Raw genomic sequence first — 113,815 nt, forward strand, 5'->3', positions numbered from 1 at the left:
GAGGACAATCGTCGGATCGGCACGTACACCCTGGATCTGTACTGCTCCTGGTACCCCGCTGCACTGACCCCCGCAGTGAAGCAGGGAGTGTTCGCACTGTTGGACGACCGGATGGCCGGTGCCTTCGGGTTCCCTGCAGGCTCACCGACGGTCGAGCGGGTGGCCGTGCGGGCTCTGCGCGCCAGGGCCCGCGTCGAGCGGTTCCTACCCAAGCGAACGCGATCTCGGGCCACCGCCGACGCGTCGAACAGGACCTACCCCGGCTATCCCGTCGGCTACCGCCCCCGAGATCTGGGCACCGAAGCATGCCCGTACTCCGCTGTGCCGACTCCGGCCTGAACGCGGAGGGTTCATCCCAGAAGTACCGCCGTCATCGTCTGCTGCACCCGCGCCATTGTTCGGTCGGACCGCTCGAACCGCACCGTCCGACCCACGTCGAAGACCAACCCGAGAGCGGCGTGGATCAGAAATCGTGAGACCACCACGCTCGTGTTCGGCCGGGCCTCGCGCAGCAGCTGCGCCCAGCCGTCGACGTTGTGGCGCTGAATCCGGCGCAGTGTCGCGCGCCGATCGGCCGGTAGATTTCCGATCTCGGCGAAGTACACGGCCACCAGTTCGCCCTGCCGGAAGGTCAATTCGGTGTACAGCCTGGCGAACGTCCGCACCGCGTCGACCGGGGAGTTCGACTGCTCGAGCGCGCCGGCGAGGGTGTCGGTGAGCTGGGCGTTGGCACGATGCAACGCGGCCTCGAGCAGCTCGGCCTTACTGGGGAAGTAGCGGTACACGCTCGAGGCGGTGATGGACGCTGCTGCGCCGATGTCGTCGAGGCCCACCTCGTGGTACCCGTGCAGATAGAACAGCCGAATCGAATGGTGCAGCAACTCTTCCCGTTTCGATGCATGCTCGAGCACACAGTCGCGGTGGGGCGATTCGCTGCCCTGCTGCGGAAGTTCGGTCCGCAGGACCGACCGTGCGGCAGCGAGCATCGACTCCTCGATCTGCTTGGCCGACAATGCCGATCGATGCGCGGTGATGCTGGCGACCACACTGATCGACGCCGTGGCCAGCAGAGCGGCGTCCGCCTCGGACAGATCGGGGCGAAGCTGTCGCAACGGCACCGTCACTCGCTCGTGCACCGTGCGCAACGCTCGCCGTAGGTATTCGCGGTCCGAACCGACGAGATAGCGCCCCTCCCATCGATACAACCCACCGGTGCGGCGATTGTCGATGGTGGTGGCGATGATGGCACCGATGACCGCGTCGATCCGGGAGTGCGGATCCTCCACATCGTCGACGGACGGATCGATGACGGCCGGATCCGTTGCCGCGACCAAGGAGTCGGTCATCCGCATGACGGTGTCGACGAACAGTGAGTACTTGGTCGGGAAGTGCCGGTACAGCGCGGGCCCGGAAATACCGACGGTGGCAGCGATGTCCTCGATTCCGACGGGGTGATAGCCGCGCTCGCTGAAGGCCTCGGCCGCGGCCACCAGAATCTGCGACTTCCGATTCCGTGGCCGACGCCGCGGCTCCGTGGCACTCGTCTCGCTCATCGCCTCACCTCGCCGGTCGTCTCGAGTGCTCATAGTAGCGGGATCGATGCGAATGATCACAAACTTAACGCGTCACTGACCTGCTGAAATGCAGTCAACAGAGTTCCGGACAAAGCGGCCGACAGTCTGTAAGCTGCATCACATTCGATCCCCCGCTCATACGGCTGACGAGAGGAACCGGCGATGGCCGCTCACCCCAACGAACCCGGATTGTCCAACCGAAACAACTGGAACAACCACGTTCGACGGCACGCCCTCATGCAGCCCGAGGCAGTGGCGCTTCGATTTCAGGGGCGATCGATCGGCTGGCGCGAACTCGACGACCGCGTCGCGCGGCTCGCGGGCGCGCTGCAGAGCCGCGGAATCGGATTCGGTGACCGGGTATTGATCGTGATGCTCAACCGCCCCGAATATCTCGAGGCGGTCCTGGCGATCAACGCGCTCGGCGCACTCGCCGTCCCGGTGAACTTCCGGATGACTCCGCCGGAGGTGACCTTTCTCGCGCAGAACAGCGGCTCATCCCTGGTGATCTCCGACGAGACGCTCGCTCCACTGGCCGAAGCAGTTGTAGCGCAGAGTGATTCACTGACCGGAATCATCGTCGCCGGAGACGCGTACGAGGCGCTGCTGTCCACCGCCGAACCGGCGGACCCCGTCGACGTGCCGGACGACGCCCCGGCACTGATCATGTACACCTCGGGCACCACCGGAAGGCCCAAGGGCGCGGTACTCACACACGCGAACATGCAGGCGCAGGCGTTCACCTGTGTCCGGGCACTACAGATGAGCGCCACCGACGAGGTCGGCTTCTGCGCCTCACCGATGTTCCACATCGCCGCACTCGGCAGCCTCGCGCCGAGCCTGCTGCTCGGGATTACCACCGTCGTCCACCCGGTCGGGGCATTCGATCCGGGCACCCTGCTCGACGTACTCGCCGCCGAACGTGTCACCAACCTGTTTCTCGTCCCCGTGCAGTGGCAGGCGATGTGCGCCGAGCAGGCGGCCAACCCGAGAGAACTTGCCCTGCGGGTCATTTCCTGGGGCGCCGCCCCGGCATCGGACACCGTTCTGCGCGCGATGTCGGACACGTTCCCGGGTGCGATGAACGTCGCGGTGTTCGGGCAGACCGAGATGTCGCCCATCACCTGTGTGCTCGACGGCGTCGACGCCCTTCGCAAACTCGGCTCGGTAGGACGCGTCGTCCCGACCGTCGCAGCACGCGTCGTCGACGACGACATGAACGACGTGGCGCAGGGCGAGATCGGCGAAATCGTCTATCGAGGGCCCACATTGATGCGCGAATACTGGGAGAACCCCGACGCGACCGCGGACGCGTTCCACGGCGGCTGGTTCCACTCCGGCGACCTCGTACGCCAGGACGAGGAAGGCTTCGTGTTCGTCGTCGACCGCAAGAAGGACATGGTCATCTCCGGCGGTGAGAACATCTACTGCGCCGAAGTCGAGAACGTCCTGTTCTCCCACCCCCGAATCCTCGAGGCCGCAGTGATCGGCCGACCCGACGACAAGTGGGGCGAGGTGCCCGTCGCGGTGGTCGCACTGCACGATTCCCCCGACACCCCCGACCTGACTCTCGACGAACTTCTCGTGTGGCTCGGCGACCATCTCGCGCGGTTCAAGCACCCCAAGGAATTGGTCGTCGTCGACGCCCTCCCACGCAACGCGAGCGGCAAGGTGGTCAAGGTCGCACTCAGGAAGACCTACTCGCCTGCACCGGCCTGAGAGACCGGCAGGGAGGCGTCGGACATGCCCGGTACACGACGCCCTCCGAGAGCCGACACGGGGCCGAAGTGCTGGTCGGGGCACACCCCGAATCGGATAGGACGTAGCCTGGCTGGGAAGGTTCGGTGGCTCGACCGGAATGACAGCCGTGTTGTTCGGTTAGATTGGAAGAGCCACCAGGCACGATGCAAGAGGGTCGAGACCTGTCAACGAGCGACGGGTCACCACAATCGAGGAGAACAGGCCATGGCTTTACCAGTATTGACACCGGAACAGCGCACCGCGGCGCTGGCCAAGGCGGCCGAGGCACGCACTGCGCGGTCGAAGCTGCTCGCATCCGTCAAGTCCGGCGAACTCAGCGTCGCTGACGTTCTCGCCAAGGCGGAGAACGACGAGATCGTCAAGAAGACCAAGGTGTCCGCCCTGATCAAGGCCCTGCCGGGTGTTGGTTCCGTGCGCGCCGCACAGCTGCTCGAGCAGCTGTCCATCGCCGATACCCGCCGTATCGGTGGCCTCGGCGCAAACCAGCGCGAAGCCCTCCTGGCTGCCGTCGCATCCTGATCGAGACGGGTCGGGCTGCACGCCCGATCCTTCGATAATGCGCTGCCTGCAGGGCTAGCATTTCGACCATGAACGTCGAAGTGACCCTGCTGCCGGGAATCGGAGTGCGAAAGGATTTCGCACTCGCTTCCGGGCGTCGCATAGGCGTCATCACCCGCAAGGACGGCGTGAACGAGTTGATCGTCTCGCGCAAGGACGACCCCGATGCGACGCAGGAATCCATCACGTTGAGCAATGAGGAAGCGGCGGCCCTGGGCAATCTGCTCGGGTCGCCGCAACTCATCGCTCAGCTCGGGGAAGAGCATCGTGACCTTCCCGGAATCAACACCCGTCGGCTTCCCATTCGCGCCGACTCACGGTTCGTCAGCCGCACACTCGGCGACACCGCCATGCGCACCAAAACCGGGGTATCGGTCGTCGCTGTCATGCGCGCCGGTCAGGTTCAACCGTCCCCCACCCCCGACTTCACGCTGGCCGCAGGTGACCTACTGGTCGCCGTCGGTACCGCGGACGGACTGGACGCAGCGGCCAAGTTGCTCGGCAATGCCTGAGATCAGTCGGGGCTGAACAGTGGCCGAGAGCGCACTTGCCCTCACCGAGCTGGGTGCAGTGTTCTTCGTTCTCGGACTACTCGCTCGTCTGGCGGGTCGAATAGGTGTCTCCCCCATCCCGTTCTATCTGCTCGGCGGTCTCGCGTTCGGAAACGGCGGCATCGTCAATCTCAGCGGCATCGACGAGTTCAGCGAGATCGCGAGCGAGATCGGCGTCGTCCTGCTGCTGCTCCTGCTCGGACTCGAATACACCGCCGCCGAACTCGTCACCGGTCTGCGCCGATCCTGGATGGCCGGTCTGGTCGACATCGTGCTGAACTTCGCACCGGGTGCACTGGTCGCGTTTCTGCTCGGCTGGGGCGGAGTCGGAGCGCTGGTGATGGGCGGTGTCACGTACATCTCGTCCTCGGGCATCATCGCCAAGGTCCTCACCGATCTGGGCCGACTGGGAAACCGCGAAACCCCCGTCGTGCTGTCGATTCTGGTGTTCGAAGACCTGGCGATGGCCATCTACCTGCCGATCCTGACCGCGGTCCTCAGCGGGGTGAGCTTCCTCGGCGGACTCGAAGCGCTCGGCATCTCACTGTTCGTCCTCACCGTGGTGCTGGTCGTCGCACTGCGCTACGGCAACCTCGTCTCCGCAGTACTCGACAGCCCCGACCGCGAAGTGGTGCTGCTCAAGGTCCTCGGATCCGCGTTGCTGGTGGCCGGCGTCGCGTCGGAACTGCAGGTCTCGGCCGCCGTCGGCGCGTTCCTGCTCGGTATCGCCATCTCCGGATCGACGGCCGACAACGCCACCCGCGTGCTCGAGCCACTGCGCGATCTCTTCGCCGCGATGTTCTTCGTGGTGTTCGGACTCGCCACCGACCCGGCGACCATCCCACCCGTGCTCGGCTGGGCCGTCGTGCTCGCGGTCACGACGACAGCCACGAAGGTCGCGACCGGCTGGTGGGCGGCGGGCCGTCAGGGAATCGGACGACCGGGCCGGTTGCGCACCGGTGCGGCACTGGTGGCGCGCGGCGAGTTCTCCATCGTCATCGCCGGACTGGCCGTGGCCGCAGGCGCGGTGGAGGGCGAACTCGCGGCTCTGGCGACGGCATACGTGCTGCTGATGGCAATCCTGGGGCCCATCGCGGCCCGAGTCGTCGAACCGGTCGCGCAGGTCCTCCTTCGCGCGAAGCCCGCCGTGTGATTGGCTTTCGGAATGGTGGACAAGCGTCGAGCATCGGTTCTGCGCCGACGGCCGCAGCTGTCGGAGGAGGTGGCCAGCCACGTCCGGCACCTCGTCATGTCCGGCGAAGTGAGTCCGGGCGACTTCATCCGACTCGACGAGACCGCCGCAGAACTCGGTGTCAGCGTCACTCCGGTCCGCGAGGCACTGCTGACGCTGCGGGGTGAGGGCATCGTCGAACTCGTCCCGCATCGCGGCTACAAGGTTTCGCCGCTGACGCCGAACGACATCGTCGACATCTTCTGGTTGCAGGGCCAGATCGCCGTCGAACTGGTGCGCCGCGCAGCACCGAAGATCACCGAGGCCGAACTCGACCGACTCGCCGAACTCACCGCACTGCTGTCCGCGGCCGTCGAGAACGGCAGGCCGGAGGATGTCGAGAACTGCGAGTTCGAGTTCCACCGCGTCCTGAACCGACTCGCCGACTCGGCGAAGCTGGCGTGGTTTCTCAACAACGCCACCCGCTACACACCCACCCGCCTCTATGCCACCGATCGTGACTGGGGCCGAGCGGCCGTCCGCAACCACGAGGAACTCATCGAGGCACTCGTTCGAAACGACATCGACGCCGCCTGCGAATTGATGAAGCAACAATTCACAGACGGCGCCGAGAGGTTGATCGCGCATCGCGGGTAGATGCCTTCGGCAGTGGTGCGGTTATGTGCCACCGGGGGCACTCGATCGCACCACTGCCTCGGCACTAGCGCAGCGAAGCAGGAACCTGGAAGCGATCGCCGTACTTCTTCGCCAATTCGTCTGCACGAGTGACGAATCCGGCCTGACCTCCCGGGTAGCCGACGACGTACTGGTGCACGCCTCCGGTCCAGGCGGGGAAGCCGATGCCGAAGATCGAGCCGATGTTGGCGTCGGCGGTGGTGTTCAGCACACCCTCGTCGAAGCACTTCTGCGTCTCGATGGCCTCGATGAACAGCATGCGTTCCTTGAGGTCCTCGAACGGGATGTCCGCCGAACCCGACTTGAACGCATCACGCAGTCCGGGCCACAGTCCGGTGCGCTTGCCGTCCTCGTACTCGTAGAAGCCCGCGCCCTTGGCCTTCGACGGACGCTCGAACTCGTCGACCATCTTGTCGATGACGGCACCGGCCGGATCCTCGGGAGGAGTCTGACCCGCGGCGATGAGGGCGTCGTAGGTTTCCTTGCGGATCTTCTGCATCAGGTTGAGCGTCAGCTCGTCCGAGAGCTGAAGCGGCGCAGCCGGGTAACCGGCCTGCAGACCGGCCTGCTCGATGGTCGACGGCTCGACGCCCTCGCCCAGCATCGCAATGGCCTCGTTGATGAACGTGCCGATCACACGCGAGGTGAAGAAGCCGCGGCTGTCGTTGACGACGATCGGGGTCTTCTTGATGATCTGCACCAGGTCGAATGCCTTGGCCAAGGCCGCATCCGACGTCTTCTCGCCGCGAATGATCTCCACCAGCGGCATCTTGTCGACGGGCGAGAAGAAGTGGATTCCGATGAAGTCTTCCTGACGCTTGATGCCCTGAGCGAGGCTCGTGATGGGCAGCGTCGAGGTGTTGGAACCGAGCAACGCCGTCGGATCGACGAGGTCCTCGATCTCCTGGAACACCTTCTGCTTCAACTCTTCCGACTCGAAGACGGCCTCGATGACGAGGTCTGCGCCTTCGACGTCCTTGGCGTCGGCCGTCGGGTGGATCCGCGCGAGCAGAGCGTCGGACTTCTCCTGGGTGGTCTTGCCACGCGAGAGTGCCTTGGCCTCGATGGCCTCGGAATACGCCTTGCCCTTCTGCGCCGCCTCGAGAGCAACATCCTTGAGCACCACGTCGATTCCGGCCTTGGCACACACGTACGCGATGCCCGCGCCCATCATGCCTGCGCCGAGAACCGCAACCTTGGTGAAGGTGGTCTTCTCGATGCCGTCGGGACGGGACTTGCCGGCGTTGATCGCCTGCAGATCGAAGAAGAACGCCTGAATCATGTTCTTGGACACCAGGCCGGTGACCAACTCGGTGAAGTACCGCGACTCGATGGTGCACGCGTTGTCGAAGTCGACCTGCGCACCTTCGACCGCCGCCGCGAGAATCGCACGCGGTGCAGGCATCGGAGCGCCCTTGATCTGCTTGCGCAGATTGGACGGGAATGCGGGCAGGATCTGTGCGAGCTTCGGATTGGACGGCGTGCCGCCGGGGATCTTGTAGCCCTTGACATCCCACGGTGCGACGCCACCCTCGGGGTTGGCCTTGATCCAGGCCTTGGCGGTGGGCACCAATTCGTCGATGCTGCCGACCAACTCGTGAATCAGACCGATCTCGAGTGCCTTCGCCGGACGGAACCGGGTGCCCTGCGCGAGCACGGTCATGAAGCCGGTCTGGATGCCGAGAAGTCGCGTGATGCGGGCGACTCCACCGCCGCCGGGCAGCAGGCCGAGGGAGACCTCGGGAAGACCGATCTGGACGCCGGGAACGTCGGCCGCGATGCGGTGATGAGTCGCGAGCGCGATCTCGAGTCCGCCGCCGAGTGCTGCGCCGTTGATGGCGGACACGACCGGCTTGCCGAGCTTCTCGATACGACGCAGTTGGCCCTTGACTTCCTGCACCTCGTCGAACACCTGCTGAGCGTCCTCGGGCTTGGCAGCGATGAGCGTGTGCAGATCGCCGCCGGCGAAGAACGTCTTCTTGGCGGAGGTGATCACGACGCCGGTGATGGAGTCGACCTCGGCCTCGAGGCGGTCGACGGTCGCTCCCATCGAATCCTTGTACAGCTGGTTCATCGTGTTGGCGCCCTGGTTGGGGTCATCCATCGTCAGAACGACGATACCGTCGGCGTCCTGGTCCCACTGAATCATGTTGTCAGACATCGTAATACCTCAGACTCGCTCGATGATGGTGGCGACGCCCATGCCGCCGCCGATGCACAGGGTGATCAAGGCGTACCGGCCGCCGCGGCGCTCGAGCTCGTCGAGCACGGTGCCGGTGATCATCGCTCCGGTCGCTCCCAGCGGGTGGCCCATGGCGATGGCACCGCCGTTGACGTTGAGCTTCTCGTTCGGGATGTTCAGATCCTTCTGGAAGCGCAGCACCACGGAGGCGAACGCCTCGTTGAGCTCGAAGAGATCGATGTCGTCGACGGTCAGGCCCGCGGTCGCGAGAACCTTCTTCGACGCCGGGGTGGGTCCGGTCAGCATGATGGTCGTATCGGCACCACTGGTGGCGGTGGCGACGATGCGCGCCCTCGGAACCAGGTTCAGATCCTTACCGGCCTGCTCGCTGCCGACGAGGACGAGTGCTGCGCCGTCGACGATGCCGGAGCTGTTTCCGCCGGTGTGCACGTGATCGATCTTCTCGACCCAGTGGTACTTCTGCAGCGCCACATCGTCGAATCCGCCCATGGCCGCGATACCGGTGAAGGCCGGGTTCAGCTTGCCGAGCGATTCCACGGTGCTACCCGGACGCATGTGCTCGTCCTGATCGAGGATGAGCAGGCCGTTCTGGTCGGTGACCGGAACGACGGACTTCGCGAAGTAGCCACCCGACCACGCTGCGGCGGCGCGCTCCTGCGACTGGACGGCATATGCGTCGACGTCCTCGCGGCTGAACCCCTCGATCGTCGCGATGAGGTCGGCACCGATGCCCTGCGGGGCGAAGTAGGTGTCGTAGTTGGTGACGGGGTCCATGGCCCACGCGCCGCCGTCACTGCCCATCGGCACACGCGACATCGACTCGACGCCACCGGCGATGACGAGCTCGTCCCAGCCCGAGCGCACCTTCTGTGCAGCCAGGTTGACGGCCTCGAGACCGGACGCGCAGAAGCGGTTGAGCTGGAAGCCGCCGACGGTGTCGGGCATCTTCGCTGCGAGCACCGCCGTGCGCGCGATATCGGCACCCTGATCTCCGACGGGTGAGACCACGCCGAGGATGAGGTCGGAGATCCGGTTCTCGTCCATGTCGGGGAACCGTCGACGAAGCTCGTCGATCAGACCGGTCACCAGGGAAATCGGCTTCACCGAATGCAGGGAGCCGTTCTTTCCCTTGCCTCGGGGAGTCCTGATGGCCTCGTAAATGAATGCCTCTGTAGTCACAGCGCGCAGTTCCTTCCAGATACTCGATCTTCTTGCGGTCGCCGTGCCGGCCGACCGCGTCGGTGCGAGGCCATGACAGACCTCAGCTCATGCCACAGTAGGGCGGGCGATGGATCCGGCGTAAGGACCGAAACGAGCGTTGTACATGACCGACGCGAAGGTTCACGTTTGAACGACCTGATCGTGGGACACTCCGATAGATCAGATCTACCGAGCGCGGAAGAAGACCTCCATGGAAACCAACAACGAATTGACCGTGGGCGCTCGCGTCAAAGTACGCATTCACACCACCGGCACCGACGACGAAGCTGCTCAGGACACGTACGAGACCGGGGCGATCGTCGAGGACTTCGGTGTCCAGACACCCGAGACCACCTCCCGGGACTGGGCGGTGGCACGGCGTTGGGCCGTGGCGCTCGACAGTGGACGCCTGGTGTTCGCCGACAACGAGGACCTCACCGTCGGCTGAATCACCCGTCGCTCAGGTCTCCTTGAGCGGTACCGCTCCCAGTTCGCTGACCAGCAGCTCCATCGCGACGGTCTCCGGATCGCGTCGAACCGTCGGATCGGCAGGCTCGGCCGCGGCCTTGAGCAGCTCTTCCTCGTCCTCCGGGGTCTCCGGTGGCGGTGGCCCTACCGGCTCGGGCTCGTCGGGATAGTCCGGCGCTTCGGGCATCGGAATGTCGTCCGCCCCGATGCCGGCCGAGGATCCATCGCCCGCTGATCCGAACCCGTCCGACGTGGGACGGGAAGCCCCTGCCTGGCTCGGCCTCGAGAACTTCGGCAGCGACGCGGGTTTCGCTGCCGGTTCATCTTTTTTTGCTGATGACTGTTCCGGCGGTGCCGCCGCACCGACCAGGCACACCACCGACCATTCGACGCCGAAGACGTCACGCAGAGCGTCGCGAATGACGTCGGCGTTGCGCGGTTCCTCCAGCCGCTTGGCCAGCGGTGCCGAGTCGTGACCGAGCGTGATGGTGCCGTTCTCGACGGTGCGCACCGAGGCACCGGAGAGCATCACCTCGACGGTCCGGCTTCGGTCTCGTACCTTCGTGCGCACCTCGGACCACACAGCTCGAACCGCGGCTGCGTCGGGCTCGCTCGACACGGCGGCGGGGGCCGCCACGGGTTCCGGTTCCGACTCGAACACCGGATCCGGCTCGGGGCCGTAATCGTCCTCGGGCTCCGGCGGAAAATCTTCGTGGGAAACCGAGGCAGCGGGGGCCGGTTCCTGTGATGCCGAAACCGGTTCCGGAGTCGGCTCCGGCGTGGGGGCCGGTTCCGGTGTCGGCTCGGGTGTGGGAGCGGGCTCGGGTGTCGGAGCGGGCTCGGGTATCGGGGCCGGCTCGGGTCGTGCAGGCTCCGGTGCCGGTGTGGGAATCGAGGCAGCGGGTGCGGGCGCCACTGGAGCAGGTGCCGGTGCGGGCGCTGCCGGCTCTGCGGCCGGTGGACGTTGCGACGGTCGCTGAAACTTGCTCACCGGTGCCGGACCCGGGGGCGCGGGTTCCTCGGTGGGTTGCAACTGCGGTCGCGTCGGATCTGCGGCTGCCTGGGCGACGGCTGCTTGCTCCCCCGCCGGAAGGGTGACGTCCAGGCGGCGCTCGACGCGTTCGAGTCGTTGCAGCACCGCCGATTCCGCGTCGGACGCCGAGGGCAGCAGCATTCGGGCACACATCACTTCGAGCAGCAGACGCGGGGCCGTGGCACCGCGCATCTCGCCGAGGCCCGAGTGCACGATCTCGGCGTACCGAGTCAGTGTCGCCGAACCGAGCAGATCGGCCTCGTCACGCAGTCTCTCGAGGACGTCGCCGGGAACGTCGACCAGACCGCGTTCTCCGGCGTCGGGCACGGCCTTCATCAGGATCAGATCTCGCATGCGATCGAGGAGGTCGATGGCGAAGCGGCGTGGGTCGTGGCCCGCGTCCATCACCTTGTCGACGGTGCCGAACAGTGCGCCGCCGTCGCCCGCGGCCAACGCGTCGACCGCTTCGTCGATCAGTGCGACGTCGGTGACGCCGAGAAGCGAGAGTGCGCGCGGGTACGTGACGCCCTCGGGTCCGGCTCCGGCCAGGAGCTGATCCATGACGCTGAGCGAGTCACGGGGCGAACCTCCGCCGGCGCGGATGACCAGCGGGTAGACCGCATCCTCGACCGGAACCTGTTCCTGGCCACAGATCTTCTCGAGCAGACCGCGCATCGTCGACGGCGCGAGGAGCCGGAACGGGTAGTGGTGGGTACGCGAGCGGATGGTGGGGAGCACCTTCTCGGGCTCGGTGGTGGCGAAGATGAAGACGAGGTGCTCGGGTGGCTCCTCGACGACCTTGAGCAGCGCGTTGAAGCCCGCCGGGGTCACCATGTGTGCCTCGTCGATGATGAAGATGACGTAGCGCGATTCAGCCGGGGCGTACACGGCCTTGTCTCGCAGATCTCGCGCATCGTCGACGCCACCGTGGCTGGCCGCGTCCATCTCGACGACGTCGAAGTTGCCGGGTCCGCCCGGTGCGAGGGCGACGCAGGAGTTGCACACGCCGCAGGGGGTCGACGTCGGACCCTCGGCGCAGTTCAGCGATCGGGCGAGGATGCGCGCCGAGGAGGTCTTTCCGCAGCCACGCGGCCCGGAGAACAGGTACGCGTGGTTGATTCTGTTGCTGTCCAACGCCACGCTGATCGGCTCGGTGACGTGCTCCTGACCGACGACCTCGGCGAACGTCGCGGGACGGTACTTCCGGTAGAGGGCCACGCCCGAAAGGGTACCGGCGACCACGGACACAGTTGCATCGCCGGTCATTGTGGACGGGTGGATACCGCTCGGATGTTCATGATGGCGAAGCTCTCGCGGCTGCCGGTCGATTCCGAGAGCGCGTGCAGCCAGTGGCCGTCCTGCAGCGCATCCGAGATCGCGTGCCGAACGATGGCTCCTCTGGAGTTCTGGTAGTCGATGGAGACGGGTGTGCCGCGCGCTGCGGCGTCGGTCAACAGATCCAGCTCACGCGGCAGCAGCCGGCTGTGTGAATCGAGTGCAGACCGCACTCGTGCCTCGTCGACGGCTCCGTCGCCGCCGGCCAGCAGGAGCCGCGCGAGCTCGCGTGGTTCGCGGCGGTGCCGTGCCGGGTGGACGGCACGATGGGTCTCCCGAGTCTCCCCCGTGCGGATTCGAGGCGCGCTGTCGAGTTGGAGTTGCCCGGTGTCGGAGTGCCGGACCGGGGAGTATCCGTGCCTGCGAAGCACGGCGATGGTGTCGATGGGCGTGGCCGAACTGACCAGGACGGTGGGAGCGAGGCGCTGGAACTGCAGCACGGCCAGTGACTCGTCGGTCTCGATGTTCGTCAACAGGACGACGTCCTCGGAGACGATCGCGCACGGGATCCTCCTCACGGCCAGTGCGCCGTAGCTGCGCCAGCAGTCTCGGATCGTGTAGTCCAGTGCCTGAGGCAACTCGGTGTCGGCCATCGCGGTCAACGCATCGATCAACTCCTCGCCGGTGCCGCCGGTGTCGAAGAAGCCCCGGATGGTCGCCGGGGTGAAACGCCAGACCGACGCGACGTCCCTCGACTCGGGCTGCGCCGCCGAGCCGAGTATCGACGCCACCTCGGTACTGGGTGGTCCGGTCACCACCGCCGTGGAATCGGGCAACAGCCGAACGGAGAACGGAACCCACCCGGCCATGTCCTGCAACTGTGCTGTCAGAGCCGCGCGGATCTCGCGAGGGTCGCCGTCTCGACCCGCAGGGAACTCGGTGAGGGTGCGGCACAGATCGGTCGGCGCACCGTCGGCCAGTACCCCGAGTCGACCGGCCTCGAGCCACAGCGCGTGCACGTGACCGGCCCCGGCGCTGGTCGAGACGACCGGGATGTGCCAGTCCAGATACCGGGCAAAATCCTCCGAACCATGCAGAACCGTCGCCGGCGCGTCGGCGTCCTCGTATCGCAGCAGAGCCGTCAGCGCCGTCGCACGCAGGTCCGCTGCCGCCGGGTCGTCGAGCATCTTCTTGAGAACGGGAACGGTCTTCTGGGACGCACGGGGCACTCGGTGGGTGGGCGTGAAGGGCGAACTCCACCATGCCGTCAGCAATGTGGCCGCCTGTTCGGCCCGCGTGCTCGTGGACCATGTCTCGTACGCCGAGGTCAACGCGATTCCGGTCTTCCCGCGTTCGGCCAGCAGTCCGGCTTCGCGGGCCAGCATCAGCATCAACGCTGTGTCGTGTTCGTCGGCGAATCCCAGCCTGCTCGTCAGCGACCGAATCCCCTTGGCACTGACGCCACCGGTCTTCATCGTCGTCAGGCCGTCGGCGTCGATGGCCGTCAGCAACGCCTGCGTGTGTTCGCAGAACTGCAGCAGGGCGATCGACCGTGTGCGCCGCACGTCGTCGTGCGAGAGCACTCGGGTGTCGAATGTCGGCGGCGTGAGTTCGATGGGCAGACGCCACCGCTCCCCTCGCAGGGCGATGCTCACCTCCAACGGCATCTCGACGCGGTGCCCGTCGAGTCGATACAACAATCCCCGCTCGAATGCGGCCGCGCCTGCAGTCGGAGGAACATCGAAGATCAGTGACACCGGCTTGCCATCGACGAAGCGGGACAACATCTCTCGCATCTCCTCGGGCCCGCCGTCGAACAGTTCGCGGATACGTTCGGGCGTCATGGCAGTGGCAACGGAGTCCGCGCGCGCCGCTCGCTCGAGCGTCGGGTCGATACCGAGGAGCGACAGCACAGCCACCCTGTCCTGCTCGACTGCGCAGTGCAGGAACAGCTTTCGCTGCCTGCGGGCCAGTCCGAACGGATGCGAGAACACCCCGGACAGGTCGACGGGTGAGTATTCGACAGTGCCTGCGCCGAGTGAGGAATTCGGCCAGATCAACCCGTGGGCCGTCAGTGTGGCCAGAGCTGCATCGATGTGTGGTGTCTCGTTGATCGATCCTTCACTCGCCCAGTGCCCGATCTCCGCGCGGCTCAGATCGCCCATGAGCGCGAACAATTCGAGGAGAGCGAGCGCACCGCTGTCGAGTCGACGCGGCAGCATCGACACCCGAGACGGGGCTTCGAGCAACTGCGCGAGCAAGCCGAACGAGCGCGGTGGTGGGTCGGTCGCCACGTCCGGCCGACGGTGCAGCAGATCGGTCAGCGCGTCCTCGTCGAGAGACGCCAGCCAGCCCTCGTACGTCCCGATACTGTCGGTCATCTCGCCCCCCGGTGAAAGTTCTGGTCACTGTAACGACCGGCACCGACAGACTTATTTGTTCTTGGCTGCCGCTTTCGCCGCCTTCTTGAACTCGCGCACCTCGAGCAACGACTTCTCGTCCACCACGTCGGCGATGGATCGACGCGCTCCGTCGTCGCCGTACGGTCCGGCGGCCTTGCGCCAGCCGTCGGGCGTGACGCCCATCTGCTTACCGAGCAGCGCGAGAAAGATGCGGGCCTTCTGATCGCCGTAGCCGGGGAGGGCCTTGAGTCGTTTCAGCACTTCGGCACCGTTGGGATCATCGCGGGTCCAGATCTCCTGCGGCTTCCCGTCGTAGTTCTCGACCAGGAACGCCGCCAGCCCTTGGATGCGCTTGGCCATCGAACCCGGGAACCGGTGGACGGCCGGGGTCTGCGCGCACAGGGCCGCGAATTCCTCGGGGTCGGCGTCGGCGACGGTGTCGACTTTCAGGTCGCCGAGACGGTCGACGAGCTTCTTGGGGCCTGCGAACGCCGACTCCATCGGTACCTGCTGATCGAGCAACATGCCGATCAACAGCGCGAACGGATCCTCGGCGAGCAGTGCATCGGCCTCGGGATCGCCGACGAGGTGCAGTGTGCGAGACATGGCCTCGATCCTGCCACGCGCGTGTACTCGTGCGATCAGGTGATCGAGACCAGCTGGGTGATGTCGTCGAAGGGCAGTGGTCCGTCGACGACGGCTCCGACGACGGCGCTGTTGAGGATGATCGATCCGCCGTGGTTGTCGAGGAAGGCGGTGTCGGATGCATCGCGTCCGGTGGCGATGCGCACCAGGGTCGATCGAGGTGCGAGGCACGTCGCGTCCACCACTCGCCATTGGCCTTCGACGAATGCTTCGGCGACCGCGTGGAAGTCCATGGGATCGCAGCCCGGTGCGTACACCGCGACCAGGCGAGCGGGGACGTTGACCGCACGCAGCAGGGCCACCACGAGGTGGGTGTAGTCGCGGCAGACTCCGGCTCCGGCGAGGAGGGTGTCGACCGCGCCGTCGATGGGGTCGCTGCTGCCCGGGACGTAGCTCAGACGGGCACCGACCCAGGACGAGACCTCCGCGAGCAGCTTCTCCGACGGCGGGTAGGAACCGAATTCCGTTGCCGCGAAACCGAAGAACTTGTCCGCTTCGGAGTATCGACTCGGCCGCAGGTAGAGCGAGAGGTCGTAGTCGGAGACCGGAGCAGGCTCGGTGTTGCCGTAGATGGTCGCCGAATACGACGCCTCGAGCTTGCCGACGTCGGCGTGGATCTTGTGGATGCGGGTGCCGTGAGCGCCGCTGATCTCCTGCGCCTCGATCGGTTGACCGTCGAGTGTGAACGAGAGTGCTTCCCACACATCGGTTCCCGGATGAGGTGCGATTGCGATCTGGAACTCGAGGGTGCTGGCCTCGGTCACGTCGACATCGAGGTACGCAGAGACGTCACGTTTCATCGTGCCGATCCTGCCATCTTCGAGCCGTTCGCGCAGACTATGACTCGTCGGTGGGGCGATCGCCGGTCACCAGGAAGATGACGCGTTTGGCGACCTCGACAGTGTGGTCCGAGTATCGCTCGTAGAAGCGTCCGAGCAGCGTGATGTCCACTGCGGCCGGCACACCGTGCGGCCAATCGGGTGCGGAGGTCAGCATGAACAGGCTGCGGTGCAGCGCGTCCATCTCCTCGTCCTGGATCCGGAGGTCGGCTGCGAGTTCGGCGTCTCGGGTTTCCAGCACGCGTTGGGTGGCCGCTGCCTGGGCGACGGCAACCCGGCCCATCTCCTCGAACACTCCCTCGACCTCGGGCGGAAGTACGTGCGCGGGATGGCGGCGGCGAGCCAGCTCTGCGACGTGGACGGCGAGTCCGCCCATCCGCTGTAGGTCGGCGACGATATTGATCCCGGAGACGACGCGTCGTAGATCGTGGGCGACCGGTGCCTGCAGGGCCAGGAAGCCGAATGCTCCGTGCTCCCACTCGGCGGCGAGGGTATCGATCTCCTCGCGGTATTCGATGGTCTGCTCGGCCATGACGATATCGGCGGTCAGCAGTGCACGGGTGGCGTCGACCATTGCCTTCTCGGCGATTCGCGACATTTCGGACAGGTTCGACGCCAACGAATCGAGCGTCTCCGTGTAACTGTCCCGCATGTGAAACTCACCCCTACCGACTCGGCCCTCGACGCGGGGCCTGTAGGCCTGTACCCCCAAAGGCATCTTTCTACACCAGGTCGGGGCTGTGGGAGCCTTTGTCGCATGAACATTGTGAAGTCGGTCATGCTGTTCGGGGTTGCGGCCGTGTTCGAGATCGGCGGGGCGTGGCTGGTGTGGCAGGGGGTCCGCGAACATCGCGGATGGCTCTGGGCGGGAGCGGGCGTGATCGCCCTCGGTGCCTACGGTTTCGTGGCGACGCTGCAGCCCGACGCCAATTTCGGTCGGATCCTGGCGGCATACGGCGGTGTGTTCGTTGCGGGATCACTGCTGTGGGCGATGGTGGCCGACGGCTTTCGACCCGATCGCTGGGACATCGCCGGGTCGTCGATCGCACTGATCGGTGTGGCGGTGATCATGTACGGCCCGCGCTGACCCGCGCGGGCCGTACTTCGGCAGATCAGCAGTTGGACGGAGCGGGCACTCCGTAGAACCGATCCTTGATCCAGTTCTGGGCCTCACCGAGACCGAGGAGGTCCGGAATCAGGTGTCCGGCACCGGAACCCGGCACGATTGCCGGAACCTGCGCGGCACTCAGCTGCACGGTGGCACCCTTGCCGCACCAGTCACCGGCCAGCCCGACGGCCTGTCCGTGAGGCACGATGTCGTCGGACGTACCGGACTGGATCAGCACCGGAGCGTTGGGCGTGCGTTCACCGATCTTGTTCTTGGCCAGGATGTCTGCGGCGATGGGCAGCCGGTCCAGTACAACCGAGAGCGGCTCGCCGGTCTTGGTGTACTCGTTGGTGCGGTGCAGCCCGACGTTCAGAATCGTTTCTCCCACACACTGATTCGCGACCAGATTCAGCATGGCCTTGCCCGCGTCGTTGATGTTCTCGTCGACGATCGGCTGCAGACCGGGATCGGAATTGAGCAGACCGTTGAGGGTGTAGCCGATCACGCCGGTCAGGATGGTGCCGTCGACCTGCTCGAGGGTCGCCTTCAGATCCGCCGGGGGTGCGCCCGCATAGGTGCCGACGAGGTCGATCTCCGGTGCATACTCTCCGGCGATCTCCGCGGCAGCAGCTGCTGCTCCGCCGCCCTGTGAGTAGCCGTACGCCGCGACCGGACCGTCCGCGGAGATCTCGGTGCCCTGCAGGTTCTGCGCTGCGCGGGCGGCGTCGAGCACAGCGTGTGCTTCCGAGGCGCGGTTGACGTAGGTGTGCGCACCGGGAGTGCCGAGGCCCTCGTAGTCGGTGATGACGACGCCGTATCCCTGCGACAGCAGGGAGTATGCGGCGAGCACCTCGTACTCGACCATGAAGCCGAGCGGCGGGGTGTAGGTGATGACGTTGTTGAGCATCTTCGATGGCGCGCACTGATCGCCCTGGCCCTGGGTTCCTGGAGCGAGGACGACGAGCGGACGTGGGCCCGGCCCGGTCCACGGTGCGGCAGGATCGATGTACGTGCCCGTCACGGCATTGGCCGCATCGTTGGAGTCGGTGCTGCGGTACATGATTCGCGTTGCTGCGCCGGGCAGAGGGCCACCGATTCCGGGGACCGACAGAGCGAGATGCGACGGCTCGGACCGGATCACGTCACCCGGGGAGCCTGCGGGCAGCGGGCTCGGCGGTACGTAGAAGTCCGATTCGACGGTGGAACCCGTCGACGATCCGGAGCCCGGGGCTGCAGATGCAATCGGAGTGGTCATACCGATGAGCACCGCGGATACCGCTACTGCCGAAAAAATGACACGCGTCGAACGCAACTCGAATCCCCCAACGTCGATCCCCAGCTCCCGAGTAAGCGGTACATCGGGTAGCACTCAATTCCGTTAGGGACCCTACGTGATCGATCGCACAACGCAAAGGGTTTCGTGACGTGGACCCAGTTCACTCAGCGTCGACGACGATGCATCGCCGTCTTGGCCAAGTCGACCTCGTCGCTGGTGAAGGGACGCCCTGGAAGCGCCGAGCGCGGGACACCGTCGCCCCGCAGACCGTCGAGGAGGACGGTGAAGTAGCGACGCCAGTTGGTCGCATCGACGGCGCTGGAGAATTCGACGCTCGCGCCGATCATGCCGAGCACCGGATAGAAGTCGTTGACCGCGATATCGGACCTCAGCTGCCCGGACGCGAGCGCTCGCTCGACGATCTTCTCGAAGAACGGATCGATACGCGAACGAACCCGAGCGATGCCGCGACAGCCTTCATCCGAGCCGAGGACGACCTCACCGAGTCCCCTGTCGGAGGACATCCCCTCGCACACCTCGGCCAGGAACTGCACCAGCCCCTCCCACGGATCCTCGGCCTCGAGTGCGCGCTCCGCGGTCGCGAGCATGTCTTCGAGTCGCTGCTCGAAGACGCCGTCGATCAACTCTTCCTTGCAGGAGAACCGTCGGTAGACGGTTCCGACGCCCACTTTGGCGTGGGCAGCGACGTCGTCGAGTGTGATGTCGATTCCGCGTGAGGCGAACAGTTCGCGCGCCGCGTCCACGATGCGTCGACGGTTGCGTTCGGCGTCCGCACGGAGGGGCTTCGCTGCCGATGTGTCGGCTCTCACACTCATTCGATGTCCGTTTCACCCGATAAGCGGAGGACAGTCCTCCACTTCGCTGCTACCTTGTTCTACAACCGGAGGATACACCTCCGCATAGTCGAACCGAGGACACCATGACCACCCTTTCATCGGAGAACGTGGGCGACGCGACGTCGACCACGACACCGGCGGACGAACGTGCGCATAGGAATCGATGGCTGATTCTCGCCACGCTCGGCCTGGCCCAGCTCATGGTCGTGCTCGACGCGACCATCGTGAACATCGCACTCCCCGCTGCCCAGCTCGACCTGGGCTTCGACAACGCCGATCGCTCCTGGGTCGTCACCGCATACGCCCTCGCGTTCGGCAGCCTGCTGCTGCTCGGCGGACGGCTCAGCGACCTCTTCGGTCGCCGCAACACCTTCCTCATCGGCCTCGTCGGCTTCGCGTTGATGTCTGCGGTGGGCGGCGCGGCCGTCAACTTCGGCATGCTCGTCGCGGCTCGCGCCGGTCAGGGTCTCTTCGGCGCACTACTGGCCCCCGCGGCCCTGTCGTTGTTGGCCACCACCTTCACCGACACCAAGGAACGCGCCAAGGCATTCGGCATCTTCGGTGCCATCGCAGGCGGCGGCGGCGCACTCGGCCTGCTGCTCGGCGGCATGCTCACCGAATGGGCCAACTGGCGCTGGAGCCTGTACGTCAACCTGATCTTCGCTGCACTCGCCTTCGTCGGCGGGTTCCTCTTCCTGGCCAAGCACAAGGTCGACGTCCGGCCGAAGCTCGACATCCCCGGCACCCTGGCGGTCTCGGCTGCACTGTTCTCCATCGTCTATGGCTTCGCACACGCCGAGTCCGACGGCTGGAGCAACTCGGTCACCCTCGGATTCCTCGCCGCTGGTGTCGTTCTGCTCGCGGTGTTCGTGACCATCCAGATGCGCGTCGAGCACCCCCTGTTGCCGCTGCGCATCGTCCTCGATCGCACCCGTGCGGGATCGTTCCTGGCCGTATTCGTCACCGGCGCAGGCATGTTCGCGGTATTCCTGTTCCTGACCTACTACCTGCAGAACACCCTGAAGTACACGCCCATCACCACCGGGTTCGCGTTCATGCCGATGATCGCGTCGCTGATCCTCACCGCGACATTGTCGACGGCGCTGATCCTCCCCCGCTTCGGGCCGCGCATCCTGATGACGACCGGCCTGATCGTGGCCTCGGTCGGAATGGGACTGCTGACGCAGATCGACATCGACAGCAGCTACGTCACGCACATCCTGCCCGGCCTGGTCATCATGGGCCTCGGACTCGGTGCCACCATGGCACCGGCCATGCAGGGCGCGATCTCGGGCGTCGACCCGGACGACTCCGGCGTCGCATCGGCAACGGTGAACACGATGCAGCAGGTGGGCGGCTCGATCGGCACGGCGCTCCTGAGCACAGTGGCTGCCAACGCCGCCACCAGCTACGTCAGCTCCAACATGGCGACGGCAACCGACGCGGCTCTGCTGCAGGCCAATGCCGAGATCGCCAGCTACACCACCACGTTCTGGTGGGCGTCGGGAATCTTCCTGCTCGGCGCAGTGCTGTCGGCCACGCTGCTGAAGAAGGGACCGCTACCGTCGGCTCCCGAAGGTGCGGTTGTCGTCGGGCACTAGTGCGCTACGCGCAGTGGTGTGGTTATGCGCCTCAGGGGGCGCATAACCACACCACTAGCTTTCGAGGAGCTTCTCGGTCGCGGCCAGCAGTACGCAGGTCGCGACGCCGTCCATCGACTTCTCCAGCTCACCGAGCGACGGGAAGCTCGGGGCGAGGCGAATGTTCTTGTCTTCCGGATCTTTTCCGTACGGGAAGGCCGAGCCGGCGGCCGTGAGCGCGATTCCGGCGTCCTTGGCCAGCGCGATCGACCGAGCGGCCGTGCCCTCGAGCACGTCGAGGCTGATGAAGTAGCCGCCCTTGGGTTCGGTCCACGACGCGATCTTCGACGCACCGAGACGGTCTTCGAGGATCTGCTGCACCAGAGCGAACTTCGGGGCCAGGATCTCGCGATGCTTGGCCATGTGGGCCCGCACGCCGGCGGCGTCACCGAAGAAACGCAGGTGCCGCAGCTGGTTCAGCTTGTCCGGCCCGATGCTCTTCTTGCCGAGATGCTTCTGGTACCAGGCGAGGTTCTCCTCGGAACTGCCGAAGAAGCTGACGCCCGCACCGGCGAACGTGACCTTCGACGTCGACGCGAACACGAACGCGCGGTTGGGGAAGCCTGCCTCGGCCGCCATGCCGAGCACGTCGTACGACGGCGCGAACTCCTCGGTCAACGGATGGACCGCGTAGGCGTTGTCCCAGAACAGTCGGAAGTCCGGTGCAGCCGTGGGCATCGTGGCCAGCGCTCGCACAACTTCCTCGGAGTAGACGGCACCGGTGGGGTTCGCGTAGTTCGGCACCACCCACATGCCCTTGATCTGCGGGTCCGACGCAACCAGGTTGGCGATCTCGTGCACGTCGGGGCCGTCGGGTCCCATGGGAACTGAGATCATCTCGATGCCGAAGCTCTCGGTGATCGCGAAGTGCCGGTCGTAGCCGGGAGCCGGGCACAGAAAGCGCACGTTCGGCTCGGCCGACCAGGCCCGCGGGGAGTCGGGCAGACCGTGCAGCAGCGCCCAGACCACGAGGTCCTGCATGATCTCGAGGCTGGCATTGTTGCCGGCCAGCAGGTTCTTCACCGGGATGCCGAGCAGTTCACCGAAGATGGCGCGCAGTTCCGGCAGGCCCGCGAGCCCACCGTAGTTGCGGCAATCGGTGCCGTTGCCGTCCTTGTAGTCCGCGCCCGGGAGCGTCAACAGCTCGGCAGCGAGATCGAGCTGCTCGGGTGACGGCTTGCCGCGGGTGAGATCCAGCTTCAGATTCTCGGTCTTGAGCTGCGTGTACTTCGCGCTCTGCCGCTCGTGCTCGGAGGCAAGCTCCTCATGGTTCATCAGACCCAACTGGGTTTGCGCTGACATGCGGAGCGGCCTCTCGGTGACTGGGTTCCCCGGACAGTGTTGCTGCCACTGAATAAAGGGGACCCCGCGCACCCGGCAGAGCCCATTGACCCTTGCTGCCTTCCGGCCCTGGGGGAGTTCACAGGATGCGCGCCGCGCGGGATCCGTTAGGAAGTGTAGCCGCCTCCCGTCGGGCAACACATCACCACCCTTCGCGCCTCCCGATTTGGGAGATGGTGGGGGTAACCGGGTAAGCTCCCCCACGGAGGATTCGCCTAGTGGCCTATGGCGCTCGCCTGGAACGCGGGTTGGGTTAACGCCCTCAGGGGTTCAAATCCCCTATCCTCCGCCAGAGAAGCCCCCGTGACATGTCACGGGGGCTTCTTGCTGTTCGGGATGGGTCCGTTCACCCGCCCGCCCTGGTTCGCGCCTACCCCGTTCGCGTCAATGGACCCTTGCACCGGTCAGACGTGTGCAAGGGTCCATTCACCCAGTTCACGATTCCGCGTCGATGGCACATTGACACGCTCAGACGTGTGCAGTGGTCCATTGACGCGGGGCGCGGACTATCGAGCCGACCAACCACCGTCCATCGTGTACGACGCTCCGGTGACCATGCCTGCGTGCTCGGAGGTCAACCAGCCGACCAGTGAGGCGACTTCGGCGGGTTCGACGAGTCGCTTGATGGCGGCCTCGGTCAACAGAACCTTTTCGAGTACTTCGTCCTCGGGGATGTCGTGTGCCTTGGCCTGGTCGGCGATCTGCTTCTCGACCAGCGGCGTGCGCACGTATCCCGGGTTTACGCAGTTGCTCGTCACACCGTGGGCGGCACCTTCGAGGGCCGTCACTTTCGACATGCCTTCGAGTGCATGTTTGGCGGTGACGTAGGCGACCTTGAATTCCGATGCCCGCAGTCCGTGTACCGAAGACAGGTTGACCACTCGACCGAAGCCGCGAGAGTACATGTGCGGCAAGGCAGCTCGGATGAGCAGGAACGGAGCCTCGACCATCAGAGTCTGAATTCTGCGGAACGCGCCGGGGTCGAAGTCGACGATCGGTGCGACGGTTTGAATGCCCGCATTGTTGACCAGGATGTCGACGTCCAATCGGAGGTCGTCGAGAGCGGTGGTGTCGAGCAGATCCACCGACCAGACGTCACCACCGATCTCCGACGCCAATTCCTTTGCGGCAACGTCGTTCACATCGGCGACGGTGACGCGGGCGCCCCGGCCGGCGAGCTCGCGTGCACACGCGGCCCCGATGCCGGACGCTCCCCCGGTGACGAGGGCGGAGCGTCCGGTCAGGTCGGTCACTGCTTCACATTCTGATCGAGCAGACCAGCCTTGGCCAGCTCGGCTTCGGTGGCCAGGTTCTTGGCGTCGGCGATGTCGATGCTTTCGAGCGCCAGTCCCTTTGTTTCCCTTGCGATGACGACGGCAACCACGGTGATCGCGCAGGCCACGGCGAGGTACACCGCGATCGGCACGGACGAGCCGTAGACGTCGAGCAGCTTCACCGCGATGATCGGGGCCAGCGAACCGGCGACGATCGAGGTGACCTGGTAGCCGAGGGACACACCGGAGTAGCGCATCCGCGTCGGGAACATCTCGGCCATGATGGCCGGCTGCGTGGCGTACATGAAGGCGTGGAACATCAGGCCGATGATGATGGCCAGCATGATGACGACGTTGTGTCCGCTGTTCATCATCGGGAAGGCGAAGAAGCCCCACGTCGCGGCGGTGATGGCACCGGCGAAGTAGACGGGGCGACGCCCGACGCGGTCGGCGAGCTTACCCACCAACGGAATCGTGCAGAAGTGGATCGCGTGGGCGATGAGCATCCACCACAGGATCGTGGAGGTATCCGTTCCCACTTCCACCGAGAGGTACGTGATCGAGAAGGTGACCACGAGGTAGTACATGACGTTCTCACCGAAGCGCAGGCCCATTGCGGTGAACACGCCACGGGGGTAACGCTTGACGACCTCGAAGACGCCGTACGACGCGGCCTTGATGACCTCGGCCTGCTTGTGGGCCTCGAGGAAGATCGGGGCGTCGGAGACCTTGGTGCGGATGTAGTAGCCGACGAAAACGATGACGGCAGAGAGCCAGAACGCGACGCGCCAGCCCCAGCTGAGGAAGGCCTCGTCGGACAGGGTGGTCGTCAGGACGAGCAGAGCGACGGTGGCGAGCAGGTTGCCGGCGGGCACGCCTGCCTGCGGCCAGCTGGCCCAGAATCCGCGGGACTTGTTGGGGCTGTGTTCTGCGACAAGGAGAACCGCGCCGCCCCATTCGCCGCCGACGGCGAAGCCCTGGATGAATCGCAGGGTCACCAGCAGGGCCGGTGCCCAGTAGCCGATCGCCTCGAAGGTGGGCAGGCAGCCCATGAGGAACGTGGCTCCGCCGACGAGGACGAGGCTGAACTGCAGCAACTTCTTGCGGCCGTACTTGTCGCCGTAGTGGCCGAAGACGATGCCGCCCAACGGTCGTGCGACGAAGCCGACGGCGTAGGTGACGAAGGCAGCGAGGATGGCGTCGAGCTCGCTGGTTCCGGCGGCGAAGAAGATCTTGCTGAACACCAGTGTCGCGGCGGTTCCGTAGAGGAAGAACTCGTACCACTCGACGATGGTGCCTGCCATCGATGCCCCGACGACCTTCTTGAGGCCTGCGGGGGTGGCATCGGGGTCCGGTTCGGACCGTTCTGCCAGCGGCTGATCGACGCTCATTGACTCTCCTGTGTTACTCGGCACTCGATGGTCACTGTTGTGACAGACCACACATTGGCGGGTTGCTCTGAGTATTGGTGCAGATGTTTCTCGGCGCAAGAGCCATGAACGCAGGTCGGATCTGCAAAACTGCAGACATGACGCTCGGTGGCGCGAAGATCCCCAGTGCAGACGACCTGCTGGTGCTGCTGGCTGTCAGTCGAACAGGTCGCTACAGTTCTGCGGCCGACGACCTGGGTATCAACCACACGACCATTTCCCGACGCATCGCCGCGCTCGAGGACACCCTCGGTGGCCGGGTCCTGACGCGGGGTGCCGGTGGCTGGGAGCTGACGCAGTTGGGCCGCGGCGCGCTGGCCGCTGCCGAGGCCGTCGAGGACGCGCTGCGCACCCTCGTCTCGAGCGACGCGGGTGCGTTGGAGGGCGTGGTACGCATCTCGGCCACCGACGGATTCAGTGCCTACATCGCGGCCCCGGCCGCGGCGCGGGTGCAGCGCGCTCACCCGCGGGTGAGTGTCGAGATCGTCGCGGTCACCCGACGGGCATCGCAGCAGCGATCGGGCCTGGACATCGAGATCGTCGTCGGCCAACCGCAGGTGCACCGCGCTGAGGCCATCCGGCTGGGGGACTATCTACTCGGCCTCTATGCCTCCGAAACCTATCTGAAGGACCACGGAACTCCGCAGGTGCCGGCCGACCTCTCCGCGCACCCGTTCATCTATTTCATCGACTCCATGTTGCACGTCGACGATCTCGATCTGGCCCCCAACTTCACCCCGACGATGCGCGAATCGGTCACCTCCACCAACGTCTTCGTCCACGTCGAGGCGACCCGCGCCTCGGCCGGCATCGGACTGCTGCCGTGCTTCATGGCCGACCGCCACTCCGACCTACAACGAATCCTGCCCGACGCCATCGCGGTGAAACTGACCTACTGGCTCGTCACCCGAAGCGAAACATTGCGACGGCCGGAGGTGTCGGCGGTGGTCGACGCCATCCGCGCGGTGGTGAACGAGCAGCGTGCGGCTCTGTTGGGCGAGAACTGACAGCGTCGGCGCGGGTATACCGTCGACCACACGGAACTTCCGTCCCAGAAGGAGCGTCCCCTCGATGGCCGATATCGACTTCTACTTCGATCCGGTGTGCCCGTTCGCCTGGATGACCAGCAAATGGGTCCGCAAGGTACAAGCCCAACGCGACTACACCGTCGACTGGCGGTTCATCTCGCTGCGGCTGCTCAATTCGCACATCGATTACGACGCGCACTTTCCACCCGAGTACGAGGCCGGTCACACCGCAGGTCTGCGACTGTTGCGGGCTGCCGCCGACATTCGTCGCGAGCACGGGTCGGACGCGATCGGGCCACTGTACGAGGCCCTCGGCACGCACATCTTCGACACCGAGGTGGTGCCCGACGACGCTGCGAGCCACGGACATCGCGGCACCGCGGAATTCCTCGGGCCGATCCTCGAAGAACTCGGGCTACCCACCCGTCACACCGCAGCACTGGATGACTCGTCTCTGGACGAGGAGATCCGAGCCGAAACCGATCATGCACTGTCACTGACCGGCAAGGACGTCGGCACACCCATCATCGCCTTCGAGCCGCCGGACGGAGTTGCCTTCTTCGGCCCGGTGATCAGCCGACTCCCCAGCGACGAGGAGGCAGTAGCACTGTGGGACAACGTGATCGGCCTCGCCCGGTTCCCCGGCTTCGCCGAGATGAAGCGCAGTCTGCGTGAGCTTCCTCAGTTGAAGGCCCTCGGTGTGCAGGACGACGAAGCGGGCGTGGTCCAGGACTGGCACGGCGGGAGCCGACGCCAGAAGAAGTGATGGTGCGGCCGGCTTGTCGTTGTTCGTTTTCACCCCAAAGCTTTTCGCAGGCTCTCGGCGAATCGGCTCCGATCAGGTGACCGCAACGCACGTGCCGTCGTGATCGGGTGAACCTCGGCCCGAGCGAAAAATCACCGGAGAGTGTCGCCTAGTCGTAGAGAACGGCAGTTCCCGTTCGCCGCAACGCCTCCAGACCGTCTCGGAAACGCTGCAGGTATTCGGGCGAATGACCGACCCAGTCGGTCATCTCCGCGACGATGCGTACCGGTTCTGCACTGCGATAGGAGTGGGTCGGGTTGCCGGGAAACTTCTTGTCCGTGACGTTCGGGTCGTCCTCTACACTGCCGGTCGGCTGCACGATGTAGACCCGCGGATTCCCCTCGCCGACGGCCATTTCGGCCGCGAGCACGGCACCGTCGAGCACCTTGGTCATGTAGACGTAGTTCGAGATGTGCTCGGGACGATAATTCGAGCGATAGCCCGAGACCAGAAGATCACCGGCCTCGAGATCGGCCTTCGTGCCATGAAAGTAGGCACCGGACTCGTGTACGCGAAAACGCTCCGGTGTATCGGCCATGTCTGCCATGGAAACTCCTCCGTGTCGGTGGCCGGAAGAGTGTGCACCGCCGATGGGGTCTTGCCGCAAGCCCCCTACCCGGCGATACACTGAAGGCAACGGTGGCGGGCACGGCCATGTCACGTCGCGCGTTCACTCGAGACGAGAAAGTCACGCGTAGTTCGTGGTTCGCGACCGAGCAGTTCGCCCAACAGCGGGTCGGTCCCGGCGAATCGGCCGTCGTGGGCGGCGACAAAGATGCCGAGGGTGAAGCGAGCCATGAACTCGTTCGCACCTGCAGCCACGCGATCGGCGACCCATTGCTCCTCACCCACGATCGAGACCTGGATCTTTCGACCCACGACTTGTGACGCGATGGCCGCTACCTCGGTCATTGTCGGGGCATCGCGGGCCGTCAACACCGTGGGGCCCTCGTATGCGCCATCCGACGTGAGTATCGCGGCGGCAGCTTCCGCCGAATCCGCTCTGTCGGTCCACGAAACAGGGCCGTCCACGGGTATGGATACAACGCCGGTCTCGCGCCAATCGCCCATGACGAAATCGAGGCTGTGTGCGTAGAAACCGTTGCGTAACGACGTCCACGCCACACCGCTGTCGGCCAACATCTGCTCGGTCGCAGCGTGATCGCGCGCAGGCTTGAACGGACTGTCGAGCCCCGCGCCCTGGTGACTCGTATAGAGAATGCGTCCGGCACCGGCGGCGACCGCCGCATCGATCGCGTTGCGATGCAACGCTGTCGCGTCGGCCCCGGGATCGCTGGACGAGACGAGCAACACCTGGTCTGCCCCGTCGAACGCCGTCGTGAGCGAGTCCGAATCGTCATAGTCGCCTCGACGCACCTGCACGCCTCGATCCGCAAAGCGCTGCGCCCGAGCCACATCGCGAACCGCGACGGCGATCTCCGAGGGGGGAAAGCGTTCGAGTAGATGGTCGACGGTGGCACCGTTCAATGCCCCGGTAGCTCCGGTGATGACGATCATGACAACCTCCTGTTATCAATGGAATCATCTAGAAGCTAACATCGGAAACATGACGATAGCAACAGTGCGTTATCGTCGATACGTGAGGGATTCGTCGACGAGCACCAGAGACAGCACACGTCAACGAATCGTCGATGCCGCAGCTCGGCTTCTGCAGGAAAACGGCCCGGGGGCGGTGACCACTCGCGGCGTCGCCGAGTTGGCCGGGGTTCAGGCACCGGCAATCTACCGATTGTTCGGGGACAAGAATGGTCTGCTCGACGCCGTGGCCGAACATGTCATGGCCACCTATGTGTCCACCAAGTCCGAGATCGCAGACAATGAGCTCGCCGAGAATGGTGACCCCGTGGAGGATCTGAGAACCGGATGGCGCGCACAGATCGAGTTCGGAATCGCCAACCCAACCTTGTTCGCTCTGCTCAGCGACCCTGGTCGAGTGCCCGATTCTCCCGCGGTCCGGGAAGGAGAAGCGGTTCTCGCGGCGCGGATTCGCCGGATAGCCCGCACCGGCCGACTTCGGGTCACCGAGCAGCGCGCGGTGGAGCTTGTTCATGCCGCGGGTACGGGTGCTGTCCTGACCATCCTCGGCACACAGCACGATCGCCGAGACGTCGGATTGGCCGACGAGCTGTTCGATGCAGTCATGCGCCACATAGTCGTCGACACACCTCGGTATCCCGAGAGCTCTGCGCACGGTGCAGCGATTGCCTTGCGAGCCTCGATTTCCGACATCGACGTACTGAGCAATTCGGAGCGGCAGTTGTTGGCCGAATGGCTCGATCGGATATCCGGGTAACGATGCACCCGATGCGCGGACGCTGGCGGTATGGCCGAACGCATTGACTCGATCGCCGTTCGACAAGGCAGACCTCGCGCGCCGAAGTGCCGTTCGACGCCACCGTTCATGAACTCGGCTCTGCCGAGCCGGAGTTGACCGTCCCGACGCGAATCTGGATATGGCCGCCGCGGACAGCGCGGGCCGACAGATTCTGCAGTAGTGGCGTCATCGCCGTCCACGGATGAGCCTCGATGTCCGACCCACCGAGTCGACACGCGAGTTTCGCCAGCGGGGTCCACCCCGCCGCCCGTCCGACGGGACGCTGCATGTCGACGACAGCCACGACGCCGCCCACTCTCGTCGCCGCGATCATCGCCTCGAGGGCCGCCTGCCATGGCGTCATCAGCGACAGCGCGTAGGTGCTCAGGGCCGCATCGAACGGGGCCTGTTCCCCCAGATCCGCGGACGTCAGGGCGGTGGCGTCGGCTGCGACGAGCGTGACGTTGCCCCAACCGAACCGGTCGGCTCGCCGTCGGGCCTGTTCGAGCATCTGCGGGCTGGCGTCGACTCCGGTGATCGAGCCGGTCGGGCCGATCATCCGCTGCAGCCCCGCGAAATTCAGCCCCGTCCCGCACCCGAGGTCCAGAACATGGCTCCCCACAGGCAGATTCAGCAACTCGAACGCCGCCTCCCGCCCGGCGCGATACACCGGCCTCTCGAAGGAGATCACGTCGTACAGGCGCGCCGAGACGGTGTACTTGGTCGGTCGTCTCATCTCGGGTCTCTCCAAGGCGCAGGCATAGTGGGAGGTATGGGAATCCGTCGTTCGTCTTCGAGTGTGCCCGACAGCCGCACCGACGTGGTCGTCGTGGGCGGCGGTACCGCCGGCATCGTGGCAGCGAAGACCGCGGCGGGCTTCGGTGTACGTGTCGTACTGATCGAGCGTGACCGCACCGGCGGCGACTGCCTGTGGACCGGATGCGTTCCGTCCAAAGCATTGCTCGCGGCGGCTTCGGTGGCCGCGACGGTTCGATCCGCGTCCCGCTTCGGCATCGACACCGAACCGCCGCGCGTCGATTTCGCGCGTGTGATGCGGCACGTGCACGGTGCGATCGCCGAGATCGCGCCGATCGATTCACCGGCGGCCCTCACCGAGGCCGGAGTACAGGTAGTCAGCGGCGACGCGGTCTTCACCGGTCCGAACACTGTGAGAGTCGGAACGCGGATACTGCATTTCGGTCAGGCAATCGTGACCACCGGCGCGCATCCCACGGTGCCGGCAATCGACGACATCGAGCACGTGGACTACCTGACCAGCGACACCCTCTGGGATCTGACGGACTTACCGCAGCGACTGCTGATCGTGGGAGCCGGATCGGTGGGTTGCGAGATGGCGCAGGCATTCTCGCGTCTCGGGTCGGACGTGACCCTCGTCGGGCGGTCGGCCACGATCCTTCCCCGCGAGGACCGGTCGGCCTCGTCCGTACTGACTCAGACCCTCACGGACGAGGGCGTGCGGGTCCTGACCTCCACCGCCGTCGTCCGCATCGACGACGGCTCGGCCAGCACCGACACGGGCGTCGAACTCGGATTCGACCGGGTTCTGATCGCCACCGGACGAACGCCGCGCACCGCGGCACTCGGCTTGGACACGGCCGGAGTGGCTCTGAGCGACAACGGATTCGTACAGGTCGACGAGAATTTGCGGACCACCAATCCTCGCATCTGGGCGGCCGGGGATCTCACCGGTCACCCGCAGTTCACGCACACCGCAGGCGTGCACGGCAGTCTGGCCGCGAGCAATGCAGTCCTCGGCCTTCGGCGAAAGGTGAGTACCACGGGAACTCCACGAGTGACGTTCACCGATCCCGAGATCGCCTCGGCCGGAATCGATGTGCGCACCGCCAGGCAGTGCGGGTTGCGACTGCAGACCCTCGACCACCACCACGTCGATCGAGCCGTCACCGAGGGGGCAACGAACGGATCGACGACGCTGGTGCTCGACGCCAAGCGTCGTATCGTCGGGGCCTGCGTGGTCGGACCGCGAGCGGGCGAGACCATCGGGGAGCTGATCATCGCCATCGAGCAGGGCCTGCGTACCCGAGACCTCGCCGGAACCACCCACCCGTATCCGACGTACAACGACGGTCCGTGGAACGCGGCGATAGCAGACGTGAAGGCGCAGTTGAGTTCTCCCGTCATCTCGCGGGCAACGGCCGTACTGGCGAAAGGGCGGAGCAGATGGATCAGGAGAGGGCGCGATAGCCGGCGATAATTCGCTGGCCGGAACTGACTGCAACCACTGCCGCCCAGACGACCGCGATCTGCCATGAGATACCGGGCAGCAGCAGCCAGAGGCAATGCACCGCAATCGTTTCCGCACCCTCGGCCAGGCCTCCGAGGAACGACAGCGAGCGGCCGTCGTCGATGGTGCGGCCGTTGCGTTCGGCGATCGAGGAGAACGCGAGAAACGCGGTGCCGTTGATGTAGTACGCCAACAGCACCAGCAGGAACGGCCACCATGGGGCGTCGTATGCGGCCGAGGCACCGACCGCGACGCCCACCACGGTGGTTCCGTAGACCATGAAATCGGCGGTGATGTCGAAGAATCCGCCTGCACCTGAGCCCGTCGCACGCCTTCGGGCCAAGGGTCCGTCCAGACCGTCGGCGATGCGGGAGACGATCCACAAGGCCAACGCGAGCAACCAGAACTGCAGGCCGGCCGCCAGTGCACTACCGAGACCGAGCACCAGTCCGGCGGCGGTGATGCGGTCGGGCGTGATCGACGGGCGGTCGAGCGTGCGGGCACAGCGATCGAGCGGGCCTTCGAGATGGCGGCGCAGAAAGCTGTCGATCATTCGGCAGCTCCGGTGAGTCCCAGACGTCGCGCCAACAGGGCCGAACCGGCCGCGATCGCCAGTACCGCGAGCAGTGCGATGGCGAACGGCCACGACAGTGGAGACGTTCCGTAGGCCCCGAGTGCGGTGTAGGCGACGGTCGCGGGCACGATGCCGATCATGGTGCCCACCACGTAGTCGCGCTGGCCCACCGCACTGACTCCGGCCGCGTAGTTGACCAACGAGAACGGCAGCGGCACCAGACGCACGAGCAGAACCGACAGCAATCCCCGACGGCCGAGCATGGCGTCGAGTCGGCGGAGCCTGTCCCATTCGGTGCGGGCCACCTGCCCGCGGCCCAGCGCCCGCGCTCCCCAGTACCCGAGATACGCCCCCATTGTGGCGGCGAACACCACAACGGTTGCGCCCACCGCCAATCCGAACAGCAGTCCCGACGCGATGGTCAACGTGCTGGCGGGGAAAGGAGTGGCTGACAGGACGGCGTAGAGCACGACGAACAACGCGATGCCCCAGGGCCCGGCCGACGCCACTCGGTCTCGGATGTACGACGGATCGGGCAGGTCGACGGTGCCGAGCACGATCACCAGAGCGACGACGACCACGGCGGCCCCGAGCAATTTCAGGGTCGTGCCTCGCCGGCGACGCGTCGGGCGGTCCTGCGTCACGGTGTGTGCCTCTCATCCGACGGTTCACGCTCCATTGTGCACACGGCCGGTCTGCCCGCGTGTTCAGCGGTTGTCTCATTCGACCGATTACGGTGGTGATGGCAGCGTCGACGGCGGCTGCTTCGGTTGATCTGGAGGGCCCACGGTGATTCGTTCAGTACGGTGCGCAGTGACGATCGCGGCGAGCGCAGGGCTACTGCTGACCGCATGCGCAGCGCCATCATCGGAAGCACCGATTGCCGAGGCGCAGTCGTGGAGCGAGATCGAACAGCAGGCGCAAGGACAGACCGTCTCGCTGTGGATGTACGGCGGTGACGAGCAGGGCAACGCCTACGTCGACGATGTGCTCACGCCCGCGGCGGCCGAGGAAGGCGTCACACTGCGGCGCGTACCGGTGGAATCGACCACCGATGCCGTCAACCGCATCCTGTCCGAGCGGCAGGCCGGGGTCACCGACGGCGAAGTGGACCTGGTGTGGGTCAACGGCGCGAACTTCGGCACCGGCAAGCAGGCGGGCGCGTGGCTGTGCGGGTGGACGCAGAACCTGCCGAACATGGAACTGACCGATCCCGAGGATCCACTGTTGCTCGACGACTTCGGCACACCGGTCGATAACTGCGAATCACCCTGGCACAAGGCGCAATTCACATTGGTCTACAACGCGGCGGCCATCCCCGATCCGCCGACGACATTCGACGGCGTGCTCGACTGGGCTCGCGCGAACCCGGGCCGCTTCACTTACCCCGCTCCCCCGGACTTCACCGGATCGGTGTTTCTGCGTGAGGCGTTGATCAATGCCTCGGGCGGCGTCGACGAGGTACCCGCTCGGTTCGATCAGGACTCCTACGACCGCTTGGCCCCGGCTCTGTTCGATCGACTGAACGAGCTCGCCCCGTCACTCTGGCGAGAAGGCACGACGTATCCACAGTCCTCCTCCGAGCTCGACGCCCTCTACGCCGGCGGTCAGGTGGACATGACCATGACGTACGGCCCCGCGACCCTCCCGAAACTCGTCGCCGACGGCACCTTCCCGCCGGAGACTCGCGTCCTGACTCTCGACGAGGGAACCGTCGGGAATGCGAGTTTCCTTGCCATTCCGTCGACGTCGGGGAAGTCGGCGGCGGCACAGGTGGTCGCCAATCTCGCGTTGTCGCCCGAGCAACAACTCGCGAAGGCGACGCCGGACGTGTGGGGTCAATTCACCGTTCTCGATCTGGATCGGTTGACGCCGGAGTCTCGCGCGCAGTTCGAGGCGTTGCCGAGTTCGACGGTGCTGCCCTCCTACGAGGAGTTGTCGGCCAATGCGCATCCCGAACTCTCGGCGGACTGGGTCTCGCCGCTCGACGAGGGTTGGCGCCGAAGCGTGCTCGCCGGTCAGTGAGCGCGTCCACGAAGAGCTTTCGCGGCACGGCGGCGGTGCTGCCTGCCGTCGTGTTGGTCGTTCTCGTCGTCGGCGGCGGTCTCGGGACGGTGGTGCTGCAGAGCCTGGGTCTGATGCCGTTGGTCGGCACCCCCGAATTGTCGGTCGGCGCGTATTCGGCGCTCGGCGGTGACCTGTGGCGCTCATTGGGGCTGACGCTGTCGATTGCCATCGTCTCGACGGCTCTTGCCGCGGTGATCGGGCTGGCCGTTGCACTGACGGCCTTGTCGGGTGGACGCGCCGCGTTGGTCGCGGCCGGCGTGACGGTCACGGTGCCGCACCTGATCGGTGCCGCCGCGATGGCATTGTTGCTGGCCGATTCGGGGATGCTGCCCCGCATTCTCGGAATGACCGACGGTGGCTGGCCGGAATTGGTCGGTGGGAAGTGGTGGATCGCCGTGGTCCTCGAATACGCCTGGAAGGAATCGGCTTTCGTGGCCGTCGTCGTGGCGGGCACGCTCGCCACCCGAATAGCAGCATTCGACGAGACGGCCGCAACCCTCGGCGCAGGCCGGTGGGCTCGGCTCCGTTTGGTCACGCTGCCGTTGGCTCGGCCCGCACTGATCGCGTCGGCGGCCATCGCGTTCGCCTACACGGTCGGCTCGTACGAGGTGGCCCGTATTCTGGGTCGCCCGTATCCGGAGCCGTTGTCGGTGATGGCGATTCGCCTGTTCACGTCGATCGATCTCGAGACGCGTCCGCAGGCTGCTGCTGCGGCGACCGTTGCCACCGCTCTGACGGTGGTCGTGGCCGCGGTGGCACTGCATTATCTGCGCAGATCGGCAGCGTGGAAATGAATCGCGTTCCTCCTTGCGCCGGCCGGGCCGTGCTGGTCCTGTGGTTCCTGCTGCCGCTGATTCCGGTTGTCCTGTGGGCCATCAGCAATCGCTGGTCGTTTCCCGGTTCGGTTCCCCAGGAATGGGGATTCGACGGCGTTCGCAGCGCCCTCGATGCCGGGGGTACCGATGCTTTCATGCGCTCGACGCTTCTCGCTCTCGCCGTCGCCGCCATCGCAACGCCATTGGGCGCACTGGCCGCTCGCGCCCTGGTGAACGGTACCGTGCGCCTTCCTGCTGTCGTGGCCGGTGTTCTTTTCGCGCCTGTGGCTCTACCCCCGTTCGCCGTGGCGTTGGGGCTCGACGTTCTGGTGCTGCGCTCGCGCATTCCGAGCACGGTGGCGGTGATCGCTCTGCTGACCGTCACGGCCATTCCGTACACGACGTATCTGATGCGAGTGGCATTCGGCGCGTACGACATCGGCTACGAGGAAGAAGCTCGCACACTCGGTGCGTCGAATGCCATGGTGCTGAGACGGATTCGCATTCCGCTGTTGGCTCCGGCGTTGGCGGGGGCGGCGTTGCTCGCATTCCTCGTGGCGTGGAGCGACTACGTGATAACCCTGCTGATCGGTGGAGGCAGACTGGTCACCGTGCCCATTCTCGTCGCCTCGTTCGCTGCCGGGACCGGCAACGATTCGGTGGTGGCCGCGCTGTCGGTCGCCGCCGTGGTGCCGCCGCTGTTGCTGGTGCTCATGCTGGCCCGGTTGCGTCGTAGGAGTGCACGATGAGCGTCGAACTGTCCGTTCACGGACTCACGAAAGTCCATGCCGGTCAATCGGTTGCGGCGTTGGATTCGTTGGATCTCACCGTGTTACCGGGTTCGTGCACGGCGATTCTCGGGCCGTCGGGATCGGGCAAGAGCACTGCACTACGACTCATCGCGGGACTCGATTCACCCACTGCCGGCACGGTGCGCATCGACGGACACGAGGTGAACGACGTCGCGGCCGAAAATCGCGGGGTCGGCATGGTGTTCCAGCGTCCGATGTTGTTCCCGCACATGTCGGTACTCGACAACATCGGCTTCGCCTACCGCGCCGCCGGGGACAGTCGCAAGCGGTCGCGCGAACGTGCCCGGGAGTACCTGGACCTGGTCCACCTCGGCGATATCGGAGGTCGTGCGGTGTCCGAGGTATCGGGCGGGCAGGCTCAGCGGGTGGCGTTGGCGCGTTCGCTCGCCGGCTCCCCGCGCGTGTTGTTGTTGGACGAGCCCTTCAGTGCACTGGATCCGTTGTTGCGCACCGAGATGCACGACCTGGTTCGCGAACTGCGTTCGACGTTGGATCAGACTCTGCTGCTCGTCACTCACGATCAGCAGGAAGCGGCGGTGCTGGCCGATTCGGTCGCGGTGCTCATCGACGGCCGATTGGAGCATCACTCCGATATCGCGACGGCCTACACCCGGCCGAGCACCCTGGCGGTCTCGCGACTGATGGGCGGGATGAACGAAATCGAAGGCGAGTGGGACGGAGTTGGAGTCCATCGCTCCGAGCTCGGGGAGTTGGAGGTCGAGGGAGTTTCCCTGCCCGCCGGGCCTGCCGTGTTACTGGTGCGACACGAGCTGATCACTCTGGATGGCAACGGGATTCGTGGGGTTGTTTCCAACCTGCGTCCGACCGGGTTTCGCAGCATCGCGGATGTGACCGTGGGGTCATTGACTGTGAAAGTGGAGTTGGCGGCGGGGTCTGCGTTGCGGGTCGGGGATGCGGTGGGGTTGCAGATTCCGCGTGGGGCGAGGTTCGTTGTCACGCATTGAGTTCGTGAGTGGGGCGATCGCAGAGAACGTGGCCGAACTCGATGAGCGCTCGGTATGCGGTCGATGCTGTTGTTCTGTACCAGGCCGGCGAGCGCATCTCACAGTTCGAAGGGGTTGAGGGTCTTTCCGAGGCCTGTCCGGTGACGCGGCCGACGCCATGCTCCGCATCAGCACGTTCGTCGTCGAGGGGTTGCTGACGCACGCGGGGTCACCGGCAGGCTCGCGAGCGGTCATCGAGCAACTCGTCGCATCCATCGCATCGGGTCACCCAGGACACAACCCGCCCTGAGTGACCCGATGCCGAGTGATGGAGCTACGAGCCGCTCGTCCTGCTCACCGCGACAATGCCGTTGCGACGGTGACCACGCGGGTGGCCATGTGCTCGAGGGCCGCAAGCGTGGCATCCTCCAGTTCGTTCTGGTTGTCGCCCCCGGTCACATGGCTGACGCCATAGGGGTTGCCGTCGGCGAACTTCAGACCGTCGGTGTATCCGGGCGGGACCAGGACGCCGCCGAAGTGCATCAGCGAGGTGTACAAACCGGTGAGCGTCGTCTCCTGGCCGCCATGCAAAGTCTGGCTGGAGGTGAACGCGGCGTACGCCTTGTCCGCAAGTTGCCCCTTGGCCCAGTAGCCACCGAGCGAGTCCATGAAGGTCTGGAACTGTCCCGCGGTGCTACCGAAACGCGTCGGCGATCCGAAGATGACGCCGTCGGCCCAGACGATGTCGTCGCCGCTGGCAGCCGGAAGATCCTTTGTTGCTTCGTACTGCGCCGTCCAGGCGGGGTTCTCGGCAAAGGTGCTCGGGTCACGTGTCTCTGCGATGTGCCGCACGCGGACCTCCGCTCCCGCTGCTGTGGCTGCGTCGGCGAGCTTGTTCGCCATGGTGGCCCCGTGACCGGTTGCCGAGTAGTAGATGATCGCGATCTTGGTCATGTGATGACGCCTTTCGGTATGCGGAGCAGGTCGGCCCTCGGCGGACGTGACTTCTTGACGTCTCACCGGGCGCTTCGGCAACGTGCGCCGTCGGCCTGCAAGTCGTTGCGATGTCAACAACTTCGACCGTACCCGAAGTAGTTGCTTTGTCAACCATCTACCTACCGGAGCGTGCTGCGATACTGGCGCGATGGACGAGCTCGGAAGCGACACCGATCGACGTTTCCGGGAATGCGGCGTCGTCGTTGCCCAGGAAAAAGAGAACCACCACAAGGAGCTCAGTTCGTGACCGATCCCGACAACCCGAACGTCTCGCCTGCGCTGCGTCGACCACGCGTGATCGTCTTCGACGTCAACGAAACACTGTCCGACATGTCGCCGTTGTCGGAGCGCTTCGCCGACGTGGGAGCCCCCGCCGAACTCGCATCGCTGTGGTTCGCGAGTGTCCTGCGTGACGGCTTCGCCCTCACCGCCGCCGGCGCGGCGCGGCCATTCGCGGACGTCGCAGCCGGTCTGCTTGCAGTGATGCTGCAACCTGAGGCGCTGAATCGGGAGATCGACGACGCCGTCGAGCACATCATGGGCGGTTTCATGAGCCTGGACGTGCATCCCGACGTAGCAGACGGCATCAGAGCACTGGCTGCACTCGAGATTCGGCTGATCACCCTGAGCAACGGCGCGGTCGGCGTTGCTCGAAAACTGCTCGAAGGTGCCGGAGTTTTGGAACACGCAGAGATGCTGCTGTCCGTCGACCAAGCCGGGGCATGGAAGCCCGCCGGACAGTCGTACCGATACGCACTCGATCGGTGCGGCGTCGAACCCCACGAGGCCATGCTCGTCGCCGTCCACCCCTGGGACATCGACGGTGCCCACCGTGCCGGACTGTCCACGGCCTGGATCAACCGCACCGGCACCACCTACCCGCAGCACTTCACCGCGCCGGACCTCGAGGCGACCTCACTGCTGCACCTCGAGCAACTTCTGCGGCACTCGACCTAAGGTTGTCCCCGTGCCCGCCGGACGCTTCGCTCCCAGTCCTTCGGGCGATCTGCATCTCGGCAATCTCCGAACCGCGGTTCTGGCTTGGCTCTTCGCCCGCTCCACCGAACGGCGGTTCGTGATGCGCGTCGAAGACCTCGATCGCGTCAAACCCGGCTCGGAGCAGCGGCAACTCGACGACCTCGCCGCCATCGGAATCGACTGGGACGGGCCGATCATGCGGCAATCCGAGCGTCGGGAAATTTACGACGCCACGATTCGCACGCTGACCGCAGCCGGGCTGACGTACGAGTGTTTCTGCACGCGTCGGGAAATCCTCCAGGCCGCCTCCGCCCCGCATGCTCCCGACGGCGCGTATCCCGGAACCTGCCGCGACCTCACCGCAAACCAGAGAGCAGCGAAGGACCGCCCACCTGCCATTCGATTGCGTTCACAGGTAACCGAATTCACCATCGTCGATCAGCTGCACGGACTGTTTCGGGGGCAGGTGGACGACTTCGTCCTGCGTCGATCCGATGGCGTGCCCGCCTACAACCTGGCTGTCGTCGTCGACGATGGCGCGCAGGGCGTCGATCAGATCGTGCGCGGCGACGACCTGCTCACCTCCGCGCCGCGACAGGGCTACCTCGCTCAGCTCCTCGGCCTCACCCCCGCGACGTACGTCCACGTTCCCCTCGCGCTCAACGTCGAGGGCAAGCGTCTGGCCAAACGAGACGGCGCGGTGACGCTACGCGAACGACCCGACGCGTGGGCACTCATCACCACTTCCCTCGGTGTGCCCGACGTAGAGAACGCCGAGGAATTACTCGAGCGGTGGAAGCCGACGCAGGTACCCCGCGAACCGTGGGTGTTCGACCCCGCGAATCCCTGATCCACGAACCGATCGAGATCACGTTGCAATGTGACGGGACCCAACTCGGGATCGATCGGACGTACAGTGACCGCGACAACTCTTCCCGAGGGAGAAGGACACGATGACCTCAGGCGGTTACGACCCCGACAAGGATCCACAGAACCCCGGTGGCTATCCGCCGCCGCAGGGCGGTTACCCACCACCTCCCCAGGGCAACTACCCACCGCCCCCGCAGGGCGGCTACCCACCACCCGGCAATTACCCGCCACCCCCGCAGGGCAACTACCCACCACCCGGGAACTACCCGCCGCCTCCACAGGGCAACTACCCGCCGCCTCCGTCGTTCGGTGAGTCGCCGATGCCGACGCAGTTGTCGGTCGGTTCCGCCATCGGATACGGCTTCGAGAAGTTCAAGCAGAACGCCCTCGTCTGGATCGGCATCGTCCTGATCGCCGCGATCATCCAGGGCGTCCTGAACTTCGTGCTGACCTCCGACAACTTCGTCCTCAGCTTGATCTTCAGCGTCATCGTCGGAGTCGTCGCCCTCCTCATTCAGGCGGCACTCGTCCGCGGCGCTCTGCACGAGGTGGACGGGATCAAGCCCGCTTTCGGGTCCTTCTTCCAGTTCAACAACGTCTTCGCCATCGTCATCGCCGGCGTCCTCGTGGGCATCGCAACCGGCATCGGCTACATCTTGTTGGTCATCCCAGGACTCGTCGTCACGTTCTTCACGTGGTGGACCTTCCAGTTCGTCATCGACCGCGGCGACGAGCCGATCCCCGCCATCAAGGCCAGCGCCAAGGCGATCGCATCGAACGGCGGGACCATCTTCGTCCTCGCGCTCGCCCTGTTCGGCCTCAACATCGTCGGCGCAATCCTGATCGGCATCGGTCTTCTGGTGACCATTCCGATCACGATCATCGCCGGCACCTACGCCTACCGCGTCACCGTGGGCGGCCGCGTCGCCTGACCGGTGATACGCCTCGATGGGCGCGCATCCCTCACCCGGGATTCGCGCCCATCGTCGTCTCGGTGCTTGGATCGAGCGGTGACTACTACCGAACACACCGCCCCCGACGGCGGCACCGAGTCTGGGCAGGCCACATTCGCTCACATCAGCCGGGGTTACTACCCCACCATCGTCGCGCTCTTCGTCGCGACGCTGCTGATCTCGAATGTGGCCGCCAGCAAAGGTGTCGCCTTCTTCGCCTCGTCCGACGTCATGCTCGGACCCTTCCAAATCCTGCCGATCAACACCGACGGCGCATTCTTTCTGTTCCCCCTCGCCTACATCCTCGGAGACGTCCTCAGCGAGGTGTACGGCTTCAAGGCCGCACGCCGCGCGATCTACCTCGGCTTCGGATCGTTGCTGCTCACCTCGGTATGCTTCTGGATCGCCATCGAACTTCCCGCCGCGTCCTTCTACGAGAACCAAGAGGCCCTCGAAACCGTCGTCGGAGTCGTCCCCCGCCTCGTTCTCGCCGGTCTCGCCGGCTATACCGTCGGGCAGCTCCTGAACTCGGTCGTCCTGGTCAAGATCAAGGAACGCACCAAGGAAAAGCACCTGTGGGCGCGACTGATCGGGTCGACCATCGTCGGCGAATTCTTCGACACCCTGATCTTCTGCTCCATTGCCGCCGGAGTCATCGGCATCAGCACCTGGACCGACTTCATCAACTACGTCATCGTCGGATTCCTGTGGAAGACCCTGGCCGAGGTCATCGTCATGCCGATCACGTATCGCGTCATCTCGTACATCAAGAAGCGCGAACCGTCGTATCGACCCATACCCGACTGATCTCCAGGTAGCGCTCACGCGCCGCATCGAAAGTCGCGACGGCCCGGGTCCCCGGCCAGTCCTCCGGTGTCATGCACGGAGGCAGGCCCGGGTCGACGTAGGGAATGACGCGCCACTCGTCGAGCAACGGCACGAACGTGACGAACGCGTCGCGGGGGTTCCGGGCCGGCGACCCGCCGTCGTGAGCGGCAAGGAATGCCCGATGCCGATCGGCGATGCCCGCCAGGTCCCACCACTGGGCGGCGCTCTCACGCAGTGTGGCGGGTGGCGCTACCTCGGAGGCCACGAAGCTCGTCACGTATTCCGACAACTCCAATGCGTCGATGATGTCGCCCGCCTCACCCGCGAGGTATTCGGGCGCGATCCACAAACCGGGTGAGACCGTTCCGCATCCGATTGCGGTGAGTCGGCGCCTCAGTTGGTGGCGCGCGGCACGTTGCGTCTCCGGAATGGTGAACGAGATGAGCCGGAACGGATCGCCGTCGGCCATCCGACGGAACCCGAAGATCCGACCGTCACCGCGCGCGAACATGGTGTCGGCCTGCTCGGTGATGCGATAGCCGGTGCGGCCCTCACGATTATCGGATTCGACGACGCCCTTCTTCTTCAGCCTGGTCATCGCGATGCGCGTACTCTCCGGTGCCACTCCGAGCGCATCCATCCACACGACGAAGTCGGCGATGGCAAACCACCCTCCGAGGGGCCGAACATAGGCCCCGATCACCGTGCGCACCAACGAGGTGGCGCTGCCCGGGCGAGAGTCGAAGTCGTCGAGGATGGCCCCAGTGGTGCTAGGCGCGGAGTTCGTCACGGATCGCCACAATTCCCAGATACACCTCACGGTAGGAGGTACTCAGTGGGCTCAACCCCAGTCGAATACCCTGTGGCGCTCGGTAATCCGGGATGACGCCTCGCTTCCACAGACGAGCGGTGATGGCCTCGAACTCGGGATGGTCGATGGTGACGTGCCCGCCGCGTCGCGTCGAATCCTCGGGTGAGGCGATCTCCACTCCCAACGGCACCAACATCTCACGCACCAGTTCGAGGGCATACTCGGTGAGCGCAACGGACTTCGCGCGTATCGCGTCCATCCCCACCTCGGCGATCATCTCGATGGTGTCCTGCATCGCGATCATGCCGAACACCGACGGCGTTCCACTGATGACCCGTCGAATACCCTGTGCCGGAACGTAACCCTGCGCCATCTCGAACGGATCGGCCCGACCCATCCAGCCCCAGATCGGCTGGACGAACTCGCCCTGAAGATCACTGCGCACGTACGCGAACGCGGGCGATCCGGGACCGCCGTTGAGGTACTTGTAGGTGCACCCGACGGCCAGATCCACTCCCCAGGACTCGAATTCGAGCGGCACCGAGCCGACGGAATGGCACACGTCCAGCAGCATCAGTGCGCCGGCCTCGTGCGTGATACGCGTCGCCTCGGCCACGTCGACGAGGAAGCCGGAACGGTAGGCAACGTGGGTGATCACCACCAGCGCGGTGTTCTCCCCCACCACTTCGGCGAGTTGTTCCGACGTGACGCCACCGCGGCGATCGGTCTCGATCCATCGCAGCGTCATGTTCGATTCCGCCGCAATGCCTTCGAGAAGATAGCGATCGGTCGGAAAGTTGTCGCGGTCGATGACGATCTCGGTGCGACCCGGCCGCATGGCGATCGCCGCCCGTGCCAGCTTGTACAGCAACACCGTCGTCGAATCGCCGATCGTGGTCTGCCCGGGCGCGGCTCCCAGGGTGGCGTCGGCCAGGGCGTCGCCGATGGTGACGGGCAGGTCGAACCACTGCTCGTCCCAGCCGCGGATCAGGCGTCCACCCCAGGCGTCGGTCATGAAGGTGTTGATCCGTTCGACGCTGGCCTTGGTAGGCCGGCCCAACGAGTTTCCATCGAGATACGCGCTGATCGACGGGTCGTCGCTACCGAGGAATCTGTCGCGGTAGCTACGGAGTGGATCCTGGGCGTCCAGTTCGTCTACGCGTTGCATCATCGTCCGATATCCGTTCTCACAGCCAGCAATTCGGGAAAGAAGGTGAGCTCGAGCGCCTTCTGCAGAAATCCGACTCCACTCGATCCACCGGTTCCGCGCTTCATTCCGATGGTACGGAGCACCGTCCGCATGTGACGGAAGCGCCAGAGCTGGAAGTTCTCCTCCAGATCGACGAACTCCTCGAAGGCCTCGTACACCGCCCAGTGCTCGGTGTGGTTCTCGTAGACGAATGTGATCAGCGGCATCAGGTCCTCGTTGAACGTGTATGCCGCAGTGACGTCGCGATCGAGGGCTGATGCCGGTACGTCGTACCCCTGCCGCGCCAGCGACTGCCACAATGTGTCGTACAGGCTCGGCTGGTGCAACAGCGTCGACAGCAGCTCATGCGCAGCCGGATCCGACTCGAAGACCTTCAGCATGCCCGCATTCTTGTTGCCGAGCACGAATTCCACCGCCCGGTACTGATACGACTGGAAACCCGACGAGTTACCGAGGAAGTCGCGGAACTGCGAGTACTCCGTCGGGGTCAATGTCGCCAGCACCGACCACTGCTCGGTCAGTGTCTTCTGGATGTGTTTGACCCGGGCGACACACTTGAGTGCGGTGCCGATGTCGTCGACGTCCAGAGCCGCTCTGGCGGCCAGCGTCTCGTGAATGACCAGCTTGAGCCACAGCTCGGTGGTCTGGTGCTGAATGATGAACAGCAGTTCGTCGTGATGCTCCGGTTTACTCACCGGCTTCTGGGCGCTGAGAAGAGTGTCGAGGTCCAGGTACGAGCTGTAGCTCATGCGGTCACTGAAGTCGGTGACGACGTTCTTCTCTATCGCGCGAGTATTGGCTTCGACGCCCATGAGTAGTCCTCGAGGTGGTGGTCCGACAGGGCCAAGAGTATTACACGATCACGCCGCCCGCTAGATAAGTGACATATCCACGCCTCGAAGACGGGCGTGAACGTGGCCTATCCTCGAAGTAATCGACTGGAGTGAGGAAGTGCAGTGCGTAGAGCGTCCGGACAGTTGGAGGAATCGATCCTCGAGTTGCTCGGCGCGCACACGGAACTGTCGGTGGCCCAGGCTCGCGAGCATCTCGGGTCCGACCTGGCCCACACCACCGTCATGACCGCACTGGTGCGTTTGCACGGCAAAGGCCTCGTCGATCGCGAGCGCCGTGGGCGGTCCTTCGTCTACACCCTCAACGCTCCGGTCGACGAGATCCCCGCGCTTCGGGCTGCAATGCGCATGCGCACCGAACTCGGAGCCAGACCAGAACGCGCCGACGTGCTGGCCAGCTTCGTCGCCTCACTCGACCCCGAGGACGAGGCAACGCTGCGCAGCCTGTTGGCGAAGGCCGACGAGACTCGGCCATGACCCTCCTGCTGGTCGTCGCGGCCCTCCCGTGGCTGCTGTCGATCGGTCTCCGATTCGGATCCGAGCACATCGACCGGCGACTGAACCCACAGACCGCCGTCGTCCTGTTTCCGCTGCTGTCCGTGATCACCGCCTTCGCGGTCCTGTCGTCGATGGCGGCACTCGCGGCGGTGCTGCTGGCGTCGGGCGAGATCGCATCGGTAGCGCTGGGTGCCGGTATCGCCGTATGGATTCTGTGGCGCATTCTCGAAGTGACACAACATGTTCGACGCGTCGCCGTGGGGTCGTCCATCGCATCCGAGTTCGGGGCACAGGCACGGGAATCGGGCGGCGTCGTGCTCGTCGAGACCGACATGCCCGACGCGTTCGCCGTTCCTTCCGGCGGCGGTGCCGTCGTGATCACGACGGGACTTGCACAGGCGCTGTCGGACAACGAGTTACGCGCAGTGATCGAGCACGAACATGCGCATCTTCGACACCGCCACAGCTTCTGGATCCAGATGTGCGAGATCGCAACGCAATTCGATCCGATCCTGCAACCGATCGCCGCCAGGGTGCGCCACGCTGCGGAGCGTCATGCGGACGAGAGCGCAGCGGCACACAGTCGTCCGGACACGTTGTCCGCCATCGCCAGAATCGCTCTACTGCGTGCCCACGTCGAGCGGGGTCCGCGCACCCTCGCCGGCACGGGCGGAGATGTCGTACGCCGGGTGCGGGCCCTGAGCGAACCACCGCCGTCGCGTCAGGATCGCCGAGTCTTCGCCGCCGGAATGATCTTGATTCTGACGTTCGCGGTCATCTCGGTATCGCTGTTCGACGTCGTCCAGGACGTCATCGCACCGGAAACCGGCGAAGCGGCGACAGCGATCTTTCGCTGATCTCAGATACCCGCGACGCCCGCCAGTTGGCCGATCGCGTAGGTTACCGCCATCGCGATCGCGCCACCGATCACGATTCGAGTCACCGCCGGGCGACTCGGCGCTCCACCGAGGCGCGCGCTGATGGTTCCGGTCAACGCCAGAGCGAGCAGCACGACGACGAAGGTGACCGGAACACGTTGCGAAGCAGGCAGAAGCAGGATCGAGAGCAACGGCAAGAGCGCACCACTGATGAACGACACCGCCGACGACGCGGCTGCTTGCCATGGATTGGTCAGCGCATCGGGGTCGATCCCCAACTCGATGTCTACGTGTGCGGCAAACGGATCGTGGTCGGTCAGCTCCTGCGCAACCTTCTGCGCGGTCTCGGTCGAGAGCCCCTTGGCCTCGTAGAGCGCAGCCAGTTCCGCCAACTCCTCCTCGGGCTCTTCTGCCAGTTCCCGCCGCTCCTTGATCAGCAGAGAACGTTCGGCGTCACGTTGCGTGCTCACCGACACGTACTCCCCGAGCGCCATGGATACGGCCCCCGCGACAAGGCCAGCAACGCCCGCGGTCAGCAGCGACCCGCGGTCGGTGGTGGCAGCAGCGACACCGACGACCAGACCGGCGGTGGAGACGATGCCATCGTTGGCACCCAGCACCCCGGCCCGCAGCCAGTTCAACCGACCGGACAGATCTCCGTGTGGTTCGTGCTCGTGCAGGCTCGGCTCGGGCTCACTCATCGCCGGCGGTCACCGATACGTCGTCCCACGCGGCGCGCGCGCCGGACTCTCCGATTCTGTACACCTGGACGATTGTGGTCGCTCCGATCACCACTGCCAACACCACCACTGCAATCGACTGCCACCGCACAGGCGCGTTGCCGCGACGCTCACGAAGGTGCAGGAACACGAGCAACGCAGCGACGATCACCAAGCCGACCGAGAAGTAGATCATCCAGTCACCGATCTCGGTGTGCTGTTCGACGGCCGCGGTCTCGGGGACACGCTTCTCGAGCCACTCGCCTGCCTCCGTCGTCAGTGGAGTGAGCACCAGGGTGATCACCGCCAGGGCTGCGATGAGCCACACGAGCCGGCTGCGCACGCCGGACCAGATGCTGGCGGCGACGGCGAGGATCGCGGTCAGCGGTGCCAGCACCACGATGAAGTGAACGAGCAGAATGTGGGCCGGAAGGCCGTTGAAGGTGGACATACGTTCTCCCGCTGGCTTCGAAGTCGCGTGCACCTCACGCACCGCACATGCTACACACCGTGTAGTAACTACGTCGGCGGTTCGATCGCGAGCAGATCCCGCCACGCCGAGTCCGGAGCTGCGATCATCGCGTGCACGATCCGCTCGAAACACCGGCTCAACTTCAGCGCGGTATCGGCGTCGAACAGTGTTGTGGGATAGACGATATCGACCGAACTCTCGATAGCCTCACCTTCACTGTGTCGATGTTCGGTGACGTGGAAGTGAAGGTCGCACTTGGCGATGTCGAGGGGCCGCGGCGTGATCTCGAATCGCACGTCCCCGACGTCGAAGGCTGCGGCGGTGAAGACATCCAACGACAGTGCCACCTGGAAGATCGGGTGCCGCGCCTCCGTCGACTGGGCACCGAGGTGGGCGACGACGTCCTCGAACGGTACCGATGCGTGGTCGAAGGCACGCAGTTCACTGACCCGAGCCGACTGCACAACGTCCTCGACGCTCGTTGCGGACCCGATGTCCGTCCGTATCGCAACGGTATTGGTGAAGGTACCGACCAGCTGCTCGAGTCTCGGGTCGTCGCGACCGGCCACCGGGGTTCCGACGACGAGGTCGGTCGATTTCGTCGTCCCTGCGAGCAAGATCAACAGCGCCGCACGAAGCACGGTGAATCGGCCTGTCCCGCAACGTTGCGCCAGATTCGACATTCTCTCGGTGGCGTCTGCATCGAAACGAAGCGACGTGCGGGAGCCGGTGAAGTCCCATTCCTGCCTGCGCGGTCGGTCCAACGGCAAGCCTCCCGAGCCGGGCATGTCTGCCAGTTCCGTGCGCCAGAAGTCGAGATCGGCCGACACGTCGCGGTCGGCGGCCCAGACGCTGTAATCGGCGTACTGCAGCGGTAGTTCGGGCCACGACGGTGCGGTGCCCGCGATCCTGGCGTGATACGCCAGGACGAAATCCGACGCCAACAGCCCCAGCGACCAACCGTCCGCCGCACTGTGGTGAACGGCGCACGCGAGTACATGGCGGTCGGGCGCAACCGCGAACAGGCGAGCCCGGATCGGGAACTCGGTGCGCACGTCGAAGGGGTGCTCGAGCGTCTGCACCACCGCGTGGTCATCGAAGTCGACAACATCGAGGTTCGGTACAGCCTTCGCCGAATCCGGCTCGACAACCTGCACCGAAACCCCGTCGACATCCGGGTAGTGCGTCCGCAGGGTGTGGTGCCGATCGATCAGGTCGGTCATCGCTTGTGAGGCTGCTGCTGCGTGGAACTCCCCGGAAATCGTGACCGTGAACGGCAGGTTGGATACTGGAAGCCGTGCGCTTCGATCGATGTGGCGTTGCTGCGGAGCGAGCGGAATTGCAACTACGCCCTCCGCCATTCCGCGTTCGGGCCGCGAATTTTGTTGCCGCCCAACCAGACGACGCTCGTCTATTCGTGCCGCCAAGGCCTGAACGGACGGGGCCTCGGCGAGGTCTCGCACACCGATCTCGACCGAAGCCTCGGCCCGCACCGATCCGACGACTCTGGTCGCCGCCAACGAGTCACCTCCGAGATCGAAGAACGATGCCACGCAATCGATACCGTCGCGGCCGAGGATCCGTGCGAACGCTGCCGCCACCATTTCCTCGGTGGCACCGGACGGCTCGATCGGAGTACCGGTCGACCGAGCGGTCGGGCTGGGAACAGGGAGTGCGCCGCGATCGACCTTGCGATTGAGCGTCAGCGGAATCTCGTCGAGGATCGAGATGGTCGCCGGCACCATGTGGGCAGGCAATCGCCCCGCGAGATCCCGGCGAATGCGTTCGGTGTCGAGCACCTGTTCGCTGCGGCCGGCCACGACGTAACCGTCGATACGGGCGTCCCCGGTACGGCTGCGTCGCAGAGCCGATGACGCTGCAGCAACCTCGGGAAGCGATCGTAGCGCTGCGTCGATCTCCCCCAGTTCGACGCGATTTCCTCGAATCTTGATCTGATCGTCGGAGCGGCCGAGGAATTCCAGCGTCCCGTCGCCGCGCAGACGCGCCCGATCTCCGCTGCGGAACATCCGCAGTCCTGCACTGCTGAACGGGTTCGCGACGAAGCGCGCCGCTGTATCCGGCGTGCGACCGAGGTATCCGCGCGCGACGCCGAGGGTCTCGATGTAGATCTCGCCGACCGCCCCCGACGGAACGGGCCGCAGAGTTCGATCGAGGAGGTGAATCACCGCCCCCACCATGGCTCGACCGATTCCGTCCGCGCTGCCCGGGTTCAGTGGCGCCGTCATGGTGACACTGCAGGTCGTCTCGGTGGGGCCGTACGCGTTGAGCAGTCGTCGATCCACCGACCAGCGGTCGACCGTATCCTGCGGGGCCGCTTCACCGCCGATGACGATGGTCCCGACGCCCGCCAGTGCTGCGGGATCCAGCGTCGCCAGTGCGGAGGGTGTGATCAGCAGATGTGTAATTGCTTGCCGGGCAATCAGTTCCGACAGTTCTGCGCCGCCGTAGCTGTCCGGCGGCGCGATCACCACTGCCGCGCCTGCGGTCGCTGCGGCCAACACTTCGACGATGGCCGTGTCGAATCCGGGCGAGGCCAGATGACAGACTCGTGACTCGACGTCGAGGTCGTAGCTGCTCCGAATCTGTTGCACCAGAGCGGCGATGCCATCGTGGGTGACGACGACGCCCTTGGGAGTGCCGGTGGAGCCGGAGGTGTAGATGACGTATGCCGCTCGGTGCGGTGCCGTCGGCGTGGATTCATCGCCCGGGCCACCCTCCGCGAGAACATCATCGAGGTCCAACCACTCCACCTCACCGAACTGGCCGCCTCCGCTGCACAGGCCCACCACCGCTCCGCTGTCTCGCATCACGAACTCCGCACGCTCGCGGGGGTGGCTGGGGTCTACCGGGACGTACACCGCACCCACTCGTGCGATCGCCCAGAACGCGACGACTCCCTCGACGGATCGGCCGATGCGCACGGCGACCCGGTCCTCGGTGCCGATTCCTCGGGCAGTCAATGCGGATGCGAGTGCGGCGACTCTCGTGTCCAACTCTGCGTAGGTGACCGACACCTCCCCATCCTGGATCGCAATTCGGTTGCCGTGCTGCGTGATTACCGTCGAGAACACGTCGTTCAGCGATCCCGGCTCCGTCGAGGCGGCACCGACCGACGCGGGTGTCGCACGCGGCTCCTCCGGCAAGAACAGGTCCAGGTCCGCCACCGCCGTGTCCCCGCAGCCGGAGTCGGCGAAAAGGTCGAGGAAACGCAGGAACCGTTCGTGGCGGCGAGCGAGGTCACTCGGTGTGTAGACGTTCGAGTTGGCCTCGAAGGCGATGCGCGGCCGCTCTCCACCTCGACCGGGATAGATGTTGACGGCGAGGTCCGACACCGGGCCGGTGGTCAGAATGTCGATCTCACCGTCGAAGTCGCCGACGGCCACAGTGTTCGCGAACATCATCACGTTGATCGTCGGCCCGAAACGCCCTGCGCGCACTGCATGTCCACTCTCGGACACCGGTGGTCGGCTGCGCTGATGCCGAAGTACGGCTCCGATCGCCACCTCGGCCGACTTGACCACGTTGTTCACCGTCGCCGATCCGACGCCCGGCAACCGCAACGGCACCACATGAGACAACGACGACCCGGCCCGACGCAGCAGTGCTGTGGGCCGCGCAGAGACCGGCAACGACAGATCCACGTCGTCGGTGTCGTTCATGCGCGCCAGGTACGCGGCGAACGCTGCGATCACCACTGTCGAGGTCGCATGACCGGGACCGGCGAGGGAGATCGATCGATCCTCCCCGACGACGATCGGCACCGACGCAGGCTGAGCACCTCGGCCCCAGGGCGCGACATGGCCCAGATCGACGCATTCCCAATGCGCGCGATCGCGTCGCGCGCGGGCGGATGCGCGGTAGCGCTCGTCCTCGGCCAGGAGGGCAGCCGGTGAAGTGTGATTCATCGGCTCGGGCTCGACGCCACAAGACGCGGCCGCATACAGAGCAGCCGCCCGCTCGAGCACCTTCATCGAGGCATAGCCGTCGAGCGCGATGTGGTGGGCTCTGGTGTACCAGAAAACGCGATCGTCCCCGACGCGGAGGACGCGCAAGCGCACCAGCTGTCCGTCCATCGAGAAGGGCGTGCGGCAATCGTCGTCCATCCACCTCCTGGCGGCATCGGCCGGACGGTCGTGTCCGCGGAAATCGAGGATCTCTACCGCCTCGGTCTCCCGAGGCTCGAATCGCTGCATCGGAGTGCCGTCGACCTCGATGATGCGCATCGTCGACGACGAGAACTCTCGATGTGCCCTGCCGCCACAGCCGGCCAACGCGTCGACGTCGACGGCACCGACGATGTCGACGTAGTAGGCAATGGTGAAGGGCACGTCGGGCATGAACTGTTGGGCAATCCAGATGTCGGCCTGGGACGAACTCACAGGTAAGGCGTCGTCGAACATGCTGGTCCCCCCAGGGCGATTCTATTACTACACAGTTGGTAGTAATAGGCTACCTCGCCGGTTCGGTGAGGCACCGTCGCGAACGTGATCCACCACCGTGGGGCCGGGAAACGCGCGGATTGACCTAAGGTGACACCCGTGCCGCAGAGCAACCACTATCACCATTTGATGTTCGGCCCTGCCGCGATTGCGCGGCAGAAGGTCGACGGCAGCTACACCGCCTACGGCTCGCAGACCGAGCGTCCCGACGACGGCCCGACGCCTCTCGACACTCGCGAGAAGGCCATGATTCGCGCGTTGGATCAGTTCCAGATCGCCACCGTCGCCGAGACCGGGTGGCCCTACATCCAGTATCGAAGTGGACCGAAGGGCTTTCTGCAGGTCCTCGACGATCACACGCTCGGCTTCGCCGACTTCGCCGGAAACCACCAGTACGTCACGGCGGCCAATCTCGACCACGATGACCGCGTCGCACTGTTTCTGGTGAATTACCCTCTGCGGCAACGTCTCAAGCTCTACGGGCGGGCCCGTACCGTCGAAGCGGCGGACAATCCCGAACTGTTGTACCGACTGAGAAGGATCGGCGACACGACCGTCGCCGCCACGTGCGAACGCAGCGTCGTCATCGACGTCGAGGCCTTCGACTGGAACTGCACCCGCAGCATCATTCCCCGCTACGACGCGAACTACCTCGCGGAGCTGTCCGAGGTGTATCAGCGTAAGGCAGTCGAGCGGGAACAGGAACTGCTACAGCGTATTTCGGAGCTGGAAGATCAGCTCACGCACTCTTCGCAGCATAGAACCGACCCAGAAACTCCGTCCTGAATTCGGCGAAGCGCCCCTGCTCGATCGAGGCACGAATGTCGTCGACCAGTTTGACCGTGAAGCGCTCGTTGTGGATGGTGCACAGCGTCGAGGCGAGCATCTCCTTGGCCTTGAACAGGTGATGGATGTACGCCTTGGTGTAGTGCGCGCAGGTGTAGCAGTCGCAGCTGTCGTCGATCGGGGTGAAGTCGCGTCGATGCTTGGCGGTGTTGATGTTGAAACGGCCCGTCGGCACGTAGATCGCCGCATTGCGCGCCACCCGTGAGGGATTGACGCAATCGAAGGTGTCGGCACCGTTCTCGATGGCCGTGAAGAAGTCGTCCGGCTCGCTGATGCCGAGCATGTGACGCGGCTTGTGCTCGGGCAGTTCCTCGTTCACCCACCGGGTGATGGTGCCGAGGTTCTGCTTCTCGAGTGCGCCGCCGATTCCGTAGCCGTCGAAGCCTCTGCCGGTCTCTCCGGTGATGGTCTCGAGATCGTGTGCAGCCTTGCGGCGTAGATCCTCGTACTGCGCTCCCTGCACCACTCCGAACAGGGCCTGGTACGGCTTGTCGGCGCGCTCGACCGTGAGCCGTTCGTGTTCGAGGACGCACCGCTCGGCCCACGCCTGCGTCCGATCGACCGACTTCTCCTGGTAACCACGGGTATTCATCAGCGTCGTCAGTTCGTCGAACGCGAACATGATGTCGGCACCGAGGCGATGCTGAATCTGCATCGACACCTCGGGGGTGAAGCGATGCTTGGAGCCGTCGAGGTGGGACTTGAACGTCACCCCGTCGTCGTCGACATGCGCGAGGCGTTCCTTGCCCTCGGCGATGACGTCGTCGGACTCCACCCGCGAGGCGTCCATCGAGATGACCTTCTTGAAGCCGACGCCGAGCGACATCACCTGGAATCCGCCGCTGTCGGTGAACGTCGGCCCGTCCCAGTTCATGAACTTACCCAGCCCACCCGCCTCGTCGACGATGTCCGAGCCCGGCTGCAGATACAGGTGGTACGCATTGGCGAGCACCGCCTGCGCGCCGAGTTCCTTCATCGCCTCCGGCAGCACTGCTTTGACGGTCGCCTTGGTACCCACCGCGATGAACGCGGGGGTGGCGATGTCACCGTGCGGGGTGTGGATGGTGCCGGTACGACCGAGCTCACCGTCGAGCCGGGTGCCGATATCGAAGCCGAAACTGGAGGAACTCACCGCGTCAGTATGCCGCTCCGCGGCTTGTGAGTGGAAATTCGTAGCCTGCTACGAGGCAGGAGTGGAGCCTGCGGAACGACCGGTGAATCAGCCGTGCACCTGCGGCGCAGCCGCTCCAGCCGCATTCAGCCGGAAGTAGGCACCCCTGGCCGCGAGCAGTTCCTCGTGATTGCCCTGCTCGACGATGCTGCCGTTCTCCATCACCACGATGGTGTCCGCGTCGCGGATTGTGGAAAGCCGATGCGCGATAACGAAACTGGTGCGATCGGTGCGCAGCTTCGCGGTGGCCTTCTGCACCAGCAGTTCGGTGCGGGTGTCGACGGAGCTCGTGGCCTCGTCGAGGATGAGGATCAGCGGCTTGGCCAGGAAGGCGCGGGCAATGGTGATGAGCTGCTTCTCACCGGCGCTGACGTTGTTGCCTTCCTCGTCGATGATCGTGTCGTAGCCGTCGGGCAACGAGTGCACGAATCGGTCGACGTAGCTCACCCGCGCGGCCTCGAGTATTTCTTCTTCGCTGGCACTCGGGTCGCCGTAGGCGATGTTGTCGCGAATGGTTCCGCCGAACAGCCAGGTGTCCTGCAGCACCATTCCGGTACGGGCGCGCAGCTCTTCGCGGGTCATCTTCATGGTGTCGACGCCGTCGAGGGTGATACGGCCGGAATCGATCTCGTAGAAACGCATGATCAGGTTCACCAGCGTGGTCTTGCCAGCACCGGTCGGTCCGACGATCGCGACCAGATGCCCTGGATCGGCAACCAGCGACAGGTTCTCGATCAGCGGGCGGTCGGGCGAGTAGCCGAACGAGACGTTCTCGAATTCGACGCGTCCTCGGCGCTGAGTGGGTCGAACGGCATCGGCCGGGTCCGCGTCCTCTTCCTCGGCGTCGAGCACCTCGAAGATGCGCTCGGCCGACGCCACACCCGACTGCACCAGGTTGACCATCGAACCCACCTGGGTGAGCGGTTGCGTGAATTGACGCGAGTACTGGATGAACGCCTGCACCTCACCGAGCGTGAGCGTGCCCGACGCGACCCGCAGCCCGCCGACGACGGCGATGACAACGTAGTTGATGTTCCCGAGGAACATGATGACGGGCATGATCATGCCGGAGATGAACTGCGCCCGGAAGCTCGATTGGAACAGCTTCTCGTTGCGGTCGCCGAATTCGCGTTCCACGTCGGCCTGACGGCCGAAGGCCTTGACGATCTCGTGGCCCGTGTAGGTCTCTTCGATCTGCGCGTTGAGCTTGCCGGTGTGCTTCCACTGCGCGACGAAGTGCGGCTGTGAACGCTTGGCGATGACGGCGGTGACCGCGAACGACGCCGGAATGGTCAGCACCGCAACGAGAGCGAGCAACGGCGAGATCCAGATCATGACGCCGAGGATGCCCAGGACGGTGAGGATGCCGGTGATCAATTGGCTCAGCGTCTGCTGCAGGCTGGTCGAGACGTTGTCGATGTCGTTGGTGACGCGGCTCAGCGTCTCGCCGCGAGCATTGTTGTCGAAGTACTTCAGCGGCAGTCGATGCACCTTCGCTTCGACGCTGCCGCGCAGCAACAGGATTCGACGCTGCAGCGCGATGTTGAGGATGTATCCCTGCGCCCAGGCCAGCACCGCAGAGAGCACATACAGAACCAGGACCCACATCAGTACGGTTCCGACTGCACCGAAGTCGATTCCGGCTCCGGGAGTCAGGTTCGTGCCGGACACCAGATCCGCGATGGAGTCGTTGCCTTGGGCGCGCAGCTGGTCGATGGCCTGGTCTCTGGTCTGACCCGGATCGAGCTCGCGGCCGACGACGCCGTTGAAGATGAGGTCGGTCGCGTGTCCGAGGACGCTGGGCGCGGCGACGGTGAGCACGGTGCTGGCGATACCGAACGCCAGCATGATCGACAGGAGCACTCGCTCGGGAGCGAGCAGGCCGATCAGTCGTTTGAACGAGCCCTTGAAGTTGCGGGCCTTGGTTCCCGGCTTCACAGTCTTGGAGACGGGAGCGATGTCCTCCTCTTCCGCCTTCTCCACCTGCGCGGTCACAGTGCACCCACGGCGTGCTGCGAGTCGACGATCTCGGCGTAGGTGGGGCAATCTGCCATCAATTGGTCGTGGGTACCCACACCTACCGGCTTTCCGTCGTCGAGTACGAGTATCTGATCGGCGTCGATGATGGTCGAGACGCGTTGAGCGACAACGATCATGCACGCATCTCGCGTCACCGGCCTCAGGGCTGCACGCAGATTGGCGTCGGTGGTGAGGTCCAGCGCGGAGAACGAGTCGTCGAACAGATAGATGCTGGGTTTGCGGACCAACGCCCGGGCGATGGCGAGGCGTTGCCGCTGACCGCCGGAGACCGTCGTACCGCCCTGCGCGACGGGTGTTTCCAGTCCCTCGGGCATGGCCCGAACGAAGTCGGCGCCCTGGGCGATCTCGAGTGCCTCCCACAGTTCGGCGTCGGTGGCGTCGGATTTGCCGTAACGCAGGTTGCTCGCGATGGTGCCCGAGAACAGGTACGGCTTCTGCGGAATCAGACCGATCTCCGAGCGCAGCAGGTCCAGATCGAGTTCACGAATGTCGACTCCGCCGACGCGTACCTCACCGCCGGTGACGTCGATCAGTCGCGGAATCAGGTTGACGAGAGTGGACTTTCCGGAGCCGGTACCGCCGATGATGGCGGTGACCTTGCCGGCCTCGGCCCGCAGGTTCACCCCGCACAGCACCGGATATTCGGCTCCGGGGAAGGAGAATTCGGCGTTGACGAGCTCGACCGTTCCCGGCGAGGACGTGAACGTCTTCGGCTTGTCGGGCAGCACGACCGAGGATTCGGTGGCGAGTACCTCGCTGATGCGGTCGGCGCACACCGACGCACGGGGCACCATCATCGCGATGAACGACGCCATCATCACCGACATGAGGATCAGCATGATGTAGCTCAGAAGTGCTGTGAGAGAGCCGATCTGCATCGTGCCGTCGTCGATCGCGTGGCCGCCGAACCAGATGACGGCGACGCTGGTGACGTTGCTGATGAGCATGACCGTCGGGAACATCAGGGCCATGAGCCGTCCGACGCGAAGGGCGGTATCGGTGAGCGCGCTGTTGGCCGCCCCGAAACGGTCGACCTCGAAGTCCTCGCGAACGAACGCCCGTACCACGCGGATGCCGGTGATCTGTTCACGCAGAACACGATTGACGGCATCGATGCGCTTCTGCATGGAGCGGAACGCCGGCACCATCTTGACGATGATCAGACCCATCGAGATGGCCAGACCCGGCACTGCGATGAGCAGGATCCAGGACAGCCCGAGATCCTCGCGCAGCGACATCACGATGCCGCCGACGCACATGATCGGGGCCATCACCACGATGGTGAACCCCATGACGATCACCAACTGCACCTGCTGAACGTCGTTGGTGTTGCGGGTGATCAGCGACGGCGCACCGAACTGGCCGACTTCACGGGCGGAGAACGTACCGACGCGATGCAGGATGGCACCGCGCAGGTCGCGTCCGACACCCATGGCTGCGCGCGCACCGATGAACACCGCCGCGACCGAGCTGATGATCTGCACCGCCGACACCAGCAACATGACGCCACCGGCCGAGAGGATGTAACCGGTGTCGCCGGTCGTCACACCCTTGTCGATGATGTCGGCGTTGAGACTGGGCAGGAACAGGGCTGCCAGCGTGGCGACCAATTGCAGCAGAACCAGCGCGACGATCGGCATCTTGTACGGAGCCAGATACGTGCGCAGCAGGGGAATCAGCATGATGGCCGAAGATTACTCGTACACATGGATAACAGTCTCTCCGTTTTTCGAGTGTTGCGGGTAATCTTCGGCCGACCGGCTCAGACCGTTACTCGGTCGTCTTCTCCGGTGCCGTCTTCAGCTTGGCACCTTCGATGTCGACGTTGGGCAGGATCTTGTCCAGCCACTTCGGCAGCCACCAGGCCTTGTCGCCCATCAATGCCATCACCGACGGAATCAGCACCATCCGCACGACGAACGCGTCGAAGAACACGGCCGCGGCGAGCGCGAATCCGATGGACTTGATGAACGAGTCCGGCTCGGCGATGAATGCGGCGAACACCGAGATCATGATGACCGCAGCCGAGGTGACCACGCGTGCGCCGTACTTGAACCCGTTGACGACGGCATCCTTGGCGGCGGCTCCGTGAACGAATTCCTCACGCATACGCGAGACGAGGAACACCTGGTAGTCCATCGCGAGACCGAATACCACGCCGATGAGGAAGATCGGCATGAAGCTGACGATGGGCTGCGGGTTGGAGATCAGGCCGAGGCCGCCCTCCTGGAAGATGAACACCGTGGCACCGAAGGTCGCGAGCACGCTGAGCAGGAACCCGAGCGTTGCGGTCAGCGGCACCAGGATGGAGCGGAACACGAGCATCAGCAGAACGAAGGCCAGGCCGACGACCACTGCCAGGTACGGGATCAACGCGTCCTGCAGTCGTTCGGAGACATCGAGCTCGAGTGCCGTCTGACCGGTGACTCCGTAGGAGACGCCGTCACTGGCCACCAAGCCCGGTTCGGCGTCGCGCAGATTCGCCACGAGGTTCTTCGTCTGCTCACTGTTCGGTGAGGACGATGGAGTGACCAGGATCTGTGCGGTGTCCCCGGCCTGGTTGACGGCGATGATCTGGGCGTTGGTGACGTCGGGCTCTCCGGTGATGGTCTCGACGACCTTGCCGAACGACGCCGTGCGATCGGCCTCGGCCACGCCGGAAGCGTCGGCGATGACCAGCAGCGGGCCGTTGCGTCCGGGACCGAAGCCCTCGTCGACGATGTCGTAGGCCTGACGTGCAGGCGTCGACGGGTCGGCGGTGGCGGTGGACGGCAGTGCCAGCGACAGACCGGTGGTGGGTCCTGCGATGACACCGAGCAGGACGATGCCGCCGATGAGTCCCAGCGCGGGCCTCTTGACCAGGAATCGGGCCCAGCGAAGTCCGTTGGTTGGCGTGGCGTTCGGGTCTTCCGGGTCGGTTGTGTTGACGAACTTGATCTTGCCCGCGAAGGCCTTGCCCTTGTAGAGGCCGAGCATCGCCGGCAGGAACGTCAGTGCGATCAGTACCGCGATGAACACCGCGAAACCTGCGGCGAGGCCCATCTGGGAGAGGAACGGAATCCCGACGACGCGCAGGGCAACGAGGGCGATGAGCACGGTGGCACCGGCGAACACCACAGCCGAGCCCGCGGTTCCCACGGACCGTCCGACGGCTTCCTCTCGGTCGTCCGTCAACGTCAGTTCGTGGCGATAACGGGCGAGGATGAACAGCGAGTAGTCGATCGCGACGGCCAGACCGATCATGATCGCGAGGACCGGCGTGAACGACGACAGGCTCGCGAAGCCGGACGCCGTGGTGATCGCCAGGCTCGAGATACCGATTCCGACGATGGCGGTGATCAGCGGCAGGCTGGCGGCCGCGGCGGATCCGAACATGATGAGCAGCACGACGGCGGCGACGGCCAGACCGACGATTTCCGACGTACCACCGGGCGCGACGTTCTCCTGCGCGACGGTGCCGCCGAGGAGGACGGTCAGTCCGGCGTCACGAGCGGGCTGCGCGGCCTCGTCGAGCTCGGTGCGGATCTGGTCGGTGACGTCGGCGAGTTCGACGTTGATCGGCACGGTGACCGTGCCGACGTTGCCGTTGGGGCTGAGCGGTGACGTGGCTGCCGCGTCGGCGGCCACCTGGTCGGCCGGGGTGCCCGCTTCGGTTGCCGCCTCGGTGTATCGCTCGATGATCGACTGATTGGCCGCAACCGGATTCGCCAGCGGCTGCGCACCTTCGGCGGGTTTGGCGGCGTCGATCTTCTCGATCTCGGCGATGGTTGCGTCGATCGCCGAGGTGTACTGCGGAGTGTCCAGCGTCTGCCCGTCGGGTGCCTGGAACACGTACTCGGCGCTGACGGCAGTGAGCGGGTCCTCGGCGGAGCCGAACCGCTCCGACTGCAGATCCAGCGCAGCCTGCGCGGGCGTTCCCGGGATGCTGAACGAGTTCGCGGTGGGGCCGGACAGCGTCGCTGCGCCCACTCCGGCGAGCACCAGAATCGCCAGCCACAGTCCGAGGACGATGCCCTTGCGTCGGTACGCGAATCTTCCGATTCGGTAGAGATAGGTGGCCACTGTCAAGCTCCTCGGTTGGGTTCGGACGGTTGCGGCTCGGGAAGTCCAGCGCGCAGTTGGTCAAAGGCGTCCTCGATGAGGGCCCTCGGCGTCGATGCGCCTGCAGAATCGGTGACCCAGATGTTCAGTGCTGCCGTGACGGCACCACCGACGGCCATCTGGAGCAGGTTGGGGTAGAGGTCGGTGTCGATGTCGGTACCGGTTCGCTCGGCGATGGCTTCGCCGAGTTTGCGGGTCAGCGATTGGTGCATCTCGAGCTTGCGAGCCATCAGGGCGGGGTTGGCTTCGATCAGCCGGGCAGCCGCGAAGGTGTCGTCCAGATCTCGGCCCGGGTCCGCGACGAGGTCGATTGCGATGTGCCGCAACGAGTCCCAGATCGGTTCGGTCGACGGCCTGGCGCGCAGGAGCTCGAACCATTCGAGGGCAGACACTTCGATGTGGTGAAGAACTGCTTCTTCCTTGTTGGAGAAGTAGTTGTGGAACGTGCGGGTGGAGACTCCCGCTTCGTGCGCGATGGCGTCGGCGGTGACCGCGTCGATGCCGTGCTCCTTGCCCAGACGCACGGCAGCCATGCCGAGCGCGTCGCGGGTGGCCGCCTTCTTCAGATCGCGAAGGCCCGTCGGAGAAGTCACGATTACCAACCTACGGAACTTGCACTGTTCTGCAAGTTTGCAGTGGTGTGCAATTTTGTCGATCCCGCCACAGCCGGCACCGGATGTGACTCAGGTCATCGACGCGCCCACGCGGTCGGCTCGCTGATCAGCTCTCCGACGAAGTCCGGCAGCTCGTTGTCGACGATGTCCGCCAGCGACACCGCCTCGAGCACCGCACGCAGATTGACGCGTACCGCCAGCCACACCCGGGTGAGCGGCTCGGCCGGACCGGAATACTCCGCATCCTCGGGCCGCTGACCGCGCACCGACGCCAACGGGCCTTCGACGGCCCTCATCACATCGGCAACCGAAATGTCCGACGCCTCCCGCGCCAACCAGTAACCGCCGTCGGGTCCCCTTCTGCTACACACGAGATCCGCGCGACGCAGATCCGAGAGCACCGATTCGAGAAACTTGTGCGGGATGCCCTGCGCCATGGCCAGCGCCTCGGCCTTCGCGGGCCGCTGCCCACCGACGGCAGCGAGTTCGACGAGCGTGCGAACCGCATAGTCCGCCTTGGCCGTGATGTGCACGTTCAATTCCTACCATCGCAGTAGGGAATTAGCGAGCACGTGCGGGACACCCCGACGCGTCAGGAACCGTCCGGTATCGCCACGACCACCTCGTTACGACGCAACGGCGCCAAGGTCCACGGCGGATCGTAGAACCAGGTCATCGGCTCACCCAGCATCTCGATACCCTCGGCTCGCAACGCTTCGGTCAACGCCGCGATCTGCGGTTGGACATCGCCTCGGCCGCGGCCACCGCTGAAACGCAGTACAGCGACCGTCTCCGCCGGAACCTCGGTCAACGTCACGCGGTCGTCGTCGGGCTCGGGCAGCGTGTCGATCGTCCACTCGGCAGGCATGAAGAACCGGACAACCCACCCGTCGCTGCCGGGCGTACTCGATACCGGCGCAGTCATGGCGATCTTCTGCGACCCTGCCGGCGATTGACTGACGGGAGCGGTCATCGCGACCCGTTTCTTGCCTCCGTTTCCGCCGAAGATGTAGCGAGCCAGGCGGCGGAAACCCTCCTGCCGTGCCTCTTCCTCATCGGCGTCGACGACTGTCTGCGCCGCGATGCGTGGTCGGTAACGACGGATCTCCACCGCATCGGTCAGTCGACGGCTCGTATGCGGCGGTTCCTCGGTACCGACCCGGATACCGACGACACCCAACGCCGACCCGACCACCTGTCCGATCGTGGACGCGATTTTCTGCAACAAGTCCGACTCCGCTCTCTCGGCCGATTGGTGCGCCGTCCTCCACGGTACGAGCCCTGGGGAATCCGAACAGAAAAGCGTTACACTCAACCTCTAACTGTCACGCAGGAGGTTTCGATGAGCGAGTGGATCGGTTCGGCGTGGAATGCACTCCCCGAACCGCTGCGCGATCCCGTGGCACTGGCCATTCCCGCGTTCGCACTGTTGTTGGCGATCGAGTGGATCGCGGCCGCGAAGCTCGAGGACGGTGAACGCGGCAGCTATTCCGCCAGGGATGCACGCTCGAGCCTGAGCATGGGACTGGTGTCCATCGCGACCACCACGGCATGGAAGGCGCTCGCCCTCGTCGCCTACACGGCGATCTACGTCTACGTCGCGCCGTGGCATCTTCCGGCCGACGCCTGGTACACGTGGGTGATCCTGATCCTGGGCGTCGACCTGCTCTTCTACGGATATCACCGCATCGCGCATCGGACCCGAATCATCTGGGCGACGCATCAGTCGCACCATTCGAGCGAGTACTTCAACTTCGCCGCGGCGCTGCGACAGAAGTGGAACAACAGCGGCGAGGTCATCATGTGGCTACCGCTACCCCTGTTGGGCATGCCGCCGTGGATGGTGTTCGTCGGATTCTCGATCAACCTCGTCTACCAGTTCTGGGTGCACACCGAGCGCATCGACCGGCTGCCGCGTCCGTTCGAGTACGTCTTCAACACGCCCTCGCATCACCGCGTCCATCACGGCCGCGATCCGCAGTATCTCGACAAGAACTACGGCGGCATCCTCATCATCTGGGACCGCCTGTTCGGCACCTACGCCGAGGAGGTCGAGCGCCCCAACTACGGACTCACCAAGCCCGTCGACACGTTCAACATCTGGACCCTCCAGACACACGAATACCGCAACATCGCGCGGGATGTTGCGGCATCGCGGTCATGGAAGGAGCGCGTCGGATATCTCGTCGGACCGCCGGGATGGACGCCCGAGCCCGCGCGAGAACCCGCTACTGCTGATTCAGATTGATCAGGAAATCGATGGTCCCGGACGGATCGACGGTGACGAAGCCGAGTGACGGCGGCTCGATCTGGTAGTCGGTCCACGTCGTCGGAATGGCACCCGACGCGATGAGCGTGTCGCCGGACTGCAGCACTTCCATCTCCACCGAGACCGGACGTGTCTGATCCTTGAGCGTCAACGTGCCCTCGGCGGTGACCGTCATGGTGGTGCCGTCCTTGGGCAGTGCGGACAGATCGATCGGCGAGTCGATGTTGAACGTCGCCGTCGGATAGGTCGCGGTGTCGAAGATGTTGCCGCGGAATTGACTGTCGCGACGGTCACTGTCGGTGCTGATCGAGTTGGTCATGACGACCACCTGCCCCTCGGTGAGCGTGTTGTCGGCTATGACGACGTTGCCCGCGACCTCGGTCGTCGACCCGACGACCGTGACATCGGACCCGTTCAACAACTCGTCGACGGTGTAGCCCGCGGCAGTCGTATTGGCGGCGTCGCCCGGAGTGACGATCCACCGTCCGTCGATGTCCTGTGTGGTCGCAGCCTGCGCGCCGGAGGTCGACACGGTTGCCGCCGGTGCGTCGTCGCCCTCGAACGAGGCATAGATCTTGGGGCCGAAATACAGTCCGAGCGCCACTACGACAACGACGATCGCGCCGACAATCCACCATTTCTTGGTCATGACTGCCGATGGTAGTTGCAGCTTCAAGCCTATGGGGAGTGAGCGACCTGGTAAGTCCCTGAGAGTTTTGTCCGTTTACCCCGTGAACACGTGTCGGTACCGCCAGGCACAATGGACCGCATGGATCCGGTGGACGCACTTCGAGAGATCGGCTTCTGGCTCGAACGCTCCCGCTCGGACACCCATCGAGTCAAGGCCTACCGTCGGGCCGCAGATGTGGTCGAATCCCTCACGCCCGCAAAACGATCCGAGCACGAGAAGGCAGACAGCTGGTCCTCGCTGACCGGTATCGGAGCCAAGACCTCGCTGATCATTCGCCAGGCACTGACTCAGGACGTTCCGGACTATCTCCGCGAGCAACGAGACGCGGCAGAACCCATCGGAGACAACGAACTTCGCGGTGCATTGAAGGGCGATCTGCATACCCATTCCAACTGGTCCGACGGCGGCAGCCCCATCGAGGAGATGATGCGTACCGCCGAGAGGCTCGGTCACCAGTACTGCGCTCTCACCGACCATTCCCCACGCCTCAAGGTCGCCAACGGCCTCGCCGCCGAGCGTCTGCGCGCACAACTCGACGTCATCGCCGAGCTCAACGAGCGGCTCGCACCGTTCCGCATCCTCACCGGAATCGAAGTCGACATTCTCGACGACGGATCGCTCGACCAGGACGAGGGTCTGCTCGCAGAGCTGGACGTGGTGGTGGCGAGCGTGCATTCGAACCTGCGGGCCGACTCCAAGACCATGACCAAACGTATGGTCACCGCCATCGCCAACCCGCATGTCGACGTACTCGGTCACTGCACCGGACGGCTCGTCGAGGGTGGCCGCGGAACCCGACCCGAATCGACGTTCGACGCCCCCGTGGTGTTCGAGGGATGCCGCCAGTTCGGCACCGCAGTGGAGATCAACGCCAGACCCGAGCGACAGGATCCCCCGGAGCGACTGATCGACATCGCCCTCGAGCGCGACTGCCTGTTCTCCATCGACACCGACGCGCACGCTCCCGGACAGCTCGACTGGCAGGGCTACGGCTGCATCCGAGCCGAAGAGCGCGGCGTCCCCGCGGAGCGCGTGATCAACACCTGGCCGCTCACCGAACTGCTCGACTGGACGGATCGGCACGCGTGAATCGTCGCCACTTCCTCTCCGGCCTGCTGGCGGTCGCGCTGGTCGGCTGCAGCTCGGCCGACACCGACTCCTCACCGAGTACCGCAGAGACGTATTCGGCTGCGCTGCAACCGGTATCGGGCCCGGCCGGGGATCCCATTCGACTGAGCTACGGATACGAGCCGGACAACATCGGCGACCTGTACCTCCCCGACAACAACGCCACCTCCCTCCCGGTGGTGGTGATGATTCACGGCGGCGGATGGCAGGAAGACCTCGACCTGTCGTACTTCCAGCAGATGTCGACGGCCATCGCCGACGAAGGCATCGCCGTGTGGAACGTCGAATACCGACGCGGGCCGAACAATTGGGCCAACACCCTCTCCGACGTCGACGACGCCACCGAGGCATTGGCAACCGTCGTCCAGAATGCTGCCGATGGTCGCCTCGATCTCGATCGCGTCCACGTCGCCGGACACTCGGCAGGCGGCCAACTCGCCGCATGGGTCGCGGCTCGACACCTCATGCCCGTCGACGCGCCGGGCGCAGAACCGAAGATCCGACCACGCAGCGCCACCATCATGGCCGGCGTCTTCGACATGAAGCGGGCAGCCGACATCGGCGGCGACAAGTTCGTGCCTGCCTTCCTCGGCGGCATGCCGAACGAGGTGCCCGGACGCTACGAGATCGCCTCCCCCATCGAATACCTCCCCCTCGACGTTCCGCTCACTGCGCTGCACGGTGACGCCGATCAGACCGTCTCGGTGAACCAGAGCCGCGTCTACATCGACGCATCGACGAAGGCGGGCAGCACCGACCCCGAGCTCGTCCTCCTGCCGGGAGCGGGGCACGGAGCATTCCTCGACCCGAAGAACCTCGCCTGGTCGACGGCGCTGAGCACCATCACCGGACGTGCGCAGACCCTGCTCTGACGTCGGTGGTTCCGCCGGGGTGGTACACAGTTGCGATGAACGGAAAAATCGCGACCGGATTGCTCGGGCTGATCGTGGCCGTCTCGATTGCCGGATGCAGCAACGACCCGTCGAGCGAGGAGGCGTCGAGCACCACCGTCGCCGAAACGACGACGACCACTGCGAGTTCCACGACTGTCCCCGCGACCACCACGGTCGACGCGCCCTCACCCGAGCCCGCTCCTGTTTCCGAGTTACCGCCCGCTGCCGAGCCTGCAGCTCCGACCGACGCGACCTCCGGCGTCACCGGTGAAGCGCTCTACCAGCAGACCTGTACACAGTTTCTGCCGTCGATCGATGCGCTCGAGCAAACCGGAATCTCCGATCGCGCCAAGTCGGTCGAGGGTCTGCGCAACGAAATGACCACCGCGCCGAGCTGGAACGACGTGCCGCCCGGCGATCAGAACGAAATTCTGCGCGGACTCGACGCCGCAGGTGCGGGGCAATGCTGAGTTCCTGAGTTGCCGCGAAGTTGGGGCCGGGGCTCTGCGATCCCGCAAACGCGCGCGCACTTGCCAGGTGCGCGCGAAATAGACCCCGAATCGATAGCGAATCCGAACGCGTCTGACAAATGCGCGCGCGTTTGCAACGGACACAGCCACACAAGACCGAAACCCGCACCCGTGAACCCAGCACCCGTGAACTCCTGACTGCGCCGGTGATCCCACCCGCCCATCCCGCAAACGCGCGCGCACTTGCCAGGTGCGCGTGAAATAGACCCGAATCGGTGGCGAATCCGAACGCAACCGACGAATGCGCGCGCGTTTGCGGCTTAACCCCACCCCAGACTGCGCGCACAAAAAAGCGCCCCACCTGCGTGAACAGGTGGGGCGCTCTGGCGGTGGCGGAGGGATTTGAACCCTCGGACGGGGATTACCCGTCACACGCTTTCGAGGCGTGCTCCTTAGGCCGCTCGGACACGCCACCGCAGAAGACTGTACCGGAATGACGGCCTGAGGCTAAATCGCCTGCTCAGCACGCGAATCCATCGGTCATTCCGCAGGCTCCACTCCGGCGACTAGTTGCCGGTGAGCTTGTCCTTGATGTTCGAGGCTGCGTCCTTGACCTTCTCGACGCCGTCCTTGACAGCTGCCGAGGTCTGGTCGCCCTTGCCCTCAGCTTCGAGGTCCTTGTCTCCGGTGGCCGAACCAGCGGCTTCCTTTGCCTTGCCGCCGAGGTCTTCGGTCTTGTTCGAGATCTTGTCGCCGATTCCCATAGTGCTCTCCTTCGCAGAGGTTGGAGCGCGTCGTCGCACCCCTGCTCTCCACACTCCTGAAAACCGACGGACCCGGCCACCTCGCCCCTCACCTCGAGACGGGATCGTTATCTCTGGCGAGCGAAGAACCTGGTCAACACTTCGGCGCATTCGGCTTCCAACACCCCGCCGCGCACCTGCGGTCTGTGGGTGAGTCGACGGTCTCGCACCACGTCCCACAGCGAGCCGACGGCTCCGGTCTTGGGTTCCCATGCTCCGAACACCACTGCTCCGACGCGAGCGAGCACCAGCGCCCCGGCGCACATCGTGCATGGTTCCAAGGTGACGGCCAGGGTGCAGCCTTCGAGTCGCCAACCGTCCCCGTGCACGGCCGCTGCTCGACGCAGGGCGATCACTTCCGCGTGTCCGGTGGGGTCGCCCGACGCCTCCCGCGCATTGCAGGCTCGGGCGATCTCGCGTCCGGAGGGGTCGAACACGACGGCTCCGACGGGGACGTCGGCATCCGACGCCTCGGCGGCAGCCGCCAGCGCTGCGCGGATCATGTCCGCGTCGGATACCGACATGGACTACCGCCGCAGCTTGTTCACCGCTGCGGTGAACTCGTCCTCGAAGCCCAGGCGTTCGGCGATGGACTGCAGCTGCTCGTCGGGGTAGTCGTCGGTCTCGGCGACGATGATGCCGAGCACAGCTTCGGGGAGTCCGAGATCGGCCAGCAACGCGAGGTCACCCTCTTCGTAGGGCTCGATGTCGTCGAGTTCGTCGGGGTCGACGTCGGGGATCTCGATGTTGAGCGCATCGAGGACGTCCGCGGCGATTTCGTAGTCGACGGCGGCGACCGCGTCGGAGAGCAACAGTCGGGTGCCGTTCGGTGCGGGACGCAGGATGACGAAGAATTCCTCGTCCACGTCGAGCATTCCGAACACCGCTCCAGAACTGCGCAGCTCACGCAATTCGGTCTCTGCCGCCGACAGACTGGTCAGTGCGTCGTCGGACAGCGGCGTGACGGTCCACTTGCCTTCCTCTCGGACAACTGCAACGCCGAATCCCTCGAGGTCGTCGTATTCCGGTGCGGATGCGCGGTTGTTGTTCGCGCGCTGTGCGGCCATGCGCGCAACGGTAGTCCGGTAGGGGCCTGTATTCGAAGTCCACGTCCGATCGACGTCACCCACCTGTGCCAATCTGATCGGGTGACTTCTTCTTCGGTGTGCGTTCTGGGGCTCGGACTGATCGGTGGGTCGATCCTGCGCGCGGCACACGACGCGGGCCGTCCGGTATGGGGATGGAACCGATCGGCCGACGCGATCGCAGGTGCTGTGGCCGATGGATACGACGTCGGCACCGACCTGGTAGCTGCACTGAGCAGGGCCGCAGCACAGGACGCGTTGATCGTCGTCGCCGTTCCGATGCCTGCCGTCGAGTCGATTCTGACTGCTGTCGCCGAGCATGCCCCCACAGCTCCGCTGACCGATGTCGTCAGCGTCAAGGCCGAGATGGCGGCCGCCGTCGAGGCGCAGGGTTTGCAGGCACGCTACGTCGGGGGACATCCCATGGCCGGCACCAACCACTCGGGGTGGTCGGCCACCGATCCGACGCTGTTCGCCGACGCGGTGTGGGTGGTGTCCACCGACCCGGGAGTCGACGCGGACGTGTGGGTTCGGGTGGCCCGGCTCGCTCTCGACTGCGGTTCGGTGGTGGTGCCGGCAGAGAGCGGCGAGCACGATCGCGCCGTCGCCAGAATTTCTCATCTTCCGCACGTGCTGGCCGAGACGCTCGCGATCGTGGGCGCGGCAGGCGGACCGCTGGCGTTGGGCCTGGCTGCGGGCTCGTTTCGGGACGGGACGCGGGTGGCGTCCTCGTCGCCGAATCTCGTTCGGGCGATGACCGAGGGCAACGCCGCCGCTCTGCGGACCGCGCTGGACGAGGCACTGGACGCACTCATTGCAGCGCGCGAAGAACTCGACAGAGGTTCGACGAAATCACTGGTCGAGGCCGGAAACACGGCGCGCCTGCAGTACGAGCAGCATCAACGCTTCGAGATCACAGACATCACCCCGGGCGAACCGGGGTGGCGGGAAAAACTGCAGGACGCGGGTCGACGCGGTGGCGTCGTACGTCAGATCCGCTCGGCCAGTCCCGGGTAGTCGAGAACGAAACCGTCGGCGTCGACCGTGACGGACGACGTCGAGACCGGTGAGATGACGTGAATTCCCTCGGAACCACTGCTGTAGGTCAGCGTGGCTTCCTGGATGCTGAGGTCGAGCAGGTTCACGTACACCGTGGGCACCTCGAGGTCCTGGACCTGGGTGTGCAGACCGAATCGACGGATCGGCAGAGTGTTGAAGAACGGGCTGAGCACCATGTCGACGTCGAGCGCGCCACTGTAGGTCGAGCGCTGATGGCTGGTGCTGTTCTCCACCATCCAGTAGCCCTCGTCGTCACGGCTGACGGAGGCCTGGCGGTCACCGGACGCGAGAGATGTGCGCACCGAGAGCCTCTTGGTGACGCCGTATTCGTCGGTCACCAGGTCGTAGGACGCACTGAAGGCGGGGTGATCGCTGCACGCGCCACCGATGATGCGTCCGGCAGCCTTGATGCGGTTGCCCGAGAGCTGGACCCGCACGGACTCCATGCGGGGAACGTCGTGCGCTCGCCACGTCAGGATCGACGGCCAGGTTTTCGCGTCTGTGGAATCGGTCGCGGGTATGGAGACTTGCTCTGCACCCGATGCTTGAGTGATCACCCACCTACGGTAGGCGACGAGGCCCCCAGAAGATCAAGCGGACGTGCCTTTTCTCGCAGTTCATTAATGTTGTGCCCGTGACGACAGAGAACGCGGGCGGCGGGCAGTTCGATTTCGCGCACTCCGAACAGGCTGCGAAGAGTCGGCAGGACAAGGCGAAGGCTCTGGCGCGCTATGTGTGGGATCGCGGCATCACCGGTGCCGAGCTACTTGACCTCACCGACGCGGTCCGCCGGAAGCTGGCCCGCGCTGCCGACCTGCATCCGCCGAGCACGATGGAGACGTGGACCATCGTGGCCGAGTTGCTCGACCGTAAATCCGTGTGGGCGGCCGAACACCCGGGCCACGACGGTGCGACGCCCCAGCACGCCGACGAGAAGATCATGTGGGTCAAGCCGCCGATCACTCCGTGGACCTGAACCACGGCACCTAGACGAGCGAGTCTTCCCACGCCTCGTGCAGGTGCGCAAAGCGTCCCTCTCCTGCGATGAGGTCCTCGGGGGTTCCGTCCTCGACGATGTTTCCGTCGGCCATGACGAGTACTCGATCCGCGATGGCCACCGTCGAGAGTCGGTGCGCGATGATCAGCGCCGTTCGTCCCTGCAGGATGGTCTCGAGCGCGCGCTGCACCAGCCGCTCACTCGGGATGTCGAGGCTCGATGTCGCCTCGTCCAGCACGATCACCGACGGCGCGGCGAGGAACACCCGCGCGAAGGCCACCAATTGCCTTTGACCCGAGGACAATCGGCCACCGCGCTTGCGTACGTCGGTGTCGATTCCATCCGGCAACGACGCGATGAACTCCGTCAGCCCGACGGCGTCCGCGGCAGCCCGAACTTCGGCATCGGTCGCGGTGGGACGTCCGAGTCGGATGTTGTCGGCTACCGAACCGGAGAACAGGAACGACTCCTGGGTCACCATCACGACGTTGCGACGCAGGTCGTCGTCGCTGATCTGCCGCATGTCGACGCCGTCGAGTCGGACGGCTCCGGCCGTCGGATCGTAGAAGCGCGCCAACAGCTTCGCCAGTGTCGACTTACCCGCTCCGGTGGCTCCGACCATCGCGACCACCTGTCCGGCGGGTACGTGCAACGAGAACTCCGGCAGCACGACGCGTTCGGGGCCGTAGGCGAAGTGCACATCGTCGAACGTGATGTCGCCCTTGGCTGTTCCGATCTCCACCGGGTTCGTCGGCGCTGTCACCGACGGTTCTTCTTCGAGTACCCCGGAGATCTTCTCCAGTGCAGCAGCGGCGGACTGGTAGGCGTTGAAGACCATCGCCAGCTCGTCGAGAGGTCCGTAGAACCGGCGCAGATACAACACGTAGGCGGCGAGCACACCGATGTCCATGTGGCCGTTGATCACTCGCCAGCTACCGAACACCAGGATGATCGCGAGCGTGACGTTGCCGATCCAGCGCACGATGCCGGTGTAGCTCGCCATCCCGCGCAGCGCTGCGGTGGTGGCGTCGCGGTACTCCGAATCCTCGGTGCTCAGAATCGCGTCGTTGCGGCCCTCGCGCCGGAACACCTGTACCGCGCGGATACCGCCCATCGACTCCACGAAGTGAACCACGACGCGGGCGATCGCCACCCGTGTTCGACGGTATCCCTGGCGTTGTCGACGCTGCGACCACCGGGTGACGAGGACCAGCGGAACGAATCCGGCCAGCACGATCATCGCCATCGGAACGTCGAGGTACACCAGGATGATCGCGATCGACACCATCGACAGGATGGCCGTCAGAGCATCGTTGAGCGCACTTTCGAGCAGCGTCTGCAGAGATTCGACATCGCTGGTCAGACGCGAGATCAACCGTCCCGAGGTGTACTTCTCGTGGAACGACAGGCTCAGCTTCTGGGCATGGTCGAACACCCGACCGCGCAGGTCGTACAGGATGTTCTGACTCAGCCGACCGGAGACGGTGAGGAAGGCGTAGGTGGTGAGCATCCCGAGCAGACCGAAGCCGGTGTAGCCGCCGATCGCCCACAGCAACGGAGCCCAATCACCCTGTGCTGCAGCGCCGACACCGTTGTCCAGCGCATAGGCGATGAACAGCGGACCGGCAACGTAGGTGATGTTGTCGACCAGAATGATCAGGAACGACAGCAGGGCCTGCTTCTTGTACGGCCGCACCAACGAGGCGAGCAACCGGCGAGAACGCCCGGCCAACACCAGGTTTCCGGTTGCGTCGACCTCCGATTCCTCGCCGCCGACGCCGCGCCAATCCGCGGCTGCGGTTTGCTCAGCCATGAATCGACCCCATCACTTCGCGGTACCGCGGCGACGACGCCAGCAGTCCCTCGTGTGTTCCCTGCTCCACAATTCGTCCGTTCTCGAGATACAGCACGCGGTCGGCCAAGGCAGCGGTCGACGGCCGGTGCGCCACCAGCAGTGTCGTCGAGTGCGCCAACACGCGTCGTAAATCCTTCTGCACTTTGGCTTCGGTGTCCACGTCGAGCGCAGACAGCGGGTCGTCGAGCACCAGTACCCGGGGCTTGCCCAGCACCGCCCGCGCCAGTGCGAGCCGCTGCCGCTGCCCACCGGACAGGCTCATTCCCTGCTCACCGATGCGAGTGGCCAGGCCCCACGGCAACTGCTCGACGAAATCCGTTGCGTGCGCGATCTCCAACGCCTCGGCGACCTCGGCATCGGAGGCTCCGGGCGAACCGAGCGCGATGTTCTCGCGCGCACTGGCCGAGAACAGCACCGGATCCTCGAACGCCACCGTGACGATCGACCGCAGATCGGCCAACCGCATCGAGGCCACGTCGATTCCGTCGATGGTGATGGAGCCCTCGGTGGCGTCGAACAGCCGGGGTACGAGGTTCGTCAGCGCGGTCTTTCCGCTACCGGTGTTGCCGACCAGCGCGACGGTCTCCCCCGGCTCGACGACGAAGCTGACGTCCTCGAGAAGCGGTACGGACGCGTCGGGGAAGGTGAATCCGACGCGATCGAATTGCACTCGGCCACGGATCTTTTCGGGTAGTTCGACGGGATTGTCCGGATCGGTCACGGTTTCGGGAGTATCCATGATCTCCCAGTACCGATCGGCTGCCGTGCGGGCGTTGTTCAGCTCGGCCAGGAGATACCCGAAGGACTCGATCGGCCACAGCAGGAAGGTGACGATGGCGATGGCGGCGACGAGGGTGCCGACCGTCATGGTGCCCTGGACGATGGAGTACGTGCCTACGGCGAGGATCGCGCCGATGGTGATCGGCTGCAGCCCGACGATCACCGCCCAGATGATCGCCAGGTAGCGCACCTTCTTCAGCTCGGTGCCCCGCAATGTGCGGGCCTGACGCAGAAACTGTTTGCCCAAGTGCGCACTTCGACCGAACGCCTTGAGGACGCGAATACCCTGGATGGACTCTTCGACCGTCGTCGTGACGTCGCCCGCCTGATCCTGAGCATCACGGGCCACGACGCGATAGAGCGTCTCGAACTTGGTGCAGGCGATCACCAGCGGTACCGACGTCGCCAGCATGATCAGCCCCAATTGCCAGGACTGCACCAGCAGTACGCCGATGCCTGCGACCAGTGTGACGGCGTTGATGATGATGAACGGGCCGATGAAGGCCATGAACCGCCGCAGCGAACCGAGGTCTGCGATGGCACGAGAAAGCAGCTGACCCGATTCCCAGCTCTCGTGAGCCGCGACCGACAGTCGCTGGAGTTTGTCGAATACTGTTGCGCGCGCGGAGATCTCGAACTGACTCGACGGGCGGGAGACCAGGTAACGGCGAACCCAGATGCCGAGTGCATCGATGGTGCCGAGCAACAGGACGAACGCCGCGGGCCACCAGACGGCCGAGAAATTACGATCGGTGATGGGCCCGTCGATGACGCGTTGCATCACCAGCGGGATCACCAGACCGGTCATGGTGGCGATCAGCGAGACCACGATCGAGGCGATGTAGAACCACTTGTACGGCAGCAGAAACGGCGCGAAACGGCGCAGCGAGCTGGCCGGCTTCGCGGTGTCCGGGTATGGCTGATCGAGGGTTCGGGTTTCGGGATCGAGCACACCCGTAGACACAGTTCTTCTCCTTATTGCTGTGCTCGAATGCTTTCATTGCACAGGCTCAGTTTCCAACCGATTTTTCGGCCCTCGCATTCCAGTGTGAAACCTCGAGCTCGGTCGAGGTCAAGCGAACCGACCCTCGAGTAACGTAGGGCCGTCGGGCAAAGGAAGGGCATACGTGAGCGCACGGTCGATGGTCGGGTTGTTCGCGGGGATCGGCGGGCTCGAGCTGGGGTTGGCCGACGCAGGGTGGACGACGCAGTTGCTGTGCGAGATCGATCTCGGAGCCGGGGCCGTCCTGCAAGCGCGCATGCCCGAGGTACCCCTGCACACCGACGTCACCACTCTTCGAAGCCTGCCCGCCGACACCGAACTCGTCGCGGCCGGCTTCCCCTGTCAGGACCTCTCGCAGGCCGGCCGCACCGCAGGCATCACCGGTGCCAGATCGGGCCTGGTCGACGAGGTGTTTCGGCTGGTCTCGCGTCGACGCGGCCCGCGATGGCTACTGATGGAGAACGTGCCGTTCATGCTCCAACTCGGCCGTGGGGCGGCCATGCGACACATCACCGACGCGCTGGAGGACCTCGGTTACATGTGGGCATACCGCGTCGTCGACGCCCGCGCGTTCGGGTTGCCGCAGCGTCGGCAGCGGGTGGTGATGCTGGCCTCGCGTACCGACGATCCACGCGAGGTGCTGTTCTCGCAGGATGCAGGACCGCTGCCCGACGGCGACCCGGCCACGCAGCCGTGCGGCTTCTACTGGACCGAGGGCATTCGCGGGCTGGGCTGGGCCGTCAATGCGGTCCCGACGCTCAAGGGCGGATCCTCGCTCGGCATAGCCAGTCCGCCGGCGGTTCGGTTGCCGTCCGGGGAGATCGTCACTCCCGGGATCATCGGTGCCGAACGTCTGCAGGGATTCGATCCGGAGTGGACGCTGCCCGCCGTCCAGCAGCCCGGCGTCCGCAGCGGACATCGCTGGAAGCTCGTCGGCAACGCCGTCAGTGTGCGCATGGCGTCCTGGGCGGCGAGCGCACTCGACGATCCCCAGCCGTACGACGCCTCGAACGATACGGCTCTGCTGCCTGGTCAGGCCTGGCCGACCGCAGCCTGGGGACGCGACCGCACCAGCTATCGGGTCGCGGTGACGACCATGCCGGTGCACGAGCCGTACGAGGACCTGATCGATTTCCTGGACGACGCGAAGCTGCTCTCGGCGCGAGCGACCGCCGGGTTCCTCAAGCGAGCCAGAGCGGGCAATCTCCGTTTCGTCGACGGCTTTCTCGACGACCTCGACGCCCATCTCGAACGCATGGGCGGGTACGCCGAGAGGGTGTCGGCGTGAGCGGAGACCGGCCCGCCACCGACGCCAGGACCAGCGCGCGACTGAGCAAGCAGAAACGCCGCGACACCAAGCCCGAGGTGGCGCTACGGCAGGCACTGCACCGTCGAGGTCTGCGCTACTTCGTCGATCGAGCTCCGTTGAAGGGCATGAGGCGTCGAGCAGATCTGGTCTTCCCCAAACGCAAAGTCGCGGTCTACGTCGACGGTTGCTTCTGGCACAGCTGCCCGGTGCACGCGACCAAGCCCCGCAACAACGCGCAGTGGTGGGCCGACAAACTGGCGGCCAACGTCACGCGCGATCGCGACACCGACGACAAGCTCCTCGCGGAGGGCTGGCGCGTCGTACGAATCTGGGAACACGAGGACCCCGCCGAGGCCGCCGATCGAGTGGTCGACGAACTTTCCGGAGACTGAAACAACCTGTCCGGAGACTGAAACCATCTCCGGCCCCCGCGCGTCCAACCCCATGATCGGTTGATTCGAGTTCCGGGGGAAACGGTGCGTAGAAATTGGTGGCTTGCGGCAACAGCGCTGGCGATGGCCGTATCGACGAGCGGGTGCGCGGTGGTCTTGCTCGGCAGCGCCTCCCCCGTCAGCAGTGCGCCGCAGAACCGGTACGGATTCGTGCTGTCCGAGGCGGACCGGTACCTAGCGGACTCGGCGGCGTTCGTACGCAGTCTCGACCCCTGCGGTTTTCTCACCGAAAACGACCTCGCTGAGCTCGGCACGGTGGTGCAACTGCGCCCCGACGGCGAATTGAGCGCGTGCTCGGCCAGTCTGAACCCGGCGAACTCAAGCGCCACCGACTCCGTCTCGATCGATCTGAACGGATATCAGCCGACGCCGGACGACCCGGACACCGAGCGGATCACGATCGGCGGCGAACAGGTGTATCTCCACGACCTGTCGCAAGGGCAGTGCCGCGTCAGCTTTCCGCTGCGCGACGAGTTCGACGGAGCCGCCACCGGGGCCATGGACGGCTTCCTCACCGAATCCGGTCGTAGCTTTGCCACGATCGACGTCGATCGGGCCGTCGCCGACGCGTGTGCAGTGGCGACAACCTTCGCCGAGACCGCACTGAGCCTGTTGGACGATCCACCACTGCGGGCCGACTCGAAGTACAACCTTCCGCTGGCCTCGAAGGACCCGTGCGCCGTCCTCGAACACCTCCCCGCAACCTGGACGGTGGCCCGCTGGAACCCCGCGTCCGATCCGTACCGTTGCCACTTCACGGCGTCGTCGTCGACGTTCGAGGACACACTGGCGATGCTCGACGTCACGCTCACGTACGTCGACTCGGATCTGCGTTCGACCGACAGCGAGCCCGTCCAGCAGGGCGGCTACACCGTCGAGACACGCGCCTCGGATTCGTCGTGCTTCGCGGACATCGTGCTGGGCAACCCCGTGCTCGGCATGCCCGAGAAAGACGATGCTGCCGCGCGCTATGCCCGCACGGTTCCCACACTGTCCGTCCTGACCGACAGCTGCGAGTCCGCCGTCGCACTGGCGGTGGCAACCGCCGAGGTACTCACTGGCTAGCCTTGGTCGGTGCGTTCGAGAACCGAAGGCGTGGATATCCGCCGCGTCGTAGTGGCTATCTGCTTGATCCTCGCCGGCCTGCTGTACTCGGCCTGGGTCGCCGAATTCTTCCTCGATACCGGTCTCGACCCGACCACATCGTTCCTCAGCGAACTCGACGCCCGCGATCAGCCGTACCGCGAATTCTTCTCCACCGCAGACGTCGTTACGGGTTCGTTGATGATTCTCGCGGCGATTCTCGGCTTCCTGGCAACCCCGCGACGACGGCTCGTCGTCACCGGCTGGGTGGCGTCGGGCATCTTCGGCATTGCGACCATCGCCGACGCGAAACTCCCCCTCGAGTGTGTGGCGGACGACGATCCGAGCTGTCCGATCGAGCCGAGCGGATTGTTCCCGCAACTCCATCACCTGCATGCGCTGACCAGCACCATCGCGGTGTTCGCGATCTTCACCGTCATGATCGCGTTCACGGTGGCCGCATTTCGCTACCGGCTCTACCCGCTGCTGCGCACGCTGGGCCTGGCCGTCCTGATCGTGACGACACTGGCTACCGCGTGGCTGCTGATCGCCGACAATCTGCCCGGTGAGTACGGTCTCGGCATCGCGCAACGGATACAGGTAGGCGGCATGTCGGCGTATCTGGTGGTGCTGGGGTGTGCGCTTAAACTCGGCGCATGTCTTTCACCGCGACCGAACTGAACGGATCCAAGGTCGAGCAGTATCAGCAGCTCACCGAGCAGGCCCGTGGCCTGGTGTTCGAGGAATCGAACCTCGTCGCCAACGCCGCCAACCTGTCTGCGCTGGTGTATCACGCTCTGCCCGAGGTCAATTGGGTCGGCTTCTACCTGTTCGACGGCACCGAACTGGTGGTCGGGCCGTTTCAGGGTCAGCCCGCCTGCGTGCGCATCGCCCTGGACAAGGGTGTCTGCGGAGCAGCAGCGACCACCCGCGAGACGCAGCGCGTCGCCGACGTCCACGCTTTCCCCGGTCACATCGCGTGCGATGCCAATACACGCTCCGAGGTCGTCGTACCGCTGCACCAGGGCGAGACCCTGATCGGTGTGTTCGATCTGGACAGCCCTGTTCCCGACCGCTTCGACGCCGACGATCAGGCCGGCCTCGAAGCGATCGCGGAGGTCTTTCTCAGTTCGCTGAGCTAGCAGCTGCCTCGAAGAACCAGGCCATGACCAGCGCACCGGGGTCGACGACGCCTCGCGCGGCCTCGCCGACGTAGCTGGCGCGGCCGCGGTTGGCGGTCATGTCCTCGGTCGATTCGGCTCCGGTTTTCGCAGCGTCCGCGGCCTGCTGCAGGGTGCCGCCGTCCTTCTCGAGTGCATCGACGGCAGGGGCGATGGCGTCGACCATCGTCTTGTCGCCTACCCGTGCGCCACCGAGTTCGGTGATGCTGTCCAGGCCTGCCCGGGCCGCGGCCGCGATGGCAGCAGTACCTGGCTCGGATTCGAGCATCGTCCGGTAGAACTGGCGGAACCAGATCCCGAACAGCGCGCCCGAGGTACCGCCCGCGTGGCCCAGGTAGGCCTCACTGACGGCCTCGAATACCGTTGCTGCCGAATAGGTGTCCTTGACGGCATCCAGATCGAGCTGTTCGAGGGCGGCCACCATGTTGGTTCCGAAGTCGCCGTCGCCTGCTTTGCGGTCCAGCTCGGTCAGGGCCGGTTCTTCGTCGAGTACCCGCTGCGCCCAAGTCCCGATCCACGTCGAGGCGAACGCCGAAACCTCTCCGGTGTCGGAGGGCTCGAACGAGGGCCCGAAGCCTCCACGTTCGCCCACCGACTTCACGCCGCGGCTGTGGGCGTTGGGCCAACCGGGTGCGTCGGTGGGGGCGTCCCAGAGCTCGAGCATCTCGTCATCGGCGCGCACGAGGGTGATCGAGGCTCCACCCATGTCGAGCGCGGTGACGAAGCTGCCGACGAGCGAGCGGGAGATCTCGATCCCTTTGCCGTGCAGGTACTCCGAGAGTTCACCGAACAGCAGATGCAGCTCCAGCGGATGCGTTGCTCCGAGCCCGTTGACCACCGCGATCACCGATTCGCCCGAGTTCAACCCGAGCGAGTCCACGATGGGATCTGTCAGTTTCGCGACGATCTCCTGGGCGGGCAGGCGCGGCACCCGGTCGGTGCCGCGTTCTCCGTGGATGCCGATGCCGAGTTCGATTTCCTCCGACGGGAGGTCGAACGACGGTTCGTCCGCTCCCGGCAATGTGGGCGGATTCATCGCGACGGCCATGCTGCGTGCGTTCTCCGCAGTTCGACGCCCAAGCGCGACCACCGCCTGCAGGCTGTCTCCGCGTTCGGCCGCTGCGCCGCATACCTTTTCGACGACGATGGTCGCTGCGGTGCCGCGGCGGCCAGGGCCGTCCTCGCTCTCACTAGCCACGTCGTCGTCGACGAGAACGACGTCGGCGACAATGCCGTCCTCCTGCAACAACTCTCGGGCGATCTTGAAATTCATCACGTCGCCGGTGTAGTTCTTCACGATGTGGACCACGCCGCCGCCCGAGTCCACGGCCTTGGATGCCTCGTGCACCTGGAGGGCATTGGGTGAGGTGAACACCAGGCCCGGGCACGCGCCGGTGAGCATTCCGCGGCCGATGAAGCCGGCATGCAGCGGCTCATGGCCCGATCCCCCACCGGACAGCAGCGCGACCTGGCCGTCGGAGATGCGATAGCGACGCGTCAGGTAGCCGGGGTCTGCATGCCAGGCGACGTCGTCGGTGGCAGCGACGAAGCCGCGGAGGGCGTCGGCGACGAATGTTCGAGGGGAATTGGAGAACATACCTCCACCCTAACCACCTGCGCCTGAGTCCCGTCGTCGGTTCTGCGGGACGGATACAGTCGGGGGATGAGTACCGAGACCTGGACGCTCGACGCATCCGACGGCGGGCAGTTGGCTGTTCGCACGGATGTCACAGGAAGGGCATCCAAGATGGGGCATCGCCTCACGATCGCGATGACCTCCTGGGCTGCGACAGTCGAGTGGGCCGGGGACGCACCTACCGCTGTCACCTTGACCGCCGAGGTGAGTTCACTCGACGTGGTCCACGGCGAGGGTGGACTGACACCTTTGATCGGACCGGAGAAGATCGTCGCGAAAGCCAACGCGCTCAAGAGTTTCGACGCCGACCGATATCCGTCGATACGTTTCCACTCCACCGAGATCACGGCCGTCGACTCCGGATTCAGGCTGGCGGGCACGGCCGAGATCCACGGTGTGTCGAGGGAGATCACCGTGGATGTGGACGTCACGGACCTCGGCGATCGGTGGCGTGTCGGGTCCGAAACCACTGTGCGTCAGTCGGATTACAAGATCACTCCGTATTCGCAGATGTTCGGAGCCATGAAGGTGGTCGACGAGGTCACCGTGACGTTCGACGCCGAGTATCGCAAGCCCTGAGCCTTTCCAATTCACCTGCAATGGTGGACACTACGGCGGTGAGTCGAAACAGATGGTTGGCCGGATCCTGCGCATCGGCCCTGGTGCTGGCCGTAGCCCTGACTGCGGGCTGCAGCAGTCCAGCGACCACGTCCCCCGACGGACCTCCCGGTGTGAACGTCAACGGCGTCGGAGAAGTCCAGGGCGCACCGGATACGTTGACAACCCAGATCGGCGTCCAGGCCACGGCCGAGGACGTCACCGCCGCGATCGAACAGGCTAACGCTGCGGTGACCGAAGTGACGGACGCGGTCATCGCGGCCGGCGTCGCTCGCGAGGACATCCAGACTCAGCAGGTCTCGATCGACCCGCAGTATTCCGGTGCTCTGCCGGGCGGTACCTCGGCCATCTCCGGATATCAGGCCACCAACACCTTGCAGGTGACGGTTCGCGACCTGTCGAAGGCGTCCGAAGTGTTGGGCGACGCCACATCGGCCGGTGGCAACGCGACCCGAATCTCCGGGGTCTCGTTCAAGATCGACGACGATTCCGAGCTGATCACCGATGCCCGGTCCAGGGCGTTCGCCGATGCCCGCGATCGCGCCGAGCAGTACGCGACGCTCGCAGGCGGCGAACTCGGAGACGTCCTGTCGATCACCGAGTCGATCACCGGCCAGGAGCAGCCGAGGACGTTCGGCGACTCCGCCAGTTCGTTCGACACGGCGGTGCCCATCGAACCTGGCCAGCAGACGGTCAGTGTGTCCGTGTCGGTGAAGTGGGCGTTGAACTAGAACTCGGCGGGCGGTGGCAGGCGATAGTTCACCGGTGTTGCCGAGAAGTCCAGTGGGTTGCGGACGCTGTCGGCCACTGAACCCGGAACCTGCACGCGCGGTTCGAGACCGAGTGATTCCGCGAACGCGAAGGCCTCCTCGAGAGAATTGACCGGTCCCGCGGGAACGTTGCGGGCCATCAGTTCTCGATACCACTCGTCCGCGGTGCGGGCGCTCAACGCCGAGGTCAGAACGTCGACCAGCTCGTCTCGATGTTTCACGCGAGCTGAATTGGACGAGAAGCGCTCGTCCGCTGCCAGTGCAGGCGATCCGAGAACCTCGACCAGGGCAGCGAATTGCCGGTCGTTGCCCACGGCAAGTGCGAGGGGTCGATCGGCGGTCTCGAACACCTCGTACGGCACCAGTGAGGGGTGCTTGTTGCCCATCGGCACGGGTACGACGCCGGCCCCGAGATAGGCCGACGACTGGTTGCTCAGTGCGGACAGCACCGACGCCATCAGTGAGGTGTGTATCTGCTGGCCTGCACCGGTGTTCGATCGATGATGCAGCGCCGCAAGGATTCCGCTGAGCGCATGGAGTCCGGTGACGATGTCGACCATCGCCACACCCACTTTGGTCGGTGCCTCCGCGTCCGGGCCGGTGACGCTCATCAGCCCGCCGACCGCCTGAACCACGAGGTCGTAGCCCGGCAGCGCTGCTCCCCCGCCGGTGCCGAATCCAGTGATCGAGCAGTAGATCAAACCGGGATTGCGCTGCGAGAGCGTCGAATAGCCCAGTCCGAGTCGGTCCATCGCACCGGCGCGAAAGTTCTCGATCACGATGTCCGCGCCGGCGACGATCTCGCGTGCCTCGGCTACGCCGGTCTCGGACTGCAGGTCGATGAACCTCGACGTCTTGTTGCGGTTGACCGAGTTGAAATAGGTTGCCGTACCGGCAGAGTCGTACGGGGGACCCCATGATCGGGTGTCGTCTCCGATTCCGGGTCGCTCGATCTTGATCACCTCGGCACCCATGTCGCCGAGCATCATCGTCGCGTACGGTCCGGCGAGTACACGAGAAAAATCCGCGACCACGAGTCCTGCGAGTGGTCCGGTGGCAGCTGTCATCGGTCCACTGTATTGCGCGGCACCCTGCAGTTCAGTTCAGGTCGGGAACGAAGGCTCCCAGCACGGCGACCATCGTCTCGACGATGAGCTCGATGGGTGGCCGGGGCGGGGCGGTACGGGACCAGTCGGAGACGATCTCGGTGAGCGCTCCGAGGAATGCTGTTGCAGCCAAACGATATCCACCCGGGGGAACGAAATCGGAACCGACTTCCGAGCGCAGGGTGTTCTCGAAGAATTCCACCCACTGTGCACGGCGGCGCGTCCGGTGCTGTTCGACGGCATCGCTGACACCCAGCATCTCCAGATACGAAATCCGCGCTCGCCGTGGGTCACCTCCGATCGATCCGACCAAGGCGGTCATCGCGGCGACGACCAGCGCGCGTCGGTCTCGGTCGGCTTGCCCGTCGAGTGCGGCGACGACTGCAGCCAGCGCGTCGTCTTGGATCAGGTCGTAGACATCCACGAGCAGCGCCTCACGGTTGGCGAACTCACTGTAGAACTGACTGCGCGCCAAACCGGCCGCGGTGCAGATATGGGCGACCGAAGTGGCTGCGTATCCGCGCACCCCGATGACCTCGATCCCGGCCTGCAGAAACCGTGCGCGTCGATCGGCTTTGCGCGCGGCGGACGACTGTCCGGCGTAGATGCGGCCCTGATCGTCGGCGACAGTCACCGGCGGAGTCTACCGCCGGTGACTGTCTCGCGGCCCTGACGCCGATCGGGCCCGTCACGCCCCGATCGGCTTGCCGAACAGTCCGGCGATTATCTCGCCGACGGCATCGACGAAGAGCGGGTGTGCACGCGTGTCGAGCGCCATCGAGCCGACATCGTTCGTTCGGCAACCCGGTTCCACAGGAACACCGGCAAACCGGTCGCGCATCCACAACACCGCGCTCGGAAAGGCGATCAGCTCCAGAGTGATGTGCTCGCTGAAATGGTCACGGGTGTAGGTGACATCGGCACCGGGACGGCTGCAGTACGAATCGACCATCGCGTTGACCGGCCCGATCGGCACCAGCCAATCCGGGTTCGAGTGGTAGACGTAGAGCGGCATGTTCGGGGTGGTGCCACCGAGTCGCATCGCGGACAGGGCCTTCTTCACCACGGGTTGTTGAATCGGGTCGCCGTCGGTATGCAGGAAACCCTTCAGGTTGACGAACGGGAGCAGCGCCGACGAGTAGCCGACACAGAGATTGTCCTTGGCCGCGAACAAAGTTCGGCCGAGCGGATCGATGTGCCGGTCGATGAAGTCGGCCAACTCGGGATCTTCGCGGCTGGCACCGATGATGCCGGCAGCGACGATGCCGGAGCCGAGGGCGTTGTTCGCGTTGTCGACCAGGGCCCCGAGTTCAGCCGGGGTTCCGCCCTCGGTGACGCCGACGATATCGAGCTCGGGCGCGTAGCTTCCGGCCAGCTCGGCTGCATGACCGGTGGCTATCGCGCCACCGGAGTAGCCGCTCATCCCCACCTTGGTGGCCTCTCCGGACAACTGCATCGGCGCGAAGTTCTCGGCCGCTCGGATGCCGTCGAGGGTGATCCGACCGGCGACCGGCCCCGCGGCGAACGAGTTGTTCGGACCTTGATGGTCGGGTACCGATACCGCCCAGCCCTGAGCCAACGCTGCCTGCACCTCGAGGAATTGAGCACCCGACGTCACTGCGCCCGTGACCGGCCAGGGAATTGCCCCCGCTCGCATCGCATACGAGGGCGCGCAGTAGGCGGCGAGAGAATCCTCGGCCAATTGGATGGATATCAGCGGGCGCGGTGCCGCGGGCACGCCACGGGGCTTGATGACCGTGGTGACCGCAGCTATCGGCTCGTCGCGTCCGTTGTTGGACCGAAACGACAGCTGCCAGGCGTCCACCTGTGTGGGGATGACATTGAGAGTGGCCAGCTCGACGGGCCGAGCGGCGATGATCTGACCTGGTTCGGCCGCGGCCACGACGTCGGCGGGAGGACGGTAGAAGCCGGTGTCGAACTCCGGGATCGTCGGCCACGTGAACGGTGCCAGAGGCGGCTGAACCACCACCTCGGGCGGATCGCTGACGTCGGGTGCAGCGGCAGCGGTGCTGGTCGTCGCCGCAATGGCGGCAACGGCGGTCACCAGGCCGATTGTGACCCGAAGCGTCCAAGATCGAGCAGAAGACACGGGTGTACTCCTTCGCGCCGGAGGGCGGGCTCCGTAGGACGCGCGCCCGGCGTCGGTTCGTACAGCGCATCCGACCATCTTGGACACCGATGTCCGAGATGGTGCTGAGAACTGTAGAGCGAAGTGGCGTGGATAACAATCCCCAGTTCGAAAAGAACTCAGAAGTGAACCGATTCCAACTCCAGCCGGCCGTGCCCGCCCCTCCTACGACATCACGCGACCGCGAAGGACCTCTTCGCCAAACCGAATTGAAAGCCGGTGATGGCGGTGGTCACCGGAGCTTCCGGGTTCTCGGCGGCACCCAGAGTGACGAACAGCGGAGTGAAATGTTCGACGGTGGGGTGGGCGTACGGCATCCCCGGCGCAGCACTACGGAAGTCCGCCAGAGTCGCGACGTCACCGCGCGACAACGCGTCGGCCGCCCAGAGATCGAAGTCCTCGGACCACGTCGGCACAGTGTTGGTGGCGAAATTCTCCCGGGACAGGAACGGCAGACCGTGCGTCATGAACCCGGAACCGATCACCAAGACTCCCTCGGCGCGAAGCTCTTTCAGCGCAGCGCCGATCGCCATCAGCCGATCGGGAGCGTGCGTCGGCAGGCTCAACTGCAGAACGGGAACATCGGCGTAGGGGTACATGACCTTCAGCGGAACCCAGGCACCGTGGTCGAGGCCGCGGGAGTTGTGCTGATGCAGGTTCTCCGACGCCGGAATGGCCGCGGCAACGCGTGCGGCCAGCGCCTCGGCGTCGGGCGTCCGATATTCCATCGAGTAGTAGCGCTGAGCGAATCCACCGAAGTCGTAGACCAATGGGGTTGCGGCACCCGAGGCGGACAGACTCAGCGGTGCCTCTTCCCAGTGTGCGCTGACGATGAGGATCGCTTTCGGCTTGGGCATCGACTGCGACCAGGTGAACAGCTGGTCCATCCACAGGGCGTCGTCGAAGACCGGGGGTGCGCCGTGGCTGATGTAGAGGGCGGGCATCGGTCCGTCGTTCGGGGTCCACAGTTTCTGCGACCGGCTCGCGGGCGCGGCATCGGCGAGAAATGCGTCGAACGCAGCGCCCGCGACAGGCGGGTTGATCACAGATGGCATGACAGGTCCTTCGAAGTGCTTAAGTTGAACCTTCAAGTTAGCACCGATCGTGCATTCTGGCCAGCATCGCTACGCTCGGCCCTATGCCGGACGCCGTCTACCGCGCACCGATGCCCGGGGGTGTCGAACGTGCCCTCACCTTCGGACTCTGCGGGATGGCGGCCGACGACGAACGATCACTACGACGGGTAGAGCGCTTCGAGCAGGTCGCGGACGGCTCCTGGGTCTGGACGCGTACCGAGCGCGGCGAGTACTTCCTCGGCCGAATATCCGGTCCGCTTCGCCAGGACCACAGCGCCGATGCGGTGGCGTCGAACATGACTTTCGTACGTGACTGCGAGTGGACCGACGAGCCCGTTCCCGAACATCGGGTACCGGCCGCGACGCTGCACACCTTCGCCCGCGGCGGGCGGAACTTTCAGCAGACGCACGACCCTCAGGTCGCCGCGGAGTCGGCTAACGTGTGGCGAGCTCGAGGTCGCTGACCTGGGGATCGACCTGCACGACGGCGTAGCCCTGAATCTCGAACTTGTTCTCACCCTCGGGCGGCCCGAGCACGGCGCGGACGATCAGCGTTGCAGCGGCAGCGACGAGTGCGATCACGACGACCACCGCGGCCACGATCAGCAGGGTCCGGGGGCCGCCGAACAGGTTCTTCGAGCTCATGCGTCCATCATGACTCCTGCGGGACGAGGCACGTATCGCGCCCAGCGAAATGATAAAGGTGTTGATCAGATGGTTTCGTGGTTACAGTGAATCCGTGACCGACTCACCCGAGCCCGATTTCTGGTCGTTCATCGAGACCGCCAACAGCACGTTGGCCCGGAAGTACGGCTTCGAGCATCAGCTGGCCACAGAGGTTCTACTGACGCTCAACCGGGCGTCGAACATCGTCACGTACGACCTGGAGTCGACGGTTCATCGCCCGCGAGGCTGGTCATGGTCGTCGTTCCGGCTGATGTTCGTCACGTGGCTGGCGGGTCCGATCGAGCCGAAGCGGGCCGCCGAATTGACCGGCATGAGTCGCGCGACCGTATCGAACCTGTCAAAATCCCTGATCGCGGGCGGTTTGCTCGTCAGCACCCCCGACGAGTCCGACGGGCGTTCGGTTCGCCTGGCCCTCACCGAGCGTGGTCACGCAGAGATGATCGAGACGTTCGCCGAGCAGAACGAGCGGGAGAACGCGTGGGCCAGCGCGCTCACCGAGCCCGAGCAGCGGATTCTGGTGATGTTGTTGACCAAGCTGATCACCAATCGAAGCCAGTTCGACGTCCGCGGACGGAACTGACGGTTGCGTAGATCACGTCGAAATAGTTAATGTATTTACTACATCCGGTGAACTCGACCCAGGAGCGACGACGTGGCCTATTACCGCCAGCTCGGATCGGTGCCGCCGAAGCGGCACACCCAGCATCGAACTCCAGAGGGCAACCTCTACTTCGAGGAACTGATGGGCGAAGAGGGCTTCTCCTCGGACTCGTCTCTCCTCTATCACCGCCACATTCCCTCGGCCATCGTCGATGCCACGGTCTGGGAGCTTCCCGATCAATCGACGACGCCGAACCATCCGCTGAAGCCGCGACACCTGACGTTGCACGAGCTGTTCCCGGACTCCGTCGTCGCCGACACCGACGTCGTCACCGGCCGGCGACTCGTCCTCGGTAACGCCGACGTCAGACTGTCCTATGTCGTCGCGTCGAAAACCTCACCGCTGTATCGCAATTCGATCGGTGACGAGATGGTGTATATCGAATCCGGTTCTGCTGCAGTGGAAACGGTATTCGGAACCCTCCAGGCACAGCAGGGTGACTACGTGCTCATTCCGCGTTCGACGACGCACCGTTGGATTCCCGACGGCACCCTGCGCGCGTACGCCATCGAGGCCAACAGCCACATCGCGCCACCGAAGCGCTTCCTGTCGAAGTTCGGCCAGCTGCTCGAGAACGCGCCCTACTGCGAGCGCGATCTGCACGGTCCATCCGAGCCTCTGCTCGCGGAGGGAACGGACGTGGAAGTGCTTGTCAAACATCGTGGTTCGACGGGCATCGTCGGAACGCGCTACGTCTACCCGCAGCATCCGTTCGACGTGGTGGGGTGGGACGGGTGCCTGTACCCGTACACGTTCAACATCTCCGACTACGAGCCGATCACCGGCCGAGTGCATCAACCACCACCGGCGCACCAGGCGTTCGAGGGGGCCAACTTCGTGATCTGCAATTTCGTTCCGCGCAAGGTCGACTACCACCCGCTGGCGATTCCGGTGCCGTACTACCACTCCAACGTCGACTCGGACGAGATCATGTTCTACGTCGGCGGCGACTACGAAGCCCGTAAGGGCTCGGGGATCGGGCAGGGATCGATCTCGGTGCATCCGGGCGGTCACGCTCACGGACCGCAACCCGGTGCGTACGAACGCAGCATCGGTGCCGAGTTCTTCGACGAACTGGCCGTCATGGTCGATACGTTCCGCCCGCTCGAACTCGGCGAAGGTGCGCTCGCGTGCGAGGACACCGGCTATGCCTGGACGTGGGCCGGCCGGGGACCGAACCGATGATCCCGAAGTTCTTCCATCGTCTGTGCGACGACGCCGCTGTCTTCCCTCCCGGCGATGCGCCGCTCGATGTTGCTGTGGCACAACACCTCGAGTACCGGGCCAGCGCCTTCGCCGACCTGGTGGGCCCGCTGGTCGTTCCCATGGACCGGGTGACCGAACTCGACCTGGGTACCCGGATGGAGGTGGCGTTGACCGCACCTGCCGGACCAGGCAGTGTCGAGGCCGGCCTACGCGCTGCCGACCGCACGGCCGGGGTGACCGTCGTGGCCATCGAAGTGGCAGTCCCCGACGGCACCGACATCGATGCCCTGCGCACCATCACTCAGGACATCGACATCTACGTCGAGATTCCCCGGGATGCCCGACGAGACGCCATCTTCGATGCAGTCGACGAGTTCGGCTATCGCGCCAAATTCAGAACCGGCGGAGTCACGGCCGACCTGTACCCGGACGAGCAGGAGCTCGCCGCGTCCATCTACGAGGCCGCGCAGCGTGAGGTCCACTTCAAAGCCACCGCGGGCTTGCACCATGCGGCTCGTAACACCGATCCCGACAACGGGTTCGAGCAACACGGCTTCCTCAACGTGATCCTCGCGGCGCAGGCCGCCCACAGCGGCGCGCGAGTCGGCGAGCTCGAGAAGATACTGGCGATCCGCGATGCAGACGTCCTCGCCGGGCTCGTCGCCGGGATCGAGGGCCAACGCGCTTTCGCCTCCTTCGGTACCTGCAGCGTCCGCGAACCCCTCGACGATCTCGTCGCCCTCGGCCTCGTGCCACCCCTGTGAGCCCCACCCCCGTACATCAGGAGCGCCGTCCATGACGCACATCGACATCCCCGCCGATTCCGAGTTCGGAATCGACAACCTCCCCTATGGCATCTTCAGCACTCCCGGTACCGACGCACGCGTAGGAGTTCGGTACGGCGACACCGTGATCGATCTTTCCGTCGCTGTGGACGATCCCGATTTCGCCTCGCCCAGCCTCAATGCGTTCATGTCCCGTGGACGCACCCGCTGGGTGGAGGTGCGCACGTCCGTCACCGACATGCTCATCAGTCGCACCACCCCCACGGACGCAATCGTGTCCGTTTCCGATGTCACGATGCACCTGCCGTTCGCGGTGGCCGACTACGTGGACTTCTACGCCTCCGAGCACCACGCGTCCAACCTCGGTCGACTCTTTCGCCCCGATGCCGAACCGCTGCTACCGAATTGGAAGCACCTGCCCGTTGCGTATCACGGCCGGGCCGGCACGGTGTTCGTCTCCGGTACCGACGTCAGGAGGCCGTGCGGTCAGCGCAAGGCACCCGACGAGGCGTCGCCCACGTTCGGTCCGAGTCGGCGACTGGATATCGAGGCCGAGATGGGCTTCGTCGTCGGTGTTCCGTCCAACGGGCCCATACCGCCGGATCGGTTCTCCGAGCACGTGTTCGGTGCCGTCGTCGTCAACGACTGGTCGGCTCGCGACATCCAGGCCTGGGAGTACGTGCCGCTGGGGCCGAATCTCGGCAAGAGTTTCGCGACGTCCATCTCACCGTGGGTGGTTCCCCTGCTCGCGCTCGAACACGCGCGAACCTCGACGCCGGTTCAGGATCCGGAGCCGCTCGAGTACCTCCGCGAATCTCGTTCGTGGGCTTTGGACATCGATCTGACGGTCTCGTGGAACGGCCATGCCGTGTCCCACCCGCCCTACAGTGCGATGTACTGGTCGCCGGCGCAGATGCTGGCGCACGAGACCGTCAACGGCGCAACCAGCCGAACCGGTGACCTGTTCGCCTCGGGCACCATCTCGGGACCCGAGAAGGATCAGCGCGGTGCCTTCATCGAACTCACCTGGGGTGGTAAGGAACCAGTGTCACTCGGCGCGGAGACCCGCACCTTCCTCGAGGACGGCGACGAGGTCGTCATTGCCGCCAGCGCCCCGGGGCCGAACGGCTCGCGCATCGGCTTCGGTGACGTCCGGGGCCGGATCACGCCGGCCTGAACGACTGGCTACCACTCGGATCGCACGACCAGAGATTTCTCGATCTCCAGCGCTGCGTCGCGCACGGCCTGCCCCCACAGCAGTCCGGCCGACGTCGCCACCCTCTCGATCGGACCCGCGACACAGACGGCGGCGACGATGCGCTCGTCCCGGCGGACCGGTGCACTCACCGAGGTCAGGCCCGGGGTTCGCTCCGACGCCGATTCCCACCACCCGCGGGCCCGACGCTCGGCGTCGGCGTCGAGGTCGCCTGCCAACACGTGACCGGCCGACCCCGCTCCGAGCGGAAGTAGCGCCCCCGCGGGCAAGGACGCCCGGAGTTCGTGCTCCGAATCCTCCGACACCAGACACAACCGATGCGATCCCCGGAGTACCCACAGCTGCGCGGATTCGCCGGTCTCCTGCCGCAGACGCCTGAGAATCGGCACCGCGAGTCCGCCGAGAGTGGACGTACCGAAGCGATCACCGGGATGAACAAGACCGTCGTTGTCCCGGCGCAGCATCGAGTACCGCACCATCTCGCCGACCAGCCGATAGACCGTCGATGCAGACAGACCCAGCATCTTGGCGAGGTCGCCGGTGGTCCGCGGACACGCCTCGACGGCGTTGAGAATCGCTGCGGCCCGAGCCAGAACCCCGGTGGTGGTGTCGGCGCTACCGTCCGTCACTGCTGTCGACCTCCGTTTTCGATTCCGGCACTGCACCGGCGACCTGACCGACACTGACTACGCAGCATAGGTGTCGGACCGATCCGCGACGTCGTCAGCAGCGCCGAGCACCACGGTGGACTCCGGCCAAGGTGCGGTAGGTGAGCGCGTTGGCCGTGCAGTGCTCGACCTCCTCGTCGGTCAATTCCCGCCGAACTTTGGCGGGGACACCCGCCACCAATGATCTGGGCGGAATACGAGCGCCTTCGGTCACCAGCGCGCCTGCTGCAACGAGGCAGTTCTCTCCCACCACTGCGCCGTTCATGATGACGGCAGCCATGCCGACCAGTGTTCCGTCGCCGACGGCGCAACCATGCAGGACGGCATTGTGTCCCACACTCACGTTCGCACCGATCGTGAGCGGATAGCCCGGATCCACATGTGCGACAACGCCATCCTGAATATTGGACCCACTGCCGACCGTGATCTCTTCGGTGTCGGCGCGGAGAACGGCCCGATACCAGACACTGCTGTCCGGCCCCAGATTCACTCGTCCGACGAGCGTCGCAGTGGGGGCGACCCACGCGGACGCGTCGACGTTCGGAGATCCGCATTCGAGCGCGAGCAGCATCGACCCTGAGCTCGTATCGGTCATGAGTTCCCGTTTCCTTCCATCGGTACAGCTATTTCTGGAATCCACGTCACAGTGCTTGTCATCAGTGATCCAGCACACTATGGTCATTCCTACCAGAAGATAATGTATTTATCAAATAATGATAATCGACATCTTCACTCGGACCTACTACCCAACTGCAGGGAGTGACCACCGGTGTCCACCACTACCGAGAACGGCCCATTGCACGGAATCCGTGTGATCGAGCTGGGCAACTTCATCGCCGCACCGTTCGCCAGTCGTCTTTTCGCCGACTTCGGTGCCGAAGTCATCAAGATCGAACGCCCCGGCGTCGGAGACGAACTCCGCGGCTGGCGTCGAAGCCGCGGAGACACCTCCATGATGTTTCGGACCATTGCCCGCAACAAGCATTCTGTGACCCTCGACCTTCGAACCGACGACGGCCGCGATCTGGCGCTGCGCCTGGTCGAAACCGCCGATGTCGTCGTCGAGAACTTTCGACCCGGCACACTCGAGCGGTGGGGTCTCGGGCCCGATCGTCTGCAGGCAGTCAATCCCGACGTCGTCCTGGTGCGGATCTCGGGCTACGGTCAAACCGGCCCCCATCGCGATCGCGCGGGATTCGGAGGTGTCGCAGAGGCTTTCGGCGGACTTCGCCACGTCACCGGGCACGCAGATCGCGACCCGGTGCGCCCGGCCGCACCCATCGGAGACGTCCTGGCCGGACTCCACGGAGCTGTCGGCGCTCTGGTGATGCTGCTCGCTCGAGAACGCAGCGGAGATCATTCTCGGCCCAAGGTCGCCGACGTCGCACTCTACGAAGCAGTGTTCATGGCCATGGAATCACTGGTCCCGGACTTCGACGCATACGGCACCGTCCGCCAGCGCACAGCGGGCAATCTTCCCGGCGTGGTCCCCAGCGGGATCTACCCATCCCAGGACGGCAGCGTCATGATCGCCGGTAACTCGAGCAGCGTGTTCGGCCGGCTCATGACCGCGGTCGGCCGAGCAGACCTGGCCGCGGACCCCGACTTGGCCGACGGCGACAGACGATTTCAGCGCGAGGCCGAGCTCGACGAGGCGATCTCGTCGTGGACATCGGCGCGCCCCACCTCCGTGGTCGTCGACGAGCTCGGTGCTGCAGGCGTTCCCGTCGGAGAGGTATTCGACGCAGGCCAGATCGCCGAGGACGAGCACTTCGTCGCCCGCGGCATGGTGCAGCCTCTGAAAGTCTCGGTGGAACAGGGCAGCACCGAGGAAGTGCGCTTTCCCGGAGTGGTTCCGCGCTTCGGCGACACCGCCACCGCCGTCAAGTGGGCGGGCCCGGATCTGGGCGAGCACACCGACGATGTTCTCGGCCGCACACTCGGTCTCACCGAGGAGCAGCTCGACGATCTCCGCGCCAGGAAGGTGATCTGAAATGCCGCGCGTCAACATCACCGACGTCTATCTCCGCGATGGTCTGCAGGACGAGAAGTGCATCGTCCCCACCGCGGACAAGCTGGCGGTGCTCGATGCAACCCTTGCGTCGGGCATCACCTCGCTCGAGATCGCGTCGTTCGTCTCTGCCACCCGGGTGCCGCAGATGGCCGACGCCGAGGAAGTCGTGAGACTCGCACCCCGCCGAGACAGAAGTCGTTACAGTGCACTGACTTTGAACAGTCGCGGTGTCCACCGGGCAGCCGAGACGGACATCGACGTGATCCAGATCGTGACGTCCGCCAGCGAGAGCCACAGCCGCGCCAACGCCGGACGCTCGCCCGACGACGCCTTGCGCGATCTGAGTTCCGCTGTCGCACTGCATCCGGACCGCACATTCATCGGCGGGGTCAGTACCGCATTCGTGTGCCCGTTCGACGGCGTCATCACGCCCGAGCGGCTCGTCGAAGTGTGTGAACGCATGGCCGACATCGGTGTATCGAGCCTCGGTCTGGCCGACACGCTGGGGATCGCCACCACCGACCAGGTACTGACCGGTGTCGACGCCGTACGAACAGCGTTGCCCGAGTTGACAATCAGCCTGCATCTGCACAACGCTCACGATCAGGCCCTCGACACAGCGGTACGTGCAGTACTCGACCTCGAGATCGAATACTTCGACAGCGCACTCGCCGGGTACGGCGGTTGTCCCTTCGCCCCGGGCGCGCACGGAAACCTGGCCACCGAACAGCTCGTGGATACGTTCCATCGCGCCGGAATCGACACCGGTATCGACACTGACGGTCTCACCGCCGCTGCCGATCTCGCTCGTGCAGTGGTCGATCGCGCCCTACCTCTCCCCACCCCCGCCTCCGCACTGTGATCAGGCGGGCTCCGGCCCGCGCATCGCCGCTTCCTCCGCGGCACAACCTCATCCTCCGTCCGAAAGGCCAGCCATGGTCTACGCAATCTCGATCGTCGCCCTCATCGCCATCTTCACGGTCGCGACGATCACTCCCATCAACATGGGTCTACTCGCCTTCGCCGGCGCGTTCCTCATCGGTGGCGCGATATCCGGCATCCCCATCGACGACATCATCGACGCATTCCCCGGTAGTACGTTCATCATCGTCGGCGGCATCACCTTGCTGTTCGCCATCGCCAAAGCCAACGGAACCATCGACGTCGTCATCGATCGTTCCCTCCGACTGGTGGGCGGGCGACGCTGGGCCATTCTGTGGATGATGTTCCTGCTGTCCGGGCTGCTGATGGCCCTCGGCTCCGTTCTCGCCGTCGGCATGCTGGCACCGATCGCGATGCCACTGGCCAAGCGCAACAACATCAATCCCTTCCTCATGGGCATGGTCGTGAGCCACGGCGCTCTTGCGTGCTGCTTCTCCCCGATCAACCTGTACGGCGCTTTCGTCAACGGCCTGATGGATTCCACCGGAGTCGGCTCACATCCGCTGGCCCTGTTCCTCATCCCGTTCGTGCTCAACACCTTCATCGCTCTCGTGCTCTTCCTCGTTCTCGGCCGCGACCTGATCACAGATCGAACCCGTGCGTTCGACGTTCAGGACCTGCGCGACCAGGCGGGCGGGCTGCCGACGCCGTCCGGACCGCGTCCGGGCCACACCGGGTTGCCCGAGGGCAGCGGTGGCGGCACCGCAGTGCAAGTCGAGGCCGATCCCATCGAAGCTGCCTCGGTCACAACGGTTCCCGATCAGCCCGTTCCGCTGAATCGAGTGCGTATCCTCACGCTCCTCGGCATCGCCGCCCTGGTACTGCTGTCGGTGACCTTGGGTGTCGACATCGGCGTCAGCGCGATCTGCGTGTCGGTGGTGCTGCTGCTGTTGGCACCCAAGACCCACCCCAAGGTGGTCGACAACATCGCCTGGCCCGCCGTGGTCCTCGTCTGCGGCGTCCAGACCTACATGACGGTCATGACCCAGAACGGCACACTGGGATTCCTCGGCGACGCCGCGTCGGCCCTCGGCTCACCACTGCTGACGGCACTGATCCTCTGCTACGCGGTGGCCATCATCTCGGCATTCGGATCGTCGATCGGCACCATCGGTATCGCCCTACCCCTCGCTGCACCGATGCTCGCCGCCGGTGAGCTGGGTGCCATCGGATTCGTTGCTGCCATTGCTTTCTCGGCGACGGTGGTCGACGTCAGCCCGTTCTCCACCAACGGTGTCATGGTCCTGGCCGAAGCACGAGTGGACGACAAGGCCCGATTCCAGCGAAAGATGCTGGGGTACTGCGGACTCGTCGTTCTGCTCGCCCCGCCGACGGTCTGGCTTCTGACTGTGGTTGCACCGTCGGTCACCTGACTCGGCGAACCGACACGCCCCTGCTCACCGCCCTCATTCCCGCGAGGGTCGGTAGGCGGGGGCTTTCGGCGTTCGATCGGTCTCTGCGGTGTTCAGCAGCGGCATCGTTCGGAACTCGACCAGCTCCGAAAGCACCACCACACTCGTCGACCGGGCGATCGTACGAGACTGGTTGAGTACGATAAGAGTTCGTTGCAGATCGTCGTGTGAGGCAGCCGCGACTCGGCACAACACATCACCGGCACCCGTGGTGGCGAAGGCTTCCAGGACGCCGGGGATCTGCTCGAGCACAGCGACGACGTCGCCGAGCGCACCTTGCGCGATCTCCAAAGTGACGAACGCCTGGACCCCGTAACCTGCTGCAGCCAAACCGATTCGCGGTCGATAGCCGGTGATGACGCCGCTGTCCTCCAGCCGTTGCAGCCTCGCTGTCACCGTCGCCCGTGCCACCCCGAGGTTCCGTGACAGCTCGAGCACCCCGATTCTCGAATTGTCCTGCAGCGCAGCGAGTATTGCGCGGTCCAGCTTGTCGAGCGTCGGTTCCATCGTGCACCTCGGTGGTCATCGTATTTTCTAGACATATCGTATAGCAAAACGAGAGATCGTCTGCGCTATCCGTACAGCTGAGACAGTAGAAACGAGGTCGATTGACGACCTATCCGCCAGATGTTTTGCTCGACGGAACAACTGGTCGACACGACGCCAGCTCGGCAACAGGGAGATTCAATGAGCCTCGACAGCATTCTCAACGACGACGAACGGTTGGCCGACCTCGACGCCGATCAGCTCCGACAGCTCGTCGGCCTGGTCGAGTACGACGACAAACGCGACCCCTTTCCGGTCAGCGGCTGGGACGCCATCGTGTGGGTCGTCGGCAACGCGACGCAGACCACGCACTTCTTCCAGTCCGCCTTCGGCATGGAATTGGTGGCGTACTCCGGCCCGACGACAGGTCAGCGCGACCACCACGCGTACGTACTCAAGTCGGGCGCAGTGCGATTCGTCATCACGGGAGCCGTCGATCCTGACAGCGACCTGGTGGCACACCACACCCGCCACGGCGACGGCGTCATCGACATCTCACTGGCCGTCCCGGATGTGGATCGATGCATCGAGCATGCGCGGGCGCAGGGCGCGCGAGTACTGCAGGAACCAACCGATATCTCCGACGAGCACGGCACGGTGCGGACTGCGACCATCGCCACCTACGGCGACACCCGGCACACGTTGGTCGACCGATCCCGGTACACCGGCGCATACCTCCCCGGCTACGTGCCGCGGACGTCGACACTGCAGCGACCGGTAGGCGCTCCCAAGCGGATCTTTCAGGCCCTCGATCACGTGGTGGGCAACGTGGAGTTGGGCAAGATGGACGAGTGGGTGGACTTCTATCACCGCGTCATGGGATTCACGAACATGGCCGAGTTCGTCGGAGCCGACATCGCAACCGACTACTCGGCGTTGATGAGCAAGGTCGTCTCCAACGGCAACCACCGCGTGAAGTTCCCGCTGAACGAGCCGGCCGTCGCCAAGAAGCGATCGCAGATCGACGAGTACCTCGACTTCTATCGAGGCCCGGGCGCACAGCATCTGGCGCTCGCGACCAACGACATCCTGTCTTCGGTCGATGCCCTGCGCGCAGCGGGCGTCGAATTTCTCGCCACCCCCGATTCGTACTACGAGGACCCGGAACTGCGGGCCCGCATCGGCAACGTCCGGGTACCGATCGAAGAACTGCAGAAGCGTGGAATTCTCGTGGACCGAGACGAGGACGGGTATCTGCTGCAGATCTTCACCAAGCCTCTGGTCGATCGCCCCACGGTGTTCTTCGAGCTGATCGAACGCCACGGCTCGCTCGGCTTCGGCATCGGCAACTTCAAGGCCTTGTTCGAGGCCATCGAGCGTGAGCAGGACGCTCGCGGCAACTTCTGACTCGTGATCTGTTCGACGCCGCCCACCGTCAGCGTTCGGTGGGCGGCGTCGTGCGTCCCAGACCGCCTCGATCCTCGTCGAAGATCAACCACGTGCGAGTCGCGCGGACTCCGTCGAGTGATTGCAAACCCTCCAGCACCACCTGCCGCAAACTCTCGTTGTCGGGAGTCCTGATGAGCACCAAGACGTCGAAATCGCCACCGAGCAAACTGAAATGGTCGACGAATTCCATTGCACGCAAACCCTCGGACACGGTCCGCCACGAATCCTGACGGATGGACAGCGCAATGAACGCCGAGGTCCCCAGCCCTGACGCCGCATGGTCGACCTGCACGGTGAACCGCTCGATGACCCCCGAGTCCTTCAACCGATCGACACGCGTATACGTATGTGCACGAGAGAGATTCAATCGATCGGCCAGTACCCGCATCGAGACCCGACCGTCGGCGGTCAACTCGGTGAGGATGCGCCGATCGGTGTCGTCCAACTCCACACGCCTCGAGACGTCGTCCATTCGTCCGCTCCTACCTGGTCGTTCCATGCACTGATCGGACATATCGCTGGTGTACGCGAGGATCGGTAGCCATATGTCTGCAATTCTACGACCATAGGACTTCTTCCTCACCGAATCGGCCAGAATCGCCGTACAAGCCGATTTCAGGAGAGTGCGCCATGACGACCGTCGAGAAGGTTCCGGCAACGTCCTATCAACAGTTCATGCCCGCCGACCGTCCCGTGCAGTATCTCGCACCCGACGGGACAGGCGTCGACAGCGCCGCACGGTATGCGCGCCCGTCCGACGAACGGCTGCTGGAGATGTATCGCTCGATGGTGCACGGCCGCCGATTCGACCAGCAGGCAACGGCATTGACCAAGCAGGGCCGGCTCGCGGTCTATCCCTCCTCGCGTGGACAGGAAGCCTGCCAGATCGCCGCAGCCCTCTGCCTGGGTGAGCAGGACTGGATGTTCCCGACATACCGGGACTCGATGGCTCTCGCGGCGCGAGGCGTCGACCAGGTGGAGTTGCTCGGTATGCTCGCCGGTTACTGGCACTGTGGTTACGACCCGGCCGCCTACAAGGTCGCTCCCCAATGCACACCGCTGGCAACACAATTGCTGCACGCGACCGGTTTCGCGTACGCCGAGGCCAAGCAGGGACGAGACACCATCGCGCTGGCGTTCTGCGGAGACGGCGCAACCAGCGAGGGCGACTTCCACGAGGCCCTGAACTTCGCCGCCGTCTTCCGGGCCCCGGTCATCTTCCTGGTCCAGAACAATGGTTTTGCGATCAGCGTTCCGCTCGCGCGTCAGAGCGCGGCTCCGTCGTTGTCGCACAAGGGCGTCGGCTACGGCATCGGTAGCGAACAGGTCGACGGCAACGACCCCGTCGCGATGATGGCCGTCATGGACGAGGCAGTGAAGTACGTCCGCGCGGGCAAAGGACCGGTGGTCGTCGAGGCGCACACCTACCGCATGGACGCCCACACCAATGCCGACGACGCCACCCGCTACCGCAAGGCCGACGAGGTCGAAGGATGGTTGGCCCGAGATCCGCTCTCGCGCTTGGATTCCTACCTCGAAGGCCGAGGAATCCTCACCGACGAGCTCCGCGAGCAGATGACGGTATCCGCCGACGCCGACGCCGCAGCACTTCGCGCCGGCATGAACGTCGAGCAGGACGTCGACCCCGACGATCTGTTCCGGTTCGTCTACTCCTCCCCCACCCCCGGCCTGACCGACCAGCGCAATCAGGTCGCCGCCGAAATCGCAGCAGGAGAACTGTCATGACCACGATCACCATGGCCGGAGCCCTCAACGCCGCCCTGCGCGACGCGTTGACCGAGGACGAAAAGGTCGTTGTTTTCGGCGAGGACGTCGGCACACTCGGCGGCGTCTTTCGCGTCACCGACGGACTGACCCGCGACTTCGGCGACGACCGCTGCTTCGACACCCCGCTCGCCGAGTCGGGCATCGTCGGATTCGCGATCGGAATGGCGGTGTCGGGCTACAAGCCCGTCGTCGAGATGCAGTTCGACGCGTTCGCCTACCCGGCATTCGAGCAGATCGTCTCCCATGTGGCCAAGCTGCGCAACAGAACTCGTGGCTCGCTCACCGCCCCGATGGTCATTCGCATCCCGTTCGCGGGCGGCATCGGCGGCGTCGAGCACCACTGCGACTCGTCCGAGGCCTACTACGCCCACACCCCGGGGCTGAAGGTCGTCTCCCCGTCCACCGTAGCCGACGCGTACTCACTGATGCGTGACGCCATCGCGGATCCCGATCCGGTGATCTTTCTCGAACCGAAGCGGCTGTACTTCTCCAAGGACGACATCGAATTGGGAAACACCGAGCCGATCGGCACGGCGGTCGTACGCAGAGGCGGTACCGACGTCACGCTTCTCGCCTACGGACCCACCGTGTCGGTCGCCATGCAGGCCGCGGAATTCGCGGCCGAGGACGGCCGGAGCGTCGAGGTGATCGATCTGCGATCGCTCAATCCGTTCGACGACGAGACCGTCGCGGCCTCGGTTCGTAAGACCGGACGCTGCATCGTGATTCAGGAGGCGCAGGGCTTCGCCGGCGTCGCTGCCGAGATCGCCTCACGCGTATCCGAGCGCTGCTTCCATCACCTGCACGCCCCTGTACTCCGCGTTGCCGGACTCGATATTCCCTACCCGGCACCGAAACTCGAGCACTTCCACCTGCCGTCCGCAGACCGCGTACTCGACGCGATGGACCGGCTGCAGTGGAACGATGCTCCCGATCTCAGCAAGGCGGTCACGGTATGAGCATGCAGGTGTTCCTGCTCCCCGATCTCGGTGAGGGACTGACCGAGGCCGAGATCGTCGAGTGGAAGGTCAAGCCCGGCGATACCGTCACCATCGATCAGGTCGTCGTCGAGGTCGAAACTGCAAAAGCGTCCGTCGAGGTGCCGTGTCCCTTCGAGGGTGTGGTCGGCGAACTGCATGCGGCCGAGGGCACTTCACTGGCCGTCGGCGCGCCGCTGATCAGCATCACCGGCGGCGCTATCGCCGATACGCCTGCCGCCCATGAGCGGTACCGCGAGGAAGAACGCGCAGGCTCGGGCAATGTGCTCATCGGCTACGGCACAGGACACGGCCCGACCGGTCGTCGCAAGCGGAGTGCGGCTCCGCCGCAGCAGAGAGCGGCTGCGCCGCAGGTGAGCGGAAACTCGACCCAGGCTACGAATTTCCACTCACATGCGCCGAAGGTGCTCTCCCCCATCGTTCGGAGCATGGCGTTGCAAGGTGGGCTCGATCTAGCGAGTATCGATACTGCCGGCGGCCATGGAGTCATCACCCGCGCGGATGTGGAGCGGGCACTGACCTCGAGCACTCCCAGTGCCGAGGGCGTCACGCGAATCCCGATCACCGGTATTCGTAAGACAATCGCAGACAAGCTCTCTCGCAGTCGTGCGGAGATTCCCGAGGCCACGGTGTGGGTCGACGTCGACGCGACGGCTCTGATGCAGGCCCGGCGCGACCTCGATGCCTCCATCGACGGCGTCAAGGTGACGCTGCTGGCGGTCCTCGCGAAGCTCACGATGATCGCGCTGGCCAAGTTCCCGGAGCTCAACAGCACGGTCGATACCGCTGCAGGCGAGATCCTGCGTTACGAGAATGTCGGACTCGGCATCGCCGCGCAGACCGACCGTGGACTGATGGTTCCCGTTGTGCCCCAGGCCGACAAGGCCGACCTGAAGGAACTGTCCGAACGGCTGGCCGAGCTGACCGAACTCGCGCGAACCGGCTCACTGCCCGCAGCCCGGCTGAGCGGCGGAACGTTCACCCTCAACAACTACGGAGTGTTCGGGGTCGACGGCTCGGCCGCGATCATCAACCACCCCGAGGCCGCGATCCTGGGCATCGGCCGCATCATCGACCGTCCCTGGGTGGTCGACGGCCAATTGGCCGTCCGCAAGGCCGCGCAGTTGTCGTTGGCGTTCGATCACCGCGTGTGCGACGGCGGAGTGGCAGGCGGGTTCCTGCGCACCGTGGCCGATTTTGTCGAGAACCCCGTCGTGGCATTGGGATCCGTCCGATGAGCGACGTGGACGTTCTCATTCTTGGTGGAGGGTCGGGCGGCTATTCGTGCGCCCTGCGTGCCGAACAACTCGGCCTCTCGGTCGCGCTGGTCGAGGAAGACAAGCTCGGCGGTACCTGCCTGCATCGCGGATGCATCCCCACCAAGGCGCTGCTGCACACCGCCGAGGTTGCCGATGCAGTGCGCGGTTCGGCGCATGTCGGCGTCACGGCATCGTTCACTGGTGTGGACATGCCCGCGGCTCTGGGCTATCAGCGCAGCGTGGTCGCCGGCCTGTACGCAGGTCTGCAGGGATTGCTGAAGCGTCCCGGTATCGAGATCGTCTCCGGTCGTGGCCAGATGGTCGGTCCTCGCACCGTCGAGGTCGACGGTCGACGCATCACCGGGGGCTCGCTGGTTCTCGCCACCGGGTCGTATTCACGCACCATCCCCGGTATCGAACTGGGGCCTCGCGTGCTCACGAGTGACGGGGCGATGGCACTCGATCGGGTACCGGAGTCGGTCGTCGTGCTCGGCGGCGGTGTGATCGGTATCGAATTCGCCAGTATCTGGGCATCGTTCGGTGCCCAGGTCACCGTCGTCGAGGCGCTCGATCGCATCGTGCCGGGCGAAGACGAATGGTCCTCGAAGCAGTTGACCAAGGCATTACGCAAGCGCGGCATCGACATTCGTATCGGCACCAAGGTCGAGTCCGTCACCGAATCTCCCGACGCAGTCTCTGTGTCACTGTCGTCCGGGGACACCCTCTCGGCCGACCTCGTCCTGGTGTCCGTCGGACGCGGACCCCGCACCGACGGCCTCGGCCTGATCGAGCAGGGCATCGCCACCGAACGCGGCTTCGTAAGCGTCGACGACAATCTGCTCACCACCGTGGACGGCGTCTATGCCGTCGGCGACATCGTGGCGGGATATCAGTTGGCACACCGCGGATTTCAGCACGGCATGTTCGTCGCCGAGCACATCGCCGGCCTCGCACCGGCACGCATCGACGGCGATCTCATTCCGCGCGTGACCTATTCACACCCGGAGGTCGCATCGGTGGGACTCACCGAAAAGGCCGCGGAGCAGAAATACGGCACAGTGACCTCCGTTGTCTACGACCTCGGCGGCAACGGCAAGAGCCGCATCCTGTCCACCGCCGGCGGAGTCAAAGTGATTCGAGCCCGTGACGACGGCCCGGTTGTCGGTGTTCACCTCGTCGGCGACCGCGTGGGCGAGCTGATCGGCGAGGCACAACTCGCCGTGGCATGGGAAGCACTGCCATCAGAAGTCGGGAGTTTCGTGCATGCTCACCCCACGCAGAACGAGGCACTCGGTGAGGCGATGATGACACTCTCGGGACGTCCGCTGCACGCGCACAGTTGACCGCTGCCGGAACAGGTTTCGTCATGGTCGACCCGATGTCAGGTCGGGCCCGGGTCGGGTGGGGCTCGAACTGTGCACGATCAGTGTGCGCGCAGAGTCGCAGACCTGGGCCGGATCGGTGCTGAAGAAATACCTCCACTCGTTCGACGGCGACGCTGGAGCATCGGGGTCGAGCGGGGCGGCGACCAGGGCGCAGTAGAACCGTTGGCCGATGACGGCGATGGCACCGATTCTTTCCGAGGGTTGAACCAGGTCGGCGTGGCGCACCCCATCGGTGGCAGTGAACAGTGCGCGCGGTGCGTCGAGCGCTTTGACGTACGGGTGTCGGCGCGCCAGACGCTGCAGTTTGCGCGCCATGTCTGCGCTGCACAATTCCGGTTCGCGGAACGCGACAACGATCGTCAGAGTCTCGGTGGTCGTCATCGCGAAGTCGAGCAAATGGTCGGAGATGGACGTGAGGAGCGAGATCGACGTCGTGTCGGTGGCGCGGTCGTCGAGAATGTCCGTCAACGGTCTCGTCACAGGAGGGCGTGGCTGCACAGGGAAGGAGGAGGTCGGGGATGCATCGAGGGGGCCGGGACGGCCGAGATGAAACCCTTGCCCGTAGTCGGCACCCCACGCCAAGGCTTTGTCCTTCTGTCTCTCGGTTTCGATTCCTTCGGCGATGAGTGTCACCTCGAACCGGCTCGAGTATGCGAGCGCGGCGAGCAAGGTGGCGAGCTTGTCGCCGGGGAGGTCGTCGTCGAGCAACGATCTGTCGAGTTTGATCACTTCCGGTGCCAGAAGGGGCAGCAGTACCAGAGAGTCGGGGTCGGCACCGACGTCGTCGAGAGCGATGGTGACTCCGTCACGTCGGAGTCGGTCCGCCGATCTGAGCAGGCGTGCAGGGTCGGTGAGCAGGGAGCGTTCGGGGAATTCCGCAACCGGCCGAACCTGGGAGCCGCCTGCGCGGAGCAACTGGCTGAGGCGGCGGACCGAGGCCGACGAGTTCTCGGAGGACATCGCTTCGGCTTCGATGTTGACGAACAACGTACGCGGCGCGTGGTCTGCAGGGGTGAACTGTGCCGCTGTGGTGACTGCCGACGCTATGCATCTGCGGTCCAGCTCGTCGACCATCCCCATGGTCCGAGCGATGTCGAAGATCTGTTCGGGCGAGGTGTCCGGAAACGCCGGCCACCGGGTGAGTGCCTCGTGCGCGACGACCAGCCCGGTCCTCGAGTCGACGATCGGCTGAAAGATCGAGGTCAGTGAGCTGAAACGCTCGTCGAAGCCCCTGTCGACGCCCAATTCTCACCCCACGTTCTCGGTACCACCGCTGCACGTACACAGAGACTTTCGTTCCCTGTGCCGCGGCACGCGGGCGCGTTGTCCGTACGCGGGCTTCACCACAGCGGATGGACGGCGTCTGATTAGTTCTTATCAAGCGATCCGCAGCCTGGCAATGATTGCCGCCCGTTGTTCAGTAACGTGAACCAGCCTGGTGTCGCGTCCGGCTGTGGGACGTGATCAGTGCCGCCCGTCGGCGACAATCATCCGAAAGATGCGGAGACTCAGCAATGTCAGAGCACAGAGTGTTCGATCCGTCCGAGCACGAACACGACTCGATCGTCCGTGGTCTGATCGACGATCCCGCCATCGGCGTCGTCGACACGACACCCGACCAGTTGGCCTCGCTTCGTGGGCTACTTCCCGCGATCGCCGGCGACCTCGCGGAAGAGCCACGGTGGGTGTACTACCCATGGCGGCGCTCACTGGTGCGGGTCCTCGGTCCACGCGGCTTCGATCGGCTGCGACTGGACCGCAACAGAAACAAGATCACCACCGAAGAGCAAGCCCGGTTCAGAGGTCTGCGGGTGGGAATCGTCGGGCTGAGTGTCGGTCATGCCGTCGCGCATACCCTCGCACTGGAGGGATTGTGCGGGGAGTTGCGTCTGGCCGACTTCGACGAGCTCGATCTGTCGAATCTCAACCGCGTCCCGACTTCGGTGCTCGATCTGGGCGTGAACAAAGCGGTCGTGGCAGCCCGTCGAATTTCCGAGCTCGACCCCTATCTGAATGTGCAGGTCTTCGCGAACGGTGTGACGGCCGAGACGCTCGGTGGCTTTCTCGACGGACTCGATCTCGTCGTCGAGGAATGCGACTCGATCGACACCAAATTGCTGGTCCGCCACCACGCCCGCGCCCGAGGTATTCCTGTGGTGATGGAGACCAGCGACGGAGGCGTCCTCGATATCGAACGCTTCGATCTCGAACCCGACCGACCGGTGTTTCACGGACTGCTCGCCGAAATGGACACCGCGGATCTGGCCGACATGACCATCGAGCAGAAGAGCACAATTGCAGCGACGTTGCTCGAACCGAGCAAGCTGACCCCTCGAATGATTGCGTCGGTGCCGGAGATCGGGCGCACGCTCTCGACGTGGCCCCAGCTCGGCGGAGACGTCGCACTCGGGGGTGCCGCTGTAACCGCTGCCGTGAGGGCATTCGGCCGCGGCGAACCACTCCCTTCAGGTCGGCGGCGGATCGATCTGGATGGGTTGGTACGCACCGGCCTCGACCCTGCCGCCGGTCCTGCAAACGTGTGAGCGGGCGCACCACCGGCGAGGAGCTCCGACAGATACTGTTTGTGGGGTTCGCCCAACCCTGATCCGAGGAATCATTCGATGAACGTGATCGACCAGTCGCCTCGTCGGCGCACGAACTTCTGGCGATCACGGCTCGACACCCGCACGGCCGCAGTCATCGCGAGCGCCACCGGTGCGGTGCCGCTGTTGGCCATTGCGCTGCTGTCACCGACATTCCTACGGCCGAACGCACTTCCGGTTCTCATCGCCGTGCTGACGTTTACTGCAGTCACCGTGCTTTTCGCCGCCAGGGTGGGGCGGTTGAGCGAACGCCAATTCGCGGTCCTGGGTTTCGGGGGTATGACCGGAGTCGCGATCAGTGCCTACCTGATCGCGGATCCGGCAGGAACGCGTGCGGTCACCTCGATGTTGGCCATCGTTCCGGCCATCGCCGCATCGAGCTCACCACCACGTGTGACTGCCGGCCTGTCCGCGGTCTCGGTGGTGATGGCCACGGCACTGTCGGTGATCAGTGTGGGGTCTTCCGGGTGGGCGGTGACTGCGGTCGCTATCGGTGCCGCCGTGACCACGGTGCTGGTGCCGGTCGCGCTCATCGGTGGCCTGCGCCGAACACTGTCGGTGGTCAACCGGAAACTGCAACAACTGGCCGACACGGATCCGCTGACCGGTCTGGTCAATCGACGCGGACTGCTGTCGAACGCCGGGATCCTGGTGCACGAGGCCTGCGAGCGAGGGAAACCGTTGTCTGCGCTCGTAGTCGACGTCGACTACTTCAAGGCCGTCAACGACACAGCCGGTCACACAGCCGGCGACCGAACGCTCGCCGCGGTTGCCGCTACCCTGGCGAATGCGGTGCACGCGGTGGTCGGCGCATCGGATGCGGTGGTTGCCCGGACCGGCGGCGAAGAGTTCCTGATCCTCGCCACACACCGAGAGGATCACGAGCTCACGCGGCGGATACTCGACCGAGTCCGGTCCGACTGCACGGTGACCGTGAGTATCGGAACGGTGACTGTGGACGTGCGACCGGCCGCGTCCGATGACGGTGCGTCACCCGCGACAAGCTTCGCTTCGACCGAATCGGGCGGTCTCGATCAAGTACTCGATGCAGTCGTCCGCGCCGCTGATGCCGCGCTCTACCGAGCCAAGACCGACGGCCGAGACCGCGCCTGCCACGCGGGGACCTTGACGATCAGCTGGCAGGGCACCCTACAGGGTCGGCAACACGAAAATGGTCGACGCCAGTGATGTAGCGAGCCGCTACGCCACGAACAGGACGTGCCGATCGTCCCCACACAGTGCGCGGACCTCGTCGACCATCGAGCGCCACACCTCGGGCTGCGCGGCCTGCGCGAGGGTAGTTCGGTCCCACCACATCATGACGGTCCGGTACTGCTCGCTCGGATACGCGGCAGCGGGGATGCCGTGGTCGATCCGCCCACCGGAACTCTCCCACAAACGCAGGACGTGATCGGCCGCGCTGGCGAACAGGTACCGGCTGCCGGTCAATTCGAGCGTCGGCAACGCTGTTCGAGCCAGGACATTCGACACCGTCCGCCCTGCGGCCCCCGCATCGACCCACGCGCTTTTCATTTCGACGATTCCGTGGGGAAGTCGAGACCGAAGCAGGTCGGTAACCGGTGCCAGTCCGGGCGAGTCCTTCCACTCGGTGAGGACATGGGATTGCTCGACCATCGCGTACGGCCCCTGGGCTCGAACGCCGCCGAGCATCTCTCCTGCCTCATCGCACACCACGTAGAACAGTGCTGTCGTTGCGCCGGAAGCCACTTCTTCCATGTCGAGAGCCGCGGTGACACCGTGGCGTGAATACGACTCCCATGCTCCTTCGACGTAGCGGGACCACAGTTCCGGGGAGCCCGACGGCGTCGCGGCTGTCAATGTCAAGGCTCCGTCCGCGCAAGGCGTCGACCGGTGAACGGAGTCCAGCCCTCGCCCCCGGACGAGGCCCGTCCTGTCCGTCGGCACACTGCAAACCGAGCGGGAACGGTCTACGTATTCGATGGTGCGTGCCGAGGGCACGTCGGGGAGGAGAGGGGTAGTCATGGGCGCACTCCTGGCTGATCCCTCGACGCCCTTCTGGGGCAAAATCGAGGGCATGGTTGATTCCTGAACAATCGTCAAACCTATTGTGTCCAGAAAACAACCCTACGGACCAGCGGAATAGCCTAAAACGTACTGCAGACCTGTTATTTGTCGTAGCTCTGTGACATATCACTGGTCGAACCCGACAGAAGGTCTGCAGTCACTGTGGATAATCACATATCCAGGTCATGATGCCCGCGGTGGTCAGCGGTGCGCTCTCCGCGGCTGCGTCCCTGAAATCTGCATAGGTGCGCATTGGTCGCTGGAACCGAGGATGCTGTCCGCCGGGCGTGCATGGGGCCCGCGTGCCGGCGAATGCGTGTCGTTCAGTGCGGGTAGCGCCGCAGAATCGCTCGGGCGGCTTGGGTGACGGTGGCACGGTCGAAGGTCTGCACGAAGTCGAAAGTGCGGTCGAGGTCAGGGCCGTTGTCGTGGCGGTCACGTGCGGACAGAAGTGCCGCGTGATGTGGACCGAGGGTGATGACGGTCCATTCCTGGACGAGTGGGTCGCCGGGGTCGAGTGGGGCATGTCGAACGTTTCCGTCGACGAGGGCGGGTAGGCCCACGCCGTAGACACCGGCGAAGCCGATGGTTTCTGCGAGATGATGCCATCGAGCGGAGGTGGTGGGTGTGAAGTGTTGTGCGCGTTGAAAAGTGCCGAGTGCGATCATCGATGATCCGGACGCTGCGGCGTGCGCTTCGAGGGATTTGCTCATCTGAATCAACAGCTTTTTCGTTCCCCGCCGGGCGGTGGCGTGTGCCGAGGCGATCGCGTAGGGGGTGCTCGAGTCGGTGGTCGGTGTGGTCCAGACCGGGTCGGCGGGCATAGGAACAACCCGCTCGTCGAGGAGTTCGGCAGGGTCTTCGACTGCCGGGAACAGTTGCCCCGTTCCGTATGTGGCTCCGATGGTGATCGCGGCCAGGCGGGTGGCTTCGGTGTCGACGCCTTCGGCGACGATCACTGCGTGGGAGCGCTCGGCGTAGGCGGCGAGGGCATGAGTGGTGGTTCCGACGTCGTGTCCGGTTTCGGTGAGCAGGTCCGCTGCGGTGATGACGATGTCGGGCTCGATCAACGGCAGAAGGGTCGTCGCGTGGGGGTGGTCTCCGACGCCGTCGAGTGCGATCAGCTTTCCACCGGTCCGCGCGGATGCTATTGCGGCCATGGCCTGGTGGGGGTCGGCGAGGACGGCTGAGGCGTCGACGGTGACGACGACGCGTTCGAGCATCGTCGATGTGCGTTCGCGGTCGCTGTCGTCGAGGGCGCGGCGTGACTGCGCGTCGACGGTGAGGATCAGGGGCAGGTGTTCGGCGAGGGTGCGTGCAGGTGCGGTGTTCGCAAGTGTGGTCTTGTGCAGATCGAATTGGGGTCGCTGTTGCATCAGGTGCGCGGCGCGGCGCAGCGCGTCAGCGGAGTCCAGTGCAGAACCGGCAGGGCCTCGTAGTTGGAGTTCGGCTCCGGCAAGGGCGTTGTCGTCGAGTCGTCGGATGGGTGCGAACTGCATGGTGACGACCAGTCCTATCGATTCCGAGAACGAGGTGGACGGTGAATGCGCGGTCTCGGTGTCGCGATGTGCTGCCATGCAGAATCCTCCCCGGCCACGCGAGGTCGCCCTGGCCTTCGTCGAAAAACCGATCCGAAGTCAGACGGATAGGTCGATACGAGTGCCGGCGACTCGACACCGAACCGACGATACCGCGCGAGGCGATCGCGCTGCCACGACACGTCTTCGAGCGGTCGCCTCCGGCGCAACCGGTCGCTGTGGAACTCTGAGTGCGGACCGTCTGTAGACGCACGAACGCGCGTACCGGACCGTTAGCGCCGATGCGGAACAATGACCGTGATGCCGAACGAACCTGTTGACGACGACTCCGAGACAACCCAGCACGCCCGCTTCGGATTTCCCTACCGCTGGAGACAGATCGACCCGGCGCGCCGCGGAATCGTGCTGGCGTGGTTGGCATTCACCGTCACCTTCGGCGGTGCCCGGCTGGTCACCTGGCTTATACATATCGACACCAGCGATGTCGGCGACATCAGCGCCGGCGGAGTGCACCTGCACCACTACCTGTGGGGGATTCTGTTGCTGGCAGCCGTCGCCGTCTTCGGTCTCGTGGACCGTTCGCCACGGACACGGTCGTGGATGGGAGCGGTACTCGGGGTGGCCCTGGCGCTGATCGTCGACGAAGCAGCATTGATCATCACGCTCGAAGATGTGTACTGGCACAGCGAGGGCTGGTCATCGATTGCGCTGGCGATCACCATCATCGGCGTCGTGGGGACCGGACTGGTCCTCACACGCAGTGGCGTCGAGCGAGCCGATTGAAACGCACACTCCATACGTGTCGAGTATTCGAGCGGCCCGTTCACAGTTCGGGTCGAGCGTGCAACCACAGCGCTCCAACGGCAAAACGATGGCGCTCTCGGCTAGGCCGTTCCACGCGCACAGCCGAAAACTGGGTGTTAGGGCCTTGACGCCGCACTTGCATTTTGCAAGCATCGGGGACATGAGCCTGTTCATCACCTGCCCCGTCGAGAGCGTGGAACGCGCGACCGCCTTCTACACTGCGCTCGGTTGGACCCTGAACACCGAGATGTCCGATCACAACGTGTCGTGCTTCGCCATCACACCGGGGCAGTACGTCATGCTCGGCAGTCGCGAGATGTACGCGAGCGTGGGCGGCACCGAGGAGCTGATCGGCGGACCCGACACCCCGTCGAAGGTCACGGTCTCGTTCGACCTCGGTAGCCGAGAGGCGGTCGACGAATTGACCGAGCGCGCCGGCGCTGCCGGTGGACGAATCGGAGACACCGATGACTACGCCTTCATGTACCAACGCCAGTTCGACGACCCGGACGGCTACCACTACTCGCCGTTCTGGATGAAGCCGGATACCGATTCGGCCGAATGAGTGACCTGGCCTACGCCCTCGACGTAGTCGGCGCTCGTTGGGCGCTGCTCATCGTGGAACGGCTACTCGATGGGCCGCAACGCTACGGAGATCTGCAGCGCGACCTCGGAGTTCCGACGAACATGCTCGCGACCCGGCTACGCGAACTCGAAGCGGCAGGCGTGTTGACTCGTCTCCCCCTCCGGCACAACACTCGGGCGTACGCGCTGACCGAGAGAGGCATCGCCTTGCGTGACGCAATTTCCGCACTGGAGCGCTGGGGCAAAGGTGCTGCGCCACAGGTTCGTTGAGCTCCTGGAGAGCGCGGACACCGTATGGACCACATATACGACGACAGCCCCGCACCTCTGCTGGTTGCGGGGCTGTCGTCATCGGTGGGTCAGACGTTCAAATCCTCGTCTCGACGGTTCTTGATTCGCGAGGTTGCCACGAAGGAGATCGCCGCCAGGATCATCAGGTAGATCGAGATCGACATCGAGGTGCCGGTTCCCTTGAACAGTGCCTCGGAAATCGTCGGAACGAAAGCTCCACCGAGCACCGTGCCGATCGCGTAGCCGATGGATGCTCCACTAAAACGCACAGCAGCAGGGAACATCTCGGCGTACAGAGCCGGCTGCGGTCCGTACGACAGTCCGAGTCCGACGGCGAACAGCCCGAGGGCGACGTAGATCCAGTGCAACTCACCGGTGTCGACGAGAAGGAAGAATGGAATGGCGCACAACACCATTGCCGCGTTGCCGAGGTTCATGATCGTGGTGCGGGCGTAGCGATCGGACAGATGTGCGCCGAGCAGAGTGAACACTCCCCAGACGATGGCCGCGAACAGGCTGGCCACCAACACATCCACGCGAGCGAGTCCGTGTTCGCGCGTCGAGTACGCCACGATGAAACCGCCGACGATGATGTAGCCGTTTCCGTTGGTGCCGATGAACGACAGCGCAGCGAGCATGACCTGCTTCTTGTTGGTGCGCCACAGTGCACGAACCGGAGTGTGGTTGCGCTCCTTGCGTTCTGCGAGCTCCTTGAACACCGGAGTCTCCTCGACGCGGCGTCGGATGTAGAAACCGACGAGGATGAGCACGAAGCTGATCAGGAACGGGATGCGCCAGCCCCAGGCCTCGAACTGCTCCTCACTGAGCAAGCCGGTGCACAACGCCAACGTTCCCACCGCGATGAGCATGCCGAGCGGAACGCCCATCTGGGTTGCGGCACCGTAGATTCCGCGCTTGCCCTTCGGGGCATGTTCGACGGCCATCAGCGCCGCGCCGCCCCACTCGCCGCCGGTGGAGAATCCCTGCAGGATGCGCAGCACGATCAGGATGATCGGGGCCCAGATGCCGATGGTCGCGTAGGTCGGCAGCAGTCCCATACCGACGGTCGCCGCACCCATCAGGGTGAGGGTCGCGATGAGGACCTTCTTGCGACCGATCTTGTCACCGAAGTACCCCGCAACGATGGCCCCGAGAGGCCGGAAGACGAAGCTGATGCCGATGGTGACGTAGGCGACGAGCTGCCCGGACGAGCCCATGGGCGCGAAGAACAGTTGGGCGAAGATCAGCGACGCCGCCTGCGCGTAGATGAAGAAGTCGTACCACTCGACCGTGGTTCCGACCATGCTGGCCATCGCGGCGCGGCGGTGCTCGCGCGACACCCCGGTGGGCGTCTCGACCTGTGTTGACATCGACTTGTCTCGTTTCGTTCGGGCTCCGGCGCTCGGATACTGAAGGCGATTCGGAGTGTCATGAGGCAGGGTGAAAGGGATCGAACACGAACAATCTCGGCGACCGAAAACCGGATATAACTCACCGTCCATTCGGTCGGTAATCACTGTGACCGCCGACACGATGGTTTGTCAAGGTGGCACGGACGATGCCGAGCGTGGGTGCCTGCACATTCGTCGAAATCCACCGATCAACGCGCTGATGTTGGTCCGAAACGACGCAGACGCCGCCAGTGACGGAGGGTCATACTCGGACTCATGACTGCACCCTCGTCGAGGCTCGTGCTCGACTCGCCGATCCTCGACGAACTCACGCAGGCCCTCGGCTCCGACGCGGTGGTGACCGATCCGGACATCCTCGAAAGCTATCGACGCGACGCGGCAGCCCTCTGCGAATCCACACTTCCGCTCGTCGCGGTAATACCGACCACCGAGTCCGACGTCCAGGCGATCATGAGAATTGCATCGACACACCGCATTCCAGTGGTACCTCAGGGAGCATTGACCGGCCTGGCGGGCGCCGCGAACTCCAGCCACGGAGCCATAGCACTCAACACTCGCCGCATGAACGAGATCATCGAGCTGGACGTCGTCGACCGCGTTGCCGTCGTGCAACCCGGCGTGACGAACAAGGAACTGAAAGACGCTGCCCGTGAACAGGGTTTGACGTACCTGCCCGACCCGTCCAGTTGGGAGGCGTCGACGATCGGGGGCAACGTTGCCACCAATGCGGGCGGCTTGTGCTGCGTGAAGTACGGCGTGACAGCTCGGTTCGTGCGGGGATTGCGCGTGGTGCTTGCCGACGGCCGAGCGACGTTCGTCGGTCGCCGCACCGTCAAAGGTGTTGCGGGCCTCTCCCTCGCGGACCTGTTCGTCGGATCGGAAGGAACCCTCGGCATTATCACCGAGGTCACCGTCGGCCTCGACTTCCCCAGCGCTACTCCGCTGACCATGGCCGCGACCTTCCCGTCGACCGTTGCCGCCGGCGAAGCCGTCACACAGATCCGTGCGGCAGGTATCACCCCGAGCCTGTTCGAGCTGTTGGACCGCACCACCATTGCCGCGATCGACGCCTACGCACGGATGGACTTCGGAACCGACGCGGCGGCAGTGCTGATCGCGCAGTCCGACATCGGCGACGGTGCCGTGCAGGAACTCGAGGCCATCGCCGCACTGTGCACCGAATCCGGTGCCACCGACGTGGCAGTCGCCGAGGACGAGGTCGAGTCGGAACAACTCGTCCAGGCCCGTCGCCTGGCTTATCCCGCGCTGGAGCGCCTGGGTTCACCGTTGGTCGACGATGTGTCCGTACCCATTTCACAACTTGCGACGATGATCGACGAGGTGGGTCGGGTGGCGGACCGGCTGGGCATCGTCATCGGAGTCGTCGGCCACGCCGGTGACGGAAACATTCATCCGACGGTCATCGTCGACCCCAGCGATCCGGCATCGTTGGCCAAGGCTCACCGAGCGTTCGACGAGATCGCGGCCTTCGCTCTCTCACTCGGCGGAACCATCACCGGCGAGCACGGAGTCGGGCTGCTCAAACGGGACCTCCTCGAAACCGAACTCGACCCGGTCGCAGCCGAACTGCAGCGGGGCATCAAGGAACTACTCGACCCGCACTACTTGCTCAATCCGGGGAAGGTCCTGTCCGCTCGGCCCTGAGCCGCAGCGACATCCACACGAGCAATCGAGTATCGGGGTCATCGAGATCGAGATCGAAGAGTTCCCTCGTCCGCCGCAGCCGATAGCGAAAGGTATTGGCGTGCAGATACAGCGATGCCGACGCTGCGGCGACGTTGGATTCGTGCGCGAGTAGCGCCAGCACCGTCGCGCCGTAGTCGGTCCCTTCGGCAGCGTCGTAGGTGAGCATTCGTTCTACGGCCGGAATCGCCAGCGGCACGTCCGAGAGCGCATCGGACGCCCTCTTCAGGGTGACCGGCACCCGACTCTGCGCGAATGTCGTGGTGTATGCACCTGTCTCGATCGCTCCCAGCGTCCAGTGCGCGTGGGCACGCGCCACCGCGGGCCGGGCATGCGGCCCACCGATCGCGAAGGTCACCGGAACACCGAATGCACCCTGTGCCCGGTGCCGCACCTCCTCGGCCTCCTCGGCGACACCGCGGTCATCGTCCCTCGCCACGACGAAGAACACGACGTGACCATCGACGATGAAACCGGAATCCGCATCTCCGCCGAACGAGAGCTCCAACAGACCCCCGAGCCGCACCAACAGGGAACCGGGCTGCGCCGAGTCGACCGTCGCCGCCACAACCGCGAATCGGCTACCCGGCGAGGTGACGACGGCGGGATCGGTCAACAAGGCACGGGCCCTGGAGTTACCGGGTCCGGTCGGACGGAGCCGAGCGAGGAGCAGCGGTGCCGCGGCAGCCGCAGCGCGCGTCAATGCGGTCACCACACCTCGATCGGGTGGACCGGAGGGAGGTGTGGAGACGATGCACCAGATGGAGCCGAGGTACTCCCCGTCCGCCGAGACCGCCACTGCCAGACGCGGCAACGCTCCCGCCACGTCGACCACATGGACCGTCGAACTACGCCGGAAATCCGGATCGATGTGATGCACCATGTATCGGGCCGGAACCTGTTTGCCCAGGATGCCGTCGCGCCGTACGTCGTCGATCGGCTGCCCTGGAACCGACGAGTACGCGACCACGTAGCCCTGCGGGTCCATCACCGACACGGCACCGCCCACAGCTGCGGCGGTTGCGTCTGCCAGCGCCGAGAGGTCCGCAGTGGTCACCGACTCACAGTACTTCCACGGGTTCGATCGCTACCGCGCTATCGTGCGACTGTCGCCTCGGAACTCTGCGACCAGCTCACCTCGACACGACACCGACACGTCGTACAGCCCGTTGCGGCCGAACCTCGCACGCTCGACGGCGTCCGCGACCAGGACGTCGCC

Annotated in this window: 112 protein-coding genes, 2 tRNA genes and 1 other RNA gene (2 of these 115 cut by a window edge); 58 read left to right on the forward strand and 57 right to left on the reverse strand. The window is 65.0% G+C overall.

What is annotated here, in order from left to right; all coding sequences use genetic code 11:
- Positions 1-339 carry the 3' end of an oxygenase MpaB family protein gene (locus CH274_RS22405; RefSeq protein ID WP_094658971.1) on the forward strand. Its footprint begins 558 nt before the window's first position, so the window shows 339 of its 897 coding nt (coding positions 559-897); its start codon lies beyond the left edge, outside the window; it ends in the stop codon at positions 337-339.
- An 11-nt stretch (positions 340-350) separates the two neighbouring features.
- Here the strand turns inward: CH274_RS22405 and CH274_RS22410 are convergent, their stop codons facing one another.
- Complete coding sequence (locus tag CH274_RS22410) at positions 351-1,553, reverse strand: TetR/AcrR family transcriptional regulator (RefSeq protein WP_256993668.1); 1,203 nt, start codon at positions 1,551-1,553, stop codon at positions 351-353.
- Positions 1,554-1,736: 183 nt separating this feature from the next.
- On the opposite strand from CH274_RS22410, the gene fadD5 reads away from it, so the two are divergent.
- The 5 genes from fadD5 to CH274_RS22435 all read left to right on the forward strand — a co-directional run bounded on the left by fadD5 (position 1,737) and on the right by CH274_RS22435 (position 6,272).
- Positions 1,737-3,293 (forward strand): fatty-acid--CoA ligase FadD5, encoded by a 1,557-nt coding sequence (fadD5, locus tag CH274_RS22415; RefSeq protein WP_094658973.1) that lies wholly within the window; start codon positions 1,737-1,739, stop codon positions 3,291-3,293.
- A 246-nt stretch (positions 3,294-3,539) separates the two neighbouring features.
- A complete protein-coding gene (gene mihF, locus CH274_RS22420) occupies positions 3,540-3,854 on the forward strand; it encodes an integration host factor, actinobacterial type (RefSeq protein WP_008712632.1) in 315 nt (104 codons plus the stop codon).
- Positions 3,855-3,922: 68 nt separating this feature from the next.
- A complete protein-coding gene (locus CH274_RS22425) occupies positions 3,923-4,405 on the forward strand; it encodes a cation:proton antiporter regulatory subunit (RefSeq protein ID WP_032395305.1) in 483 nt (160 codons plus the stop codon).
- 19 nt (positions 4,406-4,424) lie between these two features.
- Positions 4,425-5,597 carry a cation:proton antiporter gene (locus tag CH274_RS22430; RefSeq protein WP_094658974.1) on the forward strand — a complete coding sequence of 391 codons (1,173 nt, stop codon included), beginning with the start codon at positions 4,425-4,427 and terminating at the stop codon, positions 5,595-5,597.
- Positions 5,598-5,609: 12 nt separating this feature from the next.
- Positions 5,610-6,272, forward strand: coding sequence for a GntR family transcriptional regulator (locus CH274_RS22435; protein ID WP_179275824.1), 663 nt, complete (start codon positions 5,610-5,612; stop codon positions 6,270-6,272).
- Between the two features lie 64 nt (positions 6,273-6,336).
- Here the strand turns inward: CH274_RS22435 and CH274_RS22440 are convergent, their stop codons facing one another.
- Together CH274_RS22440 and CH274_RS22445 are read right to left on the reverse strand one after the other, a co-directional pair.
- Positions 6,337-8,472, reverse strand: a complete 2,136-nt coding sequence (locus tag CH274_RS22440; protein WP_032395307.1) for a 3-hydroxyacyl-CoA dehydrogenase NAD-binding domain-containing protein — start codon at positions 8,470-8,472, stop codon at positions 6,337-6,339.
- A 9-nt stretch (positions 8,473-8,481) separates the two neighbouring features.
- Positions 8,482-9,693 carry an acetyl-CoA C-acetyltransferase gene (locus CH274_RS22445; RefSeq protein WP_032395308.1) on the reverse strand — a complete coding sequence of 404 codons (1,212 nt, stop codon included), beginning with the start codon at positions 9,691-9,693 and terminating at the stop codon, positions 8,482-8,484.
- Positions 9,694-9,925: 232 nt separating this feature from the next.
- On the opposite strand from CH274_RS22445, the gene CH274_RS22450 reads away from it, so the two are divergent.
- Positions 9,926-10,162, forward strand: coding sequence for a hypothetical protein (locus CH274_RS22450; protein ID WP_094632114.1), 237 nt, complete (start codon positions 9,926-9,928; stop codon positions 10,160-10,162).
- Between the two features lie 12 nt (positions 10,163-10,174).
- Here CH274_RS22450 and CH274_RS22455 read toward each other — a convergent pair whose 3' ends face one another.
- Genes CH274_RS22455 through phoU form a run of 5 tightly spaced genes read right to left on the reverse strand, consistent with a single transcriptional unit; the run spans position 10,175 to position 17,028 of the window.
- Complete coding sequence (locus CH274_RS22455) at positions 10,175-12,433, reverse strand: DNA polymerase III subunit gamma and tau (protein WP_094632217.1); 2,259 nt, start codon at positions 12,431-12,433, stop codon at positions 10,175-10,177.
- A gap of 44 nt (positions 12,434-12,477) precedes the next feature.
- Positions 12,478-14,871 carry a helicase-associated domain-containing protein gene (locus tag CH274_RS22460; RefSeq protein WP_094646626.1) on the reverse strand — a complete coding sequence of 798 codons (2,394 nt, stop codon included), beginning with the start codon at positions 14,869-14,871 and terminating at the stop codon, positions 12,478-12,480.
- A 51-nt stretch (positions 14,872-14,922) separates the two neighbouring features.
- The gene (locus CH274_RS22465; RefSeq protein ID WP_032395311.1) at positions 14,923-15,498 is read right to left on the reverse strand and encodes an HhH-GPD-type base excision DNA repair protein; all 576 of its coding nucleotides are present in this window, start codon (positions 15,496-15,498) and stop codon (positions 14,923-14,925) included.
- A 35-nt stretch (positions 15,499-15,533) separates the two neighbouring features.
- Positions 15,534-16,337 carry a transglutaminase-like domain-containing protein gene (locus CH274_RS22470; RefSeq protein WP_052049483.1) on the reverse strand — a complete coding sequence of 268 codons (804 nt, stop codon included), beginning with the start codon at positions 16,335-16,337 and terminating at the stop codon, positions 15,534-15,536.
- A 37-nt stretch (positions 16,338-16,374) separates the two neighbouring features.
- Positions 16,375-17,028: a phosphate signaling complex protein PhoU gene (phoU, locus tag CH274_RS22475; RefSeq protein WP_032395313.1), complete on the reverse strand. Its 654-nt coding sequence runs from the start codon at positions 17,026-17,028 to the stop codon at positions 16,375-16,377.
- Between the two features lie 105 nt (positions 17,029-17,133).
- Between phoU and CH274_RS22480 the strand changes: the two genes are divergently transcribed.
- Positions 17,134-17,463: a YnfA family protein gene (locus CH274_RS22480; RefSeq protein ID WP_094658975.1), complete on the forward strand. Its 330-nt coding sequence runs from the start codon at positions 17,134-17,136 to the stop codon at positions 17,461-17,463.
- A 25-nt stretch (positions 17,464-17,488) separates the two neighbouring features.
- Here the strand turns inward: CH274_RS22480 and CH274_RS22485 are convergent, their stop codons facing one another.
- Together CH274_RS22485 and CH274_RS22490 are read right to left on the reverse strand one after the other, a co-directional pair.
- A complete protein-coding gene (locus CH274_RS22485) occupies positions 17,489-18,739 on the reverse strand; it encodes a lipase family protein (protein ID WP_094659151.1) in 1,251 nt (416 codons plus the stop codon).
- Between the two features lie 185 nt (positions 18,740-18,924).
- Positions 18,925-19,596, reverse strand: a complete 672-nt coding sequence (locus CH274_RS22490) for a TetR/AcrR family transcriptional regulator (RefSeq protein WP_094658976.1) — start codon at positions 19,594-19,596, stop codon at positions 18,925-18,927.
- 104 nt (positions 19,597-19,700) lie between these two features.
- On the opposite strand from CH274_RS22490, the gene CH274_RS22495 reads away from it, so the two are divergent.
- On the forward strand, positions 19,701-21,218 hold the full coding sequence (locus tag CH274_RS22495) for a DHA2 family efflux MFS transporter permease subunit (protein ID WP_032395316.1): 1,518 nt from the start codon (positions 19,701-19,703) through the stop codon (positions 21,216-21,218).
- 54 nt (positions 21,219-21,272) lie between these two features.
- Here the strand turns inward: CH274_RS22495 and CH274_RS22500 are convergent, their stop codons facing one another.
- Together CH274_RS22500 and ffs are read right to left on the reverse strand one after the other, a co-directional pair.
- Positions 21,273-22,559 (reverse strand): aminotransferase class I/II-fold pyridoxal phosphate-dependent enzyme, encoded by a 1,287-nt coding sequence (locus tag CH274_RS22500; protein WP_032395317.1) that lies wholly within the window; start codon positions 22,557-22,559, stop codon positions 21,273-21,275.
- Positions 22,560-22,612: 53 nt separating this feature from the next.
- Positions 22,613-22,707: signal recognition particle sRNA small type (gene ffs, locus CH274_RS22505), an RNA gene on the reverse strand.
- A 95-nt stretch (positions 22,708-22,802) separates the two neighbouring features.
- Here ffs and CH274_RS22510 point away from each other — a divergent pair.
- A tRNA-Ser gene (locus CH274_RS22510) sits at positions 22,803-22,890 on the forward strand.
- Positions 22,891-23,104: 214 nt separating this feature from the next.
- On the opposite strand, the gene CH274_RS22515 is transcribed toward CH274_RS22510, so the two are convergent.
- Positions 23,105-23,851 (reverse strand): 3-hydroxybutyrate dehydrogenase, encoded by a 747-nt coding sequence (locus CH274_RS22515; protein WP_032395318.1) that lies wholly within the window; start codon positions 23,849-23,851, stop codon positions 23,105-23,107.
- Positions 23,848-25,263 (reverse strand): MFS transporter, encoded by a 1,416-nt coding sequence (locus CH274_RS22520; RefSeq protein ID WP_032395319.1) that lies wholly within the window; start codon positions 25,261-25,263, stop codon positions 23,848-23,850. Before CH274_RS22520 ends, CH274_RS22515 begins: the two co-directional genes overlap by 4 nt.
- 137 nt (positions 25,264-25,400) lie before the next feature.
- Here CH274_RS22520 and CH274_RS22525 point away from each other — a divergent pair, with 137 nt between their 5' ends.
- The gene (locus tag CH274_RS22525; RefSeq protein ID WP_179275825.1) at positions 25,401-26,309 is read left to right on the forward strand and encodes a LysR family transcriptional regulator; all 909 of its coding nucleotides are present in this window, start codon (positions 25,401-25,403) and stop codon (positions 26,307-26,309) included.
- 64 nt (positions 26,310-26,373) lie between these two features.
- On the forward strand, positions 26,374-27,096 hold the full coding sequence (locus CH274_RS22530; RefSeq protein WP_032395321.1) for a mycothiol-dependent nitroreductase Rv2466c family protein: 723 nt from the start codon (positions 26,374-26,376) through the stop codon (positions 27,094-27,096).
- Positions 27,097-27,244: 148 nt separating this feature from the next.
- Here the strand turns inward: CH274_RS22530 and arr are convergent, their stop codons facing one another.
- Together arr and CH274_RS22540 are read right to left on the reverse strand one after the other, a co-directional pair.
- Positions 27,245-27,673, reverse strand: coding sequence for an NAD(+)--rifampin ADP-ribosyltransferase (arr, locus tag CH274_RS22535; RefSeq protein ID WP_094659152.1), 429 nt, complete (start codon positions 27,671-27,673; stop codon positions 27,245-27,247).
- 119 nt (positions 27,674-27,792) lie between these two features.
- Positions 27,793-28,653, reverse strand: coding sequence for an NmrA family NAD(P)-binding protein (locus tag CH274_RS22540; protein ID WP_094658978.1), 861 nt, complete (start codon positions 28,651-28,653; stop codon positions 27,793-27,795).
- Between the two features lie 49 nt (positions 28,654-28,702).
- On the opposite strand from CH274_RS22540, the gene CH274_RS22545 reads away from it, so the two are divergent.
- Positions 28,703-29,449 carry a TetR/AcrR family transcriptional regulator gene (locus CH274_RS22545; protein WP_094658979.1) on the forward strand — a complete coding sequence of 249 codons (747 nt, stop codon included), beginning with the start codon at positions 28,703-28,705 and terminating at the stop codon, positions 29,447-29,449.
- 106 nt (positions 29,450-29,555) lie between these two features.
- Here the strand turns inward: CH274_RS22545 and CH274_RS22550 are convergent, their stop codons facing one another.
- Positions 29,556-30,206, reverse strand: coding sequence for a class I SAM-dependent methyltransferase (locus CH274_RS22550; RefSeq protein ID WP_094659153.1), 651 nt, complete (start codon positions 30,204-30,206; stop codon positions 29,556-29,558).
- Positions 30,207-30,242: 36 nt separating this feature from the next.
- On the opposite strand from CH274_RS22550, the gene CH274_RS22555 reads away from it, so the two are divergent.
- A complete protein-coding gene (locus CH274_RS22555) occupies positions 30,243-31,706 on the forward strand; it encodes a dihydrolipoyl dehydrogenase family protein (RefSeq protein ID WP_094658980.1) in 1,464 nt (487 codons plus the stop codon).
- Here CH274_RS22555 and CH274_RS22560 read toward each other — a convergent pair.
- On the reverse strand, positions 31,678-32,289 hold the full coding sequence (locus tag CH274_RS22560) for a CDP-alcohol phosphatidyltransferase family protein (RefSeq protein WP_045198283.1): 612 nt from the start codon (positions 32,287-32,289) through the stop codon (positions 31,678-31,680). The two genes, CH274_RS22555 and CH274_RS22560, sit on opposite strands and share 29 nt — an antisense overlap.
- Positions 32,286-32,954: a TVP38/TMEM64 family protein gene (locus CH274_RS22565; protein WP_230596763.1), complete on the reverse strand. Its 669-nt coding sequence runs from the start codon at positions 32,952-32,954 to the stop codon at positions 32,286-32,288. The genes CH274_RS22560 and CH274_RS22565 overlap by 4 nt, the downstream gene beginning before the upstream one ends.
- Before the next feature lie 169 nt (positions 32,955-33,123).
- Between CH274_RS22565 and CH274_RS22570 the strand changes: the two genes are divergently transcribed.
- The 5 genes from CH274_RS22570 to CH274_RS22590 all read left to right on the forward strand — a co-directional run bounded on the left by CH274_RS22570 (position 33,124) and on the right by CH274_RS22590 (position 37,258).
- Complete coding sequence (locus CH274_RS22570; protein ID WP_179275826.1) at positions 33,124-34,335, forward strand: ABC transporter substrate-binding protein; 1,212 nt, start codon at positions 33,124-33,126, stop codon at positions 34,333-34,335.
- The gene (locus tag CH274_RS22575; RefSeq protein WP_094658981.1) at positions 34,332-35,171 is read left to right on the forward strand and encodes an ABC transporter permease subunit; all 840 of its coding nucleotides are present in this window, start codon (positions 34,332-34,334) and stop codon (positions 35,169-35,171) included. The genes CH274_RS22570 and CH274_RS22575 overlap by 4 nt, the downstream gene beginning before the upstream one ends.
- Positions 35,168-35,941: an ABC transporter permease gene (locus tag CH274_RS22580; protein WP_094658982.1), complete on the forward strand. Its 774-nt coding sequence runs from the start codon at positions 35,168-35,170 to the stop codon at positions 35,939-35,941. Before CH274_RS22575 ends, CH274_RS22580 begins: the two co-directional genes overlap by 4 nt.
- Positions 35,938-36,969, forward strand: coding sequence for an ABC transporter ATP-binding protein (locus CH274_RS22585; protein WP_094658983.1), 1,032 nt, complete (start codon positions 35,938-35,940; stop codon positions 36,967-36,969). Before CH274_RS22580 ends, CH274_RS22585 begins: the two co-directional genes overlap by 4 nt.
- A 157-nt stretch (positions 36,970-37,126) precedes the next feature.
- Positions 37,127-37,258, forward strand: a complete 132-nt coding sequence (locus CH274_RS22590) for a hypothetical protein (RefSeq protein WP_256993669.1) — start codon at positions 37,127-37,129, stop codon at positions 37,256-37,258.
- A gap of 44 nt (positions 37,259-37,302) precedes the next feature.
- Here the strand turns inward: CH274_RS22590 and wrbA are convergent, their stop codons facing one another.
- The gene (gene wrbA, locus CH274_RS22595) at positions 37,303-37,902 is read right to left on the reverse strand and encodes an NAD(P)H:quinone oxidoreductase (RefSeq protein WP_032395327.1); all 600 of its coding nucleotides are present in this window, start codon (positions 37,900-37,902) and stop codon (positions 37,303-37,305) included.
- A 285-nt stretch (positions 37,903-38,187) separates the two neighbouring features.
- Between wrbA and CH274_RS22600 the strand changes: the two genes are divergently transcribed.
- The 4 genes from CH274_RS22600 to CH274_RS22615 all read left to right on the forward strand — a co-directional run bounded on the left by CH274_RS22600 (position 38,188) and on the right by CH274_RS22615 (position 41,552).
- Positions 38,188-38,901: a haloacid dehalogenase type II gene (locus CH274_RS22600; RefSeq protein WP_256993670.1), complete on the forward strand. Its 714-nt coding sequence runs from the start codon at positions 38,188-38,190 to the stop codon at positions 38,899-38,901.
- Positions 38,902-38,911: 10 nt separating this feature from the next.
- Positions 38,912-39,772 carry a tRNA glutamyl-Q(34) synthetase GluQRS gene (gene gluQRS, locus CH274_RS22605; RefSeq protein WP_094658985.1) on the forward strand — a complete coding sequence of 287 codons (861 nt, stop codon included), beginning with the start codon at positions 38,912-38,914 and terminating at the stop codon, positions 39,770-39,772.
- Between the two features lie 103 nt (positions 39,773-39,875).
- Positions 39,876-40,724: a hypothetical protein gene (locus tag CH274_RS22610; protein ID WP_094658986.1), complete on the forward strand. Its 849-nt coding sequence runs from the start codon at positions 39,876-39,878 to the stop codon at positions 40,722-40,724.
- Between the two features lie 78 nt (positions 40,725-40,802).
- Positions 40,803-41,552 (forward strand): queuosine precursor transporter, encoded by a 750-nt coding sequence (locus CH274_RS22615; protein WP_094632082.1) that lies wholly within the window; start codon positions 40,803-40,805, stop codon positions 41,550-41,552.
- Here the strand turns inward: CH274_RS22615 and CH274_RS22620 are convergent.
- Genes CH274_RS22620 through CH274_RS22630 form a run of 3 tightly spaced genes read right to left on the reverse strand, consistent with a single transcriptional unit; the run spans position 41,512 to position 44,406 of the window.
- A complete protein-coding gene (locus tag CH274_RS22620) occupies positions 41,512-42,363 on the reverse strand; it encodes a PaaX family transcriptional regulator (protein ID WP_094658987.1) in 852 nt (283 codons plus the stop codon). The genes CH274_RS22615 and CH274_RS22620 overlap by 41 nt on opposite strands.
- Positions 42,344-43,552, reverse strand: a complete 1,209-nt coding sequence (gene kynU / locus CH274_RS22625) for a kynureninase (RefSeq protein ID WP_094659155.1) — start codon at positions 43,550-43,552, stop codon at positions 42,344-42,346. Before kynU ends, CH274_RS22620 begins: the two co-directional genes overlap by 20 nt.
- The gene (locus CH274_RS22630; protein WP_094658988.1) at positions 43,552-44,406 is read right to left on the reverse strand and encodes a tryptophan 2,3-dioxygenase; all 855 of its coding nucleotides are present in this window, start codon (positions 44,404-44,406) and stop codon (positions 43,552-43,554) included. The genes kynU and CH274_RS22630 overlap by 1 nt, the downstream gene beginning before the upstream one ends.
- 144 nt (positions 44,407-44,550) lie before the next feature.
- Between CH274_RS22630 and CH274_RS22635 the strand changes: the two genes are divergently transcribed.
- Together CH274_RS22635 and CH274_RS22640 are read left to right on the forward strand one after the other, a co-directional pair.
- The gene (locus CH274_RS22635) at positions 44,551-44,922 is read left to right on the forward strand and encodes a BlaI/MecI/CopY family transcriptional regulator (RefSeq protein ID WP_032395333.1); all 372 of its coding nucleotides are present in this window, start codon (positions 44,551-44,553) and stop codon (positions 44,920-44,922) included.
- Positions 44,919-45,800 carry a M56 family metallopeptidase gene (locus CH274_RS22640; RefSeq protein WP_094658989.1) on the forward strand — a complete coding sequence of 294 codons (882 nt, stop codon included), beginning with the start codon at positions 44,919-44,921 and terminating at the stop codon, positions 45,798-45,800. The genes CH274_RS22635 and CH274_RS22640 overlap by 4 nt, the downstream gene beginning before the upstream one ends.
- Before the next feature lie 2 nt (positions 45,801-45,802).
- Here the strand turns inward: CH274_RS22640 and CH274_RS22645 are convergent, their stop codons facing one another.
- From CH274_RS22645 to CH274_RS22655, 3 genes are all read right to left on the reverse strand, one after another.
- Positions 45,803-46,522, reverse strand: a complete 720-nt coding sequence (locus tag CH274_RS22645; RefSeq protein WP_094658990.1) for a VIT1/CCC1 transporter family protein — start codon at positions 46,520-46,522, stop codon at positions 45,803-45,805.
- Complete coding sequence (locus CH274_RS22650; RefSeq protein WP_032395336.1) at positions 46,515-46,991, reverse strand: DUF2231 domain-containing protein; 477 nt, start codon at positions 46,989-46,991, stop codon at positions 46,515-46,517. Before CH274_RS22650 ends, CH274_RS22645 begins: the two co-directional genes overlap by 8 nt.
- A gap of 68 nt (positions 46,992-47,059) precedes the next feature.
- A complete protein-coding gene (locus CH274_RS22655) occupies positions 47,060-51,412 on the reverse strand; it encodes a non-ribosomal peptide synthetase (RefSeq protein WP_256993671.1) in 4,353 nt (1,450 codons plus the stop codon).
- Between the two features lie 189 nt (positions 51,413-51,601).
- Here CH274_RS22655 and CH274_RS22660 point away from each other — a divergent pair, with 189 nt between their 5' ends.
- Complete coding sequence (locus CH274_RS22660; protein WP_094659156.1) at positions 51,602-52,258, forward strand: pyridoxamine 5'-phosphate oxidase family protein; 657 nt, start codon at positions 51,602-51,604, stop codon at positions 52,256-52,258.
- Here the strand turns inward: CH274_RS22660 and tgt are convergent.
- The 7 genes from tgt to CH274_RS22695 all read right to left on the reverse strand — a co-directional run bounded on the left by tgt (position 52,212) and on the right by CH274_RS22695 (position 61,472).
- Entirely contained in the window at positions 52,212-53,450 is a 1,239-nt protein-coding gene (gene tgt, locus CH274_RS22665) for a tRNA guanosine(34) transglycosylase Tgt (RefSeq protein WP_094658992.1), read from the reverse strand. The genes CH274_RS22660 and tgt overlap by 47 nt on opposite strands.
- An 87-nt stretch (positions 53,451-53,537) precedes the next feature.
- Positions 53,538-55,472, reverse strand: a complete 1,935-nt coding sequence (locus CH274_RS22670) for an ABC transporter ATP-binding protein (RefSeq protein ID WP_306436614.1) — start codon at positions 55,470-55,472, stop codon at positions 53,538-53,540.
- 8 nt (positions 55,473-55,480) lie between these two features.
- Positions 55,481-57,211 carry an ABC transporter ATP-binding protein gene (locus CH274_RS22675; protein WP_094658994.1) on the reverse strand — a complete coding sequence of 577 codons (1,731 nt, stop codon included), beginning with the start codon at positions 57,209-57,211 and terminating at the stop codon, positions 55,481-55,483.
- A gap of 88 nt (positions 57,212-57,299) precedes the next feature.
- Positions 57,300-59,591 carry an MMPL family transporter gene (locus CH274_RS22680; protein WP_094658995.1) on the reverse strand — a complete coding sequence of 764 codons (2,292 nt, stop codon included), beginning with the start codon at positions 59,589-59,591 and terminating at the stop codon, positions 57,300-57,302.
- Positions 59,592-59,593: 2 nt separating this feature from the next.
- Entirely contained in the window at positions 59,594-60,232 is a 639-nt protein-coding gene (locus CH274_RS22685) for a TetR/AcrR family transcriptional regulator (protein ID WP_094632062.1), read from the reverse strand.
- Between the two features lie 86 nt (positions 60,233-60,318).
- Entirely contained in the window at positions 60,319-60,777 is a 459-nt protein-coding gene (locus CH274_RS22690) for an RrF2 family transcriptional regulator (protein WP_032395344.1), read from the reverse strand.
- Positions 60,778-60,836: 59 nt separating this feature from the next.
- Positions 60,837-61,472: an SOUL family heme-binding protein gene (locus CH274_RS22695; protein WP_094658996.1), complete on the reverse strand. Its 636-nt coding sequence runs from the start codon at positions 61,470-61,472 to the stop codon at positions 60,837-60,839.
- Positions 61,473-61,586: 114 nt separating this feature from the next.
- On the opposite strand from CH274_RS22695, the gene CH274_RS22700 reads away from it, so the two are divergent.
- A complete protein-coding gene (locus CH274_RS22700; RefSeq protein ID WP_094658997.1) occupies positions 61,587-62,492 on the forward strand; it encodes a sterol desaturase family protein in 906 nt (301 codons plus the stop codon).
- Here the strand turns inward: CH274_RS22700 and CH274_RS22705 are convergent.
- Entirely contained in the window at positions 62,473-63,162 is a 690-nt protein-coding gene (locus CH274_RS22705; RefSeq protein WP_032395347.1) for a YceI family protein, read from the reverse strand. The two genes, CH274_RS22700 and CH274_RS22705, sit on opposite strands and share 20 nt — an antisense overlap.
- Before the next feature lie 120 nt (positions 63,163-63,282).
- Here CH274_RS22705 and CH274_RS22710 point away from each other — a divergent pair, with 120 nt between their 5' ends.
- The 3 genes from CH274_RS22710 to CH274_RS22720 are packed head-to-tail and all read left to right on the forward strand — an operon-like array spanning position 63,283 to position 65,695.
- On the forward strand, positions 63,283-64,293 hold the full coding sequence (locus CH274_RS22710; protein WP_094659157.1) for a PHP domain-containing protein: 1,011 nt from the start codon (positions 63,283-63,285) through the stop codon (positions 64,291-64,293).
- Positions 64,290-65,204, forward strand: coding sequence for an alpha/beta hydrolase family protein (locus CH274_RS22715; protein ID WP_094658998.1), 915 nt, complete (start codon positions 64,290-64,292; stop codon positions 65,202-65,204). Before CH274_RS22710 ends, CH274_RS22715 begins: the two co-directional genes overlap by 4 nt.
- 35 nt (positions 65,205-65,239) lie before the next feature.
- The gene (locus tag CH274_RS22720; RefSeq protein ID WP_094658999.1) at positions 65,240-65,695 is read left to right on the forward strand and encodes a hypothetical protein; all 456 of its coding nucleotides are present in this window, start codon (positions 65,240-65,242) and stop codon (positions 65,693-65,695) included.
- Positions 65,696-66,079: 384 nt separating this feature from the next.
- Here the strand turns inward: CH274_RS22720 and CH274_RS22725 are convergent.
- From CH274_RS22725 to CH274_RS22740, 4 genes are all read right to left on the reverse strand, one after another.
- Positions 66,080-66,170: transfer RNA gene (locus CH274_RS22725), tRNA-Ser, on the reverse strand.
- 91 nt (positions 66,171-66,261) lie between these two features.
- Positions 66,262-66,459: a CsbD family protein gene (locus CH274_RS22730; protein WP_032395366.1), complete on the reverse strand. Its 198-nt coding sequence runs from the start codon at positions 66,457-66,459 to the stop codon at positions 66,262-66,264.
- A 107-nt stretch (positions 66,460-66,566) separates the two neighbouring features.
- Positions 66,567-67,022, reverse strand: a complete 456-nt coding sequence (locus CH274_RS22735; RefSeq protein WP_094659000.1) for a nucleoside deaminase — start codon at positions 67,020-67,022, stop codon at positions 66,567-66,569.
- A 3-nt stretch (positions 67,023-67,025) separates the two neighbouring features.
- Complete coding sequence (locus CH274_RS22740) at positions 67,026-67,565, reverse strand: tRNA adenosine deaminase-associated protein (protein WP_045200815.1); 540 nt, start codon at positions 67,563-67,565, stop codon at positions 67,026-67,028.
- A 63-nt stretch (positions 67,566-67,628) separates the two neighbouring features.
- Here CH274_RS22740 and CH274_RS22745 point away from each other — a divergent pair, with 63 nt between their 5' ends.
- Complete coding sequence (locus tag CH274_RS22745) at positions 67,629-68,600, forward strand: prephenate dehydrogenase (protein WP_094659158.1); 972 nt, start codon at positions 67,629-67,631, stop codon at positions 68,598-68,600.
- On the opposite strand, the gene CH274_RS22750 is transcribed toward CH274_RS22745, so the two are convergent.
- Positions 68,573-69,088, reverse strand: a complete 516-nt coding sequence (locus CH274_RS22750; protein WP_032395594.1) for a putative glycolipid-binding domain-containing protein — start codon at positions 69,086-69,088, stop codon at positions 68,573-68,575. The genes CH274_RS22745 and CH274_RS22750 overlap by 28 nt on opposite strands.
- A gap of 188 nt (positions 69,089-69,276) precedes the next feature.
- On the opposite strand from CH274_RS22750, the gene CH274_RS22755 reads away from it, so the two are divergent.
- The gene (locus CH274_RS22755) at positions 69,277-69,618 is read left to right on the forward strand and encodes a hypothetical protein (RefSeq protein WP_094646601.1); all 342 of its coding nucleotides are present in this window, start codon (positions 69,277-69,279) and stop codon (positions 69,616-69,618) included.
- A 10-nt stretch (positions 69,619-69,628) separates the two neighbouring features.
- Here the strand turns inward: CH274_RS22755 and CH274_RS22760 are convergent, their stop codons facing one another.
- Positions 69,629-71,452 (reverse strand): ABC transporter ATP-binding protein, encoded by a 1,824-nt coding sequence (locus CH274_RS22760; RefSeq protein WP_094659001.1) that lies wholly within the window; start codon positions 71,450-71,452, stop codon positions 69,629-69,631.
- Positions 71,445-73,238 carry an ABC transporter ATP-binding protein gene (locus CH274_RS22765; RefSeq protein ID WP_094659002.1) on the reverse strand — a complete coding sequence of 598 codons (1,794 nt, stop codon included), beginning with the start codon at positions 73,236-73,238 and terminating at the stop codon, positions 71,445-71,447. The genes CH274_RS22760 and CH274_RS22765 overlap by 8 nt, the downstream gene beginning before the upstream one ends.
- 178 nt (positions 73,239-73,416) lie before the next feature.
- Here CH274_RS22765 and CH274_RS22770 point away from each other — a divergent pair, with 178 nt between their 5' ends.
- The 5 genes from CH274_RS22770 to CH274_RS22790 all read left to right on the forward strand — a co-directional run bounded on the left by CH274_RS22770 (position 73,417) and on the right by CH274_RS22790 (position 77,263).
- On the forward strand, positions 73,417-74,565 hold the full coding sequence (locus tag CH274_RS22770; protein WP_179275844.1) for a DNA cytosine methyltransferase: 1,149 nt from the start codon (positions 73,417-73,419) through the stop codon (positions 74,563-74,565).
- Complete coding sequence (locus CH274_RS22775; protein WP_094632050.1) at positions 74,562-74,978, forward strand: very short patch repair endonuclease; 417 nt, start codon at positions 74,562-74,564, stop codon at positions 74,976-74,978. The genes CH274_RS22770 and CH274_RS22775 overlap by 4 nt, the downstream gene beginning before the upstream one ends.
- Before the next feature lie 84 nt (positions 74,979-75,062).
- Positions 75,063-76,103: a hypothetical protein gene (locus tag CH274_RS22780; protein WP_143546629.1), complete on the forward strand. Its 1,041-nt coding sequence runs from the start codon at positions 75,063-75,065 to the stop codon at positions 76,101-76,103.
- Positions 76,104-76,112: 9 nt separating this feature from the next.
- The gene (locus tag CH274_RS22785) at positions 76,113-76,802 is read left to right on the forward strand and encodes a DUF998 domain-containing protein (RefSeq protein WP_256993673.1); all 690 of its coding nucleotides are present in this window, start codon (positions 76,113-76,115) and stop codon (positions 76,800-76,802) included.
- Positions 76,778-77,263 (forward strand): GAF domain-containing protein, encoded by a 486-nt coding sequence (locus tag CH274_RS22790; protein ID WP_094659006.1) that lies wholly within the window; start codon positions 76,778-76,780, stop codon positions 77,261-77,263. The genes CH274_RS22785 and CH274_RS22790 overlap by 25 nt, the downstream gene beginning before the upstream one ends.
- Here CH274_RS22790 and dhaL read toward each other — a convergent pair.
- Positions 77,247-78,899: a dihydroxyacetone kinase subunit DhaL gene (gene dhaL / locus CH274_RS22795; protein WP_094646575.1), complete on the reverse strand. Its 1,653-nt coding sequence runs from the start codon at positions 78,897-78,899 to the stop codon at positions 77,247-77,249. The genes CH274_RS22790 and dhaL overlap by 17 nt on opposite strands.
- Before the next feature lie 66 nt (positions 78,900-78,965).
- On the opposite strand from dhaL, the gene CH274_RS22800 reads away from it, so the two are divergent.
- Together CH274_RS22800 and CH274_RS22805 are read left to right on the forward strand one after the other, a co-directional pair.
- Positions 78,966-79,517, forward strand: coding sequence for a YceI family protein (locus CH274_RS22800; protein WP_094632044.1), 552 nt, complete (start codon positions 78,966-78,968; stop codon positions 79,515-79,517).
- Between the two features lie 38 nt (positions 79,518-79,555).
- Positions 79,556-80,287 (forward strand): SIMPL domain-containing protein, encoded by a 732-nt coding sequence (locus CH274_RS22805; protein ID WP_256980427.1) that lies wholly within the window; start codon positions 79,556-79,558, stop codon positions 80,285-80,287.
- Here the strand turns inward: CH274_RS22805 and CH274_RS22810 are convergent.
- The 4 genes from CH274_RS22810 to CH274_RS22825 all read right to left on the reverse strand — a co-directional run bounded on the left by CH274_RS22810 (position 80,284) and on the right by CH274_RS22825 (position 84,636).
- A complete protein-coding gene (locus CH274_RS22810; RefSeq protein WP_094659007.1) occupies positions 80,284-81,393 on the reverse strand; it encodes a CaiB/BaiF CoA transferase family protein in 1,110 nt (369 codons plus the stop codon). The genes CH274_RS22805 and CH274_RS22810 overlap by 4 nt on opposite strands.
- Before the next feature lie 31 nt (positions 81,394-81,424).
- Complete coding sequence (locus CH274_RS22815) at positions 81,425-82,066, reverse strand: TetR/AcrR family transcriptional regulator (protein WP_094659008.1); 642 nt, start codon at positions 82,064-82,066, stop codon at positions 81,425-81,427.
- Between the two features lie 54 nt (positions 82,067-82,120).
- Positions 82,121-83,497 (reverse strand): lipase family protein, encoded by a 1,377-nt coding sequence (locus tag CH274_RS22820; RefSeq protein WP_256993674.1) that lies wholly within the window; start codon positions 83,495-83,497, stop codon positions 82,121-82,123.
- Positions 83,498-83,754: 257 nt separating this feature from the next.
- Positions 83,755-84,636 (reverse strand): dioxygenase family protein, encoded by an 882-nt coding sequence (locus tag CH274_RS22825; protein ID WP_094659010.1) that lies wholly within the window; start codon positions 84,634-84,636, stop codon positions 83,755-83,757.
- Positions 84,637-84,719: 83 nt separating this feature from the next.
- On the opposite strand from CH274_RS22825, the gene CH274_RS22830 reads away from it, so the two are divergent.
- Positions 84,720-85,121: a hypothetical protein gene (locus CH274_RS22830; RefSeq protein ID WP_094646570.1), complete on the forward strand. Its 402-nt coding sequence runs from the start codon at positions 84,720-84,722 to the stop codon at positions 85,119-85,121.
- Here the strand turns inward: CH274_RS22830 and CH274_RS22835 are convergent.
- On the reverse strand, positions 85,093-85,302 hold the full coding sequence (locus tag CH274_RS22835) for a hypothetical protein (protein WP_094646569.1): 210 nt from the start codon (positions 85,300-85,302) through the stop codon (positions 85,093-85,095). The two genes, CH274_RS22830 and CH274_RS22835, sit on opposite strands and share 29 nt — an antisense overlap.
- Positions 85,303-85,351: 49 nt before the next feature.
- Here CH274_RS22835 and CH274_RS22840 point away from each other — a divergent pair, with 49 nt between their 5' ends.
- The 4 genes from CH274_RS22840 to fahA all read left to right on the forward strand — a co-directional run bounded on the left by CH274_RS22840 (position 85,352) and on the right by fahA (position 89,173).
- Positions 85,352-85,924 carry a MarR family winged helix-turn-helix transcriptional regulator gene (locus CH274_RS22840; RefSeq protein ID WP_094646568.1) on the forward strand — a complete coding sequence of 191 codons (573 nt, stop codon included), beginning with the start codon at positions 85,352-85,354 and terminating at the stop codon, positions 85,922-85,924.
- Between the two features lie 72 nt (positions 85,925-85,996).
- Positions 85,997-87,190 (forward strand): homogentisate 1,2-dioxygenase, encoded by a 1,194-nt coding sequence (locus CH274_RS22845; RefSeq protein ID WP_094659011.1) that lies wholly within the window; start codon positions 85,997-85,999, stop codon positions 87,188-87,190.
- Positions 87,187-87,975 (forward strand): hypothetical protein, encoded by a 789-nt coding sequence (locus CH274_RS22850; protein WP_179275828.1) that lies wholly within the window; start codon positions 87,187-87,189, stop codon positions 87,973-87,975. The genes CH274_RS22845 and CH274_RS22850 overlap by 4 nt, the downstream gene beginning before the upstream one ends.
- A 31-nt stretch (positions 87,976-88,006) precedes the next feature.
- Positions 88,007-89,173 carry a fumarylacetoacetase gene (fahA, locus tag CH274_RS22855; protein WP_094659012.1) on the forward strand — a complete coding sequence of 389 codons (1,167 nt, stop codon included), beginning with the start codon at positions 88,007-88,009 and terminating at the stop codon, positions 89,171-89,173.
- 8 nt (positions 89,174-89,181) lie between these two features.
- On the opposite strand, the gene CH274_RS22860 is transcribed toward fahA, so the two are convergent.
- Both CH274_RS22860 and CH274_RS22865 read right to left on the reverse strand, forming a co-directional pair.
- Complete coding sequence (locus tag CH274_RS22860) at positions 89,182-89,841, reverse strand: IclR family transcriptional regulator (protein ID WP_032395386.1); 660 nt, start codon at positions 89,839-89,841, stop codon at positions 89,182-89,184.
- Between the two features lie 94 nt (positions 89,842-89,935).
- Positions 89,936-90,475: a gamma carbonic anhydrase family protein gene (locus tag CH274_RS22865; RefSeq protein WP_256993675.1), complete on the reverse strand. Its 540-nt coding sequence runs from the start codon at positions 90,473-90,475 to the stop codon at positions 89,936-89,938.
- A 174-nt stretch (positions 90,476-90,649) separates the two neighbouring features.
- Between CH274_RS22865 and CH274_RS22870 the strand changes: the two genes are divergently transcribed.
- The 3 genes from CH274_RS22870 to CH274_RS22880 all read left to right on the forward strand — a co-directional run bounded on the left by CH274_RS22870 (position 90,650) and on the right by CH274_RS22880 (position 94,209).
- Positions 90,650-91,873, forward strand: a complete 1,224-nt coding sequence (locus CH274_RS22870; protein WP_094646564.1) for a CaiB/BaiF CoA transferase family protein — start codon at positions 90,650-90,652, stop codon at positions 91,871-91,873.
- Position 91,874: 1 nt separating this feature from the next.
- Positions 91,875-92,756: a hydroxymethylglutaryl-CoA lyase gene (locus tag CH274_RS22875; protein ID WP_094659014.1), complete on the forward strand. Its 882-nt coding sequence runs from the start codon at positions 91,875-91,877 to the stop codon at positions 92,754-92,756.
- Between the two features lie 73 nt (positions 92,757-92,829).
- A complete protein-coding gene (locus CH274_RS22880; protein ID WP_094646562.1) occupies positions 92,830-94,209 on the forward strand; it encodes an SLC13 family permease in 1,380 nt (459 codons plus the stop codon).
- A gap of 33 nt (positions 94,210-94,242) precedes the next feature.
- Here CH274_RS22880 and CH274_RS22885 read toward each other — a convergent pair whose 3' ends face one another.
- Positions 94,243-94,755, reverse strand: a complete 513-nt coding sequence (locus CH274_RS22885) for an Lrp/AsnC family transcriptional regulator (RefSeq protein ID WP_032395390.1) — start codon at positions 94,753-94,755, stop codon at positions 94,243-94,245.
- A gap of 180 nt (positions 94,756-94,935) precedes the next feature.
- Between CH274_RS22885 and hppD the strand changes: the two genes are divergently transcribed.
- Entirely contained in the window at positions 94,936-96,141 is a 1,206-nt protein-coding gene (gene hppD / locus CH274_RS22890; RefSeq protein WP_094659015.1) for a 4-hydroxyphenylpyruvate dioxygenase, read from the forward strand.
- Positions 96,142-96,169: 28 nt separating this feature from the next.
- Here hppD and CH274_RS22895 read toward each other — a convergent pair whose 3' ends face one another.
- Complete coding sequence (locus CH274_RS22895) at positions 96,170-96,655, reverse strand: Lrp/AsnC family transcriptional regulator (protein ID WP_045198207.1); 486 nt, start codon at positions 96,653-96,655, stop codon at positions 96,170-96,172.
- Positions 96,656-96,813: 158 nt separating this feature from the next.
- Between CH274_RS22895 and CH274_RS22900 the strand changes: the two genes are divergently transcribed.
- Genes CH274_RS22900 through lpdA form a run of 4 tightly spaced genes read left to right on the forward strand, consistent with a single transcriptional unit; the run spans position 96,814 to position 101,571 of the window.
- On the forward strand, positions 96,814-97,929 hold the full coding sequence (locus CH274_RS22900) for a thiamine pyrophosphate-dependent dehydrogenase E1 component subunit alpha (RefSeq protein WP_094659016.1): 1,116 nt from the start codon (positions 96,814-96,816) through the stop codon (positions 97,927-97,929).
- Positions 97,926-98,930, forward strand: coding sequence for an alpha-ketoacid dehydrogenase subunit beta (locus tag CH274_RS22905; RefSeq protein ID WP_094659017.1), 1,005 nt, complete (start codon positions 97,926-97,928; stop codon positions 98,928-98,930). The genes CH274_RS22900 and CH274_RS22905 overlap by 4 nt, the downstream gene beginning before the upstream one ends.
- Positions 98,927-100,207 (forward strand): dihydrolipoamide acetyltransferase family protein, encoded by a 1,281-nt coding sequence (locus CH274_RS22910; protein WP_094659018.1) that lies wholly within the window; start codon positions 98,927-98,929, stop codon positions 100,205-100,207. Before CH274_RS22905 ends, CH274_RS22910 begins: the two co-directional genes overlap by 4 nt.
- Positions 100,204-101,571, forward strand: coding sequence for a dihydrolipoyl dehydrogenase (gene lpdA, locus CH274_RS22915; RefSeq protein ID WP_094659019.1), 1,368 nt, complete (start codon positions 100,204-100,206; stop codon positions 101,569-101,571). The genes CH274_RS22910 and lpdA overlap by 4 nt, the downstream gene beginning before the upstream one ends.
- A gap of 21 nt (positions 101,572-101,592) precedes the next feature.
- Here the strand turns inward: lpdA and CH274_RS22920 are convergent, their stop codons facing one another.
- A complete protein-coding gene (locus CH274_RS22920) occupies positions 101,593-102,858 on the reverse strand; it encodes an EAL domain-containing protein (protein WP_094659020.1) in 1,266 nt (421 codons plus the stop codon).
- A 269-nt stretch (positions 102,859-103,127) separates the two neighbouring features.
- Here CH274_RS22920 and CH274_RS22925 point away from each other — a divergent pair, with 269 nt between their 5' ends.
- Both CH274_RS22925 and CH274_RS22930 read left to right on the forward strand, forming a co-directional pair.
- Entirely contained in the window at positions 103,128-104,156 is a 1,029-nt protein-coding gene (locus CH274_RS22925) for an Rv1355c family protein (RefSeq protein WP_094659021.1), read from the forward strand.
- Between the two features lie 78 nt (positions 104,157-104,234).
- On the forward strand, positions 104,235-105,404 hold the full coding sequence (locus CH274_RS22930; protein WP_094646555.1) for a GGDEF domain-containing protein: 1,170 nt from the start codon (positions 104,235-104,237) through the stop codon (positions 105,402-105,404).
- A gap of 12 nt (positions 105,405-105,416) precedes the next feature.
- Here the strand turns inward: CH274_RS22930 and CH274_RS22935 are convergent, their stop codons facing one another.
- On the reverse strand, positions 105,417-106,061 hold the full coding sequence (locus tag CH274_RS22935) for a hypothetical protein (RefSeq protein WP_052049556.1): 645 nt from the start codon (positions 106,059-106,061) through the stop codon (positions 105,417-105,419).
- Positions 106,062-106,585: 524 nt separating this feature from the next.
- Entirely contained in the window at positions 106,586-107,839 is a 1,254-nt protein-coding gene (locus CH274_RS22940; RefSeq protein WP_306436612.1) for an EAL domain-containing protein, read from the reverse strand.
- A gap of 261 nt (positions 107,840-108,100) precedes the next feature.
- On the opposite strand from CH274_RS22940, the gene CH274_RS22950 reads away from it, so the two are divergent.
- The 3 genes from CH274_RS22950 to CH274_RS22960 all read left to right on the forward strand — a co-directional run bounded on the left by CH274_RS22950 (position 108,101) and on the right by CH274_RS22960 (position 109,459).
- A complete protein-coding gene (locus CH274_RS22950) occupies positions 108,101-108,583 on the forward strand; it encodes a hypothetical protein (RefSeq protein WP_094659160.1) in 483 nt (160 codons plus the stop codon).
- 181 nt (positions 108,584-108,764) lie between these two features.
- Positions 108,765-109,169: a VOC family protein gene (locus tag CH274_RS22955; RefSeq protein WP_045198199.1), complete on the forward strand. Its 405-nt coding sequence runs from the start codon at positions 108,765-108,767 to the stop codon at positions 109,167-109,169.
- Positions 109,166-109,459, forward strand: a complete 294-nt coding sequence (locus CH274_RS22960) for a winged helix-turn-helix transcriptional regulator (RefSeq protein WP_094659023.1) — start codon at positions 109,166-109,168, stop codon at positions 109,457-109,459. Before CH274_RS22955 ends, CH274_RS22960 begins: the two co-directional genes overlap by 4 nt.
- An 89-nt stretch (positions 109,460-109,548) precedes the next feature.
- Here the strand turns inward: CH274_RS22960 and CH274_RS22965 are convergent, their stop codons facing one another.
- Positions 109,549-110,850 (reverse strand): MFS transporter, encoded by a 1,302-nt coding sequence (locus CH274_RS22965; protein ID WP_068054534.1) that lies wholly within the window; start codon positions 110,848-110,850, stop codon positions 109,549-109,551.
- Positions 110,851-111,147: 297 nt separating this feature from the next.
- On the opposite strand from CH274_RS22965, the gene CH274_RS22970 reads away from it, so the two are divergent.
- Positions 111,148-112,557, forward strand: a complete 1,410-nt coding sequence (locus tag CH274_RS22970) for an FAD-binding oxidoreductase (protein ID WP_094646548.1) — start codon at positions 111,148-111,150, stop codon at positions 112,555-112,557.
- Here CH274_RS22970 and CH274_RS22975 read toward each other — a convergent pair.
- Together CH274_RS22975 and paaI are read right to left on the reverse strand one after the other, a co-directional pair.
- Positions 112,523-113,653 (reverse strand): helix-turn-helix domain-containing protein, encoded by a 1,131-nt coding sequence (locus CH274_RS22975; protein ID WP_094646547.1) that lies wholly within the window; start codon positions 113,651-113,653, stop codon positions 112,523-112,525. The genes CH274_RS22970 and CH274_RS22975 overlap by 35 nt on opposite strands.
- Positions 113,654-113,683: 30 nt before the next feature.
- Positions 113,684-113,815: the end of a hydroxyphenylacetyl-CoA thioesterase PaaI gene (gene paaI, locus CH274_RS22980; RefSeq protein WP_082074055.1), read on the reverse strand. Its footprint extends 237 nt past the window's final position; only the last 132 of its 369 coding nucleotides appear in the window; its start codon lies beyond the right edge, outside the window — the gene reads right to left on this strand; it ends in the stop codon at positions 113,684-113,686.

Origin of the sequence: Rhodococcus sp. 06-418-5, from assembly GCF_002258285.1 — a bacterium.
Lineage (GTDB): Bacteria > Actinomycetota > Actinomycetes > Mycobacteriales > Mycobacteriaceae > Rhodococcoides.

Excerpts from the sequence above, each read along its gene's own strand:
- fadD5 (WP_094658973.1), top strand. The coding sequence starts at position 1,737 with ATGGCCGCTCACCCCAACGAACCCGGATTGTCCAACCGAAACAACTGG.
- CH274_RS22450 (WP_094632114.1), top strand. The coding sequence starts at position 9,926 with ATGGAAACCAACAACGAATTGACCGTGGGCGCTCGCGTCAAAGTACGC.
- CH274_RS22585 (WP_094658983.1), top strand. The coding sequence starts at position 35,938 with ATGAGCGTCGAACTGTCCGTTCACGGACTCACGAAAGTCCATGCCGGT.
- CH274_RS22550 (WP_094659153.1), bottom strand. The coding sequence starts at position 30,206 with ATGAGACGACCGACCAAGTACACCGTCTCGGCGCGCCTGTACGACGTG.
- dhaL (WP_094646575.1), bottom strand. The coding sequence starts at position 78,899 with ATGTTCTCCAATTCCCCTCGAACATTCGTCGCCGACGCCCTCCGCGGC.
- CH274_RS22520 (WP_032395319.1), bottom strand. The coding sequence starts at position 25,263 with ATGAGCGTCGATCAGCCGCTGGCAGAACGGTCCGAACCGGACCCCGAT.
- CH274_RS22965 (WP_068054534.1), bottom strand. The coding sequence starts at position 110,850 with ATGTCAACACAGGTCGAGACGCCCACCGGGGTGTCGCGCGAGCACCGC.
- CH274_RS22675 (WP_094658994.1), bottom strand. The coding sequence starts at position 57,211 with ATGCTGATTCCCCTGCTGCGCACGTATCTGGCTCCGTACAAGATGCCG.
- CH274_RS22835 (WP_094646569.1), bottom strand. The coding sequence starts at position 85,302 with ATGAGCTCGAAGAACCTGTTCGGCGGCCCCCGGACCCTGCTGATCGTG.
- CH274_RS22700 (WP_094658997.1), top strand. The coding sequence starts at position 61,587 with ATGAGCGAGTGGATCGGTTCGGCGTGGAATGCACTCCCCGAACCGCTG.
- CH274_RS22410 (WP_256993668.1), bottom strand. The coding sequence starts at position 1,553 with ATGAGCGAGACGAGTGCCACGGAGCCGCGGCGTCGGCCACGGAATCGG.
- CH274_RS22950 (WP_094659160.1), top strand. The coding sequence starts at position 108,101 with ATGCCGAACGAACCTGTTGACGACGACTCCGAGACAACCCAGCACGCC.
- wrbA (WP_032395327.1), bottom strand. The coding sequence starts at position 37,902 with ATGACCAAGATCGCGATCATCTACTACTCGGCAACCGGTCACGGGGCC.
- CH274_RS22735 (WP_094659000.1), bottom strand. The coding sequence starts at position 67,022 with ATGTCGGTATCCGACGCGGACATGATCCGCGCAGCGCTGGCGGCTGCC.
- phoU (WP_032395313.1), bottom strand. The coding sequence starts at position 17,028 with ATGCGGGACAGTTACACGGAGACGCTCGATTCGTTGGCGTCGAACCTG.
- CH274_RS22960 (WP_094659023.1), top strand. The coding sequence starts at position 109,166 with ATGAGTGACCTGGCCTACGCCCTCGACGTAGTCGGCGCTCGTTGGGCG.
- CH274_RS22925 (WP_094659021.1), top strand. The coding sequence starts at position 103,128 with ATGTCAGAGCACAGAGTGTTCGATCCGTCCGAGCACGAACACGACTCG.
- CH274_RS22710 (WP_094659157.1), top strand. The coding sequence starts at position 63,283 with ATGGATCCGGTGGACGCACTTCGAGAGATCGGCTTCTGGCTCGAACGC.
- CH274_RS22490 (WP_094658976.1), bottom strand. The coding sequence starts at position 19,596 with ATGAGTGTGAGAGCCGACACATCGGCAGCGAAGCCCCTCCGTGCGGAC.
- CH274_RS22525 (WP_179275825.1), top strand. The coding sequence starts at position 25,401 with ATGACGCTCGGTGGCGCGAAGATCCCCAGTGCAGACGACCTGCTGGTG.
- CH274_RS22800 (WP_094632044.1), top strand. The coding sequence starts at position 78,966 with ATGAGTACCGAGACCTGGACGCTCGACGCATCCGACGGCGGGCAGTTG.
- CH274_RS22495 (WP_032395316.1), top strand. The coding sequence starts at position 19,701 with ATGACCACCCTTTCATCGGAGAACGTGGGCGACGCGACGTCGACCACG.
- CH274_RS22830 (WP_094646570.1), top strand. The coding sequence starts at position 84,720 with ATGCCGGACGCCGTCTACCGCGCACCGATGCCCGGGGGTGTCGAACGT.
- CH274_RS22650 (WP_032395336.1), bottom strand. The coding sequence starts at position 46,991 with ATGTCCACCTTCAACGGCCTTCCGGCCCACATTCTGCTCGTTCACTTC.
- CH274_RS22875 (WP_094659014.1), top strand. The coding sequence starts at position 91,875 with ATGCCGCGCGTCAACATCACCGACGTCTATCTCCGCGATGGTCTGCAG.
- CH274_RS22930 (WP_094646555.1), top strand. The coding sequence starts at position 104,235 with ATGAACGTGATCGACCAGTCGCCTCGTCGGCGCACGAACTTCTGGCGA.
- CH274_RS22905 (WP_094659017.1), top strand. The coding sequence starts at position 97,926 with ATGACCACGATCACCATGGCCGGAGCCCTCAACGCCGCCCTGCGCGAC.
- CH274_RS22435 (WP_179275824.1), top strand. The coding sequence starts at position 5,610 with ATGGTGGACAAGCGTCGAGCATCGGTTCTGCGCCGACGGCCGCAGCTG.
- hppD (WP_094659015.1), top strand. The coding sequence starts at position 94,936 with ATGAGCCTCGACAGCATTCTCAACGACGACGAACGGTTGGCCGACCTC.
- CH274_RS22555 (WP_094658980.1), top strand. The coding sequence starts at position 30,243 with ATGGGAATCCGTCGTTCGTCTTCGAGTGTGCCCGACAGCCGCACCGAC.
- CH274_RS22640 (WP_094658989.1), top strand. The coding sequence starts at position 44,919 with ATGACCCTCCTGCTGGTCGTCGCGGCCCTCCCGTGGCTGCTGTCGATC.
- CH274_RS22545 (WP_094658979.1), top strand. The coding sequence starts at position 28,703 with ATGACGATAGCAACAGTGCGTTATCGTCGATACGTGAGGGATTCGTCG.
- arr (WP_094659152.1), bottom strand. The coding sequence starts at position 27,673 with ATGGCCGATACACCGGAGCGTTTTCGCGTACACGAGTCCGGTGCCTAC.
- CH274_RS22840 (WP_094646568.1), top strand. The coding sequence starts at position 85,352 with ATGATAAAGGTGTTGATCAGATGGTTTCGTGGTTACAGTGAATCCGTG.
- CH274_RS22865 (WP_256993675.1), bottom strand. The coding sequence starts at position 90,475 with ATGACCGATACGAGCTCAGGGTCGATGCTGCTCGCGCTCGAATGCGGA.
- CH274_RS22465 (WP_032395311.1), bottom strand. The coding sequence starts at position 15,498 with ATGTCTCGCACACTGCACCTCGTCGGCGATCCCGAGGCCGATGCACTG.
- CH274_RS22705 (WP_032395347.1), bottom strand. The coding sequence starts at position 63,162 with ATGACCAAGAAATGGTGGATTGTCGGCGCGATCGTCGTTGTCGTAGTG.
- CH274_RS22810 (WP_094659007.1), bottom strand. The coding sequence starts at position 81,393 with ATGACAGCTGCCACCGGACCACTCGCAGGACTCGTGGTCGCGGATTTT.
- CH274_RS22500 (WP_032395317.1), bottom strand. The coding sequence starts at position 22,559 with ATGTCAGCGCAAACCCAGTTGGGTCTGATGAACCATGAGGAGCTTGCC.
- CH274_RS22825 (WP_094659010.1), bottom strand. The coding sequence starts at position 84,636 with ATGCCATCTGTGATCAACCCGCCTGTCGCGGGCGCTGCGTTCGACGCA.
- CH274_RS22790 (WP_094659006.1), top strand. The coding sequence starts at position 76,778 with ATGTCTTTCACCGCGACCGAACTGAACGGATCCAAGGTCGAGCAGTAT.
- CH274_RS22720 (WP_094658999.1), top strand. The coding sequence starts at position 65,240 with ATGAACGGAAAAATCGCGACCGGATTGCTCGGGCTGATCGTGGCCGTC.
- CH274_RS22895 (WP_045198207.1), bottom strand. The coding sequence starts at position 96,655 with ATGGACGACGTCTCGAGGCGTGTGGAGTTGGACGACACCGATCGGCGC.
- CH274_RS22955 (WP_045198199.1), top strand. The coding sequence starts at position 108,765 with ATGAGCCTGTTCATCACCTGCCCCGTCGAGAGCGTGGAACGCGCGACC.
- CH274_RS22530 (WP_032395321.1), top strand. The coding sequence starts at position 26,374 with ATGGCCGATATCGACTTCTACTTCGATCCGGTGTGCCCGTTCGCCTGG.
- CH274_RS22750 (WP_032395594.1), bottom strand. The coding sequence starts at position 69,088 with ATGGAGTCCGTGCGGGTCCAGCTCTCGGGCAACCGCATCAAGGCTGCC.
- CH274_RS22885 (WP_032395390.1), bottom strand. The coding sequence starts at position 94,755 with ATGGAACCGACGCTCGACAAGCTGGACCGCGCAATACTCGCTGCGCTG.
- CH274_RS22910 (WP_094659018.1), top strand. The coding sequence starts at position 98,927 with ATGAGCATGCAGGTGTTCCTGCTCCCCGATCTCGGTGAGGGACTGACC.
- kynU (WP_094659155.1), bottom strand. The coding sequence starts at position 43,552 with ATGCAACGCGTAGACGAACTGGACGCCCAGGATCCACTCCGTAGCTAC.
- CH274_RS22540 (WP_094658978.1), bottom strand. The coding sequence starts at position 28,653 with ATGATCGTCATCACCGGAGCTACCGGGGCATTGAACGGTGCCACCGTC.
- CH274_RS22660 (WP_094659156.1), top strand. The coding sequence starts at position 51,602 with ATGTTCGGCCCTGCCGCGATTGCGCGGCAGAAGGTCGACGGCAGCTAC.
- CH274_RS22440 (WP_032395307.1), bottom strand. The coding sequence starts at position 8,472 with ATGTCTGACAACATGATTCAGTGGGACCAGGACGCCGACGGTATCGTC.
- CH274_RS22730 (WP_032395366.1), bottom strand. The coding sequence starts at position 66,459 with ATGGGAATCGGCGACAAGATCTCGAACAAGACCGAAGACCTCGGCGGC.
- CH274_RS22740 (WP_045200815.1), bottom strand. The coding sequence starts at position 67,565 with ATGGCCGCACAGCGCGCGAACAACAACCGCGCATCCGCACCGGAATAC.
- lpdA (WP_094659019.1), top strand. The coding sequence starts at position 100,204 with ATGAGCGACGTGGACGTTCTCATTCTTGGTGGAGGGTCGGGCGGCTAT.
- CH274_RS22610 (WP_094658986.1), top strand. The coding sequence starts at position 39,876 with ATGACCTCAGGCGGTTACGACCCCGACAAGGATCCACAGAACCCCGGT.
- CH274_RS22900 (WP_094659016.1), top strand. The coding sequence starts at position 96,814 with ATGACGACCGTCGAGAAGGTTCCGGCAACGTCCTATCAACAGTTCATG.
- fahA (WP_094659012.1), top strand. The coding sequence starts at position 88,007 with ATGACGCACATCGACATCCCCGCCGATTCCGAGTTCGGAATCGACAAC.
- CH274_RS22470 (WP_052049483.1), bottom strand. The coding sequence starts at position 16,337 with ATGAAACGTGACGTCTCTGCGTACCTCGATGTCGACGTGACCGAGGCC.
- CH274_RS22970 (WP_094646548.1), top strand. The coding sequence starts at position 111,148 with ATGACTGCACCCTCGTCGAGGCTCGTGCTCGACTCGCCGATCCTCGAC.
- mihF (WP_008712632.1), top strand. The coding sequence starts at position 3,540 with ATGGCTTTACCAGTATTGACACCGGAACAGCGCACCGCGGCGCTGGCC.
- CH274_RS22770 (WP_179275844.1), top strand. The coding sequence starts at position 73,417 with ATGGTCGGGTTGTTCGCGGGGATCGGCGGGCTCGAGCTGGGGTTGGCC.
- CH274_RS22460 (WP_094646626.1), bottom strand. The coding sequence starts at position 14,871 with ATGACCGACAGTATCGGGACGTACGAGGGCTGGCTGGCGTCTCTCGAC.
- CH274_RS22425 (WP_032395305.1), top strand. The coding sequence starts at position 3,923 with ATGAACGTCGAAGTGACCCTGCTGCCGGGAATCGGAGTGCGAAAGGAT.
- CH274_RS22480 (WP_094658975.1), top strand. The coding sequence starts at position 17,134 with ATGAACATTGTGAAGTCGGTCATGCTGTTCGGGGTTGCGGCCGTGTTC.
- CH274_RS22630 (WP_094658988.1), bottom strand. The coding sequence starts at position 44,406 with ATGGGCGTCGAAGCCAATACTCGCGCGATAGAGAAGAACGTCGTCACC.
- CH274_RS22485 (WP_094659151.1), bottom strand. The coding sequence starts at position 18,739 with ATGACCACTCCGATTGCATCTGCAGCCCCGGGCTCCGGATCGTCGACG.
- CH274_RS22560 (WP_045198283.1), bottom strand. The coding sequence starts at position 32,289 with ATGATCGACAGCTTTCTGCGCCGCCATCTCGAAGGCCCGCTCGATCGC.
- CH274_RS22580 (WP_094658982.1), top strand. The coding sequence starts at position 35,168 with ATGAATCGCGTTCCTCCTTGCGCCGGCCGGGCCGTGCTGGTCCTGTGG.
- CH274_RS22850 (WP_179275828.1), top strand. The coding sequence starts at position 87,187 with ATGATCCCGAAGTTCTTCCATCGTCTGTGCGACGACGCCGCTGTCTTC.
- CH274_RS22760 (WP_094659001.1), bottom strand. The coding sequence starts at position 71,452 with ATGGCTGAGCAAACCGCAGCCGCGGATTGGCGCGGCGTCGGCGGCGAG.
- CH274_RS22940 (WP_306436612.1), bottom strand. The coding sequence starts at position 107,839 with ATGGCAGCACATCGCGACACCGAGACCGCGCATTCACCGTCCACCTCG.
- CH274_RS22880 (WP_094646562.1), top strand. The coding sequence starts at position 92,830 with ATGGTCTACGCAATCTCGATCGTCGCCCTCATCGCCATCTTCACGGTC.
- CH274_RS22590 (WP_256993669.1), top strand. The coding sequence starts at position 37,127 with ATGCTCCGCATCAGCACGTTCGTCGTCGAGGGGTTGCTGACGCACGCG.
- CH274_RS22645 (WP_094658990.1), bottom strand. The coding sequence starts at position 46,522 with ATGAGTGAGCCCGAGCCGAGCCTGCACGAGCACGAACCACACGGAGAT.